The organism is Bacillus sp. FSL K6-2861, assembly GCF_038630725.1.
Lineage (GTDB): Bacteria > Bacillota > Bacilli > Bacillales > Bacillaceae > Bacillus > Bacillus velezensis.
In genome coordinates, this window is record NZ_CP152037.1 from 2,172,561 (window position 1) to 2,287,903 (window position 115,343).

General features: G+C 45.7%; 115 protein-coding genes, 1 tRNA gene, 1 other RNA gene, 4 pseudogenes and 1 riboswitch (2 of these 122 cut by a window edge). Of the genes and pseudogenes, 37 read left to right on the plus strand and 84 right to left on the minus strand.

Features of this window, described 5'->3' with window-relative positions; translation table 11 throughout:
• The 5 genes from NYE62_RS10560 to NYE62_RS10580 all read right to left on the minus strand — a co-directional run.
• Positions 1-723 carry the start of an amino acid adenylation domain-containing protein gene (locus NYE62_RS10560; protein WP_342496928.1) on the minus strand. Its footprint begins 6,975 nt before the window's first position, so the window shows 723 of its 7,698 coding nt (coding positions 1-723); the start codon lies at positions 721-723; its stop codon lies beyond the left edge, outside the window.
• A 25-nt stretch (positions 724-748) separates the two neighbouring features.
• Entirely contained in the window at positions 749-8,407 is a 7,659-nt protein-coding gene (locus NYE62_RS10565; protein ID WP_342496929.1) for an amino acid adenylation domain-containing protein, read from the minus strand.
• 479 nt (positions 8,408-8,886) lie between these two features.
• On the minus strand, positions 8,887-10,362 hold the full coding sequence (gene dacB / locus NYE62_RS10570; RefSeq protein ID WP_342496930.1) for a D-alanyl-D-alanine carboxypeptidase/D-alanyl-D-alanine-endopeptidase: 1,476 nt from the start codon (positions 10,360-10,362) through the stop codon (positions 8,887-8,889).
• Positions 10,363-10,380: 18 nt separating this feature from the next.
• On the minus strand, positions 10,381-11,349 hold the full coding sequence (locus NYE62_RS10575; RefSeq protein WP_039063411.1) for an aldose 1-epimerase: 969 nt from the start codon (positions 11,347-11,349) through the stop codon (positions 10,381-10,383).
• 115 nt (positions 11,350-11,464) lie between these two features.
• On the minus strand, positions 11,465-12,853 hold the full coding sequence (locus NYE62_RS10580; RefSeq protein WP_007407362.1) for an MATE family efflux transporter: 1,389 nt from the start codon (positions 12,851-12,853) through the stop codon (positions 11,465-11,467).
• Between the two features lie 226 nt (positions 12,854-13,079).
• On the opposite strand from NYE62_RS10580, the gene NYE62_RS10585 reads away from it, so the two are divergent.
• Complete coding sequence (locus tag NYE62_RS10585) at positions 13,080-13,622, plus strand: IseA DL-endopeptidase inhibitor family protein (RefSeq protein ID WP_108724928.1); 543 nt, start codon at positions 13,080-13,082, stop codon at positions 13,620-13,622.
• A gap of 140 nt (positions 13,623-13,762) precedes the next feature.
• Here the strand turns inward: NYE62_RS10585 and NYE62_RS10590 are convergent.
• The 3 genes from NYE62_RS10590 to NYE62_RS10600 form a co-directional block, all read right to left on the minus strand.
• A tRNA-Arg gene (locus NYE62_RS10590) sits at positions 13,763-13,835 on the minus strand.
• A 42-nt stretch (positions 13,836-13,877) separates the two neighbouring features.
• The gene (locus NYE62_RS10595) at positions 13,878-14,423 is read right to left on the minus strand and encodes a site-specific integrase (protein WP_342496931.1); all 546 of its coding nucleotides are present in this window, start codon (positions 14,421-14,423) and stop codon (positions 13,878-13,880) included.
• Positions 14,424-14,737: 314 nt separating this feature from the next.
• Entirely contained in the window at positions 14,738-14,968 is a 231-nt protein-coding gene (locus NYE62_RS10600) for an excisionase family DNA-binding protein (protein WP_003153848.1), read from the minus strand.
• A 243-nt stretch (positions 14,969-15,211) separates the two neighbouring features.
• Between NYE62_RS10600 and ggt the strand changes: the two genes are divergently transcribed.
• On the plus strand, positions 15,212-16,987 hold the full coding sequence (gene ggt, locus NYE62_RS10605) for a gamma-glutamyltransferase (RefSeq protein ID WP_342496932.1): 1,776 nt from the start codon (positions 15,212-15,214) through the stop codon (positions 16,985-16,987).
• Between the two features lie 44 nt (positions 16,988-17,031).
• Here the strand turns inward: ggt and NYE62_RS10610 are convergent, their stop codons facing one another.
• The 4 genes and pseudogenes from NYE62_RS10610 to NYE62_RS10625 all read right to left on the minus strand — a co-directional run bounded on the left by NYE62_RS10610 (position 17,032) and on the right by NYE62_RS10625 (position 19,848).
• Entirely contained in the window at positions 17,032-18,207 is a 1,176-nt protein-coding gene (locus NYE62_RS10610) for an MFS transporter (protein ID WP_007407356.1), read from the minus strand.
• A 143-nt stretch (positions 18,208-18,350) separates the two neighbouring features.
• Positions 18,351-18,653 (minus strand): metalloregulator ArsR/SmtB family transcription factor, encoded by a 303-nt coding sequence (locus tag NYE62_RS10615; protein ID WP_199021982.1) that lies wholly within the window; start codon positions 18,651-18,653, stop codon positions 18,351-18,353.
• Between the two features lie 46 nt (positions 18,654-18,699).
• Positions 18,700-18,930: pseudogene (locus NYE62_RS10620) on the minus strand (His/Gly/Thr/Pro-type tRNA ligase C-terminal domain-containing protein); the annotation flags it as partial.
• A gap of 51 nt (positions 18,931-18,981) precedes the next feature.
• Positions 18,982-19,848: a LysR family transcriptional regulator gene (locus tag NYE62_RS10625; protein WP_342496933.1), complete on the minus strand. Its 867-nt coding sequence runs from the start codon at positions 19,846-19,848 to the stop codon at positions 18,982-18,984.
• A 118-nt stretch (positions 19,849-19,966) separates the two neighbouring features.
• Between NYE62_RS10625 and NYE62_RS10630 the strand changes: the two genes are divergently transcribed.
• Positions 19,967-20,947, plus strand: a complete 981-nt coding sequence (locus NYE62_RS10630) for a zinc-binding dehydrogenase (RefSeq protein ID WP_039251230.1) — start codon at positions 19,967-19,969, stop codon at positions 20,945-20,947.
• Positions 20,948-21,270: 323 nt separating this feature from the next.
• Here the strand turns inward: NYE62_RS10630 and gltD are convergent, their stop codons facing one another.
• Together gltD and gltB are read right to left on the minus strand one after the other, a co-directional pair.
• Positions 21,271-22,752: a glutamate synthase small subunit gene (gltD, locus tag NYE62_RS10635; protein WP_014418084.1), complete on the minus strand. Its 1,482-nt coding sequence runs from the start codon at positions 22,750-22,752 to the stop codon at positions 21,271-21,273.
• A gap of 16 nt (positions 22,753-22,768) precedes the next feature.
• Positions 22,769-27,328, minus strand: a complete 4,560-nt coding sequence (gene gltB, locus NYE62_RS10640; protein ID WP_342496934.1) for a glutamate synthase large subunit — start codon at positions 27,326-27,328, stop codon at positions 22,769-22,771.
• A 145-nt stretch (positions 27,329-27,473) separates the two neighbouring features.
• Between gltB and NYE62_RS10645 the strand changes: the two genes are divergently transcribed.
• Complete coding sequence (locus NYE62_RS10645; RefSeq protein ID WP_007611897.1) at positions 27,474-28,376, plus strand: LysR family transcriptional regulator; 903 nt, start codon at positions 27,474-27,476, stop codon at positions 28,374-28,376.
• Positions 28,377-28,436: 60 nt separating this feature from the next.
• On the opposite strand, the gene proB is transcribed toward NYE62_RS10645, so the two are convergent.
• From proB to NYE62_RS10665, 4 genes are all read right to left on the minus strand, one after another.
• On the minus strand, positions 28,437-29,555 hold the full coding sequence (gene proB / locus NYE62_RS10650; RefSeq protein WP_020955919.1) for a glutamate 5-kinase: 1,119 nt from the start codon (positions 29,553-29,555) through the stop codon (positions 28,437-28,439).
• A gap of 24 nt (positions 29,556-29,579) precedes the next feature.
• Positions 29,580-30,428 (minus strand): pyrroline-5-carboxylate reductase, encoded by an 849-nt coding sequence (gene proC, locus NYE62_RS10655; protein WP_007407345.1) that lies wholly within the window; start codon positions 30,426-30,428, stop codon positions 29,580-29,582.
• 168 nt (positions 30,429-30,596) lie between these two features.
• Positions 30,597-30,965, minus strand: a complete 369-nt coding sequence (gene rtp / locus NYE62_RS10660) for a replication termination protein (RefSeq protein ID WP_003153833.1) — start codon at positions 30,963-30,965, stop codon at positions 30,597-30,599.
• Between the two features lie 285 nt (positions 30,966-31,250).
• The gene (locus NYE62_RS10665) at positions 31,251-31,967 is read right to left on the minus strand and encodes a 3-ketoacyl-ACP reductase (RefSeq protein ID WP_342496935.1); all 717 of its coding nucleotides are present in this window, start codon (positions 31,965-31,967) and stop codon (positions 31,251-31,253) included.
• 129 nt (positions 31,968-32,096) lie between these two features.
• Between NYE62_RS10665 and NYE62_RS10670 the strand changes: the two genes are divergently transcribed.
• A complete protein-coding gene (locus NYE62_RS10670; protein WP_342496936.1) occupies positions 32,097-32,402 on the plus strand; it encodes a DUF948 domain-containing protein in 306 nt (101 codons plus the stop codon).
• A 65-nt stretch (positions 32,403-32,467) separates the two neighbouring features.
• Positions 32,468-33,229: a hypothetical protein gene (locus tag NYE62_RS10675; RefSeq protein ID WP_077392193.1), complete on the plus strand. Its 762-nt coding sequence runs from the start codon at positions 32,468-32,470 to the stop codon at positions 33,227-33,229.
• 31 nt (positions 33,230-33,260) lie between these two features.
• On the opposite strand, the gene NYE62_RS10680 is transcribed toward NYE62_RS10675, so the two are convergent.
• Genes NYE62_RS10680 through NYE62_RS10690 form a run of 3 tightly spaced genes read right to left on the minus strand, consistent with a single transcriptional unit; the run spans position 33,261 to position 37,031 of the window.
• Complete coding sequence (locus NYE62_RS10680) at positions 33,261-34,508, minus strand: RbtT/DalT/CsbX family MFS transporter (RefSeq protein ID WP_342496937.1); 1,248 nt, start codon at positions 34,506-34,508, stop codon at positions 33,261-33,263.
• Between the two features lie 47 nt (positions 34,509-34,555).
• The gene (locus NYE62_RS10685) at positions 34,556-36,022 is read right to left on the minus strand and encodes an FGGY-family carbohydrate kinase (RefSeq protein ID WP_342496938.1); all 1,467 of its coding nucleotides are present in this window, start codon (positions 36,020-36,022) and stop codon (positions 34,556-34,558) included.
• Complete coding sequence (locus tag NYE62_RS10690) at positions 36,015-37,031, minus strand: 2-hydroxyacid dehydrogenase (RefSeq protein ID WP_007407339.1); 1,017 nt, start codon at positions 37,029-37,031, stop codon at positions 36,015-36,017. Before NYE62_RS10690 ends, NYE62_RS10685 begins: the two co-directional genes overlap by 8 nt.
• Positions 37,032-37,152: 121 nt before the next feature.
• Positions 37,153-37,245: riboswitch (SAM riboswitch) on the minus strand.
• Between the two features lie 147 nt (positions 37,246-37,392).
• On the opposite strand from NYE62_RS10690, the gene NYE62_RS10695 reads away from it, so the two are divergent.
• On the plus strand, positions 37,393-39,456 hold the full coding sequence (locus NYE62_RS10695) for a molybdopterin oxidoreductase family protein (RefSeq protein ID WP_342496939.1): 2,064 nt from the start codon (positions 37,393-37,395) through the stop codon (positions 39,454-39,456).
• A gap of 102 nt (positions 39,457-39,558) precedes the next feature.
• Positions 39,559-39,824 (plus strand): annotated as a pseudogene (locus NYE62_RS10700) (hypothetical protein).
• Positions 39,825-39,867: 43 nt separating this feature from the next.
• Here NYE62_RS10700 and NYE62_RS10705 read toward each other — a convergent pair.
• Entirely contained in the window at positions 39,868-40,092 is a 225-nt protein-coding gene (locus NYE62_RS10705) for a hypothetical protein (protein ID WP_015417608.1), read from the minus strand.
• Positions 40,093-40,290: 198 nt separating this feature from the next.
• Here NYE62_RS10705 and NYE62_RS10710 point away from each other — a divergent pair, with 198 nt between their 5' ends.
• Both NYE62_RS10710 and NYE62_RS10715 read left to right on the plus strand, forming a co-directional pair.
• On the plus strand, positions 40,291-40,869 hold the full coding sequence (locus tag NYE62_RS10710) for a MarR family transcriptional regulator (RefSeq protein ID WP_061860624.1): 579 nt from the start codon (positions 40,291-40,293) through the stop codon (positions 40,867-40,869).
• Complete coding sequence (locus tag NYE62_RS10715) at positions 40,862-41,143, plus strand: hypothetical protein (RefSeq protein ID WP_061860625.1); 282 nt, start codon at positions 40,862-40,864, stop codon at positions 41,141-41,143. Before NYE62_RS10710 ends, NYE62_RS10715 begins: the two co-directional genes overlap by 8 nt.
• A gap of 38 nt (positions 41,144-41,181) precedes the next feature.
• On the opposite strand, the gene NYE62_RS10720 is transcribed toward NYE62_RS10715, so the two are convergent.
• The 6 genes and pseudogenes from NYE62_RS10720 to NYE62_RS10745 all read right to left on the minus strand — a co-directional run bounded on the left by NYE62_RS10720 (position 41,182) and on the right by NYE62_RS10745 (position 46,237).
• Positions 41,182-41,640 (minus strand): SMI1/KNR4 family protein, encoded by a 459-nt coding sequence (locus NYE62_RS10720; protein ID WP_015417611.1) that lies wholly within the window; start codon positions 41,638-41,640, stop codon positions 41,182-41,184.
• 14 nt (positions 41,641-41,654) lie between these two features.
• Positions 41,655-43,457, minus strand: a pseudogene (locus NYE62_RS10725) (T7SS effector LXG polymorphic toxin).
• A gap of 330 nt (positions 43,458-43,787) precedes the next feature.
• Positions 43,788-44,120, minus strand: coding sequence for a chaperone CsaA (csaA, locus tag NYE62_RS10730; protein ID WP_007611940.1), 333 nt, complete (start codon positions 44,118-44,120; stop codon positions 43,788-43,790).
• Positions 44,121-44,188: 68 nt separating this feature from the next.
• Positions 44,189-44,899, minus strand: a complete 711-nt coding sequence (locus NYE62_RS10735; protein WP_342496940.1) for a helix-turn-helix domain-containing protein — start codon at positions 44,897-44,899, stop codon at positions 44,189-44,191.
• Between the two features lie 52 nt (positions 44,900-44,951).
• Positions 44,952-45,518, minus strand: a complete 567-nt coding sequence (locus tag NYE62_RS10740; RefSeq protein WP_094032105.1) for a TetR-like C-terminal domain-containing protein — start codon at positions 45,516-45,518, stop codon at positions 44,952-44,954.
• Positions 45,518-46,237 carry an MBL fold metallo-hydrolase gene (locus NYE62_RS10745; protein WP_342496941.1) on the minus strand — a complete coding sequence of 240 codons (720 nt, stop codon included), beginning with the start codon at positions 46,235-46,237 and terminating at the stop codon, positions 45,518-45,520. Before NYE62_RS10745 ends, NYE62_RS10740 begins: the two co-directional genes overlap by 1 nt.
• Before the next feature lie 224 nt (positions 46,238-46,461).
• Here NYE62_RS10745 and NYE62_RS10750 point away from each other — a divergent pair, with 224 nt between their 5' ends.
• Entirely contained in the window at positions 46,462-46,983 is a 522-nt protein-coding gene (locus NYE62_RS10750; protein WP_007407994.1) for a hypothetical protein, read from the plus strand.
• A 29-nt stretch (positions 46,984-47,012) separates the two neighbouring features.
• On the opposite strand, the gene czrA is transcribed toward NYE62_RS10750, so the two are convergent.
• The gene (gene czrA / locus NYE62_RS10755) at positions 47,013-47,345 is read right to left on the minus strand and encodes a Zn(II)-responsive metalloregulatory transcriptional repressor CzrA (RefSeq protein ID WP_007407993.1); all 333 of its coding nucleotides are present in this window, start codon (positions 47,343-47,345) and stop codon (positions 47,013-47,015) included.
• Positions 47,346-47,536: 191 nt separating this feature from the next.
• Here czrA and NYE62_RS10760 point away from each other — a divergent pair, with 191 nt between their 5' ends.
• Positions 47,537-48,202 (plus strand): lysozyme family protein, encoded by a 666-nt coding sequence (locus NYE62_RS10760; RefSeq protein ID WP_003153802.1) that lies wholly within the window; start codon positions 47,537-47,539, stop codon positions 48,200-48,202.
• Positions 48,203-48,266: 64 nt separating this feature from the next.
• Here the strand turns inward: NYE62_RS10760 and NYE62_RS10765 are convergent, their stop codons facing one another.
• Both NYE62_RS10765 and NYE62_RS10770 read right to left on the minus strand, forming a co-directional pair.
• Positions 48,267-48,803: a DUF420 domain-containing protein gene (locus NYE62_RS10765; RefSeq protein WP_007407990.1), complete on the minus strand. Its 537-nt coding sequence runs from the start codon at positions 48,801-48,803 to the stop codon at positions 48,267-48,269.
• Positions 48,804-48,947: 144 nt separating this feature from the next.
• Entirely contained in the window at positions 48,948-49,730 is a 783-nt protein-coding gene (locus tag NYE62_RS10770) for a VLRF1 family aeRF1-type release factor (RefSeq protein ID WP_342496942.1), read from the minus strand.
• Between the two features lie 194 nt (positions 49,731-49,924).
• Between NYE62_RS10770 and NYE62_RS10775 the strand changes: the two genes are divergently transcribed.
• Entirely contained in the window at positions 49,925-50,422 is a 498-nt protein-coding gene (locus tag NYE62_RS10775) for an N-acetyltransferase (protein ID WP_040238046.1), read from the plus strand.
• 64 nt (positions 50,423-50,486) lie between these two features.
• Positions 50,487-51,464, plus strand: a complete 978-nt coding sequence (locus NYE62_RS10780) for a S66 peptidase family protein (protein ID WP_342496943.1) — start codon at positions 50,487-50,489, stop codon at positions 51,462-51,464.
• A 31-nt stretch (positions 51,465-51,495) separates the two neighbouring features.
• Here NYE62_RS10780 and NYE62_RS10785 read toward each other — a convergent pair whose 3' ends face one another.
• The 7 genes from NYE62_RS10785 to gerPC all read right to left on the minus strand — a co-directional run bounded on the left by NYE62_RS10785 (position 51,496) and on the right by gerPC (position 57,169).
• A complete protein-coding gene (locus tag NYE62_RS10785; RefSeq protein ID WP_040238966.1) occupies positions 51,496-51,888 on the minus strand; it encodes a hypothetical protein in 393 nt (130 codons plus the stop codon).
• Between the two features lie 162 nt (positions 51,889-52,050).
• The gene (locus NYE62_RS10790; protein WP_110124199.1) at positions 52,051-52,920 is read right to left on the minus strand and encodes a LysM peptidoglycan-binding domain-containing protein; all 870 of its coding nucleotides are present in this window, start codon (positions 52,918-52,920) and stop codon (positions 52,051-52,053) included.
• A gap of 235 nt (positions 52,921-53,155) precedes the next feature.
• The gene (gene recQ / locus NYE62_RS10795) at positions 53,156-54,934 is read right to left on the minus strand and encodes a DNA helicase RecQ (protein WP_020955932.1); all 1,779 of its coding nucleotides are present in this window, start codon (positions 54,932-54,934) and stop codon (positions 53,156-53,158) included.
• 107 nt (positions 54,935-55,041) lie between these two features.
• Positions 55,042-55,227: non-coding RNA, 6S RNA (gene ssrS, locus NYE62_RS10800), on the minus strand.
• 215 nt (positions 55,228-55,442) lie between these two features.
• A complete protein-coding gene (locus tag NYE62_RS10805) occupies positions 55,443-56,069 on the minus strand; it encodes an FMN-dependent NADH-azoreductase (protein ID WP_044802226.1) in 627 nt (208 codons plus the stop codon).
• 144 nt (positions 56,070-56,213) lie between these two features.
• Positions 56,214-56,705 (minus strand): TraR/DksA C4-type zinc finger protein, encoded by a 492-nt coding sequence (locus tag NYE62_RS10810; protein ID WP_015417624.1) that lies wholly within the window; start codon positions 56,703-56,705, stop codon positions 56,214-56,216.
• Positions 56,706-56,788: 83 nt separating this feature from the next.
• On the minus strand, positions 56,789-57,169 hold the full coding sequence (gene gerPC, locus NYE62_RS10815) for a spore germination protein GerPC (RefSeq protein WP_105937626.1): 381 nt from the start codon (positions 57,167-57,169) through the stop codon (positions 56,789-56,791).
• A gap of 92 nt (positions 57,170-57,261) precedes the next feature.
• Between gerPC and NYE62_RS10820 the strand changes: the two genes are divergently transcribed.
• Complete coding sequence (locus NYE62_RS10820; RefSeq protein ID WP_044802224.1) at positions 57,262-57,495, plus strand: hypothetical protein; 234 nt, start codon at positions 57,262-57,264, stop codon at positions 57,493-57,495.
• Here the strand turns inward: NYE62_RS10820 and NYE62_RS10825 are convergent.
• Positions 57,482-57,964 carry an Hsp20/alpha crystallin family protein gene (locus NYE62_RS10825; RefSeq protein WP_003153787.1) on the minus strand — a complete coding sequence of 161 codons (483 nt, stop codon included), beginning with the start codon at positions 57,962-57,964 and terminating at the stop codon, positions 57,482-57,484. The genes NYE62_RS10820 and NYE62_RS10825 overlap by 14 nt on opposite strands.
• Positions 57,965-58,034: 70 nt before the next feature.
• Between NYE62_RS10825 and NYE62_RS10830 the strand changes: the two genes are divergently transcribed.
• Positions 58,035-58,307, plus strand: a complete 273-nt coding sequence (locus NYE62_RS10830; protein ID WP_014418114.1) for a hypothetical protein — start codon at positions 58,035-58,037, stop codon at positions 58,305-58,307.
• Positions 58,304-58,537: a hypothetical protein gene (locus NYE62_RS10835; protein ID WP_003153785.1), complete on the plus strand. Its 234-nt coding sequence runs from the start codon at positions 58,304-58,306 to the stop codon at positions 58,535-58,537. The genes NYE62_RS10830 and NYE62_RS10835 overlap by 4 nt, the downstream gene beginning before the upstream one ends.
• A 44-nt stretch (positions 58,538-58,581) precedes the next feature.
• Here the strand turns inward: NYE62_RS10835 and NYE62_RS10840 are convergent, their stop codons facing one another.
• From NYE62_RS10840 to NYE62_RS10850, 3 genes are all read right to left on the minus strand, one after another.
• Positions 58,582-58,926, minus strand: coding sequence for a PH domain-containing protein (locus NYE62_RS10840; protein WP_342496944.1), 345 nt, complete (start codon positions 58,924-58,926; stop codon positions 58,582-58,584).
• A 293-nt stretch (positions 58,927-59,219) separates the two neighbouring features.
• Entirely contained in the window at positions 59,220-59,360 is a 141-nt protein-coding gene (locus NYE62_RS10845; protein WP_003153781.1) for a DUF4025 domain-containing protein, read from the minus strand.
• A gap of 65 nt (positions 59,361-59,425) precedes the next feature.
• Positions 59,426-59,629, minus strand: a complete 204-nt coding sequence (locus tag NYE62_RS10850; protein ID WP_144664988.1) for a DUF6501 family protein — start codon at positions 59,627-59,629, stop codon at positions 59,426-59,428.
• A 183-nt stretch (positions 59,630-59,812) separates the two neighbouring features.
• On the opposite strand from NYE62_RS10850, the gene NYE62_RS10855 reads away from it, so the two are divergent.
• The 3 genes from NYE62_RS10855 (at position 59,813) to NYE62_RS10865 (ending at position 64,121) form a co-directional block, all read left to right on the plus strand.
• The gene (locus tag NYE62_RS10855) at positions 59,813-61,300 is read left to right on the plus strand and encodes an aldehyde dehydrogenase family protein (protein WP_003153776.1); all 1,488 of its coding nucleotides are present in this window, start codon (positions 59,813-59,815) and stop codon (positions 61,298-61,300) included.
• 95 nt (positions 61,301-61,395) lie between these two features.
• Complete coding sequence (locus NYE62_RS10860; RefSeq protein ID WP_342496945.1) at positions 61,396-63,279, plus strand: prenyltransferase/squalene oxidase repeat-containing protein; 1,884 nt, start codon at positions 61,396-61,398, stop codon at positions 63,277-63,279.
• Complete coding sequence (locus tag NYE62_RS10865; protein ID WP_007407976.1) at positions 63,276-64,121, plus strand: superoxide dismutase; 846 nt, start codon at positions 63,276-63,278, stop codon at positions 64,119-64,121. Before NYE62_RS10860 ends, NYE62_RS10865 begins: the two co-directional genes overlap by 4 nt.
• A 39-nt stretch (positions 64,122-64,160) precedes the next feature.
• On the opposite strand, the gene NYE62_RS10870 is transcribed toward NYE62_RS10865, so the two are convergent.
• Positions 64,161-65,498, minus strand: coding sequence for a sodium-dependent transporter (locus NYE62_RS10870; protein ID WP_007407975.1), 1,338 nt, complete (start codon positions 65,496-65,498; stop codon positions 64,161-64,163).
• Between the two features lie 199 nt (positions 65,499-65,697).
• Here NYE62_RS10870 and NYE62_RS10875 point away from each other — a divergent pair, with 199 nt between their 5' ends.
• Positions 65,698-66,669: a bile acid:sodium symporter family protein gene (locus tag NYE62_RS10875; RefSeq protein WP_144664662.1), complete on the plus strand. Its 972-nt coding sequence runs from the start codon at positions 65,698-65,700 to the stop codon at positions 66,667-66,669.
• Positions 66,670-66,696: 27 nt separating this feature from the next.
• Here NYE62_RS10875 and NYE62_RS10880 read toward each other — a convergent pair whose 3' ends face one another.
• The 9 genes from NYE62_RS10880 to cdaS all read right to left on the minus strand — a co-directional run bounded on the left by NYE62_RS10880 (position 66,697) and on the right by cdaS (position 78,930).
• A complete protein-coding gene (locus NYE62_RS10880; protein WP_342496946.1) occupies positions 66,697-67,443 on the minus strand; it encodes an MBL fold metallo-hydrolase in 747 nt (248 codons plus the stop codon).
• A 73-nt stretch (positions 67,444-67,516) separates the two neighbouring features.
• The gene (gene odhB, locus NYE62_RS10885; RefSeq protein ID WP_007407972.1) at positions 67,517-68,764 is read right to left on the minus strand and encodes a 2-oxoglutarate dehydrogenase complex dihydrolipoyllysine-residue succinyltransferase; all 1,248 of its coding nucleotides are present in this window, start codon (positions 68,762-68,764) and stop codon (positions 67,517-67,519) included.
• Positions 68,765-68,779: 15 nt separating this feature from the next.
• Positions 68,780-71,614: a 2-oxoglutarate dehydrogenase E1 component gene (gene sucA / locus NYE62_RS10890; RefSeq protein WP_144664661.1), complete on the minus strand. Its 2,835-nt coding sequence runs from the start codon at positions 71,612-71,614 to the stop codon at positions 68,780-68,782.
• Between the two features lie 227 nt (positions 71,615-71,841).
• The gene (locus NYE62_RS10895) at positions 71,842-73,758 is read right to left on the minus strand and encodes a VWA domain-containing protein (RefSeq protein WP_342496947.1); all 1,917 of its coding nucleotides are present in this window, start codon (positions 73,756-73,758) and stop codon (positions 71,842-71,844) included.
• A 10-nt stretch (positions 73,759-73,768) separates the two neighbouring features.
• Entirely contained in the window at positions 73,769-74,659 is an 891-nt protein-coding gene (locus tag NYE62_RS10900; protein ID WP_003153758.1) for a MoxR family ATPase, read from the minus strand.
• Positions 74,660-74,736: 77 nt separating this feature from the next.
• Complete coding sequence (locus NYE62_RS10905; RefSeq protein WP_144664660.1) at positions 74,737-75,327, minus strand: superoxide dismutase family protein; 591 nt, start codon at positions 75,325-75,327, stop codon at positions 74,737-74,739.
• Positions 75,328-75,408: 81 nt separating this feature from the next.
• Positions 75,409-76,653, minus strand: a complete 1,245-nt coding sequence (locus tag NYE62_RS10910; RefSeq protein WP_144664659.1) for a peptidoglycan endopeptidase — start codon at positions 76,651-76,653, stop codon at positions 75,409-75,411.
• 320 nt (positions 76,654-76,973) lie between these two features.
• On the minus strand, positions 76,974-78,185 hold the full coding sequence (locus NYE62_RS10915; protein WP_053573299.1) for a macrolide family glycosyltransferase: 1,212 nt from the start codon (positions 78,183-78,185) through the stop codon (positions 76,974-76,976).
• Between the two features lie 118 nt (positions 78,186-78,303).
• Positions 78,304-78,930: a sporulation-specific diadenylate cyclase CdaS gene (gene cdaS, locus NYE62_RS10920; RefSeq protein ID WP_015417634.1), complete on the minus strand. Its 627-nt coding sequence runs from the start codon at positions 78,928-78,930 to the stop codon at positions 78,304-78,306.
• 277 nt (positions 78,931-79,207) lie between these two features.
• Between cdaS and NYE62_RS10925 the strand changes: the two genes are divergently transcribed.
• Positions 79,208-80,569 carry an MATE family efflux transporter gene (locus NYE62_RS10925; protein ID WP_144664657.1) on the plus strand — a complete coding sequence of 454 codons (1,362 nt, stop codon included), beginning with the start codon at positions 79,208-79,210 and terminating at the stop codon, positions 80,567-80,569.
• A 13-nt stretch (positions 80,570-80,582) separates the two neighbouring features.
• Positions 80,583-81,431 carry an STAS domain-containing protein gene (locus NYE62_RS10930; RefSeq protein ID WP_020955939.1) on the plus strand — a complete coding sequence of 283 codons (849 nt, stop codon included), beginning with the start codon at positions 80,583-80,585 and terminating at the stop codon, positions 81,429-81,431.
• A 27-nt stretch (positions 81,432-81,458) separates the two neighbouring features.
• On the opposite strand, the gene bshB2 is transcribed toward NYE62_RS10930, so the two are convergent.
• From bshB2 to rarD, 4 genes are all read right to left on the minus strand, one after another.
• Positions 81,459-82,124, minus strand: a complete 666-nt coding sequence (gene bshB2, locus NYE62_RS10935; RefSeq protein WP_007407961.1) for a bacillithiol biosynthesis deacetylase BshB2 — start codon at positions 82,122-82,124, stop codon at positions 81,459-81,461.
• Positions 82,125-82,141: 17 nt separating this feature from the next.
• A complete protein-coding gene (locus tag NYE62_RS10940; RefSeq protein WP_007407960.1) occupies positions 82,142-82,492 on the minus strand; it encodes a YojF family protein in 351 nt (116 codons plus the stop codon).
• A complete protein-coding gene (locus tag NYE62_RS10945) occupies positions 82,489-82,767 on the minus strand; it encodes a hypothetical protein (RefSeq protein WP_342496948.1) in 279 nt (92 codons plus the stop codon). The genes NYE62_RS10940 and NYE62_RS10945 overlap by 4 nt, the downstream gene beginning before the upstream one ends.
• 67 nt (positions 82,768-82,834) lie before the next feature.
• Positions 82,835-83,731, minus strand: coding sequence for an EamA family transporter RarD (rarD, locus tag NYE62_RS10950; protein WP_007407959.1), 897 nt, complete (start codon positions 83,729-83,731; stop codon positions 82,835-82,837).
• A 97-nt stretch (positions 83,732-83,828) separates the two neighbouring features.
• Between rarD and NYE62_RS10955 the strand changes: the two genes are divergently transcribed.
• The gene (locus tag NYE62_RS10955; RefSeq protein WP_039254863.1) at positions 83,829-84,293 is read left to right on the plus strand and encodes a hypothetical protein; all 465 of its coding nucleotides are present in this window, start codon (positions 83,829-83,831) and stop codon (positions 84,291-84,293) included.
• Between the two features lie 35 nt (positions 84,294-84,328).
• Here NYE62_RS10955 and NYE62_RS10960 read toward each other — a convergent pair whose 3' ends face one another.
• Entirely contained in the window at positions 84,329-84,568 is a 240-nt protein-coding gene (locus NYE62_RS10960) for a hypothetical protein (protein WP_003153736.1), read from the minus strand.
• Between the two features lie 200 nt (positions 84,569-84,768).
• On the opposite strand from NYE62_RS10960, the gene NYE62_RS10965 reads away from it, so the two are divergent.
• Both NYE62_RS10965 and NYE62_RS10970 read left to right on the plus strand, forming a co-directional pair.
• A complete protein-coding gene (locus NYE62_RS10965) occupies positions 84,769-85,158 on the plus strand; it encodes a tautomerase family protein (RefSeq protein ID WP_003153733.1) in 390 nt (129 codons plus the stop codon).
• Positions 85,159-85,210: 52 nt separating this feature from the next.
• On the plus strand, positions 85,211-85,579 hold the full coding sequence (locus tag NYE62_RS10970) for a hypothetical protein (RefSeq protein ID WP_144664655.1): 369 nt from the start codon (positions 85,211-85,213) through the stop codon (positions 85,577-85,579).
• 39 nt (positions 85,580-85,618) lie between these two features.
• Here NYE62_RS10970 and NYE62_RS10975 read toward each other — a convergent pair whose 3' ends face one another.
• Positions 85,619-85,960, minus strand: coding sequence for a winged helix-turn-helix transcriptional regulator (locus tag NYE62_RS10975; RefSeq protein WP_012117759.1), 342 nt, complete (start codon positions 85,958-85,960; stop codon positions 85,619-85,621).
• Between the two features lie 129 nt (positions 85,961-86,089).
• Between NYE62_RS10975 and NYE62_RS10980 the strand changes: the two genes are divergently transcribed.
• The gene (locus tag NYE62_RS10980) at positions 86,090-86,698 is read left to right on the plus strand and encodes a nitroreductase family protein (RefSeq protein WP_003153727.1); all 609 of its coding nucleotides are present in this window, start codon (positions 86,090-86,092) and stop codon (positions 86,696-86,698) included.
• A gap of 43 nt (positions 86,699-86,741) precedes the next feature.
• Here the strand turns inward: NYE62_RS10980 and NYE62_RS10985 are convergent, their stop codons facing one another.
• Together NYE62_RS10985 and NYE62_RS10990 are read right to left on the minus strand one after the other, a co-directional pair.
• The gene (locus tag NYE62_RS10985) at positions 86,742-87,344 is read right to left on the minus strand and encodes an alpha/beta hydrolase (RefSeq protein ID WP_052827554.1); all 603 of its coding nucleotides are present in this window, start codon (positions 87,342-87,344) and stop codon (positions 86,742-86,744) included.
• A 2-nt stretch (positions 87,345-87,346) separates the two neighbouring features.
• A complete protein-coding gene (locus NYE62_RS10990) occupies positions 87,347-88,270 on the minus strand; it encodes a ring-cleaving dioxygenase (RefSeq protein WP_025284865.1) in 924 nt (307 codons plus the stop codon).
• Positions 88,271-88,455: 185 nt separating this feature from the next.
• On the opposite strand from NYE62_RS10990, the gene NYE62_RS10995 reads away from it, so the two are divergent.
• A complete protein-coding gene (locus tag NYE62_RS10995) occupies positions 88,456-88,656 on the plus strand; it encodes a DUF3311 domain-containing protein (RefSeq protein ID WP_003153716.1) in 201 nt (66 codons plus the stop codon).
• Positions 88,656-90,146 carry a sodium:solute symporter gene (locus tag NYE62_RS11000; protein WP_061860634.1) on the plus strand — a complete coding sequence of 497 codons (1,491 nt, stop codon included), beginning with the start codon at positions 88,656-88,658 and terminating at the stop codon, positions 90,144-90,146. Before NYE62_RS10995 ends, NYE62_RS11000 begins: the two co-directional genes overlap by 1 nt.
• A 33-nt stretch (positions 90,147-90,179) precedes the next feature.
• Here the strand turns inward: NYE62_RS11000 and NYE62_RS11005 are convergent, their stop codons facing one another.
• Together NYE62_RS11005 and bglA are read right to left on the minus strand one after the other, a co-directional pair.
• Positions 90,180-91,658: a glycoside hydrolase family 30 beta sandwich domain-containing protein gene (locus NYE62_RS11005; protein ID WP_342496949.1), complete on the minus strand. Its 1,479-nt coding sequence runs from the start codon at positions 91,656-91,658 to the stop codon at positions 90,180-90,182.
• Between the two features lie 147 nt (positions 91,659-91,805).
• Complete coding sequence (gene bglA / locus NYE62_RS11010) at positions 91,806-93,248, minus strand: 6-phospho-beta-glucosidase BglA (RefSeq protein WP_032873380.1); 1,443 nt, start codon at positions 93,246-93,248, stop codon at positions 91,806-91,808.
• A gap of 249 nt (positions 93,249-93,497) precedes the next feature.
• Here bglA and NYE62_RS11015 point away from each other — a divergent pair, with 249 nt between their 5' ends.
• The gene (locus NYE62_RS11015; RefSeq protein WP_015417645.1) at positions 93,498-94,223 is read left to right on the plus strand and encodes a GntR family transcriptional regulator; all 726 of its coding nucleotides are present in this window, start codon (positions 93,498-93,500) and stop codon (positions 94,221-94,223) included.
• A 60-nt stretch (positions 94,224-94,283) separates the two neighbouring features.
• On the opposite strand, the gene NYE62_RS11020 is transcribed toward NYE62_RS11015, so the two are convergent.
• Entirely contained in the window at positions 94,284-95,687 is a 1,404-nt protein-coding gene (locus NYE62_RS11020; RefSeq protein WP_144464423.1) for a S41 family peptidase, read from the minus strand.
• 146 nt (positions 95,688-95,833) lie between these two features.
• Here NYE62_RS11020 and NYE62_RS11025 point away from each other — a divergent pair, with 146 nt between their 5' ends.
• Both NYE62_RS11025 and NYE62_RS11030 read left to right on the plus strand, forming a co-directional pair.
• Entirely contained in the window at positions 95,834-96,535 is a 702-nt protein-coding gene (locus tag NYE62_RS11025) for a class I SAM-dependent methyltransferase (protein ID WP_007407947.1), read from the plus strand.
• A gap of 92 nt (positions 96,536-96,627) precedes the next feature.
• Positions 96,628-96,888, plus strand: coding sequence for a hypothetical protein (locus NYE62_RS11030; RefSeq protein ID WP_121984824.1), 261 nt, complete (start codon positions 96,628-96,630; stop codon positions 96,886-96,888).
• Between the two features lie 43 nt (positions 96,889-96,931).
• On the opposite strand, the gene NYE62_RS11035 is transcribed toward NYE62_RS11030, so the two are convergent.
• Both NYE62_RS11035 and deoD read right to left on the minus strand, forming a co-directional pair.
• Positions 96,932-97,750, minus strand: coding sequence for a M15 family metallopeptidase (locus tag NYE62_RS11035; protein ID WP_007407945.1), 819 nt, complete (start codon positions 97,748-97,750; stop codon positions 96,932-96,934).
• 83 nt (positions 97,751-97,833) lie between these two features.
• Complete coding sequence (gene deoD / locus NYE62_RS11040; protein ID WP_003153702.1) at positions 97,834-98,532, minus strand: purine-nucleoside phosphorylase; 699 nt, start codon at positions 98,530-98,532, stop codon at positions 97,834-97,836.
• Positions 98,533-98,668: 136 nt separating this feature from the next.
• Between deoD and NYE62_RS11045 the strand changes: the two genes are divergently transcribed.
• Positions 98,669-98,794 carry a hypothetical protein gene (locus tag NYE62_RS11045; protein WP_003153701.1) on the plus strand — a complete coding sequence of 42 codons (126 nt, stop codon included), beginning with the start codon at positions 98,669-98,671 and terminating at the stop codon, positions 98,792-98,794.
• A gap of 54 nt (positions 98,795-98,848) precedes the next feature.
• On the opposite strand, the gene NYE62_RS11050 is transcribed toward NYE62_RS11045, so the two are convergent.
• From NYE62_RS11050 to NYE62_RS11060, 3 genes are all read right to left on the minus strand, one after another.
• Positions 98,849-99,169 carry a YodL domain-containing protein gene (locus NYE62_RS11050; protein WP_003153700.1) on the minus strand — a complete coding sequence of 107 codons (321 nt, stop codon included), beginning with the start codon at positions 99,167-99,169 and terminating at the stop codon, positions 98,849-98,851.
• Positions 99,170-99,228: 59 nt separating this feature from the next.
• Positions 99,229-99,840 carry a phosphatase PAP2 family protein gene (locus NYE62_RS11055; protein ID WP_144664649.1) on the minus strand — a complete coding sequence of 204 codons (612 nt, stop codon included), beginning with the start codon at positions 99,838-99,840 and terminating at the stop codon, positions 99,229-99,231.
• A 73-nt stretch (positions 99,841-99,913) separates the two neighbouring features.
• Positions 99,914-100,087 carry a YozD family protein gene (locus NYE62_RS11060; protein WP_003153696.1) on the minus strand — a complete coding sequence of 58 codons (174 nt, stop codon included), beginning with the start codon at positions 100,085-100,087 and terminating at the stop codon, positions 99,914-99,916.
• A 117-nt stretch (positions 100,088-100,204) separates the two neighbouring features.
• On the opposite strand from NYE62_RS11060, the gene NYE62_RS11065 reads away from it, so the two are divergent.
• Positions 100,205-100,348, plus strand: a complete 144-nt coding sequence (locus tag NYE62_RS11065; RefSeq protein WP_007407942.1) for a hypothetical protein — start codon at positions 100,205-100,207, stop codon at positions 100,346-100,348.
• On the opposite strand, the gene NYE62_RS11070 is transcribed toward NYE62_RS11065, so the two are convergent.
• The 15 genes and pseudogenes from NYE62_RS11070 to cgeC all read right to left on the minus strand — a co-directional run bounded on the left by NYE62_RS11070 (position 100,345) and on the right by cgeC (position 112,110).
• Positions 100,345-101,025, minus strand: coding sequence for a hypothetical protein (locus NYE62_RS11070; protein WP_003153690.1), 681 nt, complete (start codon positions 101,023-101,025; stop codon positions 100,345-100,347). The two genes, NYE62_RS11065 and NYE62_RS11070, sit on opposite strands and share 4 nt — an antisense overlap.
• A gap of 248 nt (positions 101,026-101,273) precedes the next feature.
• Positions 101,274-101,480, minus strand: a complete 207-nt coding sequence (locus NYE62_RS11075; RefSeq protein WP_144664648.1) for a hypothetical protein — start codon at positions 101,478-101,480, stop codon at positions 101,274-101,276.
• 312 nt (positions 101,481-101,792) lie between these two features.
• Positions 101,793-102,017: a YozE family protein gene (locus NYE62_RS11080; protein ID WP_007407941.1), complete on the minus strand. Its 225-nt coding sequence runs from the start codon at positions 102,015-102,017 to the stop codon at positions 101,793-101,795.
• 74 nt (positions 102,018-102,091) lie between these two features.
• Complete coding sequence (locus NYE62_RS11085; RefSeq protein ID WP_122504071.1) at positions 102,092-102,370, minus strand: YokU family protein; 279 nt, start codon at positions 102,368-102,370, stop codon at positions 102,092-102,094.
• Positions 102,367-103,788, minus strand: coding sequence for a lysine 2,3-aminomutase (gene ablA / locus NYE62_RS11090; protein WP_031379013.1), 1,422 nt, complete (start codon positions 103,786-103,788; stop codon positions 102,367-102,369). Before ablA ends, NYE62_RS11085 begins: the two co-directional genes overlap by 4 nt.
• Positions 103,785-104,657: a putative beta-lysine N-acetyltransferase gene (gene ablB / locus NYE62_RS11095; RefSeq protein WP_052827562.1), complete on the minus strand. Its 873-nt coding sequence runs from the start codon at positions 104,655-104,657 to the stop codon at positions 103,785-103,787. Before ablB ends, ablA begins: the two co-directional genes overlap by 4 nt.
• Positions 104,620-105,927: a peptidase gene (locus NYE62_RS11100; protein ID WP_095284598.1), complete on the minus strand. Its 1,308-nt coding sequence runs from the start codon at positions 105,925-105,927 to the stop codon at positions 104,620-104,622. Before NYE62_RS11100 ends, ablB begins: the two co-directional genes overlap by 38 nt.
• On the minus strand, positions 105,893-106,588 hold the full coding sequence (locus NYE62_RS11105) for a 3-oxoacid CoA-transferase subunit B (RefSeq protein ID WP_144664647.1): 696 nt from the start codon (positions 106,586-106,588) through the stop codon (positions 105,893-105,895). The genes NYE62_RS11100 and NYE62_RS11105 overlap by 35 nt, the downstream gene beginning before the upstream one ends.
• Positions 106,573-107,262 carry a CoA transferase subunit A gene (locus tag NYE62_RS11110; protein WP_144664646.1) on the minus strand — a complete coding sequence of 230 codons (690 nt, stop codon included), beginning with the start codon at positions 107,260-107,262 and terminating at the stop codon, positions 106,573-106,575. Before NYE62_RS11110 ends, NYE62_RS11105 begins: the two co-directional genes overlap by 16 nt.
• 6 nt (positions 107,263-107,268) lie before the next feature.
• Positions 107,269-108,600, minus strand: a complete 1,332-nt coding sequence (locus tag NYE62_RS11115; protein ID WP_144664645.1) for an aspartate aminotransferase family protein — start codon at positions 108,598-108,600, stop codon at positions 107,269-107,271.
• Positions 108,601-108,795: 195 nt separating this feature from the next.
• A pseudogene (locus tag NYE62_RS11120) lies at positions 108,796-109,294 on the minus strand (GyrI-like domain-containing protein).
• A gap of 137 nt (positions 109,295-109,431) precedes the next feature.
• Positions 109,432-109,578: a YjcZ family sporulation protein gene (locus NYE62_RS11125; protein WP_014418145.1), complete on the minus strand. Its 147-nt coding sequence runs from the start codon at positions 109,576-109,578 to the stop codon at positions 109,432-109,434.
• A 78-nt stretch (positions 109,579-109,656) separates the two neighbouring features.
• A complete protein-coding gene (locus tag NYE62_RS11130; RefSeq protein ID WP_342496950.1) occupies positions 109,657-110,436 on the minus strand; it encodes a GNAT family N-acetyltransferase in 780 nt (259 codons plus the stop codon).
• A gap of 38 nt (positions 110,437-110,474) precedes the next feature.
• On the minus strand, positions 110,475-111,746 hold the full coding sequence (locus tag NYE62_RS11135; protein WP_342496951.1) for a glycosyltransferase family 2 protein: 1,272 nt from the start codon (positions 111,744-111,746) through the stop codon (positions 110,475-110,477).
• A 64-nt stretch (positions 111,747-111,810) separates the two neighbouring features.
• Positions 111,811-112,110, minus strand: coding sequence for a spore maturation protein CgeC (gene cgeC / locus NYE62_RS11140; protein WP_012117782.1), 300 nt, complete (start codon positions 112,108-112,110; stop codon positions 111,811-111,813).
• 210 nt (positions 112,111-112,320) lie between these two features.
• Between cgeC and NYE62_RS11145 the strand changes: the two genes are divergently transcribed.
• On the plus strand, positions 112,321-112,752 hold the full coding sequence (locus NYE62_RS11145) for a hypothetical protein (RefSeq protein WP_033574682.1): 432 nt from the start codon (positions 112,321-112,323) through the stop codon (positions 112,750-112,752).
• Positions 112,753-112,758: 6 nt separating this feature from the next.
• Positions 112,759-113,715 carry a DUF3880 domain-containing protein gene (locus NYE62_RS11150; protein WP_251257398.1) on the plus strand — a complete coding sequence of 319 codons (957 nt, stop codon included), beginning with the start codon at positions 112,759-112,761 and terminating at the stop codon, positions 113,713-113,715.
• Positions 113,716-113,764: 49 nt separating this feature from the next.
• On the opposite strand, the gene phyC is transcribed toward NYE62_RS11150, so the two are convergent.
• Entirely contained in the window at positions 113,765-114,916 is a 1,152-nt protein-coding gene (phyC, locus tag NYE62_RS11155) for a 3-phytase (protein ID WP_251257397.1), read from the minus strand.
• A 315-nt stretch (positions 114,917-115,231) separates the two neighbouring features.
• Here phyC and NYE62_RS11160 point away from each other — a divergent pair, with 315 nt between their 5' ends.
• A protein-coding gene (locus NYE62_RS11160) for an SDR family NAD(P)-dependent oxidoreductase (protein ID WP_003153663.1) crosses the window boundary here: on the plus strand, positions 115,232-115,343 show its 5' portion. 314 nt of this gene lie beyond the right edge of the window; the window shows 112 of its 426 coding nt (coding positions 1-112); its start codon is at positions 115,232-115,234; the stop codon falls past the right edge of the window.

Sequence of the window (115,343 nt, forward strand, 5' to 3'; positions counted from 1 at the left end):
CACGGTTTCAGACTCAAGGGAAAATTGAAAATGCTCAGATGCATAACCGTTTTGCGCCGGCTTATTCTTCGTTTGCGGAACGGAAACGACTTCTCCGTAATCTTCCAAGCAGCGCGACCAGAACGCTGACGTTTCTTCTTTATTCCGGCTTCGGAGCCATTTGATATAAGAGCTGTAAGGAGCCGGACTGCCGAGGTTTACAGGCAGCCCGTTTCGGATCGCATAATACATGCTGAAGAAATCTTTCAGCACAATGCCCAAGCTCCAGCCGTCCATCATAATGTGATGGTGAGTCCAAACGCATGTATGGCGGTTTTCTCCCGTTTGAAAAAGAGTCAGGCGCATTAAGGGGCCTTTTTGCAGATCAAAGCCCTTATTCCGGTCGGTTTCCTTGAATTCCTTCATGATGCTTTGCTGCCGTTCTTCCGAATAGTCTGAAATGTTCTCAGTCTGTACGGCTGTGTCACGGCGTGAAAGAACAACCTGCTGCGGTCCTTCAAGGTCAGGCACTTCTTTTATGAAAATCGTTCTGAAAATATCATAACGGCTGATAAGCATATCCAGACTTTTTTGGAATGTATCAATGCATAAATCCCCGCTGACTGTAAACGAAATCTGCTCGACATATGCGTTTGATCCGGAATCCAGAAGCGAATGAAACAGCATGCCTTCCTGCATATATGATAAAGGGTAAATATCTTGAATTTCTGTCGCTTGTGTCACGAATGCCACACACCTTTTTATGAAATTAAAGTCCTTTTACGAGATCCTCAATGCTTGATAGTGCTTGAGCGGTCAATTCTGTATGGCTGTAATCCGTTAATGTTTTTTCCCGCTCTTTCTTGCCGGAACAGTGGGCGATGATGTCCTCGATGTGAGTATGGAAACGATTCATGAAGAACTCGATTGCCCCCGGTGCAAATACATCGGTATAAACGGCTTTTACCTCCAGTTGCCCGGCCGCCACCATCGCGTTAATATCCAGATCAAACTCGCGGATGCGCCCGGCCGCTATATCATGCTGCGGCTTGAACGGTGACATCTTCAGTGTCCCTTCAAGACCGTCAAACGCACCGAGATAGTTAAAGCTTATTTCTGGGTCTTTATAAAGAATGTTTCGCGAATATCTCAGCAGCCCGTAGCCGGTTCCGTGATGAGGAACCCGTCTCATCATGTCTTTTACCGTCTTTATGCGGTGAGCGGTTTTTTCGCCTGAGCCTCCCGGCACTCTCATATCCAAAAGCACCGGGTAAACAGATGTAAACCATCCTGCCGTTCTTGACATATCAATGTCAGGCATATGCCCCTGGCGCCCGTGCCCCTCAGTGCTGATAAGGATCTGTTCAGAACCCGTCCACTCATGAAGCGCCATTCCAAGCGCCGTTAAAAGCAATTCATGAACATCCGTTCCGTATGCCTGCTGTGTTTCCAACAGCAGCTGTTTCGTGACTTCGCTGCTTAATATCCACGATGCAGTGCGCGCGTTTTCCTGCAATCGTCCGGCGTTTTCATCAGTTATTTTCGGCAGCGGCGCTGTTTCACTAGACATCACGCTGTCCCAGTATGCGGCTTCCTCCAGCAATGCTTTGCTTTTGGCAATGTCAAAAAGTTCTTCGGCATACTTTATATAAGAATCGCTTTTCGGCGGCAGTTCAATTTGTTTGCCGTCCAATGCCTGCTGATAAGCTGTCTGCAGATCTTCAAGCAATATCCTCCATGACACGCCGTCCACGATAAGATGATGAATCGTTATAAGAAGATGGTCGGCTTCCTTCTGACGGAACACTCCGAGATGAAGCAGAGGCCCCTGATCAAGACGCATAGCCTGCTGTATTTCTTTTTCCTCAGCGGCTATCCGTTTTTCGGGCTGCGTTTCTTCTGAAAGATCTATGACGTTAAGCGTAAATATTTCTTCATACTGCTTTGTGATTCCGCGATTATATTGAACCGTTTCCCCATGCTCATTTTCAGTGAAAGTCATTCGCAGCGCATCATGATGTTCGGTCAGCGCGCAAACCGCCTGATACAGCGCATCTATTTCGAGGCTGTCTTCACTGCACAGCATGACCGCTTGGTTATAATGAAGCTCAAACGCACCCGGCTCCTCAAAAAATCTCTGCTGGATCGGTGTCAGCGGAGCGCTTCCTTCTATCGGCCCCTGATCAGCAGTTGCAACAGCCGGCGTGAGGTGCTTCGCGAGTTCTGCAATCGTCGGGAATTGAAACAAATCGCGGATCGACATGTTCCAGCCTTCTCCGGCGAGTCGGGCTGACACTTGAAGCGCCTTAATGGAATCTCCCCCAAGCTCAAAGAAAGAGTGATGGATTCCCGCTTTCTGAATATGAAGCACATCTTCCCAAATCCGGCATAACATCACCTGTTTTTCATCGCCGGGCGCGACAAATGCCTGGGATGAATGTATCTCTTCTGCCGGCAATGCCGATTTATCAAGTTTGCCGTTCAGTGTCAGGGGCATGCTGTCTAAACCGATAATATGGGACGGCATCATATAAGCCGGGAGTTCCTGCATTAGAGACTGGCGAAGTGATGAGATATCGGCCTCTTTAGGAACGATGTATGCCGCTAATCGGGCTTGTCCTTCGGCATCTTTCATCACGGTAACAGCCGCTTCTTTGACTTGATCGTGTTTCAAAAGCACACTTTCTATTTCTCCCGTCTCAATTCTGTAGCCTCTGATTTTTACCTGCTTATCAATCCGCCCTTGAAAACGAAGAGTACCATCCGGCAGCCAGCAAGCCTGATCTCCGGTTCTGTAAAGCGTTTCTCCCGTTTGTAACGGGTCACTGAATGCGCCCTCTGTCAGCTCAGGCTGTCCCCAATATCCTTTGGCGACGCCGGCCCCTCCGATATACAGCTCTCCGAAAACGCCGATCGGCTGGACCTGTTTGTCTTTGTTTAAGACGTACATTTGTACATTCGGAAGCGGAACACCGATCGGCACATCATCTTCCCGCGGCTTTTCGCTCATTTCGGCTTCATAATACGAAGAATCAATTGTCGCTTCTGTTACACCGTAGCTGTTAATGATCCGCATTTCTTTTCCGAAGCGTTCATGAAGCGTATAAAAATCCTGCGACTTGATCATATCTGAACCCAGTACCAGTATTTTTACACTTTGCAGCGCGAGCTTCCGGCGATATATATATTCCATAAACGGAACAATCAGCGCGGGTGTCGACTCCATAAACGTGATACGGTGCTGATCAATGAGCCGATAAAGCTGTTGCGGCTCAAGCCGGACGTCATCCGGACAAATGACAAGCGTTCCCCCGTTTAGCAGGGCGCGTGCAAGATCCCCTGAAAATACATCAAATGAGAAACTCGCCATCTGCAGCACTCTGACTGGTTTACGATCAAGCTCATAAATTTTTCGCCATGCAAGTGCTGCATGCGTAAAGCTGCGATTTCTGACTTCGACTCCCTTCGGCGTTCCCGTTGTTCCCGAAGTATATATGATATATGCAGTATCATCCGGAGACGCTGCCGGCTGTATATTCTTTGCACAAATATCATATTGATCTTCATGATCAAGCTGAATGAGAAATAAATTGTGATCCGTCAGCTGTGAAGCAAGTTCTTTGTATTCTGACTGCACCATCAAGACGGATGCCGCGCTGTCTTTTAATAAATAGCGAATCCGTTCCTCAGGATAATGGGAGTCAACTGGTATATACGCCCCTCCCGATTTCATGACGGCAAGAACACTGACGATCGCTTCAATCGAACGGTTTGCCAATATAGCTGCTCTTTTTCCCGGACCGAATCCATTTTTGTGTAATGTTCGCGCAAGCCGATTTGCCCGCTCATTAAGCTGCGAATAGCTGATCTGTTGTGTTCCTTCAATAACAGCGGTCTGATGAGGCGTTTCTTCTGCTTTCTCTTCAAACAGTCGGTGAAACAGTTTGTGTTTTTCCATGAATTCGGTTTGTGTGTTATTAAACTCAATCAGTAACTTTTGTTTTTCTTCTTCATCCAAAATGTCAGCTTTCGATAGTGTGACTTCCGGTTCGGCGGCAACATGGCGCAAGAGATTCAGTAAGTGGCCCATCCAGCGTTCAATCGTTTCTTTCATAAAAAGCTCGGTGCTGAATTCCATTTCAAAGCGGATGTTTCCATCGGATTCAGCCGCTGATAAGGTCAGGTCAAAACTTGATACATCATGTTCGGTATGTTCTGATCGTGACACCTTCAGACCGGCCAGATTTATCTCTTCTCGCTCCATATTCTGAAGAATAAACATCGCATCAAACAGCGGATTGCGGCTCATGTCCCGCTGCACGCCGAGCCGTTCCACCAGCTCTTCAAACGGATAGTCCTGATGCTCATACGCCTCAAGCGCCGCCTGGCGGACTTCCGCCAAGTAATCGGTAAACCGTTTGTCTCCTTTCGGCTCCGTTCTGATGGCCAGCGTGTTGACGAACATGCCGAGAATCGGTTCGAGGTCTTTGTGCGGACGCCCGGCAATCGGCGAGCCGACGATGATGTCTTCCTGCCCGCTCAGGCGCGCGAGTAACGCATTGTACGCGGCGAGAAGCACCATATACAAAGTGGAGCCGTGATCCCGGGCGATGCGGTGAAGGCCGGATGCCGTTTCAGCGTCAAGCGTGCACGATACGCTGCCGCCCGCAAAGCTTCTGACAGCCGGACGGGGCTTGTCAGCCGGAAGCTCAAGCACCGGAAGCTCTCCTTCAAGCCGCTTCAGCCAATAGGCTTCCTGCTTCTGATACCCTTCTTTCTCCTGAAATGACCGCTGCCAGACGGCATAGTCTTTATATTGAAGGCGCATCGGCGCAAGCGAACGGCCTACGTACAGCTCGCCGAATTCTTTAATCAAGGTGTTGACGGACACACCGTCAGAAATAATATGATGCATATCCGTTAATAAAAGATGACGTTCGTCCGATTCTTTCACGAGAGCCGCACGGAAGAGCGGCGCTTCCTCCAGACCAAACGGCCGGACGAATGCGTCAGCTGACTCGGCCTCATCCAGCTGAAACGGTACGCTGTCATGGATGCGCTGCACCGGTTCGCCGTCAGGCCCCGTTTCAAAGGACGTTCTGAGCGACTCGTGCCGCTCCACAAGCTGCCGGAACGTCTCCTCCAGCCGGACACGGTCAAGCGGGCCCGTCAGTTCCAGCACAGCCGGCATGTTGTAGCCGACACCGCCGTCTTCAAGCTGCTGGAGCACATACATCCGCTTCTGCGCCGAAGACACCGGGTAGGTGTCCTGTTTTTGCGCAGGCTGAATCGCTTCATACGGGCTCTCTTCCAAGTCCTGAATAACCGAAGCGAGCTCTTCCACCGTCGGCCGGGCGAAGATGTCCTGTAACGGCACCTGAACACCGAATTCTTTGGCGATGCGGGAGACGAGAGCCGTCGCTTTTAACGAATGGCCGCCCCGCTCAAAAAAGTGATCCCGGATGCCGACGGGGCCGTTTTTCAGCACCTCTTCCCAAAGGGCGCAAAGCTTCATTTCCGTGACGTTCCGCGGGGCGGTGTACGCCTGTCTGTCTGCCGCTCCGCCGGGAGCCGGCAACGCGCGGCGGTCAAGCTTTCCGCTCGGTGTGACCGGCCATTCGGCCATCTTTATGAACTGAGCCGGCATCATGTAAGCCGGAAGGCGTGTCGCAAGCTCCGCCCGCACGTCATCGCTTTCCCGTCCTTCAATATAGGCGTAAAGCGCGGTTTCGCCGTGTTCGTTCCGGGCGGTGACCGCCGCCTCACGAATGCCGTCGATGCGCCGGATCGCCGCTTCGATCTCTCCCGGTTCAATCCGGTAGCCGCGGACTTTCACCTGTCCGTCTGAACGTCCGAGCCATTCGACTAGGCCGTCTTCTGTCCAGCGTGCGATATCGCCCGTCTGATACATGCGTTCTCCCGGATAAAACGAATCATTGAGAAAGCGCTCCTCCGTCAGCTCAGGCCGGTTCAGATAGCCCCGGGCCACCCCTGTCCCCGCGATGTACAGCTCTCCTGCCACGCCCGCAGGCTGGATGGTTCCTCCGCTATCTAATACATACAGACGGGCACCCGGAACGGGTTTACCAATCGGAAGCCGCGTCCGTCCGCTGTCCCGTTTTCGGTCACAGACGTAAAACGCCGCATCCACCGTCGCTTCCGTCGGTCCATAGCCGTGAATGAGCACGGTCTCCGGCAGAAGATCGGCAAACCGGGCAGCCGTAAGCGGTGAAAGAGCTTCCCCTCCGGCAAACACGCGTGTCAAGGTTCTGCCGAGGCGTGTTCTTGTTTCCGCAGGCTCCGTTTCCAGCGCGTCTAAAAAGCTGTTGACCATCGCCGGAATAAAATGCGCGGTCGTCACCTTTTCTGAGGCAAACGCTTCAATCATCCGCACAGGATCTTTCTCCCAGCCGGCCGGAAGCAGATACACGGAGGCGCCGGACATCGTCCACCAAAACAATTGCCAGATGGAAGCGTCGAAAGAAAAGGATGATTTCAGCACGATAATATCCTCTTCCGTCAACGGGAACTGCCCTTGCATCCCTGATAAAAAGGCGGCGGCCTGACGGTGTTCAACAGCCACTCCCTTCGGTGTTCCCGTCGAACCGGACGTATAAATGATATAAGCGAGCGAATCAGCATCCGCTTCGTCAGAGACAGCCCCTGTCTCCGTCTCGCCTGTCAGAGCAGAAAGAGACACTTCTAGCGTTTCTCCGGAAAAACCGGAAACGGATAATCCCGGCTGTGCAAGCAGGAGACAAGCGCCGCAGTCATCGAGCATATAGCGCAGCCTGTCCTCAGGATACTCCGGGTCAAGCGGCACGTAGGCGCCGCCCGCTTTTAACACGGCAAGCACTGAAACCACCATCTCCGGCGAGCGTTCAGCGAGCACGCCGACCATGCTTTCTTTGCGGACGCCTTTTTGGCGGAGCCGAGCGGCGAGCCTGTCTGTGTACTGGTCAAGCTCGGCGTACGTCAGCATACCGTCCGGAAAACGAAGCGCCGGACGATGCGGCGAAAGCGCGGCACGGCGGGTGAACAGCCCGTGAAGCGTCGGAGCCGGCGGTTCAACCGCTTCTGTACGGTTAAACGAAGATAACACCCGTTTCTTTTCTTTTTCATCCACCATATCAATATGCCGAATCAGCCGGTCTGGATTTCTAACGGCATTTTCAACGATCGTCAGCAAATGAGTTTGAATACGTTTAATCGATTTTTCAGTAAATAAAGCGGATTGGTAATCAAAATTCAGCTCAATCAATCCCGTATCTGTCCGCTCCTTAATTAAAATGGAGAGCTCGTTTGCGGTATGTCCGCTGAAAAACATGGCCGTTTCATAATCGAAACCGTCTGCCTTACGCCACTCAAGCGGCTGATACTGCATCGAAATACCGATGATATTTTGCAGGTCATGATGAGTCTGCCTTAATTCATTCACAAAAAGATTGTAAGGATATTTCTGGTGCCGCATAACAGACAGCTGCTCTTTTCCTACGCTGCGGACAAAGGACAGGAACTCTGCATCAGGATCTGCCGTCATTCTGATCGGCAGTGTGCTGACGAACATGCCGAGCATATCCTTTTCGAGCCTGGAGCCCCGGTTTCCGTAATAAGTGCCGATGGCAATATCCTTTTTAGCCGTCAGACGGCTGATGCATATGTATAACGAAGCCATAAACAGAGAGATGATGCTGATATTATTTTCTTTGCAAAAAAGCCGGATTGATTGTTCTAAGGAGTGAGAAAGAGTGATTGTATCTCTGGAAGCCGCAGTGCTTTGTCTAAGATGAGAGGTTCGTTCCGCCAGTGAAAGGTGTTCCGGAACGGTTCGGTATGTTTCAGTCCAAAATGAACGGTCTTTTTGAAAACGGGAAGACTGTAAGTATTGCTGTTCTTTTTCCATGTAGCTGAGATAGGAAGGTCTGTGGTGTTCAGTTAAATCCTCGCTCCGCATGATCTTTTGGTAGATATCAATGAGCTGGTTGCCGAGCAGGTTGAGCGAGATGCCGTCCATGATAATATGGTGAAATTTTGAATAAAGCCAAACTTCTTCGTCTGACATGACAAGCAGAGTAAATTGATACAGAGGTGAATGAAACAGCTTGAACGGAACACGGGTCTGCGTGTCAATCCATGCGTCCCGCTCTGCCTGATCAGTATGAGTAAAATCAACAGTCTCTAGAGAAATCGGCCGATGCCCCGCAAGATACAGCTGGGGTTCTGATCCGTCCCCTTCTGTCAGTTGAAACCTGAGCGAATCATTTTGCGAGATAGAAAAATCTAAAGCATGGCGCAGTACGTCAAAATCGATGTCCCCCCTGAATTTGACGCATGCCGCGAGATTGCAGATACTTGTGCCCGGTTCGAGCAGCTCCGTAAACCACACTCTTCTTTGTGCGTGAGTTAAAGAATAAACAGTGTTCTCCAATGGAATCCCTCCGCTTCAATTTAAGAGGATAAGAAAGTGAAATAATTACAATTAAATTTCGACAGCATATGACTTAATCATCCATATAAGCATTATTTTAAAACATATTTTAGAAATCACAATAAAAAATTAAATTTTCTCTAACATTTTTTAGAATATAGTATATATTCCTCACTTCACTTCTTCATTTCTATAATCTTTATACCATGTAAAACGGTATGTATGCATACTGTAAACTGGTTCTTAAACACTATAATAAGGAATAAAATGTATAATTAATTGCGCTTTTAAAAAGGTTTTCCTCCCGAAAAGAAGTTTTATGTTAAAAAATGAATAATCGGTGAACATGTAAGAAAGCGATATGTAAAAAAAAGGAAGGATATTGCCGATATTACTTTTTGAAAAGATTGATTCATAATCGCAATATAATGTTTTACAGACATCAAAAAAAGCCGAATCCTCTAAGGATTCGGCCCTTCTTATTGATTTGCCAGCACGACTGCGATTTTGTCTTCAATGTCTTTTCCGTCATCTTCGTCAAGCAGCCCGTTTTGAAGCACGGAAAAAATAAGCGTATCTCCTGTTTTTGTGTCTGCATAGCCGGCAATCGAACTGACTGATGTTAGTGACCCGGTTTTCGCTTTAATTTTGCCCTCTGCCGGAGTATTCTTCAGCCGGTTCCGAAGAGTGCCTCCCGTCATTCTGTCGCTTGCACCGGCGACAGGGAGCGAACGAAGGAAAGCCGGGTACCACTTTTCTTTCTGAACCGCATACAAAAGCTCTCCGATTTGACTGGCGGATACGCCGTTAATATGAGAAACGCCGGATCCGTCTCTTGCAATCAATTTATCCGGATTGAGCCCGAACGATTTGAGCTCCGATTTCATCACGTCCAAGCCCTTTTCCCAGCTGCCCTCCCCTTTTTTCACTTTTCCCATTTCCTTGATCAGAATTTCGGCGTGCCCGTTGTTGCTCAGTTTCATAAACGGGATCAATAATTCTGAAAGAGGCATGGATGTCCGTGATGTGACGAGCTGGATACGGTGCGGCATTCGCCCTGTTCTGATTTTCCCTTTTACAGTTATACCCTGTTTAGTAAGCGCTTGTTTCCATAAATCTAAAGCATAGGACGACGGATCCCACACTGCCGCCCATTCTCTTGCCTTTGCCGAGCCGGCAGGTATGGTTCCCTTTATCGTAATCACATTGCCGCCGTGCTCCCGTTCAACCGTCAATTCTTTCGCTTCATCAGAAGCGACGGTTTTCACTTCATTTTTCACACGAACGACGTCCGTATGGGGGGAAATCGAAATGCGCGGCTTTTTACCGGGCTGTTTTGCCGGGCTGATTTCCGCAATCACCGTTCCGGTATCATAATCCTCATTTGGGGAAGCGGTAAGAGCTGATACTTGCGCGCCATAATATTGGCCTTCATCACTCCACGGAAGATCAACTGAATACCTGGTATCGTCATACCACGAATCATCCCCGATCAGATCTCCTTTAATGACATGGATGCCTCTGGCTTTGACCTGTTTAGCCATCTTCTCAAAATCAGAAGCCAATAGGGTCGGATCGCCTTTTCCCCTGAGATAAAGGTTTCCGCGCAGCTGTTTTCCTTTCACGGCGCCGTCTGCCCGTACTTCTGTCTTAAAGGTGTAATCTTCTCCGAGAACGGAAAGCGCCGCAGATGCCGTCAGCAGCTTCATTAGTGATGCAGGCCTCAGCCGCATATCTTCCCGGCTGCCGAACAGCACCTCCCCTGTTTTTGCTGACCGGACACTGACGCCCGCTGAAACTCCCTTTAAAGCAGGTTCTTCATCCAGAATGTGTTCCAGCTCTTTTTGCAAAGTATTTTTTTGTTCAGCCGCCTTAGCCGCCTCATCAATATAAGGAACTGCGGCAATGACCAAAAGCAGAATCACCGCGCACAAGCGTTTCACATATGTTTTCAATGTTATCCCGCCTCTTTCCTATTCTTCGTCATGCAAAATGGTGATCCTGGATGACGCAGCCGCTTCTTCGCCCGGTTTCAGAATCTGAAGCCCTGTCAGTGATGCAGGCTGATTCAGATTAAATGCATCTGTAACGGAAGTATAAGGCTCAAGACTGACAAACCCCTGCTTTCCGTCACCGTTATATACCACCCAATGCTTGAAAGACGTGTCTGCTTGATACAAAACGGATAATTGCTCATCCGGATGATAAATAACAGCTTCATTATTGCCGCCATTCCGTCCGGAAGAAAGAAAAACATCGTCAAACTGTTTATTTTTCAAAGACATCCCATGACGGAACGCTTCTTTATCAGGAACATCCAATAAACGGCCCGTCGGCACGAAACGTTCATTTAATTCCCACATGCGGTCAGCCGTCAAAAATAGACGGGATCGCTCTTCATTGAAAACAAAAGTTGAATGATAGCCGAGCCCCCAAGGAAAAGCCTCCGTTCCCTTATTCATAATCAGCGCCCGCTGCGTAAACACATTGTCTTTTAATGTATAGGTCATCCGGACAATGACATCGTGCGGAAATTGTTTATGAACACGGGGAATCTTTGAAAGATCAATTTCTGTTTCGACTTTCATTCCATCCCCCTCTTCTTTCGCTGCCGTCGCTTTCCAATGCTGATTGTGAAGAAAGCCGTGAATATGATTATGTTTATCCTCTTCGTTTATCTCAAATTGATACGCGCGGCCGTCAAAACGAAACGTCCCATCCGTAATCCGGTTCGGCGGGAATAAAACGGGAATGCCGTACAGCATCGGTTTTTTGCGGAATTGCTCCGCAGTTTCCGGTTCTCTCAGAAGCCGCATACCGGTTCTTTTATCCCGAAGCGATATGACATTTGATCCCCACTCCGGCACAATGATGCATTCAGCCTGATCAGTCTCCGCTTTTATGGCTGAAGCCCCTAAATAAGTCGTATGTTCAATCGTCATAAGCACCTGCCCTTTCCTTGTTTTCTAGCATGTATAGGAATTCCATTTTCTAAACTCATTTTCCTTCTCTAAAAAAAACATCGCCCGTATGAACTGAGCGATGTGCGGTAAAACCTTATTGAATCAGCCGGGTAATCTGTTTTTTCTTCCATACAAACCGGTAATATCCGTATTGCAGCAGCAGGCTGACGACAAAAGCCGCCGGATAACCGACCCAAATGCCGAGAATGCCGAGATTCGTATAATGAGAAAGAATAAAGGCCACAGGCACTTCAATTCCCCAAATCGCAAAAATACTGATAATCGTCGGCCATAACACCGTACCGCTCGCCCGCATTGTCGCTGAAACGATCTGAGCGTGACCGAAAATCAAATAGCTCCAAAGGGTAATCATAATCAGATTGCGGGCAATGTGGAGTGTATCCTGATCTGTTAAAAACAAAGCAAGTATCTGCCGGGAGAAGGTGTAAATCAGCACAATCAAAACCCCGCCGATCAAATAATTCAGGCCGATGCCGACTTTGATGACCTGTTTCAGCCGGCCGAATTGATTGGCGCCAATGGATTGGGCGGCAAAAATGGAAACGGCGATACCGAGGCTTACCGCCGGCATCTGCACATAACTCGCCACTTGGTTGACGACCCCGTAAGCAGCCGTCGCGTTTGATCCGTAATGATTGACAAATGAAATGACCGCAATTTCAGAAAGTGACACGAGAATCATATTGATGCTCGACGGAATACCGAGACGGAGTAAAAGCGCGAGCAGCTTTTTGTCCATTTTAAGAGAACGGAGCGCAGTCCGGTCAAATGCCAATGGATGTTTCCTTTTCCGCAAATAAACCATGAGTACGATAAATGTCACGATGTTTGAAATCACGGTTGCATACGCCGAACCGTAAATGCCGAACTTCGGAAGTCCGAAAAGCCCGAGAATCAATAAGGGCAAGAGCCCGATGTTTATGACTGTACTGACGATTAACGTATAAAACGGGGTCTTTGAATCTCCCGTTCCGCGTAAAAATGTCGTATACGCAAAATATAAAAACATCAGCGGCATTGCGCAAAACAAAATGCGCGCATATCGGACACTGACATCTATTACGTTTTCCGGCGTTCCCATCAACCGCAGAATATCAAGCGTAAACACACTGCCGACAACTGCCAGGACAACACCGAGCATAAAGGTAAAAGTCAGTGTAGTGCCGACAATCGCCTTCATCCTCTCTTCGTTTTTCGCGCCGTAAGCCTGCCCGATCAGAATGGAACTTCCCGAACCGATTCCGATCGTAAAGGAGATCAGCAGAAAAAACAGCGGAAAAAAAGACGATACAGCGGCAAGCGCATCGACTCCGAGCCACCTTCCGACAAATACCATTCCGACCAATTGGCCGACAGATTGCAATACATTGCTTAAAAGCAGCGGCACTAAAAACAGTGACATCGATCGCCAGACTGACTGGCCGCGGCCTTCCGCTGTTTCTAAATGATCTTGTACTTCCATATGTAGGACTCCTTTTTTGATTTTCTTCCATTTTATTATTCAGCAGACAGCTTGTAAAAACCTTTTGTTCAATGAAACTCTTTATCTTTTTCTCGCGTCTTACATGGAAATAAACCATAAAAATAAAAAGTCCGGAAAATATTTCTGAAAAGGTATTGTAATCTTACCGTAATTATTGTAACATTTGTAACATAAGAGAAAGAGATTGATAAGGAGAGATTATATCATGAAAAAATGGCTATTATTCCTCACTACTATTACATTGATTCTGTCATTGGGCACTGCGGCGACCGCAAAAAATGCACCTAATGACCTTACACAAAAACAAGCACTTCAGCTGGCCCTGTCAGCGAGAGAACATTTCTGGAACACAATGAGCGGCGGTGCGCTTAAATCAAACGCAAATTGCACATCTGAACCGTTTGAATATCAAAATCTGCAATATGTATTTATGTGCAAAGACCTCGGAACAAAAGCGAAAGCCGTAAAATATCTGACACCCGCTTTTACAAAGCAAGCGATTGACAAAGGGCTCAAAGATTACCACTTCACTGTAAAAGACGGCAAATTGGCTGTTCCGGTCGGCGACGGAGATAACCTCCTGAATTGGAAAAAAGCAAAAATGACCCTTCTTTCTAAAAAAAGAAGCATCCAAACATACCGCTTCACTGTACCGACTCTTGACGGTTCTCCGTCAGCAAAACGCGATGTAACATTCGTAAAAGAAAACAACGTTTGGAAAGTCAATCAATTTGATGCTGTCATATAAGAAAAAGCCCGCTTACAGCGGGCTTTTTTCACATCATTTCCACCAGGTTTTCACAAAATATTCAACTCAAAACCCCCTTGTATAACAAGGGGGTTTCTGTTTTACCGACATTATTAAGCTGCGCCTATCTCATACAAAAACGCTCTAGGAGAGATTCGAACTCCCGACCTGCAGTTTAGGAAACTGCTGCACTATCCGCTGTGCTACTAGAGCCTGCTTCTATTATAGTAACGCTGGCGGCCGTTTTTTTCAAGCCTACAGCCCTCCGAACACTTTATAGGCGGCTCTCGTCGTATCTTCATCTATTCCGATATAACGCATTGTAATAGACGGAGAAGAATGATTCAAAATCCTCTGCAGTTCAGCAATGTCTTTTGTCCTCTGATAAAAATGATACCCGAACGTCTTTCTAAGCGTGTGCGTTCCGATTTCCTCCAACCCGCAAGCGGCAGCCGCTTCCTTTAATATTCTGTATGCCTGAATCCGGGATATGGGCTTATTCGTCCGTTTCGATTTAAACAAATAGTCCTCCTCTTTCATGTCTTTTGTATAAGCGTATATGTCGGCCTTTAAAGACTCCAGTATCAGAATTTTTCTTTTCTTTCTCGTTTTGCTTTCGGTTGCCCACACATGGTCTTTGTTCCTGACATCCCTCACGCGAAGCGGCAGAACATCTGAAATCCGCAGTGCGCTGTTCATGCCGAAAATAAATAAAAAATAATCACGATCACTTTTCTTCATTAAATACTGTTTGACTTCCTGGATCTTCTCCAAACTTCGGATCGGCTGTACGATATGCATCAAAAAACCCCTTATAATTGGTAAAGTAACATATTGAGCATTATGTTACTATTATAGCCGAAACCCGTTGAATGATAAAGGATAAAGGGTCTTATGTAACATAATATACATAGTGTTACATAAGGTGAATCAGATACGCAGTTTCAACAAATCCCTCAAAAACATCATTTTCAGCCCGGTGACAAGCTTTTAAACAAATAGAGACTCAAGACATTAAAAAATGAAAACAACGGCCTTAAAAGGAAATCTGAGCATCCGTTTTTTTGTGAGCAACCGAAAAAAATGCAAAAAAAGACACAATATGAAATTGTGTCCTAGTCTTCATCTTTTACATCAATGTCTTCAGGAAGCGGCTCATTTAAAAACTCTTGAATCATTTCCTTATATTTTTCCAGCTGTTCGAGATGGGTTTGAAATTGTTCCTTGTTGATTAAATATTGCTGTCCGTCATGGACGGCCCTTATTTTATTCGTCAAAACAAGATTGTGCACATATTCTTCAGGAAGACTGGTAAACTCCGCTGTCTCTTTGATCGTTAAATACATGGCTCACGTTCCTTTCATATGTCATGTGAGTGAATTCTGTTTTGTTCATTGTAGCTTATTTTTTGTCTTTATGCTTGTTTCACAGCTTTTTCAGTCCGGTTTCCCATTTAGCCTATTTGCGACTGATTACATTCACACAGAAACCCCAACTTTTTGCGCATCGGACTATTCCGTTTGTCACTTGTGAAAACAGCACATTTTACTTACTCTATAATTGTAAGCGGAAAACAAAGGAGGCAGACTATGAAAAAGAAAAAGTTTATGAATCTCTGTTTTATCGTTCTGCTCAGTACGTTGCTCGCGGCCGGAAGCATCCCTTATCACGCTCAGGCTAAGAAACACCCGTTTTCCTATGACGACTACAAACAGGTAGATGTCGGCAAAGACGGCATGGTTGCCACCGCCCACCCTCTCGCTTCACAAATCGGTGCCGACGTGCTGAAAAAAGGCGGCAATGCAATTGACGCCGCGGTTGCCATTCAATTCGCATTAAACGTAACTGAACCGATGATGTCGGGAATCGGCGGCGGCGGATTTATGATGGTTTATGATGCGAAGACGAAAGACACCACCATTATCGACAGCCGGGAACGCGCACCGGCAGGCGCAACACCGGATATGTTCCTTGACGAAAACGGCAAAGCCATCCCTTTCTCCGAACGCGTTACGAAAGGGACTGCAGTCGGTGTTCCAGGAACATTAAAAGGACTAGAAAAAGCGCTCGACAAATGGGGCACACGCTCCATGAAACAACTCATCACCCCTTCCATTAAACTTGCCTCAAAAGGCTTTCCGATCGATTCGGTTTTAGCTGATGCCATCTCAGATTATAAAGACAAATTATCACACACTGCTGCAAAAGACGTGTTTCTTCCGGACGGAGAACCTCTGAAAGAAGGAGACACACTCATCCAAAAAGACTTAGCCAAAACATTTACAGCTATTAAGTACAAAGGCACAAAAGCATTCTATGACGGAGCATTCTCCAAAAAGCTTGCGGAAACAGTGCAGGAATTCGGCGGCTCAATGACAGAAAAAGATATTAAAAACTTCAATGTGACGATTGACGAACCGATCTGGGGAGATTACCAGGGCTATCATATCGCAACTGCTCCTCCTCCAAGCTCGGGCGGTGTTTTCCTGTTGCAAATGCTGAACCTTCTGGATGATTTTAAGCTTTCTCAATATGATATCCGTTCTTGGCAAAAATATCAGCTTCTCGCAGAAACGATGCATTTGGCTTATGCTGACCGCGCCGCATTTGCCGGGGACCCAGAATTCGTCAACGTCCCTCTCAAAGGCCTCTTGAATCCAGATTATATCAATGCCCGCAGACAGCTGATAGATATTGATAAAGTCAATAAAAAACCGAAAGCCGGCGACCCTTGGGCCTATCAGGAAGGTTCTGCAAACTATAAACAAGTGGAGCAGCCGACTGACAAACAAGAAGGCCAAACGACTCATTTCACGGTAACTGATCGCTTCGGCAATGTCGTATCTTATACGACAACGATTGAACAGCTGTTCGGTTCCGGCATTATGGTTCCCGGATACGGCGTTGTGTTGAATAATGAGTTAACAGACTTTGATGCGGTGCCTGGCGGCGCAAATGAAGTGCAGCCGAATAAACGTCCGCTCAGCAGCATGACTCCGACTATTTTATTCAAAAATAACGAACCTGTCCTGACTGTCGGCTCCCCCGGCGGAGCAACGATTATTTCTTCCGTCCTGCAAACGATCCTGAACAAAGTTGAGTACGGCATGGATCTGAAAGCGGCGGTCGAAGAGCCGAGAATTTACACAAACAGCATGACATCCTATCGATATGAAAAAGGAGTGCCGGAAGAAGCCCGCACAAAACTGAACGAAATGGGGCATAAATTCGGCAGCAGCCCGGTTGATATCGGTAATGTGCAAAGCATCCTGATTGACCGTGCAAACGGCACCTTCACCGGAGTTGCCGACTCAAGCCGAAACGGAGCCGCAATCGGCGTAAACTTGAAAAAATGTGAAAAATGACAAGACAAAGCCTCGTTTCTCAAGCTGAGAAATGAGGCTTTTGTTTATTCTGCACTGTATTCAGATGAGGTTTTTTCAGACGTTAATGACGCAAGCGAAAGCACGCCGCACATCGCGATGACAACACCCGCTGATCCGATCCATGTCACTGACGCAAGAGACAGATGGGTGACAACAATGCCCCCGATGCCCGCTCCGGCTGCCATAGCCAGCTGCATGACAGACTGGTTGAGGCCAAGTAATACACCCGATGATTCAGGCTCCATCGTTGCCAAATGATACTGCTGAGCAGGCCCAGATGACCAGGCGGCGAAGGACCAAAAAATAAGCACTGCCGCCGCTCCGAAAGCAGAATGTGTGACAAACGGCAATAACATGAGCATGATAGCATGAAGCGCCATTCCGCCGGTTAATGTCATACGCGCCCCCCATTTGTCTGCGCTGAAACCGCCTGCTTTAGAACCAGCAAGACTTGCAACACCGAAAATAAGCAGCAATGTACTCAGTATTCCGCTGCCGATATGAGTGACGTTCAGTAAATACGGAGAAAGGTACGTATACGCAACCGAGTAGCCTCCGAGCCAAAAAAACGTAATGGCCAGCCCGACAGCCACCTTTCGTTTCTTCAAAAGAGAAAATTGCTGAATGAGCGGCACCGGTTTATCTCCTTTTATCTCAGGCAACGCGAAACGTATAATAAGCATGGCAATGATTCCGATTGCCGCAATTCCGGCAAAAACCACCTTCCAGCCAAAAGCTTCAGACACGGTTCTTCCGATCGGAACACCGATAATGAGCGCCGCCGTAAACCCCATAATGACGGTTGCGAGAGAACTTGCCTGTTTTCCCGGGGGAGCGATTTTTGCTGCGATCGTAAGCGCGGTGACCACCACAGTTCCTGCTCCAAGCGCCATGATCACCCGCGCTCCCGCAAATAAGCCGAATCCCTGCACAAGGAAAGAAATGATATTCCCGATAACAAACAGCCCCAGAGCATAGATCATGAGCTTCCTTCTGTCCAGTTTTGCTGTAAGGGCCATCATGACAGGCGTTCCGATTGCATAAACAAGTGAAAAAATCGTAATCAGCTGCCCTGCCGCTGCCACAGTAACTCCCAAGGAACCTGCAATTTTATCAAGCATCCCTGATATCACATATTCAGACGTCCCCACTAAAAAACTGATAATTGCCAAAATGTAAATCTTCCAGGTATTTTGCACCTGACACACTCCTTCATTGATGATTTATATAAAGATATATTGTGATATATCGATATAAAGAGTTGAACAAAAAGAAACAAATCGCAATATGTCGATGTGTAGTCAGAAAAAGAAACTGAATCCCTCTTCTAAAGGATTCAGCCCTACATTTCACGCTGAAAATAATCGGCCATCGCCTTTATCGCGTCTTCATCTCTTTTATAATAGGTGTATTTGCCAATCCGTTTTGTTTGGATAAGGCCCGCCCGCTGAAGGATGGAAAGATATTGAGACGCCGTTGACTGTGTCATCTGAAGCTTATCGGTGATCTGGCTGACACACACTCCGATCTCATTCATATCAATGCCATCATGCGGTGCGAAGTGACGGTCCGGCTCTTTCAGCCATTGCAAAATCTCAGCCCGTGACTCATTAGACAACGCTTTAAAAACATCAATAGGTTTCATACGCTTTATTATATCGTGATTTTACGATATGTCAATATTGTTTTTATTAAATCTCTATTTTTTGTTTTGCCTCTCTTATGATCCGGGAAATAAAATCACTCACATTCTCTTCAAATGTGTCTTCCCGCCCGTATTGCCTTACATGTACAGATTGATGGCGGCACTCTCGATCTCCCACAACTGCAATATATGGTATTTTTTTCATTTGTGCTTCTCTGATTTTATAGCCGAGTTTTTCATCACGCTGATCAAGCTCAGCCCGGATACCCGCTTTCTTTTGAGAAAAACCGGAACGAAAAAAATTGGCGTACACAGCTCTCCTGTTTTCTCATCTTCCGTTCGGTAATGCTTTTAATCCATTCAGCAGTTCTTCAAACGCCGATGTCAAAAATAAATCACTCCGGTAGATAAATGATATATTCATATCCCGAAACTGTTCAGGGAGCTCATGAAGAAAAAGATTTTTCCTGTTTTGAAAATAATGGACGGCTGATGCAGGCAGAAAGGAAACCCCCATCCCCGCCTGCACCGCCCCAATAATGGCTTCCAACGTACCGAATTCAATGATTTTATGTGCGGGCACTGCCTCTTCTTTCAGTATGTTTTTTATTTTACGGCGGTGCGAACAGCCCGCGGCAAAATACAGAATCGGATCTCGCAACAAGTCTTGCAAACTGCCTTCCCGCTTATTTGAAACCAAGGCCAATTCTTCTTGAAATACAGCGACTTGCTCAAGATCTTCGTATTCGACCGGACCATAAACAAAAGCGCCGTCCAGCTCATAATGTAAGACGTGCTGCACTAAGGTATGTGTATCACCGGTTGACAGAGACAGCTGTACTTTCGGGCAGCGGCTGCAATACTCTGTGAAAAATTGAGGGAGATGGACGGCTGCCGCCGTTTCAAGAGAACCGATTCGAAGCGGGCCGTTCGGATCGCCTGCCTCTTGCACCGTTTTTTGCGCCTCATGCAGCAATTGAAGGATTCTGTCTGCGTCTTTCAATAAGTTTTCACCTGCGGGCGTCAGCGTCATCCCCCGATTTGTGCGGTAAAAAAGCTGTGTTTGCAATTGTCGTTCCAGCTGCTGAATCCGGTTTGTCACATTTGATTGAACATAATGCAGGCTTTCTGCCGCCTTTGAAATACTTCCTTTGCGGGCGACAGCCTGAAAAATCTTTAAGTCTCCGCTTTCCATGTAAGGGCACCTTCTTGCTATGATTTTTATTGATAGCCGGCTATCAATTTTCATTTATTTACTGCAGCTGATACAGCCTGTAAAATCTTTCTCATCAATCATAAAGGAGAGAAGAATGATGAATGCCCTTATCATACACGAAAATGGCTTTGATTTCAGGCAGGCACCTGACAAAAGGCCGGGAAACGGCGAAGTAAAAATAAAGCTAAAAACAGCTGGACTAAACCATCGTGATTTGTTTTTAATGAAAAACCACGAAACCGGAAACCATGAATTTACTCTCGGTTCAGACGGCGCGGGAATCGTAACCGAAATAGGACACGGCGTCCGGTCTCATTTACTGCATGCAGAAGTCATCATCAACCCGGTGCTGAATTGGAAGACTGTTGAGGACGTACCAGCCGTCCCTGATATTTTAGGCGGTCCGAGCGACGGAACCTTTTCACCTTATGTCATCGTTCCTGCGGAAAATGCCGTTTTAAAACCCGAACACCTGACATGGGAGGAAGCGGGCGTGCTGCCGTTATCAGCATTAACCGCTTATCGCGCCTTATTTACAAAAGGACAATTAAAAAAAGGCGAACACCTTATCCTTCCGGGTATCGGAAGCGGCGTGGCAACATACGCCTTATTAATGGCAAAAGCTATCGGAGCGACAGTCAGCGTCACCTCCCGCAGTGAAAACAAAAAACAAACCGCACTGTCATACGGTGCAGACCGGGCGATTGACAGCTACGGTGACTGGAATGAGGCGCTGAATGGCGAAAAAGCAGATATCATACTTGACGGTGTAGGCCCGGCCTTGTTTCAACACTATCTTGACATTATGAAACCGAATGGCCGGATCGTAACATTTGGCGCCAGTTCAGGCGATCAGCTCGGATTTCCTATTCGCTCGCTGTTTTTTCCGCAGATTCATATTCTCGGTACATCAATGGGAAGCAATGAGGAATTTGCGGATATGCTGGAATTGGTAAACCGCTGCGGCATCCGTCCCATTATCGACCGCATGTACCCTCTCAGTGAAGCAGCTGCCGCTTTTAACAGAATGCGGGAAGGACGGCAGTTCGGCAATATCGGCTTTCGTTTGGATGTCTAAAAAAGAGGAGCGGACCCGTCCGTTTCCTTATTTGTTTATAAGCGTTTCCGCTTGAAATTCAATATGTTTTTCTTCATCAATTAAAATCTGCCCGCAAATCGACTGCAGACACACAGAGCCCGTCAGCAGCACCGTGATCAACTGCTCAAGGCTTGCAAATCGTCTCAGTCTGCGGAAGAAAACAATCTCTCCACTCTGTAAAACAAAATTCCATATGTTATCTTCCGCGTTACCCTTGTATGACCAATAAAGGAAGAAGGAGGTTTCATTTCAATACGAAAAACCGGCTGATCCCAGCCGGTTTTATAAATAAACCCCTTTATTTACGGTAAAACAGTGCTCCCCATTAAATAACTGTCGACTTCACGCGCTGCTTCCCGGCCTTCATTAATCGCCCATACAATCAGGCTTTGGCCCCTTCTCGCATCCCCTGCGGCGAAAACACCGTCAACATTCGTTTTATAATCCCCATATGCCGCCTGAATTTTATGATTTGCCGAATCGACACCGAACTGTTTCAATAATGGCTGTTCCGTCCCTTCAAAACCGATGGCGATGAACACCAGCTGAGCAGGCCAGACTTTTTCTGTTCCGGGCAGTTCATGAAATTCATACTTTCCGAATTCGTTTCTGACTTTTTCCATTTGAATGGTGTGAATCTCTTGTAAGCGGCCCTGCTTATCGGCCACCATTTTTGTCGTCTGAATTGAATATTCTCTCGGGTCTTTGCCGAACTTTGCCTGCGCTTCTTCATAGGCGTATTCAAGGGTAAAGACGTGCGGCTGTTCAGGCCACATATTGTCGTTCGTGCGCGTTTGAGGAAGTTTAGGATGTTTCCCGAACTGGTGCACGCTGCGCGCTTTTTGGCGCAGCGCGGTTGCCACGCAGTCAGCTCCTGTGTCTCCTCCGCCGATTACGATGACGTCTTTCCCTTTAGCGTCTATATATTGTTTGTCTTTAAAGTTGGAATCTAAATAGCTTTTCGTCGCCAGTGTTAAATAGTCCATCGCATAATGGACGCCTTTTGCTTCCCGGCCTTCAATCAGCAGATTGCGCTGCTTTTGGGCGCCTGTGCACAAAATGACGGCATCAAATTGATCTTTCAGCTCATCTGCCGTTATGTCAACGCCGATTTCGGTATTTGTTACAAAATCTATACCTTCCTGCGTCAAAAGTTTAATACGGCGTTCGACGACATTTTTCTCAAGCTTCATGCTCGGAATGCCGTACATCAGCAGGCCTCCGGCTCTGTCAGCACGCTCATAGACCGTTACGGAATGACCGGCTTGGTTCAGCTGATCAGCGCTTGCCAGACCTGCCGGGCCTGAACCGACGACAGCGACTTTTTTACCTGTGCGTTTCGCTGGAATTCTCGGCTGAATCCATCCGTTCTCAAAACCTTTGTCAATGATCGTCCGCTCGATGTTTTTAATTGAAACAGCCGGATCTGAAATAGCCAGCGTACAAGATCCTTCACAAGGAGCGGGACAGACCCGCCCTGTGAATTCAGGAAAGTTATTCGTTTTCAGAAGGCGCTCCAAGGCTTCTTTCCAGCGCCCCCGATAGACGAGGTCATTCCACTCCGGTATCAGATTATAAATCGGGCAGCCGGACGTAAAACCGTTGATATCAGCGCCGATTTGGCAAAACGGTGTGCCGCAATCCATACACCGCGCCCCCTGCCGCTTTGACGCTTCATCTGAAAATGGAGCCGAATACTCTTTCCAATCCTTTAAGCGAGTGAGAGGGTCCCGCTCAGCCGGTTTTTCTCGTTTTTCTTCCATGAATCCAGTTGGTTTCCCCATGTTCCTCTCCCCTTTCTTACTGTACTACCGCTTGTTTTTGATCTTTGGCAGGCGTTTGGTGAACCTTTGTATTGGCTTCAAAAGCATACATAATTGCGTCTTCTTCTGATAAACCCGCCGCTTTTTGTTCTTCGATGCTGAGGAGCATTTGTTTATAGTTTTTCGGAATGACTTTGATAAAGGTTTCTGCGGCTTTTTCCCAATTGTCCAGGAGATCTGCGGCTTTTTTGCTGTTTGTCAGCGCCGCATGCCGTTTGACCATTTCTTCAACTTCTTTGATCTCCGCCTCATCCGTCAGCTTTTCAAATGAAATCATTTCCATGTTGCATTTGCGTTTAAATGCTTTGGCATCATCACTCAGGACGTATGCGATACCGCCTGACATTCCCGCCCCGAAGTTTTTGCCGACTTCGCCGAGGACGACAACCCGGCCGCCTGTCATGTATTCACAGCCGTGGTCTCCGATACCTTCTACAACGACATTGACTCCGCTGTTACGGACTGCAAAACGTTCACCGGCGCGCCCGTTAATGTACGCTTCCCCGCTTGTTGCTCCGTAAAATGCGACGTTCCCGATAATAACGTTATCGTGTGTTTCACAATTGAAGGCATCAGGCGCTTTCACGATGATTTTTCCGCCTGAAAGCCCTTTGCCTACGTAGTCATTTGAATCCCCGTTCAAATGAAGCGTCATCCCCTTAGGGACAAATGCTCCGAAACTCTGTCCGGCTGATCCGGTAAAATGAAGTCTGATCGTATCATCCGGCAGGCCTTCCGCTCCGTAGCGTTTAGAAATTTCACTTCCCGTCACGGTTCCGGCTACGCGATTTGTATTATTGATCTTGATTTCAGCTTCCGCTTCCTGTCCGGCTTCAATTGCAGCCTGCACCGCCGGAAGAATAACCGTCATATCAAGCGACTGGTCGATTTTATGGTTTTGCGCCGTACGGAAAGTGCGGACGCCTTCAGGCTGGTACAGCAGTGTGGATAAATCAAGCTGGCCCGCTTTCCAATGCGCTTTCGCACGTTCACTGACATGAAGAACGTCTGTCCGTCCGATCATTTCATCAAGCGTCTTAAAGCCTAACTGCGCCATATATTCACGCACTTCTTCTGCGACAAACAGCATGTAATTTACGATATGGTCAGGATCGCCCATGAATTTTTTGCGAAGCTCCGGGTTTTGCGTTGCGACACCTACAGGACATGTATCTAAATGGCAGGCTCGCATCATGACGCAGCCGAGAACGACGAGCGGCGCTGTAGCAAAGCCGAATTCCTCCGCACCGAGCAAGGCGGCCATTACGACATCCCGGCCTGTCATCAGCTTACCGTCCGTTTCCAATACCACGCGATCCCGTAAACCGTTCAGCATCAGCGTTTGGTGAGCTTCTGCAAGACCAAGCTCCCACGGAAGACCCGTATGTTTAATACTTGTTTTCGGCGACGCGCCCGTTCCGCCATCGTAGCCGCTGATGACGATGACATCCGCAGTGCCTTTTGCCACACCGGCCGCAATTGTGCCGACACCGGCTTTTGACACGAGCTTGACGCTGATACGCGCGCTTCGATTCGCATTTTTCAAATCATGAATCAGCTGCGCCAAATCTTCAATTGAATAAATATCATGGTGAGGAGGCGGTGAGATCAGCCCTACACCTGGTGTAGAACCGCGGACATCCGCGACCCAAGGATATACCTTGTTGCCCGGAAGCTGACCGCCTTCTCCCGGCTTCGCCCCTTGCGCCATTTTGATCTGCAATTCATCCGCATTGACGAGATAATGGCTCTTTACGCCGAAACGGCCGGAAGCAATCTGTTTAATCGCACTTCTTCTGTCGTCGCCATTTTCATCCGGAACGAAACGTTTCGGGTCCTCGCCGCCTTCTCCGCTGTTGCTTTTTCCGCCAAGCCTGTTCATCGCTATCGCTAAAGCCTCATGGGCTTCCTTGCTTAATGAACCGAATGACATCGCTCCTGTTTTAAAACGTTTCACGATGGAAGCAGCTGATTCAACTTCCTCTAATTTTAAAGGCTTGCGGTCTTCTTTGAAGGCGAACAGATTGCGTAAAAATCCGATTCGTTCTTCATCCGCTGCATGAGAATACTGCTTAAACAGGCTGTAATCATTTTTGCGGCAGGCCCATTGCAGCGTATGGATGGTTTTCGGATTGAAAGCGTGGTGCTCTCCCCCGTTCCGCCATTGGAATTCACTTCCCGGATCAAGGGTTTGGCTGTAATCATCCTTGTACGCCGCTTGATGGCGCTGTTTCGCTTCTTGCGCAATCGTTTCGATATCGATTCCGCCAAGCTGAGATGCAGTACCGGTAAAGTATTTAGCGATAACGTCTTCACCGATGCCGACCGCTTCAAAAATTTGGGCGCCCCTGTAACTTTGCACAGTTGAAATCCCCATTTTTGACATCACTTTCACGACGCCTTCTGTTACGCTCTTTCCGTATTTGCTGACAGCTTCTTCATACGGAATATCAAGCCGGCCTTCATCGATTTCCTGCTTATACGTAGCGTAAGTCAAATACGGATTGACAGCATCTGCACCATACCCGATGAGAGCCGCAAAGTGATGAACTTCACGCGCTTCCCCGGATTCAACGATAATGCTTGCTTTTGTTCGCAGACCTTGGCGGATCAAATGCTGATGCAGCGCACTGACGGCCAAAAGCGGCGGAATCGGCGTCAATTCCTTACTCATTGCCCTGTCAGATAAAATTAACAGAGATACGCCTTCCTTGATCGCTTTTTCCGCCTGCTGAAACAAATCCTTCAGGCCTTTTTCTAGGTCATCGGAAAACAGCGTGCGGATGTTCTGGCTCTTAATGTCAGGATGCACAAGTGTTTTCAGCGCATAAAACTGTTCGTTTGATAATACAGGAGTATACAATTTTATGCGGCGTGCATTTCTTTCACTCGGATGCAGCAGATCGCCTTCAGCTCCAAGCCAGGTCACCGTAGAAGTTACCAGCTGCTCGCGGATCGCGTCAATCGGCGGGTTTGTGACTTGCGCAAACAGCTGTTTAAAGTAATGAAACAGTGATTGGGCGCGGTCGGATAAAACGGCGAGCGGCGAATCATTTCCCATAGAGCCGAGCGGGTCCTTGCCTTCTTTAATAACAGGAATTAAATACTTCTGAATATCTTCATACGTATAGCCAAACGCTTTTTGACGGACGAGAAGATCATCGAATTGTTCCTCTTCCCGGATTTCCGGGTCAGGATTCACTTGAACCAATTCTTCTTCAAGCCATTTTTGATAAGGGAATTCATTGGCAATTTCTGTTTTCACTTCTTCATCTGAAATAATCCGGCCTTCTTCTAAGTCAATGAGCAGCATTTTTCCGGGCTCCAGACGTTTTTTATGAAGAATGTTCTCCTGCTCTACTTCAATAACGCCGACCTCAGATGAGAAAATAATATGGTCATCTTTTGTCACATAGTAACGTGCCGGACGCAGGCCGTTACGGTCAAGGATGGCGCCGATCTGTTTTCCGTCCGTAAACGAAATGGCGGTCGGCCCGTCCCACGGCTCCATTAAAGAGCTGTGATATTCATAAAAAGCCCGTTTCGCTTTAGACATGTGAGTGTTTTCCGTCCATGGTTCCGGAATCAGCATCATTGCCGTATGTGCCGGTTTCCGCCCCGCCATCACGAAAAATTCAAACGCATTATCAAGAATGGATGAGTCACTGCCCTCAGCATTTAAAATCGGCAGCACTTTGTGAAGATCGTCTCCGAAGCTTTCTGAAACGAACTGCTGCTCCCTCGCTCTCATCCAATTGATGTTGCCCCGGAGCGTATTGATTTCTCCGTTATGAATCAGATAGCGGTTCGGATGAGCACGTTCCCAGGTTGGAAAGGTATTTGTGCTGAACCTTGAATGCACAAGTGAGAATGCAGATACGAAGGTTTCATCCTGCAAATCCAAATAAAATGCGTCAACCTGCTCAGGCGTTAACAAACCTTTATAAACAATAGTCTGGCTTGACAGGCTTGCGAAGTAAAAATCAAGCTGTTCTTGAACGCCCCAATTTTCCGCCTGCTTCCGGATGACATACAGTTTGCGTTCAAAAGCAAGGCTGTCTTTCAAATCGTTTGCGGCGCCGATGAATACTTGACGCACATACGGGCAAGTGCTTTGTGCCACTGTTCCGATTTTTCCGACATTTACAGGGACGGTTCTCCAGCCGAGAACGATCTGTCCTTCCCGCTCAATGAATGCATTCACCTGTTTTTCAATCTTTTTTCTTTCCTCTTCATTTTGCGAGAAAAAGACCATTCCTACCCCGTAACGGCCTTTTTCCGGCAGTCTCATTTCTCCGCACTCTTTCTTAAAAAAAGCATCAGGGATCTGAACCATCAGGCCGGCGCCGTCACCCGTATTCGGATCACTGCCCTGTCCTCCTCTGTGATCCAGCTGGCAAAGCATCTTCAGTCCTTTTTTGACAATGTCATGTGAAGGTTTCCCTTTTAAATGGGCATACAAGCCGATTCCGCATGCATCGTGCTCAAATTCCGGACGGTAGAGACCTTGTGCTTTCGGCATTTGATTGTAAGTCATAATTCCTCTCCCCCGATCAGTTTCCGTTAATTATCGGTCATAAAATCTGACAACTTTAAATTAATTGTAAGTTTTCAAAACAATATAAACAATATATAATTTAGATCAAATACATCTCAAAATGAGATAGATAGGTGTGAACGCAATGGAATTACGCCAGCTTCGGTATTTTATGGAGGTAGCAGAACGGGAACATGTGTCAGAAGCGGCTGATCATCTGCATGTCGCACAATCCGCCATCAGCAGGCAGATTGCAAATCTTGAAGAAGAGCTGCAAGTCACTTTATTTGAACGGGAAGGCAGAAATATTAAATTAACGCCGATCGGCAAACAATTTTTAGAACATGTTAAAACGGCGATGAAAGCAATTGATTACGCGAAGGAACAAATTGATGAATATCTTGATCCGAATCGCGGAACCGTCAAAATAGGATTTCCGACGAGCCTTGCAAGCCAGCTTTTGCCGACGGTGATTTCGGCGTTTAAAGAGGAATACCCGAACGTTGAGTTTTTGCTCCGCCAGGGGTCTTATAAGTTTTTAATCGAAGCGGTAAGAAACAGGGATATAGATGCGGCGCTGCTCGGCCCCGTTCCGACGGAATTCCCAGACATAACAGGCAATATCTTATTCACGGAAAAGATTTACGCGCTTGTTCCGCTGCACCATCCGCTTGCCAAACAGAAAAATATTCATTTAATTGATCTGCGCGGCGACCAATTTGTTTTATTTCCTGAAGGGTTTATTCTCCGTAACATGGCGATTGACGCTTGCAGACAGGCCGGCTTTGCGCCGCTTGTATCGACGGAGGGCGAGGATTTAGATGCCATTAAAGGATTAGTCTCCGCGGGGATGGGAGTTACTTTATTACCTGAAAGCACCTTTGCAGAAACCACACCCCGGTTCACGGTCAAAATTCCGATTGAATTTCCTCAAGTGAAGCGTACCGTAGGCATTATTAAACCAAAAGGAAGGGAACTGGCTCCGTCTGCAAATGATTTCTATCATTTCGTCATTCAATTTTTCTCCAAACTTGAACAATATCAATAAAAAACAAACCCGAGCTTCAAAACGAAGCCTCGGGCTTTTTCATATTTTTTTAGATCTTTCTCAGCCGATCGGAATGGATAGTTCAACGTGGCAGACAAACGCTTCCGGATCAATGACTGATTGATCGGTCTGTTTGGGCGGCGTTTCTTTAAATGTCTTCAGCTGGGCTGAGGAATAGTTGACGATGCCGAGTCCGAGCTCTTCTCCCTGCTGATCAAGCAGCCTGACAACCGCTCCGCTGCTGAATCTGCCCTTAATCTGCTCGATGTCCTGCGGTGACAGCTCCATATTTCCGTTCGCGACATCGCGGCTGCTTTCTTTTTCCATCACAATTTCGCCTTCGGGGCCGGAATTAAATGCAAGCCATTGTTCTTTGTGGTTTAACGGCAGGGTTCCTTCCGCTTCAAAATACGTTCCTTCAGCCGCCTCATCTACCGCTTGAAGCAGAATGTCCGGAATGTTAGCCTGCCCGAGAAAGCCTTTAATACCGGAGGCCATCACAATTTTAAAAGCATCCAGTTTCGAACGCATTCCGCCGGTTCCCATTTCACTCCCGGCATCTCCCGCGCTTGCTTCTATTTCCGGAGTGATGTCACTTACATGACTGATTCTTTTCGCTTTCGGGTTGCTGCGCGGATTATCATCATATAAACCGTCAATGTCTGATAAAATCACAAGCATGTCGGCATCAATTAAACCTGCCACCTTCGCTGCGAGTGTATCGTTATCTCCGAATTTCAGCCGGTTGACTGTGACCGTGTCATTTTCATTAATAATCGGAATAATGCCCCGTTCCAAAAGGACGTTCATCGTATTGCGGACATTATGGTAGCGGCATTCATCGGAAAAGTCGCTTCTTGTAATTAAAATTTGTGATGCGACATAACCGTGCGCTAAAAACAGCTTTGAATAAGCCTCCATTAATAATCCCTGTCCGATGGAAGCAGAAGCCTGTTTTTCAGGGAGGCTTTCCGGTTTCTGAATAAATCCGAGCTTCCGATAACCTGCCGCCACTGCGCCGGAAGATACTAAAATCATTTCATAGCCGCTGTCTTTCAGCTGTGCGATTTGATCCACCAATGCTTCCAGCTTTCTTCTGCTGATTTCCCCGTGCAGGCTCGTCAGTGAGCTGCTGCCAATTTTCACCGCGACTCTTTTGATCTTCGTCCGAGACGTCACTGTATCACTCCTGTTTTTTAACGATTATAGTGCTGCCGTTTTTTCAATTGTTTTGCTGATCTCAATAGAACGTTCGGTCGCGTGTTTGATGGCTTTGGCGATGGCTTCTCCGCCGCCTTCTGACCTGAGCGCATCGAGGCCGGCTTCCGTCGTGCCGTTTGGAGAGGTGATGTTTTCCCGAAGCACATCCGGTTTTTCACCCGTTTCCATCAGCATTTTAGCGGCGCCCAATAACGTTTGCGCGCCGATTTTGCGGGACAGCCGTTTGTCTAAGCCGGCTTCTTCACCTGCTTTTTCAATAAACTCCATTAAATAATAAAAGTATGCCGGTCCGCTGCCTGCGATGCCGGTGAAAATGTCCATCTGATCTTCCTTGATCACGTACACTTCCCCGAGGCATTCCAAAAGGGATACCGCGGTTTTTGCTGAACCGTAAGAGACATGGTCTCCGAAAGCCGCAGCTGTTGCCGATTCGCCGATCATGCTGGATGTGTTCGGCATCACTCTTACAACCGGCTGATTATCATGTAATGATTGTTGTATAAATGAGGTTGTTATGCCTGCCAGAACAGACAGGATGATTTGATGAGGTTGAATACGCCGTTTCAGCGCAGCCAGAGCGATTTCAGCATCCTTCGGCTTCATGGCTAAAATAAAGACATCAATATCTTCGGTTTTCATGCTGTCAAAAGCAATGCCCTGAATACCGTATTGATGTTCCAATTCAGCGAGTCGCTCTGTATTGCGGCGGTTTGTCACGCAGATGTTTTGGTTGGGAATTTTTTTTGCGCGGACCATGCCTGATATCATTCCTTCAGCCATTGATCCTGCTCCGATAAAAGCAACTTTCTTTTGATCTAAGATCGGTAACATCTCCCTTGTTCGTATTTTGTTCGTATTTTTCACACGTTTTTTATGTTACCACTTCAGGAGTTGATGTCAAGTTTGAAGGTATTATTGATATGTATTGTTCCGAGCCTGCTATTATGTATAATGAATCACAGAACAAACCTTTTGAGGCCGGGTGCGTTCCGGCCGGATTTAAAAATTATCTGAAATGGCTTTTTCTATCAGCTTTTTGCAGCGGTCAAGCTCTGTCTTCAGCTGTTTTTTGTAAAGCTTCGCAGCTTCATAGTCTTTAAATTGATAGAGAACGACTTCCTGGAGTTTGGCTCCCTCTTTTTTCACTTTTACTTGCTTTAAAATCCCGTCATCCAATAGTTCGTGAAGTGAACGGTACACCTCGGTATGATTCGGCTTAAAACCGATGGGTTTAAATTCCGAACGCAGCACCTCGAGAAGCTTCAGTCCGTAAAGCCGTTCCTGCTCTGTCATTGTAATCATGTAAAGCTTTAAAAAAGCTCTTTGTTTCACTAAAAAACCGGTTGAACTTCTTTTTTCTTCTTTCAATATGTGCACACCCTTCCTTCTAACAAATTATTCCATGTACTAAATATTCTCTTTCTATCCCGTTTTCCCTTTTATTGTTCGGACAGTTTGGTTTGTATTGATTTGTTTTTTAGAGGCGGGGAAAAACGATTTTAATGAACATTTGGTACATAGTTTATTTAGTTTAATTATAGCTGATATCGGTTTCTTTTTCACTCTTTTTTCTGCAAAAACGGATCTTTATGCCCATTTATTCGGGTTGCGGAAACAAAAAAAGACCCGTCACGAAGACAGGTCCCCTTTTGTTTAAGGATTAGTTGACCACAAACCGGCAGTTTTGATGAAAATGCGCGGATGTAATTTCAATTGAGCAACCATATATTCTGCAAGATCCTCAGGCTGCATGACTTTTTCCGGATTGCCGTCTGTCAGATTTAATTCAATAGACATGTCGCTGGCAACCGTGCTCGGAGTCATTGCGCTGACACGGATATTGTGTTTTCTGACTTCCTGCATGAGAGATTCGGTCAGACCGAGAACGGCAAATTTAGAAGCGCTGTACGCACTTGTCGCCGCGGCGCCTCTTTGGCCCGCCGTAGAAGAAATATTAATGATATCTCCTGATTTTCTCTCAATCATTTCAGGAAGAACGGCGCGTGTCACGTGGTATACACCCATTACATTCACTTGAATGATGTCTTCCCACTCTTCAGGCGTAAGATCCAAAAATCCGCCGAATTTGCTGATTCCGGCATTGTTAATCAAGATGTCAATCTCACCGAGTTCTTCTTTAATAGAGGAGACGGCTTGCTCTACCTCTTTTTGGTTTTTTACATCGGCAGCTGCGAATGATGCCTTTACACCAAGGGCTTTCACTTCTTCCGCAACCTTTTCGACATTTGCTTCTGTGCGGCCGATTAAACCGATATTGACTCCTTCTTTGGCTAAAGCGATAGCGGTGGCGCGGCCGATTCCTCTGCCCGCACCCGTGATAAGAGCCGTTTTGTTCTGTATGCTTTCCACGTCTTTCACCCTTTCAGAATGTCCTTATGTACGATTTCACATTATAAGCAGAAAAAAAACAATTAGCAAATAAAATGATTCAACACGATCCGTAAAGGGTATCAACTGAAAAAAAGGAGTGAAAAGCAGATGATCATCATTTTGTATATCAGTGCTGCCGTTGCGGCTGCCGCATTCATTTATGCAGCCGTATCCGCCGTGCATTTTAAAAGAAACACAGCGCCTGATATAAAGAAGATTAACGCCGCGACAGCGTCCATGCAGACGGCCGTTGATGAAATCAAAACAGAAACCGATCTGTTATCGCAAAAGCAGAAAGAGCTGAAAGAAGATTTTCTCACTAAAAAAACAGCCGTACAAACGACGGCGGCCGAAGTTAAAGGAACGCCTCACGTCCTGAAGATGCTCTGGAACGCCGGTAAAAGTGATGTATGAGCCTGCATGTCATCCGACGTTTTTGATGACACTAAGAGAAACCGGCGGATTCAAGGAGGCATAACATGATTTGCGATCGTGAGCGGCTTGCGCATTTTTTGCAGCAGCTTAAAGCACTATCATCTTCGGGAGGGTTTACAAAATCGGATTTGCTGACTCCGGCTTTCCATTTAGCCAAGGACGGAGATCTGGATTTGTATTATTCGCCTCATAATGAATATATTAACCCTCATGCAGTCGTTGCCATTTCCGGAATCACACCCGGTTTTTTTCAAATGCAGCTGGCTTACAAAAAAGCGGCACAGCTTTTAAAAGATGGCGAAACTCTTGAAATGATAGCCTATGAAACAAAAAAAGCGGCCGGACTTTCCGGTTCAATGAGACAGAACATCATCGAAATGCTTAATGAATGCGGTCTGCCGGCCGCGCTTCACGTTGAGGATTCATCCCGGTTATTTGATTCAAAACGGGAGCTTCTTCATACAACGTCCGTTATCAAACACCCTGTTTTTTATAAACAGAAAAACTATACGGGACATCGGCCGGCAATCAGCAGGTCAGCTCTTCTAAGCCGTTACGCGCTGACATGTTTTCCGGATGAAATAGAAATGATGAAAAAGGACATTCTGCTTATCCCTCTCGGCAAAGCAGCAGAATCAGCCTGCCGCATGCTGAAGAAGAACGGCAGAATGGGTCATGCGGTCATTCTGGAAGGCTTCCCGCATCCGTCCGGAGCAAACGGACATCGTTTCAAACAATTTCACGAAAACAAACAATCGTTACGTGAACAAATTCAGCGCTTTGCCGGGTTTCTTCAGCAGCTGTAAAAAAACGCCCCGAATTTTCGGGGCGGTGCTGTTAAGAAGCGTATTCAGGCAATGCTTTATTGTGTTTTGCCGTTTTCTCTTCAGGTATTTTGATTTGATTTGTCAAGATTGCACTTACGAAATAGAGCGCTGCGAAAATCCATACAACGCCTTGTGCGCCGACAAGCCCGATGAACGCCCAGGCAAGCGCGGGGCCGACAAATGCCGACAGGCCCGCAGCCAGATTTAACACAGACATGGCAGCACCTTTATCGCTGCCGGCCGCCGTCGGCACGATAGCCCCGATCGGAACGAACCCGGCGAGGAGCCCTCCCCATATAAAACCGACAATGCTGACGAAAAGCAAGTTCCCATGTGATACAACAGGAGCATAATATAATAAAAGAGTAAAAATGCCGCAGCCCACTCCTCCGAACCACATGACAGTCTTCTTCCAGCCGAAGGCATCGCCGACTGCGCCGAATATTAAGTTAAAGACGATATTTCCGAGAAAGATCGTTCCCCAAATTTGAAGCCATACATTTGTAGAAATGCCGTGCTGCGCCATATGCATCGGAAGAAATACCGGAAATCCGTATGTACCGATGCTGTTAATGATCCGAATGATCCCCCCAGAGAGCACGCGCGGATTTTCAGCAAGGATGGTGATTCCCTTCATTAATTCCTGCGCCTTTTCCCGCTTATCTGACTTTTTCTTTTCAAAGCGGTCCCTATTTAAAATCAGGGCAAAAAACGCGCCGAGGCATACCCAGAAAATTGAACTCCACAGTGTATTCAAATAGCCGAAGGATTTGATGGCCCAGCTTGAATACCAAGCACCGAATACAAACATCCCGCAGCAATATGCAATCCAGAACCAGCCGACCGCCGTACTGAGCCTGTTTTTCGGCGACCGGTAAATCACCCATGTCAAAAAAGAATAGGCAAACAGCGGATAACCCAGCCCTTTAATAAAATACGTGACATACATCACCGGCAAATTAAGATTTTCAAATCCGTATGCGATAAACGCGGCTGTTCCGATCACGTAAAACAACAGCCCCATAAACATCGTCCGCTTTGCGCCGAAGGCTTCGAGGCAGACCCCTGAAAACCAAGACGCCACAGCGAGAGAAATACCGTAAACTGTAAACAGGGATGCTGATTGCTGTACCGTCAAGCCGTTTTCAACTAAAAACGGGCTGAGCCAGCCTTGTTCAAGGCCGTCCCCCATCATAAACAGCACGACTCCCAAAAATCCCCATGCGAGCTGTTTTGGAATTCCTATTTTATTAAGCATTTTTGTTCCTCCTCAGCAATCTTTCATGTTGTCATCTCATCCCCAAGTCAGGCTTTCACCGCCGGCTGAAAATGAGTAAATAATTTTTGCGTATGTTTCCATTCTTCATATAGGAAGAGATCCGTCTGATCCGCTTCCGGCTCAATTACCTTTGTGCGGCTCGAAAGCTCTGCTTTCACACCGAGAGCTTCGTTGCAAATCATCGCCGCTCCCATTGCGGATGCCTGGCTGAACCCCTCTCTCTTATAGATTTTCTTTTGGAGAAGGTTAGCAAGAAACTGCGTCAAAGCATCACTTTGGAAACCGCCGCCGCACACCTTCACATCATCTTGTGAAAAGGAAGCCACCTCTGTTAACGCCTCATAGTTCCATTTGATTGAAAAAGCGATTTCCAGCAGTGCGGCTTTGACAAAATGGGCTCTGCTTAAGTTTTGGGACAGCGGAGCGTCAAAAATAAATCCGCCTTTTGCCAGTGCGTTTTTCTCAGGCGATAAATAGGAGCCTAACGCAGAAATACAAGCATGATCATGTTTCGGCAGACTTGCGATTTCCCGTTCCATAACGCCGTAGGATTCATTCGGATAAAAAATGGATTTTAATTTTTGATAATTGAGTCCTGTTACACCCGGATTCGTTTCAAGAAGCCATTGACCTTCTTCTGTATGGCAATTCAGCCATGCATTCTCTAAACTTTCGGTTCCGGCCTCCGCTGTTATCTTTGTAATCGGCGTCGTCGTGCCGGATACGATGACGATATCTCCCGGCTTTGCATCTGCACTTTTGATGGCAAGCTGTGTGTCTCCCCCGCCTGCAATCACAGGCACTCTTTCAGAAAGACCGAGAACCGCCGCTTTCTTGAACGTTAACACTCCGACAACCGTCCCAGATCGGACGAGTGAAGGAAGAATGGCAGAAGGCACACCGAAGATGTTGCATAATTTCTCTGACCACGCCTTTTTCCTTACGTCAAACAGCAGTGTTTCAGCAGCCTGTGACGGTTCATAGCTTAAAATACCGCTCAGCTCAAATGTCACCCAGTCACTGATGCTTGTGATGTACTTCACTTCTTTCCATAAAGACGGCTGTCTAGCTTTTAATCCGACAAGTTTCATGGCGGAAAATAAAGCGCTCGGAAGACGTCCGGTTTGCTGATGCACTTCTTCTTTTGTCTCAATCCCGTCTTCCCATTCACGGCCTCTGTTATCAATGTTGGGCAGACCGAGAAATGCCTTTTTATCTTTATTGATCAGAACAATTCCCTGCCTCTGGCTTGTAGAGGTGATTCCGATTAATGTAATATGTGGGCTTTTGGCAATAACCTTCCTTGCCATAGCGCTGATTTGCTTCCATAACCCTTCCGGTGAGAAATATCGTCCGTCCGGATAAAGCGGATCCGTCACATATTCAATGTCTTCCCTTTCAAGCGCGGTCACTTCGCCGCCGGCAGTCACGACCGCGACTCGCGCATTCCCCGTCCCGATGTCAAATACAAGGTAGCCTTTTTGTTCAGCCATTACAGCCTCCTCCTTCCGTTTCAAGTTCTCTTTTGTTATAAAGTTCACGTATTGAGCAGGTTTGATCTTGTTTCCATTTGAAAAGCGCTTCATTTAAAATCTTCACATGATGATCTTCCACTTCAAATGTTGCGCCCGCTAAATGGGGAGTCGCTAACACATTCGGCAAAGAGATCAATTCATAATCAGAAGATTCAGGCGGTTCGTGATAAAACACGTCAAGGATCGCTCCCTTAATCCGCCGTTCTTTCAGCACCCGCAGCAGCTCTTCCCTGTCTGTAACCGCCGCTCTTGACGTATTGACAAAAACAGCTTCCTGTTTCATCAATTGAAAGTGCCGGGCGCCGATAAGGCCGATGGTTTCTTCTGTACGCGGCAAGTGAACGGAAACAATATCACTTTCAGAAAATACCCGTTCAATCGTCGTTTTTTCATACTCCCGGTTTTCATGACGGACAAATGGGTCATAGTAAAGCACCTTGCAGTCAAAAGCGGCCAATAGCCGGGCGATTCTCTGTCCGACAGCTCCGAAACCGATAAGGCCGACTGTTTTCCCCGTCAGCTCATTTCCTCTGAATTTGACATAAGCCTGCAAATAATCACCATTCCACTTCCCGTCCTTTAGCCACTGATGGGAAGAATACGTATGACGCAAAAATGAAATCACATTTCCGATAAACATTTCAGCAACAGCCTGGGCATTGCGGGCCGGTGTAAAGAAAACGGGGATTTTTCTTTTAGTCGCCGCCGCAATATTCACATTAGACGGCATTCCTCTGCAGACACCGATAAAAGCGGAATCAGGCAATATGTCAATAACACGCTCAGACACCTCATCAAGTTCAGTGATAAGCCCCGACGCGTTTGTCTCTTGAATCATTCGGATCAATTCATCTTCCCGATAGGCCCGGCCGTGCTTCTTCCACGGCCGGTGCACAGTCCGGCCGAACAGCTCAGTCAGCTCCTTCAGCCCCTCGTCGTGATATGGTGCGGTAATTAAAACCGTCATGGTGCAAAACATCCTTTTCACATAAATTTTTTCATAAAAAAATCTCTTTCCCCAAAGAAGGAAAGAGATTCATATACCGTCTTTATGCACTTGAAGCGCACAAATATGTATAGATCATTCTTTCCTATCTTTCAAGCATACGCTTGCTGGAATTGGCACAATAAATGTTGCCGAGGTTTCGTAGGGCCAGTCCCTCCACCTCTCTGGATAGAAAATAAAATGATGAAATTGTCAGGCTGTTTAAAAGAATAAACTCATCATAGAAAAGTCTTTCCGTGATGTCAACACTTTTTTTCTGAATTGACGTTCGATTTTGAAATGTTATAATGCTTACAATATAAACAAAGAGGAGAAATGGGCTATGAATTCTGCTGCAAAACAGCCGAACGGGGTCTTTAAGTCGGTATGCTCACTAGACTGTCCCGATCAATGCGGCTTGCTTGTGACAAAAAAAGATGGAAAAATCGTTAACATTCAGGGAGACCCCGATCACCCGGTCACATCAGGGAATATTTGCAACAAAGTCAGACACATGGCTGAGCGTATTTATGATGAAAAGCGCGTAACCGCTCCGTTAAAACGGATCGGTAAAAAAGGTGAAGCCGCGTTTACGCCTATTTCCTGGGAGGAAGCGATCAATACGATCAGTGCGCGCTGGAAAGAGCTTATTGCCGAAGAAGGAGCGGAAAGCATTCTTCCGTACAGCTTTTACGGCAATATGGGAAAACTGGCGGCAGAGGGAATGGACCGCCGTTTTTTCCATCGTCTCGGAGCGAGTCATCTCGAACGGACGATCTGCAGCAAAGCCGGATCTGAAGGCTATAACTATACAATGGGTGAAGGAGCGGGTACTGATCCGGAAGAGACCATACATGCAAAGCTCTTTATTTTTTGGGGAATCAATGCCGTCAGCACGAATATGCACCAAGTCATGATTGCCCAAAAAGCCCGGAAAAAAGGGGCTAAAATTGTCGTTATCGATGTACATAAGAACCAAACCGGCCGGCTTGCCGATTGGTTTATTCCCATTCGCCCCGGCACAGATGCCGCACTCGCCCTCGGTATCATGCATGTCTTATTCGACGAAAACCTTCACGATGAAGCATTTCTCACAGAATACACCGAAGGCAGTGACGAATTAAAAGCGCATGTTAAACACTATGATCCGGAAACGGTTTCTGCTATTACAGGCGTTAAAGCCGACGATATCAGACGCCTTGCGAGAATGTACGGGGACACCTCCCCTTCCCTTATCAGGATCGGAAACGGCATTCAGCACCATGACAATGGCGGAATGATCGTCCGCACCGTTGCCTGCCTTCCGGCTGTTACAGGACAGTGGCTCAACACCGGAGGAGGCGCAATCAAGCACAACAGCGCGGTATTAAACTATAACAGACAAGCGCTCCAGCGGCCTGATCTGCTTTACGGCAGGAAGCCACGATCATTTAATATGAACAGGCTCGGAAGCGTTCTTTTAGAAACAAAACCGCCCGTGCGCTCCCTGTTTATTTACGGTACGAATCCCGCAGTGGTTGCGCCGGAAGCGAATAAAGTCAGAAAAGGCCTGCTGCGGGAGGATTTATTTACAGTCGTTCACGATCTGTTTTTAACGGAAACCGCCAAATACGCGGATATCGTGCTCCCTGCTGCATCCGCTTTGGAAAACACGGATTTTTACACGTCTTACTGGCATCATTTTATTCAGCTGCAAAAACCGGTGATCGAACCCTACGGGGACAGCAAATCGAATACGGAAGTGTTCCGTTTGCTTGCCGGAGCAATGGGATTTACCGAGCAGGAGCTTCAGGATACCGATGAAGAATTAATCAGACAGGCGCTGGACTTTCCCGACAATCCGTATATCGAGGATATTGATTACGAATTGCTCTCACGCCATTCCTTCATGAGAGCCAAACGGAAAAAACCGCTTTTTCCGGGCAAGCTCAAAACACCGAGCGGAAAAATTGAATTATATTCTGAAAAGATGAAACAGGACGGTTATCCGGCGTTGCCGACGCACATCCCTCTTGAGAGCGATGGCGATTTTCCGCTTTTATTTGTCCCGGGACCGAATCATAATTTTTTAAATTCGACATTTTCGAATAATGAAAAACACGTAAAACTGGAAAAAGCGCCAAAGCTTTTTATTCATACAGAAGATGCTGTACGCCGGAACATAGAAGACGGGGAAACCGTTAGAGTTTGGAATCACCGCGGAGAGTGTGAATTGACAGTTTCGGTCGGCGAACAGGTGCTTCCCGGCGTTGCAGTCAGCCAAGGTCTTTGGGCCGATATGGATGATAAAAAACAGCTCGTCAATTCGCTCACGCCCGATCGGCTGGCGGATATGGGCGGAGGCGCTGTTTTCTTCTCCGGAAAGGTGCAGGTGGAAAAGCTCAGCAATCAAAACCGTCCGCAATAAACGCCGGGCGGTTTTGATGAAGGCTGAATCCTTTCAGCCGGCTTCACCGTATAAAAAGTGATAAAGTTTATTGGAGGTTTGCTGTATGGATGTCATACCGACATCGGAATCACTTTAGCCGGATATTTCATCGGAGACGGATTGAAAAACTTTAAATCACCTGATCCTCATGAACACACTGACCACATTCTCATTAAAGAAAAAGATTTACACTTCTATATTGGTATTATTTCGGAGTAACCAAGGAAGAAGCGAAACAAATCGTGCCCGACACCTCTGACATTCCGCATATCACGAGAAACGGAAAGCGGTATGTACAGAAAACTGCATTAAGAGAATGGCTGACTTCTATGCTGGAAAAAGAATAACAGCTGCCATGAAAAGCGGGAAGAGTTTTTCTCTTCCCGTTTATTAAGATTCGCCGCCCTGCCTCTCTTCAACCCCAAACATACGACAGATATCATTCTTACGTAACGAAACATCCCCTTCTTTAGATTTCAAATAAAACCCTTTCTTATATAACCGTATGACTTCCTCATATGTAAGCTCATGACGAAGGAGCGCCATTAAACGCCCGTCTTTTTCATCTTGTTTATTGAACCATTCATACTGTTCTGACCAGTTCACTTTCTGCATGTCAAACACCTTCTCACTTTAGATTAATGCCCTTTTCGCATTTATTATACTTATTTCCCCTTTTGTAAACACTCCGACTGCCTGTGATATTTTTGAAACAGCCGTAACCCCTCCCATTAGTCACCTTGTTGACTTGTTTCCCGTTTCGTTGTATATTATAATTGTCAACATGGTGACAATTAAGATAGGAGATACCTTATGGATATTAATTTATTAATGAAGGAACTGCATGTTATGCAACAAAGTTACGCATCATTATTTTCGGTTGTCAATAAAGTGCAGGCTCGGGGGGACGAATACTTAGAGTTGTTGACTTCCCGACAGCACATGACTCTTATTGCTATTGCCCATTTACCGACGGAAGATACCACACTTATGAATATCGCTAAAAAGCTGGGCACAACAAAACAAACCGCTAACAAATTAATTTCAAGCCTCGCGAAAAAAGGATATGTTCACACTGTGCCAAGCAAACTGGATAAACGTGCAATCAATATTGAGATTACCGCTGAAGGAAAAAAAGCGTTAATTTCCTGTTCAGAAAAATCCACCTATTTTTTAGCGGATATGTTTCATGACTTTACAACTGATGAAATTGAAACATTCTGGAGGCTATTGCAAAAACTTTATCGTTTTGATGGTGAAGAACAGGATGGTTTTGAAGAAAAAGCACATTTGAAAGTTGAAGATCAGGCACAATTCATCTCAGATGACTATGAAGAAAAAATCATGGCTGAATTTTCAAAACGGCGATATGGGAGTGCAGACGATGAATAATATGCTTTATCGAAAAGTAAAAGAAACAGAGGATAAGATGAAGGAAAAATGCTATGAGCTGAAAGATAAAATTGATCAATTTATTTCTCATGCCAAATATAAAATTCATTACAAACGTAAACTGGACCGAGCCGGCAATTATATATCAATTGCCATTGGACTCTTTATCCTAACTGCCTCATGGCTGACCGCAACACAATGGCTGCTTTGGATAGGCGCGGCGAGTATTTTGAGTAATGCCTGTTTGCTCATTATAAAGCCTGTTAAAAATTGAAAATCTGAAAAAAGCTCTCTAAAAGAGAGCTTTTTTTATTAATCGTCCCAGTCTTCATCTTCTTCCCAGTCATCTTTCGCTTCCTGAATCTTATTATAAAAAAATTCGATAAAGCTTTCTGCAGCGATATCTTGATAGCCAATTATCCTATCCCATTCCACTACAGGGCATTCTCCGTCTTTCATTTTATTCGTATCTAGACAGTAAGCAAAGAAATCAACATCTTCTATGACAACAAGACCATCAGCAAGTCCATAATGTTGTTTATATTCTTTAGTTTTATCTGCAACTGACGCATGATCGAAGTTATAGCCTAAAACTAAAACCCCGAATAAACCACCAGCACCGTATTTTTCTAAGAACCATTTATAGCTAATAGGAAGTTCGCATTGGAGGGTTTCTTCAATGCGAGTTATGTTTTCCAGGCTTGCACCCTCTGTGAATATAGCATTTTGCTTGTTTTCATTAATAAAGGTTTCAACCTTTGAATAAATCATTTAATTTAAACACCTCAATTCTCATTCTCAAATTGTTTCGCTCTCCACTTCCAATATCTCTTTCGAAAGCTTTCATATTGTGCTTTTAAAACTCTATCATTTCTAAAACTTTCACCATCAGTCTTAAGCTTATGAATAACATCACTATATTTTGTATGTAAACTGTTTGGGATTTCAAGCATTGGGCCAGGTTCTTCTTGAATCAAGTGATGTAAATTAATCTGTGTGCCATCTTTTGCATAAGGAGCATTACCGTTTTTCATAAGCTGAAGATTTGTTACCCCAAATTCTGTTTTTTGGTTCATATCAATATCTTTCATAGTATACACTCTGCGGCTTATGTCTTTAACTTTTCCCTTTGCTTTTACCTTGCCCTTAACCTCAAAGGCACCATACTTTTCTTTATTTAACCAAGGAAGGTTTATTTCTTGACCAGTAAACGGCTTTCTCGTTCCATCCGGGATTTTCTTTGCATTGGTCAAAAGTTCATTTTTAAGGTTTTGGCTGTCAACCACATTGTATGGTACGTCACCCGACAGAGCAAGATCATATTTAGAGTTATAAGGAAGCAGTTCTGGAAGTTTAACGTCTTTAATTTTCTTCCCTGCCTGTCCTGCCTTGTTTATGACCTTCCCCGCCGCATCAGCTTTGTTAACGGCTCCTGCGCCTTTCGTTCCGACGACAGCAACAGCCACTGAACCGACCGCATATGTCACCCATCTTGATCTGGAATACGCATCTCCATTTACCATATCTTTTTGATACGATTCCTCGATTGCTGCCGAAACAGCATCATATGTTTTAACAGGATGAAGTACTGCATTCCCCAGTGCTGACAAGGTTTCTCCCGGATCGGTTATGAAGTCCCATAAACCGGTTACCGTGTCTTTCCCGACATCATATAGACCGACGCCGGCTCCTTTTAAAATATCCCAAGTCACTTCTCCGGCTTCTTCCAGCTGTTTTGCTTGTTCAAGCTGAATGACATATTGCTGCTGGGAAGGTTCAAGGTTTTCATAGCCGATCTTCTTCGCAATTTCCAAATATTCATCCGGATCGGTCACACCGTCAGCGAGCTTTTTCTTCAGATCCTTGATTTCCCGCTCTTTTGCTTCTTCCTTCTTAAACGTTAAATATGTGTCTGAATGTCTTGCAATCTCGCCTTTTTTCTTATGTATGTCACTTTCCCTGTATGCCTTGGCGTTATAGTGAAGCGGAGTGGCGTTTTTCCCTTTTCCCGTAGCGTTTTGGAGCTACTGAAAATCTGCCTGAATGAAATGTTCGTTTGCCTCGGTTTCTGCGTATTCTTTCGTTAGATCATGATCAAGTTTGCCGAGTTTATGTATCGTGTCGCTTCTTTTTTTATCAGCTGACTCAAGCTTTTGATCGACATCCTCTGTAGAAAAGACATCAAGATGAACGATATCGCTTATCTCGTTAAGAATATCCCTCATTTCATTGCGCTGCTCCTGCATGATAGCTTTTGATTTATTCTTCGCATGGATCAGCTCGTGTTCTAAAAATGACTCTTCCACAAACGAATCGGCTAATCCGGCATCAGCTACTTTTCCTGAAATACTGTTAAGAAAAGCAATCTTCATATCGATCAGATCAAGCCAGCTGTCTGTGACACCAGCGTGATCTTGGAAGAATGCTTTGATGTTATCAGCACCTTTACCTGAAAACTCACTGTCATCTAAATCAGCCATTCCCTGAAAAGCTTTCCTGAGATTAATAAATTGTTCTCTAATCTGATCGTATTCTTTTGCTCGCTTTTCAGCTGCTGAGATTAACGAGGATGCTTCGAATACTTTCATTTACGGCTCCTTTCTGCTTCTTTCTGTCTAAATTTTACCATAGGATATAAGATTAGATGAATCTCTTGCATTTGTCGAACTGCTTTATTCAAGATCATAAAATTTCAAAGAAAACCTTACACGACGGAATCGGGGATCGGCAAAACAAAGCCAGATATAACATATATTAAAAAATCTCTTGCATTTCCACACCCGCCATGCTATATTGATATAGCGATGAGCTGAATTGTGTAAGCCGATGCACATGCCCTTGCGGCACACACGAATGTGGCGTGTGGTGTATCGCCTCAATACGCAAAAGACGTTTGCTTCTGCAAACGTCTTTTTTTATTATCCGATTTTCGTTCCGTTCGGTACTGTCTGCTCTGGCGTAAGCAGGACAACGTCTCCTTTTTCCGGGATGCCGCCGAGAACGAGAACTTCTGACTTAAATCCGGCGATCCGCCGCGGCGGAAAGTTGACAATAGCGGTAACCTGTCTGCCCGTCAGATCACCCGGTTCGTACCGTTTTGTAATCTGGGCGCTTGATTGTTTCATGCCGATCTCTTCGCCGAAATCTATTGTCATCTTAATGGCCGGCACCTTTGCTTCCGGGAATACTTCCGCTTTTACGACCGTTCCTATTCTAAGATCAAGCTTGATAAAATCTTCGATGACTGCCATATCAAAAACTCCTTTTTTACAATCATGATACCAAAAAAAGAAGCAGTTTATTTAACCGATTTTCAGGATTATTTATCAGATTGAAAGGTGTTTCGGAAGACGCGCGGCGTTATTCCCTTATGTCTGACAAACCATCTGGTAAAGGAAGACAAATTTTGAAAGCCGACCTCCTGACTGATGTCTGTCAGCCGGCATTTTGTTTCAATAAGCATTTGTTCCGCTTTCTTCATACGGAGCTCAGCAATATAAGCTTGCGGGCTTTTCCCCGTCTGCTTTTTAAACCAGTCGGAATAATACGCCGGGTGGTAATGTTCCATTGCGGCAAGCTCTTTAATTGTAAAAGTCTTTGAGAGATTTCGGCGGATATACGCAATTGAATCATTTGTACGGTTTTCTTGTATCTTTTCAGCAATATATTCTGCAAGCAGACTCAATGAATGAGCCGACTGCTGCTTTGTCTCTTCTGTCAGCAGAAACCGAATCGATGTCCAAAAAGGATCAAGCTTATTCAGAACGCCGGGGTCTAATGAACCTTTGAAAAAATTTGCCGGTATGTCGAGAACGAGACATTCATTTCGCTCCAAAGAACGGAACCGATGTTCATGCCCGGGCGGAATATACAACATTTGATCAGGTTTTAATCTGATTTTACGTCTTTCTGTCTCCAAGTCCAGCTGTCCTTCGAGCGGAAAGAGCATTTGGCAGTATGTGTGTGCATGAGAATCAAAAATATGTGAATAGGTGCGCCGCTCACAAATGATATGTTGTAATGAATCCATTTGTCCCTCCTTTTTACATGATGCGTCTTTTTATTTAGTTTACATAATAATATTATTGTTCCCTATCCTGCAAACCTCTTAGGAATGCAACAACTGCAAACTTCCGGCTTTCCTTAATTGATTCGGTTAATTCAAATGCACTCTGTTTTCTCAACACGGCAAATCCGTGAAGAAGGCTCCTCAGTCCTCTCGCAGCATGAATCGCAGTGTCAGACTGTGCATAACCGTTAGCAGTCAGCTGCCTGACAACAAGCTCTACAAGCAGGCTTGACAGATTCTCAATCCGCCCGTCTTTTATCTTTTGAAATGTTGCGTCATATAATCCGGGATTGGCTTCGGCGAAATTGATATAGGCATCGGCAAGAGCAAGCAAAGCCGTTTCACCCGTCAGTCCTTCTGCAGAGGCCGCCATTTTTTTATATAACATAGTTAAACCGGAGACAGCCAGCTCTGTTTTAATTCCTTGAAGGCCATTGACAAAATTGTAAAGGGAAGGCGGTTTTACGTTTAAGGACTTTGCAACAGCCGCAAGCGTCACTTCGTTCAGCCCTTTTTCGTCAGCGATGCCTGCTGCGGCTCTCAATATCATGTCAAGGCTCATTCCGACTCTCGGTGACATTATGATCGGCCTCCCGGCAGGCTTCGTTCGGCTTCCTCAGCAGCCTCAGCCATCATTTCAACGGGATTGCAGAGAACATTTCCATGTCCGGCGGCCAGACTGCTTGGTTGATGAGCGATAAGTGTTCTTGCTGTTTTTACAGCTTCTTCTTTATTCCACGTAGCAAAAGCCGGAAACGGAAATTTCCATTTCAGCTTCCCAGAAACAGCAAGGCCGCCCCGTACTTGAAAGGCATCTCCGACGATCAGCATATCATTTCTCATATCTTTAAAAGCGAGGCTTCCCGGCGTATGACCGGGAGCGGGAATGACAAGTAAAGATCCGATCCGCTCGCCGCCTTTCAGCAGGCGATCAGGTTCGGTTCGAACATTTTTCGGCACTCCCCCCTTTATCGGCGTTTGTGCTTCATGCTCAAATAATGAAGTGTCACCTTTCAGCAAGAAAGAATCCCGCTCAGAAATACAGACGGAAGCATCCGGAAATTCCGCAGCTAATGAGTCAAGCGAACCGATGTGATCCCCGTGCGCGTGGGTGAGTAATATGTCATTCAGCGGCTTCCCAAGCTGCCGCAATGCTTGTTTGATTCCTTTATGACTGTTAGGCATTCCGGCGTCAATCAGGGTTACTCCTTCTTCTTCTTCAACCAAATAACAATTCACCGGGAAGAGCGCGGGAAAAAAAGTCAGCTGCCAAACGGTTCCGTATTGTAAGATTCTCATGAACATCCTCCTAAAACTAATATCATTAGTTTTATTATAACTAATACCGTTAGTTTATCAAGAGTTTTCTGTTTAAATCCTGAAAAAGGCGCGGGCGCTTCTCTTATGCAAAAAAAAGAAACGCGCATACTGTGATAAAAGATGCTTTCAGCCTGCGAATAAATCACACTACTAAAACCAGCCGGATAAGCATACACTACTCAACGGAGGGGGAGTTTCACACCATGCATATCACACTTCAAAGCATCTGCCCTGTCTTAATGATTGCCTTTTTTCTGTATAAAAAGGTGAAACGGTCCGTCGGCTTTCAGCCTTTGAAACCCCGCTGGCTTTATACAAGAATGATTTTGTTTTCATTGCTGGCCGCAGCTCTGGCGTTTTTCAGCATCACACACCCGGCTTTATACGGCCATCTTATATTCGGCACTTTTTGCGGCTGGCTTCTGGTCCTGTTTGCCAAACGGAACATTTCTTTTGAAGAACGCCGCGGAAAAATGTATTTTCGCACTCACCTGTGGATTGAACTTATTCTATTAACGTTATTCCTATCGAGATTTGTTTATCGCGTTATTGAAATTTACCGGGTCACAGCGGACTTTACCCATCCGGAGGCATACAGCCAAACGGTCGGGGCCGATCCGCTGACCATCAGTATCTTTTATTTTATCGCAGTTTATTACAGCGGCTTCTCTTTTTATGTTTTAAAAACGAGCAGAGACCAAACCAATAACAGTCAGTACGGCTGACATCCCTGTCTAAAAAGCAGGGATGTTTTTTAATCGTGCCGCGTATGGTGAATCATTTGCTGAAGCACATCTAACACATGTTCATCCTCAGGAGAATAATAGATGGATGTTCCTTCTCTGCGTGATTTGACGAGGCGCAGATTTTTAAGAAAACGCAGCTGATGAGAAACGGTAGACTGCAGCAAATTCAGCTTTTCTGCGATATCATTTACCGCGTGCTCACCCTGTGACAGCAAATGGAGAATTCTGATTCTGGTCGGGTCAGACAACGCCTTAAAAGTCTGGGCAACCAAAAATAAAGTTTCCTCATCTAAATCGACAGCGGGGTCATTTGTGTTTCCGGATTCGTGAAATTCAGTCATATACCTCACCCTTCTTTTCTCAAGTAGCCCAATTATACCAAATGTCAATTGATGCAGATACATCCTGCGCCTGACAAAAGAACCGTTATTTTAAATTTATGTTTCAAATACGGGTTTCCGCTTGGTTTCGCGTATTCATCTGTGTCATAATGAAAAAGTCATAATGCTCCTGAAATTGAGGGTGAAACACAGTGGAGAAAAAGAAAAAAGGCTGTTTCGCTGCCGCGGGTCTTATGATGATATGTGTTTTTGTCATGGTTTCCTTCTTCCTCATTCTGTTATTTTCAAATAATGAATGGCTCAAAAGTCTTCCGTTTGATGTCAAACCGATCGTCCTTGAACGGCTGACAGATTACAAACCGCTTGTTGAAGACGAGCTGGATGAAAAAGGACTCACCAAATATACATCGCTTGTACTCGGCATGATATATCAGGAGTCAAAAGGAAGAGGAAATGATCCCATGCAGTCTTCAGAATCTCTGGGTTTAAAGCGAAATGAGATTAAAAACCCTCAAACCAGTATCAAACAGGGAATCAAACAATTCACTCTCATGTACCAAACAGGCAAGAAAAAAGGCGTAGACTTGGATACGATTATACAAAGCTACAACATGGGAGCCGGCTATATTGATTTTGTGGCTGAACATGGAGGATCGCATACTGAGGAACTGGCAAAACAATACTCCGAGCAGCAGGTCAAAAAGAATCCGAAACTTTACACTTGCGGAGGGAACAAAGACAATTTCCGTTATCCCTACTGCTATGGTGATTACACGTACGCAGAAAAAGTAAAAGCAAAAACAAAAACCGTTGAACAATCCTTAAATGTAACAACACTTGAAACGCTTGAAGAGTAAAAGGCGCCCTGATGAGGCGCCTTTTTCAATCAATAGAAAAAAGCCGCGCAGAGCACGGCTTTTTTTAATAATACGGCGATATCATTAAGTATACAATGACACCCGTCAGACTGACATACAGCCAGAGCGGCATCGTCCATCTCGCGATTTTTTTGTGGCGCTCCACTTGCATGCTGAATCCTCTGATCAGCGTAAACAGCGCAAGCGGCACGATAACGGCGGAAAGACAGATGTGCGTAATTAAAATAAAGAAATAAATCCCCCGAATGATGCCGTGGCCGCCGAATAAAGTATTTTCAGCCACAGAGTGGTATACGACATAGCAGATCAAAAACAGCAGAGTCGTCGTAAACGCCGCCAAAATAAAGCGTTTATGCGCTTGAATATTTTTTTGCTTAATCATAAAGAGCGCTGCCAGCAAAAAGATAAAAGTAAAGCTGTTAAAAATAGCATTTAACATCGGCAGAATATGAATATTGGCAATGCTGACCTGTCCCGATTTCGGCATAAAAAACAGCACCGCAATTAACCCGTTGATCAGAACGGTCAATGTCAGCACGATACCGGTATAACTTTTAGGTTTGTTTTCTGTCTGATTCATCTTATGACCTCTCTCAATTTTACTGACTATCCAAATGGTATGAGAATTCAGCTTTGATGTCAACGGTTTCGTCCGCTTCGTCAGAAATTAGACAAACTTAAGCCCTAAAAAGACCGGGTGTTTGAGACCCGGCCTTTCGTCATATTATGCTTCCTTCAACAGTTCTTCTATCACCTTATGTTCGTTTTCATTCAACAGATTTTTTGGAATGATCCGATCTATCGGTTTATTCATATGCTGATCGAGAATATCGGCTGTTTCTTTGTCCCCTGCGATTACGAGACGCTCCCATTGGTGTGAAGCGGCCTTTTGATCAAGGTTTGAAGCCAATCGTTTATACAGCCTGTTTTGGTTTTCTTCAACATGGGCTTTGGCGGCGTCTTCGTCCATCGATGCGAAGCTTCCGCTTACATCCTGCGGTTTCCACGATTCATTGATGACGTCGTATTGATAATGCTCCACCCCTTCAATTTTTCCGAGTACGGTTTCTATGATCTTCACTTCATTCTGCTGGGTGAGAATAAAAGCCGTGCTCGGAAATTGTTCACGAAGAAGTTCTAATTGATCAAGGACAGCCATCTCTTCCCAATAAAATCGTGTTTCGACAGGCACCTGCAATTCAATCGTCTCCCAAATACCGCCTTCTCCCGATGCAAAAAATACGAGACTTCGCGGCATCTCTTTACCAAGCCCTTCGATATATTGATAGACACGTTCCATGATGCGGACGAGAGATTTTTCTTCTTCCGGATCACTGGCAGACAGATACTCTTTTAATCTCCGAAAACCGGTTTTCAAGGCGATTTTCCACTCTCCCCCCTGCTGATCCGGATTTCTCATATCCGTATTGACATATAAGGAAAGCATTTTATCAGGAGATTCCGTCATTACGTACTTCAATTTGCCGATGAGTGAGTCAATTGCCATTATAGATTCCTCCTTTTTCCGCTGCTCACTGTTCCTTTCCCTATCCGCACCGCCTTAAAAACGTCAATCCACATATAAACGGCAGACTTTTCTAAAAAAGTTTTTGCAAAACCCATTTACAAACCAAGACATCATTTACTACAATGGATACTTGTGTTTGACTAAGACTTTTACGCTGTGAAAGGAGTATGATTTTGTTTACTACAGAAGAAAGAGATCAGAAAGAGCTGGAAAAAGAGCTTCATAAACTTGAATTTCAGATTTTCAGAATGCGGGAAAATCTGATAGATGTATCAAAAGACGCGCGAGTGCTTGGTATTGATCAATCGAACAATGACGATTGGATCATTGTTTCCTCGATTGATGATGGCCAAACATGTAAGATTATGCTGACTGATTGTGAATCAGCCTACCGGGGAAGAGGCTGTTTTTCACTGATCGCCTCTTATTATGACAATGCCATTCACATCGGGGACATTAAAGGCCCGCCGAACCACGGCTATGGCTCGATCTGCATGAAATTTTTAAAACATATCGCCAGAGAGCAGAATATCCCGAAAGTGACGGGCGACATCGCTAAGCGTGATTGGGATCATGTCGACAGACTCATTCATTTTTATGAAAAGCATCACTTTGATGTCTGGATTGACAATGATACGCAATCAGGCGGCATTAAATGGGTCGACCTGTAAAAAATGATAGATAAACCCTCGTTAATATGGTGTAATAGATTAAACCATTTAAGGAGGGTTTTTTTTGTATCCGGAAAAATTGAAAAAAGGTGACGGCATTCGTATTGTGTCTCCGGCCACAAGCATGTCCGTTATGTCAGATGAAAATATAAATGCCGCGAAGACAAAATTGGAGGAGCTGGGCTTTTGTGTCTCTTTTTCAGAGCATGCGAAAGAAATAAATGAATTTGATTCATCATCCATTGAATCGCGTGTACGGGATCTGCACGAGGCTTTCGCTGACCCTGACATCAAAGCGATTTTGACGACACTCGGCGGGTTCCAATCAAATCAGCTGCTCCGCTATCTTGATTATGAAAACATCAAGCGGCATCCGAAAATCCTTTGCGGCTATTCAGATATTACCGCTCTCGGCCATGCCATATATCAAAAAACCGGCCTTATTACATATTCCGGTCCCCATTTTTCTTCATTTGCCATGAAAAAAGGGCTGGACTATACGATTGACTCTTTCTTGGCCTGCTGTGCTTCTGACAACCCGTATGAGGTAAAGCCTTCATCCGAGTGGAGTGATGATAAATGGTATTTGAACCAGGAGGACAGACGTTTTTATCGGAATCCGGGACCGCTCGTTATTCAATCCGGATATGCGGAAGGAACACTGATCGGAGGAAATCTATGCACGCTGAATCTTCTGCAGGGCACCGAATACTTTCCGGAGATGGAGCAAGTGATTCTGTTTATAGAAGATGATTATATGTCGGACATTCATATGTTTGACCGGGATTTGCAGTCACTCATCCACCTTCCCGCTTTTTCAGCCGTGAAGGGAATTGTCATCGGACGTTTCCAGCATGCTTCAAATGTGTCTGAGGAGGCTCTGCGTGCCGTCATCCGTACAAAAGAAGAACTGGCATCCATGCCTGTTATCGCAAATGCTGATTTCGGCCATACCTCCCCTTTGTTGACATTCCCGATCGGAGGAACATGCAGGATAGAAGCCGGCTCAGAAGGCGGACGGATATGGATCGATCGGCATTAATACATAAAGACGGGAAAAACGCCCCGTCTTTTTATTTTGACGCCTTATGCCGCGGCGTGCGCGGAGCGATCATAATTCGTCCGCCGGCCGCTGCCGTCACCCATACGGAAGCTCCTTCATAAAAACGGCTGATCTCTTCATTATATACGGCATGTGTCAGTTCACGTTTATCATGCGTTCCGTCTTGGTTTTTTACGTTTAAAATAAGCACAAGCTCGTGCCTGCCATTCTTCATCACGCCAGTACGTCTCACCTTTTCAATAACGGCTATCCTTCCTCTCCCTCTGTCAAGCGCCTGAAACAGCCTGACAGCAGGCATAGACAGTCCGATAACGAGCACAATGGCGAAAGCGGTGCATATACCTGCTTGAAACACCGGTGATTCTGTGAAGGCATTCCATAAACATATAAATTCCGGCTCCATCAGATTCATACATCCCTTCAGATTCCGTTTTCACATCCATTCCTTATTATATTAGAGAAACGCTTTTTCTTTTTCCGCATATAACGATTATATACAGTCAAAAAAGGGAAGAAAAAAAGAACACAAAGCATTTCGCCTTGTGTTCTTCATCTCTATATGAAACTAGTCTAATACTTTAACATTTACTGTTCTGACGCCCCAGTTGTTAGCGTCACTTTTCTTTGCAACAAATACGTCAATTTTATTTCCTTTAATTGCGCCGCCTGTATCTGCTGCTGTTGCCACTCCGTAACCTTCAACATAAACCTTAGAGCCAAGCGGAATGACACTAGGGTCTACCGCGATGACTTTTGCATCAGGGTTTTTGTTTAAGTCAACACCGGTTGCCGTTACACCGGAAATGCCGCCGTCGTTAGCAGAGTAAGCAGTTGCAGTCATTGTCAGCTGCTTTTTAGGCTCTTGTTGGTTTGTATTTGATTGAACAGGCTGCTGTTTTGCTTCGACAGCCTTCGCTTCTTGTTTAGGTTGTTGTTCTTGAACAGGTTCTTGTTTAGGCTGCTCGTTTTTGACAGCTTCTTGTTTCGGCTGTTCTGTCTCGGCATCTGGTTTTTGTTCAGTTTGCGGCTGGCTGGCTTCTTGAGCCGGCTGTGCAGCCTGAGCCTGACCTTTCACATTTAACGTTGTGCCTGCGTAAATTATATCTGATTGCAAGTTATTCAAGCTTTTCAGATTGCCGACTGATGTTCCGAATTTCTGAGCAATTTTCCAGAGGCTGTCGCCCTGCTTCACTGTGTACTGCCCAGATGTGGTTGTTTCTACTGAAGAAATAGTCAGTTTCTCTCCTTCAATGATTAAATCAGAAGATAACTGATTCCATTCTTTTAAGTCCTTTAGGTTCACTCCGTTTTTTTGCGAGATCCCCCAGAGCGTGTCACCCTTTTGCACCGTGATTTCTTTAGCAGAAGCGTGAGCTCCAAATGCAGTTGTTGAAATTGCTGCAACTGCGACAAAGGACATAATCGTCTTCTTCATAAGTAAATCCTCCCTTGTTAGCTTTTTATTGGCGGCTAACAGGTGATATCGTAACATATGAAAATGTCAGTTCAATAACAAAACGATTTGAATTAGATTACAGTTCCTTTACATGAAACATTTCTCTCGCTTGGTAAGTCTTGCTGAAACCTTGATACAGCAAGGGTTTTCAAGCTTCTGATTTTCCCGGCGCCAATGAAAAACACAATGTGCAAATTTCTAAAAAAACTTTTTTTCACTCTGTTTCTCTTACATAATTTCGGATTTCTTCTAAAAAAACCGCTCCGTATTTCAATCTTTTTTGTTCCCCGACCCCTTTTACGGAAAGAAGATCCTGATCTGTTTTCGGAAGTTTCGCCGACATTTCTTTTAACGTCTGATCTGAGAACACGACAAATGGAGGCACACCCTGTTCAGCTGCAATCTCTTTGCGGAGACGCCGGAGAAGCTCAAATAATTCATCATTCTCGGTAACGGCGGCGGCCTGTAAGGCTTCTTTTCTCGAGACTGCGCTTTTTCCAAGCAGAACGTCCCTGCCTTTTTGGGTGACCATAAGCGTCGGAAATGTGCCGTCCGCCATTCTGATATATTCATCTGAAATAAGGAATTCGATAAAATCACTGATTTCCGCTGCGGATTGATGCTTCATAATGCCGTAAGTGGACAGGCTGCTGAAGCCGTTTTCCAGCACTTTTTTATTTTTTGACCCGCTAAGCACCTGCGCCACCATCGTTTTTCCGAAGCGCTCATTCATTCTGATGATGCATGACAATACCATCTGCGCTTCTTTTGTGACGTCATGGGCGGTCCTTGTATCAGTGCAATTGCCGCATGCTCCGCAAGCTTCCGCCTCATTCTCGCCGAAATACTTCAGAATAAACCGCTGCAGGCAATCTTCCGTATGACAGTAATCCACCATCTGTCTCAGTTTTTTGAGATCCTGCTTTTGTTTTTCTTCTCCGGCGGCCGATTGGTCTATTAAAAAACGCTGCACCATAATATCCTGCGGCGAAAACAAGAGCACACACTCGCTGTTAAGACCGTCGCGCCCGGCCCGTCCGGCTTCCTGGTAATAGCTCTCCATATCTTTCGGAATCTGCGCGTGTAAAACGAACCTGATGTTGCTCTTATCGATTCCCATTCCGAAAGCGGACGTAGCTACCATCACTTGTATCTGATCGTTAAGAAACCGCTCCTGCTGGTCTTTTCTGTCATCATCCGCCAATCCGCCGTGATAACGGCCGGCATTGATGCCGCTGCGTTTTAATTTCTCATATAAACGGTCGGTTTCTTTTCTTGTCGCTGTATATATAATGCCGGCTTCGTGTTTATTTTTTTCCAGATACCGCTCGATAAACCGGTCTTTGTTTTCGCCCTTTACTACTTTAAACGTTAAATTCTCTCTGGCAAAACCGGTATATACAGTTTGTTCTTTCTTAATATGAAGCTGTTTGCAGATGTCATCATGAACCTCAGGCGTAGCCGTCGCCGTTAATGCGATGATGACGGGCGGTTCTTTTAGTTCATTAAAAAGGATTTCGATATTCCGGTAACTCGGCCTGAAATCATGTCCCCATTGCGATATACAGTGAGCTTCGTCAATGGCGACAAGAGGAACCGTAATATTCTGCAGGATGTGAATGAATTCAGAAGAAGTCAAACGCTCCGGTGTGATGTAAAAGAGCCGGTAAGCCCCTTGCTTCAAACCGGTCAGGCGCTCATGAATGTCACGGCTTGTCTGGGTACTGTTAATATAAGCTGCCGCGATACCCGCTTCTTCAAGCGCGTCGACTTGATCTTTCATTAAGGAAATAAGAGGGGAAATAACGATTGTGGTTCCTTCAAACAGCAGTGCGGGAATCTGATAGCAGATTGATTTTCCGCCCCCTGTCGGCATAATGCAGACCGTGTTTTTTCTTTCCTCTGCAACTGATTGTATCGCCTGCTTTTGGCCCGCGCGAAGACTGTCGTAGCCAAAATAATGCGCCAGAAGGGATTGGGCTTTCTCCAGCATATGTTGTAAAACCTCACTTTGTCTTTGATTCTTTTATTTTATCATACTGATAAAGTACGCTGCTCAAGGGCAATTCAAAATAAAAAGCCATCTCCGCAAGGGAAATGGCTTTCGCTACGTATGCCGTACGCAAGTAAGAAAGTTTTAAACCACCACTCCTCAAAGTGGGTGTTTGCAGAAGCGTTCCTGTCGTCCTCTGCAATGGAGGCATGACATTCCGGCTTCGATATAAAACTCCCTATTACAGCTTAAAGGTTAAAACTTAATTAACAATACGAACAATGTAGCTTCTCTTATATCCTACACCATCAGTCGTATTTTGGCAAGAGGGTTAATTCTTTTACAGAAAACCTTTTTTCTTTGTGAAAAATGCTTTATTCTACATAAAAATTGTTTTTTCGACAAAATATCAATATATCAATATAAGATCAGATCGAAAGCTGCCGCCAGTTTCTTCTATAATAGAAAAAACTCTCACACCCTGTATGGGCGCAAGAGTTAATGGAAATTAGAATTTTGCAGCCAGATCTTTCGCTTCTTGCAGTCCTTTTTCAATGATCGCTTGAGCGTTATCCGGTGCAGCATTATGGCCTTCAACGACAACAGTGTGAAGATCTTGGACACCCCAGAAACCGAGAACGGTTTTCATGAAGTTTAATGACATTTCAAGAGATGCCATCGGTCCTTCAGAATATACGCCGCCGCGTGCGTTTAAGAGCGCTACTTTTTTATCTCCCATCAGACCTTTAGGGCCTTCAGGCGTGTATGTGAAAGTAACTCCTGCGCGAGACAGGTAATCAACATAAGTATGAAGCACAGCAGGCACTGTGAAGTTCCAAAGCGGGAATGCAAACACGACTTTGTCAGCTTTGACGAATTGATTTAAGTAAATGTCAGCAGTTGACGCTTGTTTTTTCTCTTCGTCTGTCATTTCAATTCCTTTTGAAGCTTTGAATGTTCCGTTAATCATATCTCTTCCGAGGTAAGGAAGGTTTTTTTTATGAAGATCAAGTTCGATCACTTCATCATTCGGATTGTTTTCTTTATAAGCAGCCAGAAACGCTTCGTATAATTTTACGGATACGCCTTCTTCAGCCGTACGATCACTTGATTTTACAAATAATACTTGAGACATTCTAAATTCCTCCCGGTAATCTTTTAATATTTACTTACAAATAGTATGTTACTTTCTTTTTTATATAAAGTCAATGATTTTATTTCGATTCTGAGATTTTTTATGGAATAAAAAAACAGGTACATATGAATGTACCTGCTGCTATTATTGTGAATCCTGCTCGCGATCCAGGATTTCGTAAGTTTGTGAGCTTTTTTGATCAACGGTTTCTTTATTTGAGAGGTCTTTCACCTGCTCGTGAAATTCTCTTTCATATGACGGAGCGTCTGTTTTCACATCCCCTTCTGTTTCTCGCTGCGCTTCGACGGTCATTCTGGCGTACGGCACGGCTTCAAGTCTTTCATAAGGAATTTCTTTTCCTGTTTTCTCGCAAATCCCGTATGTTCCTTTTTCCATTCGTTCAAGCGCAGCGTTCACCTCATCTAAAAGATTCTGATCGACACCGTCCAGCGTCTGATTCGTGACCCTGTCCAAATAAATGCTTCCGTGATCAGCTAAGTGATTATCTACTCCGTTCGACAGTTCTCCTGTGTCTTCGCTCATTGAATGATTTTCTTTTGATTCTCCCTGAAGACTTTCCTTTAAATCGATTAATTTATGATAAAGGCTGTCCTGCTGTTCTTTTGATAATGACATATTCATCATCTCCTTTTTCGTCTGTATTCTTCGCTGCATCTGTTAATACATACCCTCGAAAAAGGAGGATGAAACAATTGAGGTCAATGCTTTCTCCCCCTGATGGTGACATTGGGTGTCTGCTGCTTTGTCTGTCTTTTTTCTTTCGCAGCGTCATTTTGCCGGTTGTCCCCAAATTCTTCAGCGCAGGCTTGTTTAAGCCTGTGCGCCGGTGTATGGTAAGTGGCGCCGATATTCAGCATACCGCTCAGCTCTTCTATACTCAGCTTTTCAAAATCAATATTGTATTCAACCTTGTCCACTTTGACGTGCTCAATATGGACATATGTTTTTTCCCCTTCAACCGTTTGCGGCTCAAAATGACACTTATCCTGAAGCTCATCAAGCTGTTGTTCCACTTTCTTAAGCCGGTCTAATTCTTCTTCACACACTTTTTTGAAAATCTCTTTCATTATTTTTTTCAAAGAAAATCACTTCTTTCCCCGTCACTCTTGGAAAGTTCTATGCGTCCCGCATTGCGAATATATAAACATGATATACAAAAAGGAGGCGAATCATGATGTTTTTTCCATCCGTTATCAACTTTGAGTATATAAAAGTGAACGGAATCAGCGGCGGAGCAGCTTTTAACACCGGCTCTTCCGTTATGGTGAGAAACACAGCAGCCAATAAAAGAAATGAAGGGTATGGTGAACAAAACGGTGATTGCACCGTTGTCGTCATCCCTATCATGAGTATCGATGATTCAGATCTGATAGACGGCACAGCAAACAAGATCAGCCTTCGATAATGATCTGGCTTGCATCCCCCAGATGTTTAGCAATCGATATATATAAAATCCCGTCTTTGAATACCGCCTGCATTCCCTTCGTTCCCTGAGCGGAATGCGGAAGGTCGAGTTTTTTTTCAAAATCGCCGTATTTTCCGGTCTTCTGTTTAAAATCCTGTTCATTAAAAAAGGATTTTCTCGTGCCTTTTACGACGATATATTCTCCGTAGGACAGCAGCTGAACATCTTGTTTCCGGTAGCCGGGCAGATACAGCAAAAATTGGAGCTCATCATGGGTTTCCACAATATCTATAAGAGGAAAAGCATCCTCATTTCTTCTCATTTGCCCATCTCCCTGTTGAAAGGGAAAATGAGAATGGCCGTTTTGAAATGATTTCAGTTGTTCATCATCAAAAACGTTTTTCCAAAAGTCGCCGCCGGACATGTTTTGCGCCATTTCCATCCACTGCTTCATCTTATCGAAATCCATTTTTATCGCCCCCTATCTAAGCATACGGTCATAACAGCCGGCATACACCTGTATTAAAGGAGGTTTGCCTGTGGTTCAACCAACTCCATATATCAATATTAATATTTTCATGTTGAAAATTAATTCCTTTGAAAATGCTTCAGCGGTGAATGTCGGACAAAATTTACTGGCGGAATGGCAGAATTCTGATAAAAAGAATCAGGGATACGGACAGAACTTCGGAGATGCAAGCGGCTTCATCGGCACGAACGGCAAAGTGGATGACCGGGATCAAATTGATTCTCCATCTGCCTTTGAGTCTGCATGCGATAAAATCCCTGCCGGAAAAGGAGGCCCATTATGATGTTTTCGCCGGTTTTGGTAAATGTAGGAGGCTTTAAAGTAAATGCAGTCGACCGCGGTTCTTCCATTACGATCGGCCCGTATCAGCAAATCGATTATTTTTTATCCAATAAGATCAACTACGGATTCGGTGAAGAAAATGGTGATTTGGCGCCGATTTATATCCCCATCAGTTCTATTGCTGATCCGGATCTCATTGATTCGAACTCCGGAAAAACAAGCATTATATAATAAAAAGGCCATCCGCATGCATTCGGATGGCTTTTATGTGATATTTAACTGCATAAGTATTTTGTTAAGATGGCTTGAACCTCAGTCAAGTCCGTTTCTTTTGCAAATTCCAATTCGAAAGTTTTTCCCCTTGTTATTAATACAAGCCCGGTATCTGGATCAAACATCCCCGCTTCTTGAATGGCGAAGCTTTCAATTGTTTTATATGGAAGAAATACGCGCACTTTCTTTTTGGAGAACATTTTATTATCAAAGAAAATCACTCGTTTATTCGTAAAGCATATTTGGTCAACCCGCAGTTTATAAATCGTTTCGATCCGTTCTCCCTCAACGAGCAAAGCCTCCAGCTTTTTTGTGTCGGTTGATCTGCTGACAGAAAAAATTCCCAATGAAGAACCCCACTTTCTGCTTCTATACTATTGTTTTATTACAATCATAAAAAAATAAGTTCTTTATCCCTATATAAGAATACGACATAGACGGCATTTAAACCATTACGAACAGATTACATTTTTAGAACGTTCATCAAAAAAGCCCTTCGCGAAAGGTGCCGCTGTTATGAAGTAGTACGGTTCAGCGAAAGAAAAGGTTTCAAGAAAACGGTGTTTTTTTCGAAAAGTCAGTTTTTTATTTCCGCCATAAAAAACCGCGGCTTCTCCAATGCCGCGGTTTCAACAAAACATCAACGATCCGTATCTTCAATTGTTCCTTCTTTATAGGTATCTGAAATTTGTTCCATCGTCGTGTCGGTGCCTTCTTCAGGTTGCACTTGCTGAAGCTGATCTGATGTTTTATTTTGTTTGTCTTGCTCTGTTTTTTTCATTTTGCAGCCACCCTTTATATGTAGTCTTTTTTAGTATGGCTCAGGCAAAATAAATTCATTCAGCTTTAAACTTCTTCAAAATACTCTTTGTAGAAGCCTGCGACTTTGTTTGTATTGTCTACAACAAAAATGAATTCTTCTGTTTCATTTTTGACTTCATACTCTTTACCCGGCGTCAGCACATTTTTGACAATGTATTTTTTCGCATCTGTATGTACGCATTTGACCTTTTTGACGCTTTCTTTTGTCTGCCAATTATTATGAATCATTTATAAAACTCCTTTTCTTAATCGATAAGCTTATTGTAGCCGTTTTTTCTTGTGAATTGCAATAACGGTTATCAATTGATTTTACCGGGGCTGTTATTATAGAATGACTGTATGCGCTTACTTTGCGCGGACATCAAGATGCTCAAAACAGACCATAAAAAAATTTCGGGAGGTTTGTTACGAATGAGTTCTTTAACGATGCAGATCACAAAAAGGCTGGAAACATTTTTACAGGGCACGAAGAAACTTTATATTGACGGAAAATTTGTTCCGAGCGCTTCAGGATCAACATTTGTCACACCGAATCCGGCAACCGGAGAAACGCTGATGACGCTTTACGAGGCACAGACAGAAGACATTGACAGTGCAGTGAAAGCGGCACGCAAAGCCTTTGATCACGGCGAATGGCGCACTATGCCGGCCGCTTCCAGAAGCAGGCTGATGTATAAGCTTGCCGATTTAATGGAAGAGCACAAAACGGAACTCGCGCAGCTTGAAACACTTGATAACGGAAAACCGATTAATGAAACGACGAATGGGGATATTCCGCTTGCAATTGAGCATATGCGTTATTATGCCGGATGGTCTACAAAGATAACCGGACAAACGATTCCGGTCGCCGGCTCATATTTTAATTACACCCGCCATGAGCCTGTCGGCGTCGTGGGGCAGATCATCCCTTGGAACTTCCCGCTCCTTATGGCGATGTGGAAAATGGGCGCCGCCCTTGCCACAGGCTGCACAATCGTTTTGAAACCGGCGGAACAGACACCGCTGACCGCCCTCTATTTAGCGGAATTAATAGATCAGGCGGGCTTCCCTGACGGCGTCATCAATATTGTCCCAGGGTTCGGCGAGACGGCCGGGGAAGCGCTGACCAACCATGACGATGTCGATAAACTCGCTTTTACCGGCTCTACAGAAATCGGCAAAAAAATCATGGAAAAAGCCGCAAAAAAAATTAAACGCGTGACACTGGAGCTTGGCGGAAAGTCACCTAACATCATTTTGCCTGACGCCAATTTGAAGAAAGCCATTCCCGGCGCTTTAAACGGGGTCATGTTTAATCAGGGGCAGGTATGCTGCGCAGGCTCCCGTGTCTTCATTCACAAAGACAAATATGATGAGGTCGTCAGCGAAATGGTTTCATATGCGAAATCGCTTCAGCAAGGCGCCGGCCTTCACCAAGATACACAAATCGGCCCGCTCGTCAGTCAGGAACAGCATGAGCGCGTGCTTTCATATATTGAAAAAGGAAAAGCGGAAGGAGCCAAAGCTGTCGCGGGCGGCAGCTGCCCGTTTGAAGAAGGGTATTTTGTCTCCCCGACTGTATTTGCGGATGTGGATGACAGCATGACCATCGCAAAAGAAGAAATTTTCGGCCCTGTTTTAGCCGCCATTCCGTATGATACGGTAGATGAAGTCATTGAGCGGGCGAACCGCTCGGAATACGGCCTTGCAGCCGGACTTTGGACTGAGAATGTGAAAAACGCCCATTACATTGCTGACCGTCTCCAAGCCGGCACCGTTTGGGTCAACTGCTACAATGTTTTCGATGCGGCATCTCCTTTCGGCGGCTATAAGCAATCCGGCCTCGGGCGGGAAATGGGCTCTTACGCGCTGAATAATTATACAGAAGTGAAAAGCGTCTGGATCAATCTGGAAGATTAATCAAACAAGAAACTGCTGCCTGTCAGCAGTTTCTTTCTTTTGTCATGCCGCCTTTTACATATGAATATATATGCTTCTGAAGGAGTTGAGCGAGTGTGAGCACAATTCATGAAAACGTCAGAAGCCGCCAAAAGAAAACCATCTCCCTATTAAGAGAAACGCAAAATGCGGACGGCTCATGGTCATTTTGTTTTGAAGGACCGATTTTGACAAACGCCTTTCTGATCCTCCTCCTCACTTCTCTTGGAGACAATGATAAAGAACTGATCGCTGAGCTTGCAGAAGGCATTCGCGCTAAACAGCGCCCGGACGGAACTTTTGCCAACTATCCTGATGACCGGAAAGGAAATGTGACCGCCACTGTACAGGGCTATGCCGGCTTGCTGGCTTCCGGTTTATATAGCCGTTCTGAGGCGCATATGATTCAGGCCGAACGCTTTATCATCTCAAATGGCGGCTTGCGCAACGTACACTTCATGACAAAGTGGATGCTTGCGGCAAACGGCCTTTATCCATGGCCCGCGCTGCATCTGCCATTATCTTTCTTAGTCATTCCCCCATCCTTCCCGCTGCATTTTTACCAGTTCAGTACATACGCCCGTATTCATTTTGTACCGATGGCCGTGACGCTTAACAAAAGATTTTCGCTGAAAAATCCCAACGTTCCGTCTCTCGCGCATTTAGATCGGCATATGACTAAAAATCCGTTTACATGGCTTCGTTCCGATCAGGATGAGAACAGAGACCTCTCTTCTCTTTTCGCGCACTGGAAGCGGCTTTTGCAGAATCCTGCCGCTTTTCACCAGCTCGGTCTGCGTACGGCCAAAACGTATATGCTTGACCGGATTGAAGAAGACGGCACATTATACAGCTATGCGAGCGCCACTATTTTTATGGTGTACGGCCTGCTCGCTCTCGGTGTATCGCGCCACTCCCCCGTTATCAGAAAAGCACTTGCCGGCACGAAAGCTTTGCTCACGTCTTGCGGCGATTTACCGTACCTGGAAAACTCAACGTCGACCGTTTGGGATACGGCGCTTCTCAACTATGCGCTTATGAAAAGCGGCATCTCAGATAACGATCAGATGATAACCAGCGCCGCCCGGTTTCTGCGTGAACGGCAGCAGACGAAAGTCGCTGATTGGGCCGTTCACAACCCGCATGCTGAACCGGGAGGATGGGGTTTTTCAAACATCAATACAAATAATCCTGATTGTGATGACACAGCCGCAGTGCTCAAAGCCATTCCGCGAAAACTTTATCCCGCCTCATGGGAACGCGGACTGAGCTGGCTTTTGTCCATGCAAAACAGTGACGGCGGCTTCTCTGCTTTTGAGAAAAATGTCAATCATCCGCTGGTCCGCCTGCTGCCGCTGGAATCGGCTGAGGAAGCGGCCATCGATCCTTCAACAAGCGACTTAACCGGACGGGTGCTGCACTGTTTAGGAGAAGCGGGGCTTTCTTCTGATCACCCTCAGATTGAAAAGGCCGTCCAATGGCTGATCCGCCATCAAGAAGAGGACGGATCGTGGTACGGCAGATGGGGTGTCTGCTATATTTACGGCACATGGGCAGCGCTGACAGGGATGAAGGCTTGCGGCGTGAGCCAAAACCACCCGGCCGTGAAAAAAGCGATCCGCTGGCTGAAGTCCATTCAAAACGAGGACGGAAGCTGGGGAGAATCCTGTAAAAGCGCAGAAGTCAAAACCTATGTTCCGCTTTCTTACGGGACGCTTGTACAGACGGCTTGGGCGGCCGAAGCTTTGCTGCAATACGAAAAAACTCATCATCAAGCCGTCACAAAGGGCATATCTTTTCTTATTGAAAACCGGCATTACGAAGGCGCCGCTTTCAGCTATCCGACCGGAATCGGCCTGCCGAAACAGTTTTACATCAGGTATCACAGCTACCCGTATGTGTTTTCTTTGCTTGCGCTCAGCACTTTTATGAAAATGAGTGAAAAGGAGGAAGAAAAATGAAACGGCACGCTTATCAAACCGAGATGCTGAATTGGTGTGAAACCTTGAAGGAACAAGTCATTCAGCAAGGTCGGTTCGATCGCTTCGCGGCACAAATCGACCGGATTTTTCACACCCTTCAGGATGATGGATTAACGGAGGCGGAATGGTACGAACAGGCATCGGCACTTTACCGGGACATTACTGAACCCGAAGAGCCGGATGAGCGCAGAGCTTATGTGCCGATCGGCAAGCATGTCCTCCCTAAACTGCCTTACAGTTATTCCGCACTGGAACCGTATATTTCAAGAGAGATTATGAAACTCCACCATACCAAACACCATCAGAGCTATGTTGACGGTCTGAATAAAGCAGAACTAGAGCTCAAAAAAGCGAGACAGACGAAACAGTACGACTTAGTGGCACATTGGGGGCGACAATTGGCGTTTCACGGCGCGGGCCATTATTTGCACAGTATTTTCTGGTTTTCGATGAATCCAAACGGAAAAAGACGGCCGACGGGTGCACTCTTTCAAATGATTGATGTGTCATTCGGAAGCTACTCCGCTTTTAAAGAGCAATTTTCTCAAGCGGCGAAAAAAGTCGAAGGAGTCGGCTGGGCTATCCTAGTCTGGGCGCCGCGCGCCGGGCGGCTGGAGATTTTGGCCGCTGAGAAGCATCAGCTCTACAGCCAGTGGGACGTCATTCCTTTGCTTCCGCTGGATGTGTGGGAACACGCTTATTACTTACAATATAAAAACGACCGAGCGGCTTACGTGGATCAATGGTGGAATGTCGTTGATTGGCGGGAGGCGGAGAAACGGTTCGAGCAAGCGCACCGCGTGATATGGCCGCTTTATTAAAAAAGCCCCCGTCTTGAACGGGGGCCTGCTTCTTTTGGTTTAAAAAATACCAAGCACGTGCAGAAAAACGATAATAATGGCTACAGGAGCCACATAACGGATTAATAGGAGCCAGACTGCAAACCATTTTCGTTTTATACCGGAACCGCTTTTCAGTTCGTCAAACAGCATCTGTTTCGGGATTTTCAACGGTACGAAAACGGCAATTAAAAGCGCGCCCAGCGGCATTAAGACATTGCTGACCAGAAAATCCGCAGCGTCAAAAATACTGCGGTGAAAAATAGAAACATCACTCAAAATTCCGTACGACAGCGCCGAAGGGACCCCGACAATAAATATAGCAAGTCCCCCGATCCATGCATACCGCTTCCGTTTTGCCGAATCGCCTTTTGACAAAACAGCAACTAAAATTTCAAGCATTGAAAAAGCCGATGTCAGCGTCGCAAATAAAAACAGCAGCAAAAAGGCGAGTAAAAACACGATGCCCAACGGCATTTGGTTAAAGACGGTCGGCAGCACGTTAAATAAAAGCTGCGGGCCTTGATCCGGCTTGAGGCCGAATGCAAACACCGCCGGAAAAATCGCCACTCCCGCCATCACAGCAACAAGGACATTTAATACCGTCACCGATACGGCGGATTGAACAATATTTTCTTCTTTTTCTAAATATGCGCTGTATGTAACCATTACGGACACTCCGACGCTTAACGAGAAAAATGATTGTCCCATCGCATATAAAATGGTATTGGCATCCATCGCGCCAAAATCAGGCATAAAAAAGAATTTTAATCCTTTTGCTGCATCATGCAGTGTTACGGAGCGGATCATTAAGAGAATAAACAGAATAAACAGAGCCGGCATCAGCACCTGGCTCACTTTTTCAATGCCGCTGCTCACCCCTTTTGCCACAACTAAAATCGTCAGCACGATAAACAGCAGCTGGCCGAAAACGGCTGCATAAGGATTTGAAATGGTATCGATAAATAACGTATCAAATCCCGAAGAAAGCGATAAGCCGCCTGTAAAGCCTTTTATAATGTAGATTAATATCCATCCCCCCACTACGCTGTAGAAGGATAATAGAATAAAACACGTAATGATTCCGAGATATCCGATCCAGTGCCACTTTTTCCCCGGCGCGAGCGCCTTATAGGATTCAACGGCGTTTTTTTGTGTTTTTCTGCCGATAATAAATTCAGCAAGCAAAAGCGGCAGTCCGATTAAAACAGTAAATAAAATAAAAACAAGCAGAAAAGCGCCGCCTCCGCTGGTTCCCGCTACGTAAGGGAACTTCCATATTGCGCCGAGCCCGATTGCAGAGCCGGCCGTAGCTAAAATAAATCCCAGCTTAGATGACCATTGATTAGCTTCTTTCACTTCAGCACTCCCAATTCATTTCAGTATAAAAATCAATTGTAAGAATATATGTCTGAATAGTCAAGAAGATGTTAGTTTACATAATAATTTTATTGAAAACTTATATTTAATATTGAATTATTCAGAAAATTATTTATAATGGAATACAGAAAAGTCAGTCATATTTTCTGACTGATTTAATGTAAAAGGAGCTGTGTTTATGGAATGGCTGAAAAAAATAAGCGGGTTTGCGGGCCAAACCTTTGGCTTGTGGGTTATCGTCTTTGCCGGTTTAGGATTCGCCTGCCCTGATTTGTTTTCTTGGATCAGTTCTTATATGACGATTTTCCTTGGTATTATTATGTTTGGGATGGGGCTTACTCTTCAAGCAGACGATTTTAAAGAATTAATCAGAAAGCCTTGGCATGTCGTGATCGGAGTCGCTTGCCAGTTTACGATTATGCCGCTTACGGCTTTCTGTTTATCAATCGGGCTCCGCCTCCCCGCAGAAATCGCCGCGGGCGTCATTCTGGTCGGATGCTGTCCGGGCGGTACGGCATCAAACGTCATGACGTTTTTGGCGAAAGGCAATACGGCGCTTTCTGTTGCGGTCACCACGATCTCAACATTGCTTGCTCCTATTGTAACGCCGGCACTTATTATGTTGTTTGCGAAAGAGTGGCTCCCCGTTTCTTTCGGCTCACTGTTTGTTTCCATTATGCAAGCCGTGCTTTTGCCGATCGTCCTCGGGGTGATTGTGAAGCTGTTCTTCAAAAAACAGGTCGGACAAGCCGTGCACGCGCTTCCTCTCGTGTCGGTAATCGGCATCGTAGCGATTGTATCCTCTGTCGTCAGCGTAAATCGTGAGCATCTGCTTCAATCAGGACTGCTGATTGTGTCTGTCGTCATCTTACATAACGGAACCGGATATTTGTTAGGATTCCTGACTGCAAAGCTGTTCAAAATGGATTATGCTTCACAAAAAGCGATTGCGATCGAAGTCGGAATGCAAAACTCCGGACTGGGCGCAGCGCTTGCGACAGCGCATTTCTCCCCTTTGTCAGCCGTGCCGAGCGCAATTTTCAGCATATGGCACAATCTGTCGGGGTCTGTTCTTGCCACCTACTGGTCTAAGAAAAAAGAGAAAAACAGCGCCGAAGAAGAAGAAACGGCAAAGATTCCGTTTTCATAACTGAACAAGGATAGGCTGCTGCCGCTCCTATCCTTGTTGATTCTGCAGATCACGAATCAGACGCAAAAGCGCTTTTTTTACATCCCCCTGAAATAAACCTCCATGATAACAAATCAATTGGCGGATATCATAATCGAGCAGCCGCTGCACAGAACGGACCGCATCATCCATATGTAACGTATAGCCGGGATTAGCAAGGTTCAGCTTTCCGTCTTCAATGACGACCGCATCACCTGTGACCATAGTTTTTTCGGCAGGCAGATAAAGACTGATATGGCCGGGTGTATGACCCGGCGTGGCTACAACGCGAATGCCTCCGCACCAAGGCAGCAGCTCGCCGTCAGTAACTGTCCGGTGAACTGGAGCCGATTCGACTGATTGAAGAGAGCGGATGAACTGTTTTGCATAAGGCTTTGCATCGTCTGGCAATGAACAAAACGTTGATTCAGCCTGCTCAAGCCGTAAAGATTTTTTAGAGCCGTCAATATACGGCGCTTCACGCTCATGTACTGTCACGCTGACATCCGGATGTAAACGGTATAATGCAGCGAGTGAGCCGATATGGTCTATGTCGTGATGCGTTACAATGATTTTTGTCAATGAATGAAGCGACATTCCATGCCGGGCAGCGGCATGTTGAAGATGGTTTGTAAAACCGGGATATCCGCAGTCTATTAATATCGTGTCATGTTCGTCTTGCAGAAGAACCGGAGTGATAGAATGCAATTCTTCATTATATTCAAATTCGATCTCAAGCGGATAACAGCTTTTCATATAAATTCTCCCCTTCTCTCAATAAAAAAAGTACACTGCTTGTAAGGGCAGTGTACTTTTTGTCTGTCTCAAATTATCCTTCCAGCAACAGCTGTTCCGGATCTTCAAGCAGGTTTTTAATGGTGACAAGGAATCCGACCGCTTCTTTACCATCTACAATTCTGTGATCGTATGATAAAGCGATGTACATCATCGGACGGTTTTCAGAGCGCTCCGCATCAATCGCTACTGGGCGCAGCTGAATTTTGTGCATACCTAAGATCCCAACCTGAGGGCTGTTTAGGATCGGTGTTGACATAAGCGATCCGAATGTACCTCCGTTTGTGATCGTGAAGGAGCCTCCTTGCAGCTCACCTAATGTTAATTTATTGTTTCGCGCTTTCTTCGCAAGTTCGCCGATCTCTCTTTCAATGCCGGCAAACGTCAGGCGGTCAGCGTCACGCACGACTGGGACGACAAGCCCTTCTTCAGCCGCGACAGCAATACCGATGTCATAGAATTTTTTCACGATCAGCTCATCGCCTTGAATTTCAGCGTTAAGGAGCGGGAATTTTTTCAATGCAGCCACGACGGCTTTTGTAAAGAACGACATGAAACCGAGTTTTACTTCGTTTTGCTCAAGGAATTGGTCTTTGCGGCGTTTTCTTAGATTCATAACGGCCGTCATGTCAACTTCGTTAAATGTAGTCAGCATCGCAGAAGTCTGCTGCACTTCAACCAATCGTTTCGCGATCGTCTGTCTGCGGCGGGACATTTTTTGCACTTCGACAGGTTTGTCAAAGCTTTGCTGTGTTTTTGGAGCCTGCTGTTTCGGCTGTGCCGCAGGTTTTGAAGCCGGTTTTTCATAAGCTTCCACATCTTGTTTGCGCACGCGGCCGAGCGGGTCTCCCGTCGGAATTTGTGATAGATCAATTCCTTTTTCCCTTGCCAGCTTGCGTGCAGCCGGAGACGCTACCGTTCTGGATTTCGCTTCTGATTGTGCTTCCTGGCTGACTTCTTGTGCAGCAGGTTCAGCTTTTGCTTCCTCTTTCGTTTGTTCATTGGCTGGAGCACTTTCTGAAGGGGCGGGTGCAGAACTTTCGCCAGCGCCTTCTGTAATGGTACCGATAATTTCTCCTACTTGGACGGTATCACCCGAATCTTTCAATACCTCTTTTAGAACACCCGATTCTTCTGCTGTCAATTCAACATTTACTTTATCCGTCTCCAGTTCAAGCAAGTACTCACCCTGTTCTACATAATCACCGGGCTGCTTTAACCATTGGGCTATCGTTCCTTCTGAGATTGATTCTGCTAATTCAGGTACCTTAATTTCCGCCATTTTTTCATTTCCCCCTTAGTTTTTGCGAGTCAAGCTATCAGATACAATGCGTTCCTGTTCTTTTTTGTGGACTGTCGGATCTCCTTCTGCGGGACTGGATCGTCTTCTTCGGCCGATGTATTGGACATTTACTCCTTTTGGCGCGATTTCCGTCAGATACGGGCTGATATAACTCCATGCCCCCATGTTCTGCGGCTCTTCCTGAACCCAAACGATCTCTTGCAGGTTCGGCAGTTTGGCGAAAAGCTCCTTCGTATCTTTTGCCGGGAACGGATACAGCTGTTCGATTCTGGCAATATGAAGCCAATCCTTATCGCCTTCCATTTTGTTGAAGTGATCGCTGATATCAATTGACACTTTTCCGCTTGATAATACGACGCGAGTCACTTTTTCGTAAGCATGGGAAAGACCGGACTGCTCATAGACAGGCTTGAATCGGCTTTCGCTCAGTTCCTGCACTTCAGATACCGTATTCGGGTTGCGCAGCAGGCTCTTCGGCGTCATGATCACAAGCGGGCGGATTTCCTCACGAAGCAGCATTTTCGCTTGTCTTCTTAAAATATGGAAATACTGAGCCGCACTTGTCAGGTTGGCCACCGTCCAGTTGTTTTCCGCCGCCAGCTGCAGGAACCGCTCGACGCGGCCGCTGGAGTGTTCAGGGCCCTGCCCTTCGTAACCGTGAGGCAGCAGCATGACCAGTCCTGATTTTTGTCCCCATTTTGCCCGTCCTGCAGATATGAATTGATCAAAATAGACTTGAGCCGCATTGGCAAAGTCCCCGTACTGCGCCTCCCACATCACAAGCGTTTCAGGCGAATACACGTTGTATCCATATTCAAAGCCGAGAACCGATCCTTCAGAGAGCGGGCTGTTATGCACCGTAAATGAAGCAGCGCAGTCGTCTAAGTGATGGAGGGCAACAAATTCTTCTCCTGTTTCGCTGTCATGCAGCACAAGGTTTCTTTGAGCGAACGTTCCGCGCTCTGAATCCTGTCCGGTCAGCCGGATCGGCGTGCCGTCTTTCAAAATGGAAGCAAACGCAAGCGATTCAGCCAATGACCATTCAACTTTACGGTCATCATCAAACGCTTTTGCACGTCTTTCCAGAATTCTTTTCAGCTTGCCGAACACGTTAAAAGATTCCGGCCAGTTGATAAGTTCGCCGTTCAGCTTGCGGAGAACATCAAAATCAATGGATGTGTCAACATCTGGAAAACCGTTGGACACCGGTTCCGGCAATTCAATTTCCCGTACGGCGTCTTCTTTTTTGGCGGGCACCTTTTTATAGGCGTCTTCAATTCGTTTTGTCACTGTCGTTTCGATGTTTTGCGCTTTTTCCTCGCTGATCAGTCCTTCACTTACGAGTTTTTCCGCAAAGATCCGCTTGACAGTCGGGTGTTTTCTGACGGCGTCATACAGCATCGGCTGTGTCGTTGACGGCTCATCCATTTCATTGTGGCCGTACCGTCTGTACCCGATTAAATCGATTAAGAAATCTTTATTGAACCGCTTCCGGTATTCAACCGCAAATTTAACGGCTGACAGGCATGCTTCCGGATCATCCGCGTTGACGTGAACGATCGGGATTTCATAGCCCTTCGCCAAATCACTGGCATATTTCGTGGATCGTGATTCATCGCTTTCAGTTGTAAAGCCGATCATATTATTGGCGATGATATGAATGGCCCCGCCGACCTGATAGCCTTTCAGAGAGCTTAAGTTCAGCGTCTCGGCGACAATGCCTTCTCCCGGGAACGCTGCGTCACCGTGAATTAAAATGGCGAGCGATTTTGTTTCGTCTTGAACCGGGTACCCCTTTTGCGTTCTTGTTTCCTGTGCCGCCCGCGTGCTTCCTTCAACAATCGGATTGATGAATTCCAAGTGGCTCGGGTTATTTGCAAGCGTAATCCGCGCGCTTTTGGTTTCAGCATCCTGAAGCTGTCTGTCTGCACCGAGGTGGTATTTTACATCGCCCGTCCAGCCGTAGCTGATGCCGGTCGATCCTTCAGACGGCACAAGGTCTTTATTCGGCGCGTGCTGGAATTCTGAGAAAATAATCTCATACGGTTTGCCGAGCACATGCGCAAGCACATTTAAACGGCCTCTGTGCGCCATCCCGATATTGACATTGGTTGTGCCCGCTTTCACAGACTGGGCGATAATGTCGTCAAGAACCGGCACAAGCGCGTCTAATCCCTCAATTGAGAAACGCTTCTGACCGACGAATGTCCGGTGTAAAAATTGTTCAAATCCTTCTACTTCCGTCAGTCTTTCTAAAACGGCTGACAGTTTTTCCGGTGAATTTTTCCGGAACAGTTCTCCGGATTCGACCATTTTTGTAATCCATGCACGCTCTTCGAAATCATGCACATGGTCAAACTCGAAGGAGATGGTTCTTTTATAGGTATTGCGTAAATGCTGGATGGCTTCTAAGCCGTTTGTTATATTGGCAGGTGCGTCTTTACAGATGACAGACGCGGGTATTGCTTTCATTTCTTCTTCTGTAAGCCCGTACTCGGATAACGGAAAGAGCTCGCTCTTTTTCGGATCCTTTCTGAGCGGATTGACGGAAGCGTTCAGATGGCCATAGGTTCGAATATCTTCTGCAAGTTTAACTGCTGCTGCGATCTTTTGAATCAGATCTGCGGTGACGCGTCCCTGTTCCTTTGTTCCCGATGCCTCTTTTATTTGGCTTGGCGGAGCGCCGAGTTCGTCAAACATGTCTTTCAGATCCGGATCAATGCTGTCTGGATCTTCAGCATATTGGTCGTACAGCTCCAGTGCGTAGCCGAGGTTCGGTCCGTAAAAATCTTCCCAATTCATTCTTTGTTTCATATTATTTTGAAACATTTGAATATTACCCCCAACCTAGATAATCAAGTGATCAATTCACTATCTTGAAATAACTTTTGAACGCTGTGCCCAAAATTATGTAATAAAAACGCTTCCAAGGATATTTTACCACTGATTGCGTTTGGATTCTACCTTGATTGTTCACAAAATAGTAAAAAAAACAGATCAATACCGAAAAAATTAAATCATTTTAAAATAAAAAGCGAAAAAGCATAGGAAAAAGCCTATCCTATGCTTTTATGAAGCAGTTTTTTCAAGAGCGGATACAGCACATCGGGCAGCTGATCGACATCCGGAACAAAAATACTGTACTTTCCGTACATATCCTGAATGGTTTTCATCTGTGATTCCTCTATCGCAGTATTGGACAGAGAAACATTTATGACTTCTATCCCTTTTTTTCTCGCTTCGATGACAGCCTCGCTCGTATCGACGATGCCGTTTTGTTCGTATCCGAATGCTGCCGGCTCTCCGTCTGAAAACACGATTAAAAATTTTTGCGCCTCACTCCGCCGCATCAGCTGTTTCGTCATTTGTCTGATGGCGTATCCGTCTCTGTTATCTTCTTCAGGCGCAAGCTGCATGATCAGCGGACCCGCCGCCTGCAGCAGCGACTCTTCAAACGGAATGACGGTATTGAAGAAATTCGGCTGGCTCGTTTCGGTCGCTTCGTTTGTATCCTCCCAAAATCCGACGATCTGGTGCGGTACGGACACTGATTTCAAGGCTTCATGAAAAAGAACGATCCCTCTTTTTGTTTCATCCATTTTGTCGAACATGCTGGCCGAACAATCGACAAGCAATGTAAAAACGGCGTCAATGTCTGAAGACGGGTCCTGCTTTTTATAGAAAAGGCGCGGGTTCCGCTCCGTAAAATAGCGGATCAGTTTGCGATTCAGCCGGCCTGCGTGAAGGTCGGTCCGCGGGAGCGTTTTTTTGTGCTCAAGTGTTTTTTGTATCATCTGCTTCAGGCGTTTTTGATATGATTCTATCGTTTTTGCCTGTTCTTTATAAGATTGCTCCTCTTCAGGAGACGCTTTATGAGGCGTTTGATAAACCGGGAAGGCAAATTTGTTTTCTTTTCCGTCAGCCAGCCCCGCGCCCTCATGTTCATCCTGAATGGATTCAAGCGCTTCCAGTTTGGAGTAATCCTCTCTTTTCGTCTGACGTGCGGAACCTTGGACGGAGCCGAGCGCCTGGTCACCGTCATCGCCTTCTCTGGCCGCGTCTTTCCCAAGATCTGATTTCGCGCCGTGCTCAATATCAAATTGAAGGAAACTTTTTGACGGCGCTTCGGTTTCCCGGTGCCACGTATTCATTTTCTCTTCAAGGATTTCTTCATCTCCGTCGGAAGACTCAGGGAGCGTGAGATCGTCACTTAACGAAGGCGCTTTTTTTACACTTTCGAATAAAGGCTCTTCAGCCGCTTTTTCGTAATCAAGTTCCGGCAGAAAAAAGTACGTGTTCAGCATATCTTTCTCAAGCACTTCATCAAGGCCTTCCATGAGGTCTTCCGTTATTTTTGCGATTTGTTCCGTAGAATCCGCCTCATACACCCGGATGAGCTGACGTTCAATATACGGTATCATCATATCAATATGTTCATGCATGGAAGGAATGCCTTCAAGCGGAGACTCAGCCGTCAGCTTGACAAACATCGCGCAATACAAAGCGTCGGTGAAAATGCTCCGTTCTAAATTCAATGTCAGCTGCGTCGTGAAATATTTCCTGTACATCTCCCTCCGCTTCTGAAAAACACGTTTCGTTCCCGGCCGTTCTTTTTTGATCAGCTCTTCAATTCTGATATCCTCAAGCAGCATAAACAGCTGCTTGGCAAAGCTTTGGCGGGTAAAGTGCCGGTGAACGTCATTTAAAAACCCCGCAAATTCCCGAAATGAGCTGCTGCGTGTTCCGACAGCGCGCAAATAGACATCGCTTTTCAGGCCGGCTTCCATATCCCCGGCTGATCGGTCTTTCCAAAAGTGGCTCATGTAAATTTTCTTTTCAAAGGGATTGTAGTAAGACTGCACGCCGTATTCCACTTCAACTTCACTGCTTCTGGTCAGTGTTTTGGCCAGATCAGTCAGCATCATGAACAAAAACGAATCAATCGTGCTGTCATTAAATTTGATAAACTTCATTGTATATCCCTCATTCGAACAGCGTTTCTGCAATATTTCTGACAGCGGCTTTTTCCCTGTCGTCGTCAAGTTTTTCTACGATGCCTCTTTCAATCGCCCGTTTCGGCGGGATGTACGCAGCCAAGTCGCACGTATCAATGAGAGCCCTGATGGACGCCGCTTCTTCTGACACTTGTCCGTTATGCGCTTGTGCGATTAAATCAGAAGACAGCGTCATAAAACGCTCAATTAATTTCTCATCTTTTAAAACAGACTGAGAGGTCAGCACCTGTTTCAGGAGGCTTCCTTTAATATACGGAACATCAATGATGACAAAACGGTTTTTAAGGGCTTCGTTCAGCGGAACGGTGCCGACGTAGCCTTCATTAATCGCGGCGATAACACCGAATCCTTCGCTTGCCTTAATCACTTCTCCTGTAAAGGGATTTGTCATCATTTTTCTGTAATCTAGCACGCCGTTTAGAATCGGAAGGGTTTCAGGCTTTGCCATATTGATTTCGTCAATGTATAAAAAATGTCCCTCGTTCATTGCGGTTGTTACAGGTCCGGGAACGAATTCAATTGTCGCCTGTCCCTGTTCATTTTCAATCGTTTTATAGCCGACAAGCGCTTCTGCATCGAGGTCTACGGAGCAGTTGACGCTGTGCATCGGTTTATGAAAATAGTTCGAAAGCGTTTCCGCCAATTTTGTTTTCCCTGAACCCGTCGGTCCTTTTAATAAGATATTTTTTCCCATTGTCAAAGCAATGACGGCATCGAATACAATCGCTTTATCTTCGGCCTCATAGCCTGATGATCCGATTAAATCCCGGAATTCTTGGGAAACGGGATGATTTTGATAAGCCTGCAGTTTGTTTTGTATATCTTCCGGAAGTGATAGGTGCTGTAATTCTGAAGTCATAGGTGATGTTTCCTTTCCATTTGTATTCCATAACCGAGTATACTAAAAAAGCCCTTGTATACTCAATACAAAAGGGCTCATTCCCTGCGGGCGCTTTTTGTCAGGGGAGCGCAGGCGATTCTGGCTCCGGAATTTCCGCTCGGGTTTGTCAAATAATCGTCCGTATATTCATGAATGACGAACGCGCTTCCGTCCCGATCGAGCAGGCTGAGTCTGCTCCCTTCTTTTAATGAAGTTTGCGGCGCGTTCATAATGACATCCACTTTACCGTCAGCCCCCACTTCAAGATTGGGGAGATCCCCGGCGTGATGACCCATCGGATTGTTGAAGCCGTGTTCTTTGTTCAAAGGGTTGAACGGACCGCCGGCTGATTCGAAATCAGGTGCCTGACATGTCCCTTTTTCATAAATATGAAATCCGAGAGAAGTGCCGGGCGGCAGATGCCCCGCTGATATATGAATGTCTGACCCTTCATCATCAGATTCCCTCACTTCGATATATCCGATCGTTTTTCCGTTTTGATTAATGAGTCCGGCATGCTCACGGTATGCAGATGCTTCCAATGCGCGGCTTTCCCCATGTTTTTTGGGCGGAACAGGAGCGGGTCTCCCCCCGCAGCCGCAAAGCGTAATTGATGCGAGCATGAGAAAAAGCAAGAGACGATTCATGCTTCCTCCCCCTTATTTTTTACCCATCAGTCTTGTCAAAACGTAAAAATGGTAAACAAAAAAAGCCCCGAAAGGCTTTTTTTAAAAATAACTGCGCGCTCCTAAATAAGCTTTTTTCCAATACGGATTGCTTAAGTTTGAAACTTCAACCCCGGAGGAGCTTGCGTGAATAAAATCTCCTCCGCCTAAATACATTCCCATATGAGAAGGGCCCGCTTTATATGTCGTAAAGAAGACAAAGTCGCCTGCTGACGGCTGGCTGATATGTTTCATCGTATTCCAATATCCGGCCGTGCTCAGACGGGAAACAGAGCTTACCTTATTTAAAAGGTAATAGATGTAACCGCTGCAATCGAAGCCCGCAGGCGTATTGCCTCCCCAGCGGTAAGGCACGCCGACATGTTTTTTCGCCTCGCCTATCATTCTGTCAATCTTTGACCCTGTCACCGGAGGTTCAGGAGTATTCGGCTTGTTTGGTTTTGCCGGTTTGTTATCCGGCTGCCGCACAGGATCTTCTGTTTTTCCCGTTCCGTTAATCACCAGAACTTGTCCGATTTGAAGCACATCAGTTGTCAATTTATTTTTTTCTCTGATGAGCTGAGCGGTGATGCCGAACCGATTAGCAATTTTCCAGAGGGAATCGCCTGCTTTTACTTTGTAAGTGGATGGCTTCTCAGAAGGGTTTGAATGAGATGGCGGTGTTGTGCCGCTGTTTCCGTTATGTGAAGAACCTTTGATCTTTAACACTTGATTCGGATACAGCATGTCTGATGTTAATTGATTCAGCTTTTTCAGCTCGGCGATGGTGATCCCGGTTTGATTGGCGATTTTCCACAGCGAGTCACCCGGCTTCACAGTGTAAGTCCCTGATGCGCCTTTATCAGGCTTTGTCTGTCTGCCGCCTCCGTCGTCCGTGCCGCCGGCAGACCCTTTAATTTTCAGTTTCTGGCCGGGATAGATGACATCTGAACTCAAACGGTTCAGGCTTCTCAGCTCAGAAACGCTCATTTTGTATTTTTTTGCGATCACCCATAACGAGTCTCCGTATGTAACTGTGTAGGCACCCGTGCTTCGTTTTCCCTTTTGCCCCGTTTTATGTGTGCCGCTGCCGTCGGGAATGTGCAGCCGCTGTCCTGGGTGGAGTATCGTTGATTTCAGTTTATTTTCCGCCTGCAGGGCTGAAATACTTGTATGATATTGCCGGGAAAGCTTCCAAAGAGAGTCGCCGCTTTTTACTTGAATGGTTTTTGCTTCAGCGGGATGCACGGCGAAGGTTGAAGTCATTACTGCAGATACAGCCAGTCCGGCTGCGATTTTTTTTTTCATATAACGAAAAACCTCCTATTTATCATTGCTGAAAGGGACGTTCCTTTTCTTTGGACGCCGCCTGTTATGCAGGATTCATTCAGAAGTCGACATTAATTCCGATTCATTTGGCCTTAGATCATCACCAATGCCACACATTTTACATAAATTGAGAACATTTCACAAAAGACTTTGGAATCATTTTCATAACATGGCTTTTTTCCGCGACATTCCACCTTTCTTGTCTGTTTTTCATACAATTCTCTTTACGGCGTGAAAAATCCTCCCGAAAAACAATCAAAAAAAGCCCGCTTCCTTTAAAGGAAGCGGGTGACGGCTGATTACAGAACCCGGGTCTCGGCAGTTTTCACGTCTTCTGCTATCAATTCCGCTGCACGCTGTGCTCCGCCGGCCGCTTTCAGGGATTCTCCGATTTCAGAAGCTTTTGTCTGATATTCAGGATTTTCGCTCAATTCTTTTATTGCTTCAGTGAGCAGTTCCGCTGTTACATCTTCTTTTTTAAACATTTTGCCCGCGCCCGTGTTTTCCACTTGGCTTCCGACGGCGAACTGATCTGCGCCCATCGGAATGACGATCATCGGGGTTTTGTAGTAAAGCCCTTCGCTCGTACTGTTCATTCCGCCGTGAGTGATAAATAAGTCCGCTCTCTTCAGGATCTCAAGCTGCGGAACATAAGGCTTTACAATGACATTCTCAGGAATTTCATCAAGCTCCGCAGGATCAAGATGTTTGCCGATTGACATGACGGCTTTTCCGTTAAAGTTTCTGACCGCTTTTAAGCATTTATTAAACAATTCCTTCTGATTGTTAAAAATCGTGCCCATGGAAATAAACAGGACTTTTTCTCCTGCAAGCTGTTCAAACGGGAAATCTTGAGCCGCCGCCCTTTCGGTTATGGACGGACCGACAAAGAGATAGGAATCGCCAAACTCTTCTTCTTTCGGCTGAAACGCTCTTGAAGTAAATACGATGGTTTTTCTGCCGTCATTTGAGAAAATATCATACGGCGTTTTAATGTCTGCGCTGAATTCTTCATTGAGCCGGCTGACCGCTTCGGTATAAGCCGGATAATGAGATGATTCCTCTGATACAAGGTTTGTATTTGAAAACACTTCTTTAATAAATGCTTCATTCATTGCAAATGTCGTACAAAGTGAATATGCCGGCAGTTTCAGCTGGTTTCTCACGAGCCTTCCTGCCAGAAAATGATGATCATACAGGATGTAGTCGTAGGATTCATCTTTTACTTCCTCAAGAATACGGAGTGCGGCTTTTTTGGAAGTCTCAATCATTAATAGCAAAAACTCGGTAGCGTCCCGCTGTTCATCACCCGTTGCGTTTTTTCCGAATTCATCTTTACGGAAATCTTCATATTCACGGAATTCCGCTCCGCTTGACGCGATTTTGTTCTCATATTCCTTCACGCCGTAATATACGACATGTTCCCCTTTTGCCTTCAGTTCTTTTACGACGCCTAAAGACGGATTGATATGGCCTTCTCCCGGAAAGCCGATCATCAATACATTTGCCATCTTTCCACTCCCTATTCTTTTAAATTTTATGTATATTTAAACGATAACATCAATACAGAAAAAGGTAAAGATGTTCACCTTATTAATATTAAATGGGTACAATATTCCCATTTTCTTATTATTTCGTATGAAGCGCCCGCGGCGAAACAAGCGGATACAGTCCGCCGTCTTTAGCAAAGGACATTTTTCCCGTTTCTTCTGAAACAACGAGCACGAGTGCATCAGTCACGGCCGAAAGTCCCATCGCGGCCCTGTGGCGCGTCCCGTATTTGAGATCGACATGTTTTGTTGTGAGCGGGAGCACATTGGCTGCTGATACAACCCGGTTTTCTCTGACCAATACGGCTCCGTCATGAAGCGGATTGCCGGGATAAAAAATACTCTCAATTAAAGCTGCACTGATCTCGGCATGCAGGCTGGTCCCTTTTTGTATCATTCCGTCCAGCGGATCTGCACGTTCAATCACAATCAGCGCTCCGTGTTTTTCTTCCGCCAGATGCTGCACGGCCCTCGCCAGCTCTGTATAGGAAGGCGTAAAGTGTTCGATATATGACTGCAGGTAAAACGACGAAGCGACAGCCTGCATTTCCTGAAACGTATGTCCCAGTTCATCTAATTCGCAAAGAAGGCATTGGTCTTTTTCATTCAATGTCCGCAGTATCATTCCGGCATCCTCCGTAATTTGTTTCAAATACGTTTGAACGGCAGCGGTAAACGCGCTTTCCGTCATTTGAGTGTGGCGCATGTCACATCAGCTCCTTTCCCTTATTTTCTGCATCGTGCGCATGGATATGCGCCGCTGTGTGCACCATAATCATGAAAGGAGGCGCACATCATATGGAATTCGCACGGCTGATGCAATATATCTGCACCTTTTTAGGGGTCATTTCACTTTCATTCATTTATGCCAAGATGTTTAAAAAGCCGAAACCGGACAAAAAAGAGTAGGCCGGCTTTCATTGCTTTTTATACATAAAATGTTATAATTTCTCTCGTTAAAATAAAGAAACGGGGAACCTAACTTGAGAGAAACGAACACGATCGGCCAAAAGGTCAGACAGCTGTTACATATCTTCATTCCGATTTTAATCACACAGGCGGGCCTTTCCCTGATCACCTTTTTGGATACGGTGATGTCAGGGAAAGTGAGCGCTGCCGATTTAGCCGGGGTTGCAATCGGTTCAAGCCTGTGGACGCCGGTTTATACGGGCCTGGCAGGAATATTAATGGCCGTTACGCCCGTTGTTTCGCAGCTGTTTGGAGCCGGCAGACAAAAGGAAGTGCCGTTTTCCGTCATCCAGGCCGTTTATGTAGCGGCCGTTCTCAGTGCGGCGGTTATCCTGATCGGCTTTTTCACCGTTGATATGATCTTGGGACATTTGGGCCTGGAACCTCGTGTCCGGACGATCGCCAAACACTTTTTAGGATTTTTATCCCTCGGTATTTTTCCTTTGTTTGTGTACACCGTTTTGCGCTCGTTTATTGATGCACTCGGCAAAACGCGAGTCACTATGCTTATTACGCTTTGCTCATTGCCTATTAATTTTGCTTTAAATTATGTATTTATTTTCGGGAAATTCAACATGCCGGCATTGGGAGGAGTCGGGGCGGGGCTCGCTTCCGCCCTGACTTACTGGTGTATTTGCGCCATCAGCTTTTTTATCGTCTGCAGATTTGAGCCGTTTGCCGGGTACTCTGTATTTCGGAAACTGTACCGTTTTTCTCCGACTGAATGCAGGAAGCTTTTGAAAATCGGATTGCCTATCGGTTTTGCGGTATTTTTTGAAACGAGCATTTTTGCGGCTGTCACACTGCTTATGAGCCATTTTCAGACGGTGACGATTGCAGCCCACCAAGCGGCAATGAATTTTGCTTCCCTCTTGTATATGCTGCCGCTCAGCGTATCCATGGCCATGACCATTTTGGTCGGCTTTGAAGCAGGCGCAAAGCGCTACAGGGATGCCCGCTCATACAGCTATATCGGGATCGTGATGGCGCTTAGTTTTTCTTTATGCACGGCGGCTTTCATTTTGCTGTTCAGACCGCAAATCGCCGGAATGTATACATCAGATCCGGCGGTGCTCATGTTGACGCAGCACTTTTTAATCTATGCGCTGTTTTTCCAGCTTTCTGATGCCGTAGCAGCTCCGATACAAGGCGCTCTGAGAGGATATAAGGATGTCAATTATACACTCGGCGCGGCTTTTGTGTCGTATTGGATTATCGGGCTTCCGGTCGGTTACGCAGTCGGCACTTATACGGGCCTCGGGGCATACGGCTACTGGATCGGTTTAATTGCGGGACTTGCCGCAGGAGCTGTCGGTTTATTCTTCAGACTGATGAAGCTGCAAAAGCGTTATGTGAAAAAAATGACGATTTTATAAAGGAGGAGCAGCAATGCCAAAACATAAACTGCTGTACGATTATTTAACTGAACGGGCGGAGGACATCAGTCAGACATGGTTTGATACGCTTCATGAAACGGATCCTGATTCTGTTTATGCTTCTACTGACCCGGCTGTACTCACAAATCTGAAAAAACAAAATCTGGCGTTTAATTATCAACTCAATCGGATTTTTTCTGAAGAGAAGGAAGTATATACAGCGGCATTGGAAAAGTGGGCGTTTGAAGCCGCACGGGATAAAGAACATTTAAAAACTCCCATCCATTATATTATTCGCGAGTTTATCAGAGTTCGTGATTTGTATGTCGGCCATGTCAAGCAGTTTACCAGACTTCATGCCGACACCGTGACAGAAGAAGATGCCGAAGATATATTCCATACGCTGATTAAATCTTTTGATGTGGTCATTCATATTTTCATAGAAGAAATGTATAAAAACACAAACATTCAGCTTGAAGCGCAAAAAGAATTGATCACCGAGCTGAGCTCGCCGGTAATTGTGCTTTTTGACAATGTCGGACTGCTGCCGCTGATCGGGGATATTGACACGGCAAGAGCCAAAATGATTTTGGAGAATACGCTGCACCAGTGTTCAGAGAAGCGCATCACGCAGCTGTACATTGATTTATCGGGCGTAGCCATGATTGATACGATGGTTGCCCAACAGCTTTTCACCTTAATTGAATCACTCGGAATGCTCGGCGTGAAAGCGACATTATCCGGAATCCGTCCTGAAATCGCCCAAACCGCAGTGCAGCTGGGACTGAGTTTTTCAAATTTATCAATAAGGTCTTCGCTTGCAGAAGCGATCGCTTCCGATCTGACACAAAAAAAGGGATAAGGCATTTCAGCCTTATCCCTTTTTTTATCAGTCTTTCCACGGATATGTCCAATACACTTCTTCTTCAAACCATGTCTGAAGAACCGGCTCGTTATTTTTTATTTTTTCTTCCAGCTCTCTCAGCATGCCTTCCGTTTGGGTGCGGTGCGCTTTTAAGGCATTCATTTTAATATCGGCAACCTCTTTAATATCAAGAATAACATCAGGCTTGCCGACGGCTTCCTCCCTGTTGCGGGTGATTGCCATGCAAAGCGTGCGCGGGCGGTCCTCTTTTTTCTTTCTGTAAAGCGCTCTGATAACCGCTTCGCCGCATGCATCATGATCCGGATGGACGCCGTGCTCCGGATAGAATGTGACAATCAGACTCGGTTTTACATCGTCGATAATCTCTTCCATCATATCAGCGAGCCACTCGTCATCTTCAAATTCAAGTGTTTTATCACGAAGCCCGAGCATTCTCAGGTCAGTAACGTCCATTGCTTTGCATGCGTCGATCAGCTCTTGTTTTCTTAACAGTGGCAGTGTTTCACGGTTCGCGAAAAAAGGATCTCCCATGTTCCGGCCCATTTCGCCAAGCGTTGCGCATGCATACGTAACGGGAATATCTTTTTGTCTGTGTAAAGCAATCAGCCCTGCCACTCCGTATGATTCATCATCAGGGTGAGGCAGGATGACGAGTACATGTTCTTTCATGATTTTCACCCTTTTCTTTAAACTGTAAACGGCTTTTCGCTGATTTGAAGCGAAATCGCCAATTTTCCGCCCGGCAGATGCCCTGCCATTAACAAGCGGTTTTCGTCATCTACTGTATATTCAGTCAGACCTTCTGCGTAAATCCAGCCTTCTTCCGTTTTCAAACCGACGCGGTACGGGCCGTTTCCTTTGATTTTCGCCTGATGGTACGTCACTTTTGCATTGCGTATATAGGCTACAACCGTCATGTTTTTCTCATTCAGATGCGCTGAATAAGAACCGGTCGTTGTTTCCAAATGGATATATACAGGACGATCGGCATATCGCTCTAAAGAAGTTTGCACATCTTCTTTTATGATCGCTTTCATAGCTGCTCCCCTCTTTCTTCTTTTAAAAATTGCAAACGCTTCGTATGTAGTTCAACCAATTCATATTTCTCAATCGGCCGCAGCCGGGAATCTACAATTCGCTGCACCGCCAGAGCAAACTTATCCTCGGGTGACTTCCGGAGCCTCGGATGTGTTCTTTGATCAAGCAGTTCAAGATCAATTGCCTTCTCCGCTTCTTCAAGAGTTGAAGCCGGGAGAGTGCGGTTATTCCACAGTGCCTGATAGGCTTTTGCTATGTCTTTATCAGTGCCCATTGTACAGCTCCTTTACATACTCGTAATGATTATACATAATTTAAGCTATCGCTGGAAAGCGAAAGGCTTAGCGGCTTTTTATCGGCCGCTTCCATTTTATCTGTGAAAAGGTAAACAAAAGCAATGCTGCCCATATACAAATGAAGGTAAACGCTTTTTGCCCGGAAAACGGTTCATGATACACAAATACGCCGAGCATAAGGGTAATGGTCGGCGCTATATATTGCAAAATGCCGACTTGATACAGCGGCAGACGCTTTGCCCCCTCTGCAAACAGCAACAGCGGCAGGGCCGTAAATACGCCTGCGAAAAATAGGAGCGCCCATGTTCCTGCCCCCAAGGACCCGGAAGTGCTCCCGTCAGCTGTATATCCTAAATAAATAAGTGCAGCCGGGGTAATCAAAAGCGTCTCCAGCGTCAGTCCGATCGTGCTGGACATGCGGGTTCTTTTTTTACATAAGCCGTACAGGCCGAAGCTGAATGCAAGCAGCAATGCGATATAAGGAACCGCGCCATATTGAAACGCAGATATGATCACGGCCGCCCCGGCAATAGAAACGGCTGCTGTTTGCATCTTGTTAAGCTTTTCTTTTAAGAATAGGATGCCCAAAAGAACGGAAACGAGCGGATTAATGTAGTACCCGAGACTTGCTTCAAGCAAAAAGCCGTGATTGACGGCCCATATGTACACAAACCAATTAACGGAAATTAAAACGGAAGCGAAAAAAAGCGCCAGCAGGCCCCCTTCCGATTTCAAAAGACGCAATTCACGCCATCCGGTTTTCCACTTCTTAAGCACAGTTAAAAGCACACACATGAAAACAAATGACCATAAAATCCGGTGAGCTAAAATGTCCAATGCGGGTATTTGTTCAAGAAGTTTCCAATAGACCGGAAACAGCCCCCACATGACGAAAGAACAAGCGGTATAAATGATTCCTTTTCTTGCGTTATTCCCTTGCACGGCCTTCCCCTTCCTTTCTGTAAACAGATTATATTATATCACGGGAAGCTTCCGGCGGGCATATACTATGTTGTCCGTTAAGAAAGGGTGAGATGCCGTGTTTGATTGGAACAGATATTTTCCCTTCCAAAATCAGTTCTCTAAAGAAACGTTTAAAAATGCTGATCCGAAAGATGTCGAGACATATGTCAACCGAGTGATGGAAAGCGTATTCGGCGCCGGTTATGCCGGACAGTTCCCTTTTCGCGACCCAATGTCCAAAAAGGCCGAGCCGGTCGAAGCGGAACCGCCCAAGCCGGAAATTGACCTTTTTGAAACATCCGATCATGTTTTTGCGAAAATTCCCGCCGAACAAGAGGAACTCGACCGTATCAGGATTAAGCATACGTCACACAGCCTCGTTGTAGAGAACAGCAGTCTGGGAGAAGGAAAAAAAGAAATCGTCCTTCCGAGCCTCGTCAAACGGAAAGGAACAAAAGCAGTCTATAAAGACGGGATGATTGAAGTTATGTTTTCAAAACAGGAAGACTACAATCTATCGGAAGTGGAGATTTTAAGATAAAAAAAACGGCCCGCGCGATGCAGGCCGTTTTTTCTTTAATAAAATGGCGGATAACCGCCGGCACCCGGCCCAAAACCGCCGTATGGGACGCCTCCGTATCCGTAACCGGCGAACCCGTACGGATAGCGGGGTCTTGTGAAACCTGTGGCAATCACGCCTCCGAGAAGACCGCCTAAAAATCCGCCGAATAAAGGAGCGCCGAACAAAAAAGGACTTCTCGCCGGAAATCCGGCAGGACCGAAATTCCCGCGATACAATGCATGACGAGGGTACATGTTTTTCCTCCTTTATGTCTGCCTATTCTTAAGCGTATTCATAAAATGAGGAAATTGATTGGGCGATTGTAACAACATGTGCCTCTCTCTGATATTGCATTAATGCATAAACATTTTGGTTATAATTTGATTACATTTTGATTAAATGTTATACTTTTTTACAAGTTTCGACATTATAAAACCATCAGGGGGAATAAAATATGCCATTACTTCGTTTTGACGTTATTGAAGGCCGGGATGACGCAGCATTAAAAAAATTACTGGATACCGCCCATTACGCCATGGTTAAAGCTTTTGACGTCCCTGTAACGGACCGTTATCAGATCGTTCACCAGCATCGGCCTCATGAGCTTATCATTGAAGATACCGGGCTCGGTTTCAAAAGAAGCAAAGATCTTGTCATCATCAGCATTGTCAGCAAAGCGCGCACCGAACATCAAAAAGAAACGTTATATCAACTGATGGCTGATCAGCTTAAAACAGAATGCGGCATATCACCCGAGGACGTCATGATTTCCATTACAGAAAACGGGAATGCCGATTGGAGCTTCGGGCTTGGTGAGGCTCAGTTTTTAACCGGGAAACTGTAAAAGGCCTCCCCGCTTGTTCTGAATGATTGCAAACTGAATAAAAGAGGGATGTATGTTGGTTAGTGAGTTGTATCCTTGTTTAATATGCGGATTTAAAGGATTAGAGACAAGTCCCGTTTATAACGGCGAATATCAAAAAACATTTGATATTTGCCCCTGCTGCGGGTTTGAATTCGGCTACAGCGAGGACCATGACGTAAGCTTAGGGTTTATTGTAACGCCTGATCATTTAATTGAAGCGGCATTTCAGTTATACCGGAAACAGTGGATTGAAGGAGGAATGAAACTATTTTCTCCAAATGATGTCCCGGCGGAATATAAAAATGATCATTTCCTTACATTCGATGCTTTATTAAAGCAATTAAAAGGCTTGAACCTCAATCTGAACAATTTTGATATTAATGGTTTTTATGACGAGTAAACATGATCATTAAGAAAAGGCTGCCTTGGGCAGCCTTTGTTATTCATCACATGTGTCGTTGGCAGATCCCCCGGGCTCGCAAAAACTGTCTGCCCATTTTTGCATTTCCTGAAAAACGGCTTGCAGGGCCAAGCCTTTATCAGTCAGTTTATAAATGACTTTGACAGGTGTTTCAGGCAGCACCTGACGCTCGACGATTTCATTTTGTTCCAGCTCTTTGAGCCGCTCCGCGAGCATTTTTTGGCTGATTGTCGGTATCGTTTCGGTCATATCTTTAAATCGTTTCGGCCCGTCCATCAGTACATGGATAATGAGGCCGTTCCAGCGCTTTCCCAAAAGAGAAAAAGCGGATTCCATTTTAGGACACATTGTATATCCCACGTGAGTTCATCCCTTCATCTATGAATTGACAAGTTTTTTGTGATCCATTAAAATTAGTTTTCGAGTTACATTTAGTAAGCTTCTAACTTTTCTATTATGATAACACGTTTATCCGAAGGAGGAAACATGATGACATCCGTATTAGACGTTTTAAAAGAACGCGCATCTGTTAAAGAATACGATAAAGACGCGGTCATTACAAAAGAGGAATTAACAGAACTCCTTGAAATCACAACGCAAGCGCCTTCCGCCTGGAACCTTCAGCATTGGCATTTTCAAGTCTTTCACAGTGATGAAGCAAAAGCTGCCCTGCTTCCGGTTGCTTTTAATCAAAAACAGATTATTGATTCATCAGCAGTTATTGCCGTATTAGGCGATTTAAAAGCAAATGAAAATGGTGAAGACGTTTATGCTGAACTGGCTGAGCAAGGCAATATCACAGAAGAGATTAAACAAACGCTTTTAGGCCAGATTAACGGTGCATACCAAAATGATCAGTTTGCCCGTGATTCAGCATTTTTAAACGCTTCTTTAGCAGCGATGCAGCTGATGCTAGCCGCTAAAGCAAAAGGCTACGACACTTGCGCGATCGGCGGATTCAATAAAGAGCAATTCGTTAAGGAATTCGACGTGAGCGAGCGTTTCGTGCCCGTCATGCTGATTTCAATCGGTAAAGCCGTTAAGCCGGCGCATAAAAGCAACCGGCTGCCTGTATCTAAAGTGTCAACTTGGCTGTAAGATGAAAAAAACCCTTAGTCCGCTTAAGCAGACTAAGGGTTTTTTATAGGAATCGCTCACTGTACCAGGTTCGTGCCTGCTCTGCTTCCTGCTGTGTGAGCTGATGACCGCCCTCCTGCCAAACAAGAGAAACGGATGCATGGGCATCTGTCAGATACTGATAAAGCTCCTCCGATTCTTCTTTTGTACATAGAGGATCGCGTTTTCCTGCACCGATAAACACAGGCAGCCCTTCCATATCAGGCAGCTTCACTCCGCGTATCGGCACCATCGGATGATGCAGAACCGCTCCTTTCAGTACATCTTTATAATGAAACAAAAGACTTGCTGCAATATTGGCGCCGTTTGAATAGCCGGCAGCAATCACGTTTTCTCTGCTGAATCCGTACATTTGCGCCGCTTCATCAATAAAATTCTTTAATTCTTCCGTCCGTTCAATTAAATCTTTCTCGTCAAATACGCCTTCTTTCAGCCGCTTAAAAAAACGGGGCATGCCGTTTTCCGACACTGATCCTCTGACCCCGAGCAGACTTGCGTTCGGATCGATAAAACGTCCGAGCGACAGAAGATCATGTTCATTTCCTCCCGTTCCGTGCAAAAGCAGCAGAACATTTTCTGACGTTCCCTGTTCAAACACATGTTTCATCATCATTCTCCTTTCTCCATTTTGGGCAGAACAGCTGTAATCTGGCTGCGATGCTCTTCCAGCCATTCCGGAAGCTTCAGCTCTGTTCCGAGATTTTCAAAGGATTCATCCGTCATAAACCCCGGTTCATCGGTTGCCATTTCAAATAAAATGCCGCCGCTTTCCCTGAAATAGATTGATGTAAAGTAAGACCTGTCAAGAATGTCAGATGAAGCAAGATGAGAATCAGCAAGAATATCCTTCCATTCCGCCTGCTCTTTTTCGCTAGTGCGGAAAGCGACATGATGAACCGTCCCGTAACCGCCGATACCTGCTTCTTTCGGCGCGAGATCAACATCTATAATATGTCCGATCCGCGCCTCCGATTGCAGCCTGACAATCTGATGTTCTTCTCCTGTCTTTGAATAACCGAAGCGTTCTATGAGAAATTGAATGGTTGCTTCAGGACGGTACGAGTACAGAAGAACACCTCTCATGCCTGTGATCGCTTCTTTTTCAGTAATGCCCGCAGGAGTCCATTCACTCTGTCCGCTTCTTTCATCTTCCATTATGGCAAGCGGCAGGTCTTCTGTATCATTAAAGAGAAGCACTTGTTCAGACAGCATGATCTGTTCTTTTACAGACAAGCCGTTTTCTTCAAGCCGGCGCTTCCAAAACGCGAGTGCTCCTTTCGGCACGGAGAAATAAATTCTTCCGGCCTGCCCTTTTCCCACGGTTCCCGGGCGGCTTCCCTGAAAAGGAAAAAATGTAATGATCGTACCCGGCTCTCCGTTTTGGTTGCCGAAATAAAAGTGATAAGTGGCCGGGTCGTCAAAATTAACGGTTTTTTTAACGAGCCGCAAACCCAGCACTTCAGTATAAAACCGAAGATTTTCAGCAGGATCTTTTGCAAATGCGGTAACATGGTGCAATCCTTGTGTATTCAATGCATTCACTCCTAAATATCTCGATTTCGAGATATTAACTATTCTAATTTAATATGAATGAAGATGCAACTAAAGTGTTTCAGTTAAAAAAGTAATAGAATTCTTTTTTTTCTGAAAAATATCTTGTGATCTTATCTGACACCTGCTATGATAAGGAGCATTATCAAGTTTCAGGAGGAAAGTAAATGGTCAGAAAAGCACTAATTTTCGTTCTCATCTTAATCCCTTTCAGCCAGCTGGCCCTGCTGTCAGTCGCTAATCGGGTTCATCCGATCATTATCGGGCTGCCTTTTTTTCATTTCTGGCTGCTTTTATGGATCGCAGTCACTCCATTATGTTCGTTTCTTATTTATAGGCTGCAGAAGAAACAAGGAGGACTGGACTGATGCCCGCAAATATAACAGCATTGATCATTACAGCCGTCATCGTTTTAACCGTTGTCTGTATCGGCTTTATAGCCGGGAGAGACAAATCATCACGCACTTCTGTTGAGGAATGGTCTGTCGGCGGCAGACGGTTCGGGGGGCTCCTCGTCTGGTTTTTAGTCGGCGCGGATCTCTATACGGCTTATACGTTTTTAGGCTTAACAAGCACTGCCTACACAGGGGGAAGCGTTGCTTTTTTTGCAATCCCGTATTCTGTTTTGGCGTATTTTATCGCGTATTTCTTTCTGCCGAAGCTGTGGAAAGTGGCAAAAATACACAAATTAACGACGCTTGCCGATTATGCCCGTGAGCGTTTTGACAGTAAACTTTTGGCCAGTCTTGTCGCCATTGTCGGCGTTCTTATGCTCATTCCTTATATTTGTCTCCAGCTGAGCGGAATTCAAGATACGCTTCAGGTGGCCGGAACGGGTGTCATTAATGTCAATATGGTCGTCATCATCTCTTTTATTCTTGTAGCGCTGTATACTTTTTTCAGCGGAATTAAAGGGCCGACGTTTACGGCGATTATTAAAGACATTCTCGTGTGGGTGATTATGCTGTTTATGGTCGTGTCACTCCCGCTGATCCATTTTCACGGCTGGACGCCGATGATTCACACTTTGGCTGAAAAAGCGCCGCAAATGCTGACGATTCCGGACTCGGGGCCGAAAGGAATTCCTTGGTTTATCACAGCTTCCATCGTATCTGCGCTGGCGCTCTTTATGTGGGCGCATGCGGCAACCGGCGTATTTACGGCAAAAAGCGCAGATGCCGTCCGCAAAAACAGCATGTTTCTGCCGCTTTATAATATTGTTTTGATTCTTGTTATTTTTCTCGGCTTTATCGCGTTTCTTGTCCTGCCGGAAGATACCAATCCGCGGCTCGCTTTATTGAAGCTGATTCAAACGTCTTACGGCGGAGTCGCGCAGGGCTTTGCTTACTCCACGATTGCTCTTGCGTCATTGATTCCCTGCTCTATCATGGCCATCGGAGCATCAAACTTATTTGCGAATAACTTATATCGGGATTTGATTCACCCGAATGTGTCACCAAGCAAGCTGACGATGATCACCCGTTCAATGGTATTTGTCGTCATCGGGCTCGCGCTTTTATTCGGCATGCTGTTCCCGACTGCGCTCGTTACCCTTCAGCTTCTCGGTGTTTCCGGCATGGTTCAGATCTTTCCGGCTATCGCCGTCAGTCTGTTTTGGAAGAATCAAACGAAAGAAGCGACAATTATCGGTCTTCTCGTCGGTCTTATCGTGACATTCACGGTAAATATCACCCAATCCGCCCACGGTATATATGAAGGCTTTTGGGGTTTGACCGCTAACATGGCAGCCGTTATTATCCTCAACCCGTTTTTTGTAAAAAAAGCGGCTTCAAACGCCGTCAAAGACGGTTTATTCAATAAAGCGCCTTCTGATGAACTGAACCAAAAAGGCGCTTAACAGAAAGAAGCCGGCACGTAAATGTGCCGGTTTTTACTTTTTCCGCTTCCATTTGTAGGTAGCCACGGTTTTAGCCGGGATGACGGCTTCAAACTGCCGATTTTCTGAAACGACATGGAATTTTTGATCGGCGGATGTCTGGTTGATTACGACTGTCACAATGGATTGATCAGGATTAAGGAACGATACATTCGAGACTGTGTTTTTGGAGCCGTAATTACTTTCTATCCGCTTTGCTCCCCGGTCGATAAATTTTGAGAAGTTGCCTGTCATATGAAAGATCGGGATATTCCAATAGCGGTCAGGGTTTTTGGCATCCTGAATAAACAGCGTCGGGTCCGGGGTGCCTATCCAATGATGCGTCTTGATTTGACTGTCGAGCATCGTCACCCACGCATTGTAGCTCGACGCGCCGTTGCGGAAATACTGCGCGATCCGGTCCGCCCCTGCCGTCCCCCAGACAGACCGCTCCGTTAAGTGAATAGATTGATCAGGATATCTCTTTCCGATTTCCGACATGACGGAAAGGTCACCGTCATAATCGTGAAAAGCGATGCCGTCTGCCGCCCGGTTTCCTTTTTTATCATCTAAAATCGGCGGAATATAGTTCCACGCCCCGCTCGCATTGTGATCATAAATCCAAATTTTCGTGTCAATTACGTGTTTTTTCATTTCTTTTTTTAAGGCCAGTGCCAGTTTGCGCTGCTGAGACGGCGGCATATACATGCTCGGATAGTCGATTTCCAGCAAAGGTTCATTTTGAAGGGTCATGGCATAAATCGGAATTCCTTGCTTTTCGTACGCCTCAATAAATTTGCGGAAGTAAACGGCCAGTTCGCCGATATATTTATCTTTCAGCTTTCCCCGCTTGAGGTTTTCATTCGTTTTCATCCAAGCCGGCGGGCTCCACGGCGAGGCAATGATTTTCAGTTCCGGATTTATCGCCAGGGCTTCCTTGATGGTTGCTGTAATGTGTAAATCAATATCCTTTTGGATCGAGAAATGACGGAGCTTAGGATCTGTTTGGCCTTCAGGCATATCGTCATACGTATAAAATTCCTGTGCCGTAAAATCAGATGTCCCGATCGTTATGCGCATAACGTCCATGCCGATACCCTCTTTGGGATCAACCAGTTTTTTCAGCACTTCCTTTCTTTTTGCGGGTGTCATTTTTGACAAATTATGGATTGTGGATTCTTCCAGGGACGATCCTACGCCTAACACACTTTGATAGCGGCGCGACGGATCAATATACACAGCGGCGGAGTCAGAAGCCTTCTTTTTTGTCAATGTAAGCGGTGTTTGTTCGTCTAAGGCGTATTTCACTTCTAGCGGCCCGTCATACCACGTACGGGAAGCCGGATCTTTTTCAGAACTGAACCACACCCTTACTTTGTTTTTGTCTGAAGCCTTCCGATCAGCCGCATACACTTCGGTTTCCATGCTGCTTGATATGAAAAAGAAAAACATAAGAAAAACCAGCGTCATGTGCAGACCTTTTTTAAAAAACATGAACCACCATCCCTTTCCTTATTTTTATAAGCGATTCTAAATGAAAAGCCGGACAGTCACCTCCTTCCCGCTTAAATGAATGCGCTTTCAAAATTACTGATAAAAAGCCGGCTTCACACGACGGTGAAGCCTTCCCTTTTTACACCTTTAGGATACATATGAACCGTTTGTTTCAATCACTTTTTTATACCATTCAAATGAGTCTTTCTTAAGCCGCCTCATTGAACCGTTGCCTTCATTATCCCGATCAACATAAATCATGCCGTAGCGTTTTTTCATTTCTCCGGTTGTAAATGACACGATATCAATAATTCCCCATGGTGTATAGCCCATTACATCCACACCATCATATGTGATTGCTTTTTTCAAAGCTTTTATATGTGACGATAAATATTCAATTCTTGCTGTGTCATGAATTGAACCGTCCTCTTCTAATGTGTCGATGGCACCGAATCCGTTTTCCACGATAAATAATGGAATCTGATAGCGGTCGTATAAGCGGTTTAATGTGTACCGTAAACCGGTCGGGTCAATCGCCCAGCCCCAATCACTCGCTGTAATATAAGGATTGTCCACGCCGTTTGGCAATCCTCCGTTTACGACATCCCCGGTATTATCGTTTGATACATCACTTTTTACGGTTGTAGACATGTAATAGCTGAATCCGAGGTAGTCCACTCGGCCGTTTTTCAAAATCTCTTCATCACCGTCTTCAAAGTGTATCTGATAGCCTTCTCTTTCAAATTCTTTTAACGCATAGCTTGGATAATATCCGCGAACCTGCACGTCCGGGAAGAAAAAACGCTGTCTCATCGTTTCTTCAGCCAGCATCACATCATCGGGATGAGATGAGTACGGGTAAATCGGAACATGTGATACCATGGCGCCGATCCTGAACTCGGGATTGATTTTCCTTCCCTTCGAAACAGCCAATGCGCTTGCCAGCAGTTCGTGATGGCCGGCCTGATACATGACTTCTTTTGCGTTTTCGTTTTCTTTGACGGCGACGCCCGAGTTCGTCCATAAAAAGATCGGATTATTCACATCCATCTTATTATTGATTTCGTTAAACGTCATCCAATACTTCACCTTATGTTTATAGCGTTCAAAACACACTTCAGCGAATTTCACAAAAAATCCGACTGTTTTTCTGTTTCTGAAACCGCCGTATTCCCTCGCCAAATGGAGCGGCATCTCAAAATGTGACAACGTGATTACCGGTTCAATCCCATGTTTCAGCAATTCATCAAACACCCGGTCGTAAAAAGCCAATCCTTCCTCATTGGGCTCGGCTTCATCACCTTTAGGAAAAATTCTGCTCCAGCCGATGGACGTTCTTAAACATTTCAGACCCAGCTCGCTGAATAATGCGATGTCTTCTTTATAACGATGATAAAAATCGATCGCTTCATGATTCGGATAAAATTCCCGCTCTTCAATTGTATCTGTTATTTTCCGGGGCACACCATGCGCGCCTGCCGTCATGACGTCCACTACACTCGGCCCCTTGCCGCCTTTATTCCATCCCCCTTCAAATTGGTGGGCGGCCAGAGCGCCTCCCCATAAAAAATCTTTTGGCAATGTCCCCATCGTTTATATCCTCCTTTATTTGACTGCCGCTTGCATGCCGAATAAATGCACTGCAGCCGCTTCAAGCATCCGCTTCGCAAGTGCAGAAGAATTCCTGCCTTTATTTTCATATTATACGTTTACATTATAATTGTACCGGTATAATTTATCAATACATAAACAATTATAGTTAATTTACGAAATGGCTTTTAAAAACGATTATGCTATAATTCTGAAAGAAGCGGGACAATAAATGAATGAGGAATGTATATGTTAAAATACCAGCAAATCGCGATAGATATTGAAAAATACATAGAAGAACATCAGCTGCAGCAAGGGGATAAACTGCCTGTGCTGCAAACCTTAATGACCCGGTTTAACGTGAGCAAAAGCACGATCACCAAGTCCTTAGATTTATTAGAAAAAAAGGGGATTGTGTTTCAAGTGAGGGGAAGCGGCATTTTTGTCAGACGGAATAAAAGAAAAGGGTATATCAGTCTGCTTTCTAATCAGGGATTTAAAGAATCACTTGAAGATTTTAATGTCACTTCCAAATTATTAGCGCTGGAAGTGAGAAAACCCACGCCTGAGGCTGCCCAAAATCTGAATATGCCGCCTGACGGCGACGTGTATTATGTCAAGCGAATCCGATATATTGACGGGCTGACATTGTGTATCGAAGAGTCATTTTACAACAAATCGATTATTACGTATTTGAATAAAGAGATCGTGGCAGAATCAATATTTGATTATATTAGAGAAGGTCTCGGGTTAAAGCGCGGTTTTTCAGATTTATATCTGTACGCGGGGATGTTAAATGAGGAAGAAGCGGAGTACTTAGGTCTGTTTACAGGAGCGCCTAAGCTTTGCGTTGAAACGATTTTTCATTTAACCAACGGCCAGCCGTTTGACTTCTCAAAAGTCACCTATCACTATGAGCAATCACAGTTTTTCATTCAGGCGAACAGCCACCTTTTTGAACAGGAAACGACATAAGACGGGCTTTTCGCAAACAGAAAACACCCAATGCGCGTGCGACGCATCGGGTGTTTTTTACTATTTCATATTCTTATTTAATGTTTCAACGGCTTTTTTCATTTGTGTATCGTTGTCCGCAAGCTGTTTTTGCAGATCCGTCATCAATTTTGCCGTTGTGTCTCCCTTTATAATGCCTGTTTGTTTCAGTTTCTCTTTTGCTTGGAATTGTTTAACGGCTTGTTCAAATGCTTTATCATACGTGCCGTTTACTTTCACGCTGTACCCCAGCGCTTTCAGCATTTTTTGCGCATTGGTGACGGTGGTTCCGGAATCCCCGTATTTGTATGTTTTTTTCACATCTAAATACGGCAGGTTTGCATATTCAGGAAGCTTAACCTGATATTGCGGTTTGATGCCTTTTTTATGAATCCACTCTCCGTCCGCTGTGAGCCATTTAGCGATTGTCAATTTAACGGTAGAACCGTCGCTGTAATCTTTTGCCGTCTGCACGGTTCCTTTTCCGAACGTTTTCTCGCCGATCAGCGGAATGCCCGATGATTCATGCAGCGCAGCCGACATGATTTCCGCGGCGCTCGCGGTGCCGTCATTGACGAGGACGACTGTCGGTTTTGTCACTTTGCGCTCTTTCGTCGCTTTCATGACCTCTTTCGTGCCGTCTTTGTATTCGACCTGCATGATATTTTTCCCTTTATCGATAAACATGTTGCTCATTTTGATGGCTTCATCCATCAGTCCGCCCGGGTTGCCCCTTAAATCGAGAATGTATCCTTTCGCTCCTTGTTTTTCGAGGCTGTCAATGGCTGAATTCAGCTCTTTTGCCGTCGATTCGGAGAAGGATGTGATTTGGATTTCGCCGATGTCTCCTTTTTTCATTTCAGAGTACACCGTTTCAACCGGAATGGTGTCACGTTTGATCGACAGGTTCAGATCGCCGACACCCGCTCTGTGCAGCACAAGCTTGACGTTTGTTCCCTTTTTGCCCCGGATTAATGCGACGGCTTCGTTTACATTAAGGCCTTTAACACTTTTGCCGTTGACCTTCAAGATCTGGTCATTCGGTTTAACCCCCGCTTTTTCCGCGGGTGACCCTTTAATCGGCGATACGATCAGGATGCTGCCGTCCTTTTCTTCCACTTGTGCGCCGATGCCTTCAAACGAAGCGGAAATGGTTTCTTCAAAAGACTTTCCTTCCTGCGGGTCCATATAAGAAGAATATGGATCATCCAGGGAACTGATCATGCCTTTTATCGCTCCGTCTACTAATTTGCTGTCATCTGTTTTTTGATAGTAATCACTTTTAATCTGCTCGTAGGCTTTATTGAATTTCTCAAATTTGCTGTTCGTCAAAGCAGCCGAGCCTTGTCCGAAAATGGTCGTATTGCCCGTGATAAACAGCGTAAGCGCCGAGGCTGCGACCGCGGTGATCAATATAATAAAAAACAGTTTAAATTGCCGCTTCAAGAAAACACCACCTTTTTATTCTTACATTATTATCATAGACGAACGCTCATTCGTCAACTTCAAACGTGAGGCGCCCTTCTTTCCCGTTTACCCAAACCTATGCTTTTCTCTCAACATATGCTGAGGAAAAAAGGAGGATTCGGCCTTTGAGCAAATATTTAGAAATGCTGTCCTTATTCGGAGTCGGAGGGGCTCACCCCGGCGGGCTCGCTTTTTCCAAAGCCGTTCTCACAAAAGCGGCTCCTCCTCCTGGCGAACCGATTCTTGACGCCGGCTGCGGAACGGGACAGACGGCCGCTTATCTCGGCCACCTGCTGTATCCCGTCACCTGTGTTGATAAGGACCCCCTTATGCTTGAAAAAGCAGCAAAACGATTTGCCGCTGAAGGCTTAACCATTCCGGGCTATTTGGCGGAGCTTGAGCGGCTTCCGTTTGCTGAAAATCAATTTTCCGCCGTTCTTTCCGAATCAGTTCTCACCTTTTCAAATCTTGATTCATCGCTGTCTGAAATCCTGCGGGTCCTTAAACCCGGGGGTATGCTGATTGGCATTGAAGCTGCTTTACAAAAGCCCATGCCGGAAAACGCCATCACGCAGATAAAAGACTTCTACGGTTTTACCGTATTGCAGGATGAAACGGCATGGAAACAGAGATTGCTTCAGCAAGGCTTTCAGAAAGCGGATTTCATTCCCGCTGTCTATGAAAACAATGCGCAGGAGCCGACTACAGAAATGGATTTATCGCCCGTTATTCAGCCGGTTCACTACGATACGCTGACGGCTCATTACGAGCTTATGCAGACGTACCGTGAATATATGGGACACTGCGCTTTTGTCGCTTACAAGTAAAACGGCAATTGTCCTCCTGTTTTCGTCCAACCTTTTTACCGAACTCTATCATAAGCTGACATAGAAAGATAGGTTGGATAGGAGGAGAAAAGATGCAAAACTATTATCATCTTTGCCGGCAGCACCAGGGAAAAGTAGCAAGAATTACAGAACGAAACGGCAGAGTCCACGTCGGAAGAATCGTACGGGTGACTAACAGCAAAGTGTATATCGCCCCTGTCGGCGGCCGTCACAGAGGATACGGGTTCGGCTATTGGGGAGGCTGGGGAGGCTGGGGAGGCTGGGGAGCAGCCTACGGTATCGGCCTTGGTTTAATTACCGGATTTGCGCTTGGAGGTTTACTCTTCTGGTAATAAAGAAAGCCCGCTTTCTATTTTTCAAGCGGGCTTCTTCTTATTACACTTTCTTTACTTCATTAAAATATTCTTCAAGCGTTAATTGATGGTCATGGATGGCTTTTGCCGCTTTTTTGCCTACATAGCGTAAATGCCATGGTTCATACTCATACTTTGTGACATTTTCTTTGCCTTTAGGATAGCGGATGATAAAGCCGTATTCATACGCATGGTCTTTCACCCATTTGCCGTCCGCCGTGTTTCCGAACGCTTCATTCAGCTCATACCCGTTGCTTTTGCTGGAAATGTCCATGGCAAGCCCCGTCTGGTGTTCGCTTTGGCCTGGATATGCGACGGCTTCTTTCGCCTTTTTTTCACCTTTCAGACTGACTTCATTATCGAAAATAACTTTCTGTCTGTCATAAGAGCGGTATCCTGAAACGGCAACCAGGTCATAACCTTCTTTTTTCCCGGCGCTGAATAGTTCCGCCAAAGCATCGGCGGCAGGTTTGCGGATATATCGTTTCTCGATTTTCTCAGTAAAAGAAAATTCGACTTTCGGGATCACGAGATCATTCGGTTTATAATCTCCCGGCAGCGTGTATGTCTTATTCACGAGCGCAAGTGTATTTGTCGGGTTTTGAATGGTCTCAAGCCCGTTCACTTCTTTAATATCATTAAAATATTTGCTCTCCAATACAAAATCGCTGTTTTCTGCCTTCGTTGTTTTTTTGCTTGATGTGTCATCTGATTGTTTTGTTTCAGCTGCTGTTTTTGTGTCCTTGTGGCTGTCGCCGCCTGAAATGCTGCAGCCGGTTCCCACGATTGCGGTTACGCTGAGAGCGGCAGCGAGCGAGAACCATTTAGTGGATTTCTTCATTTTACACTTACCTTTCTTTTTTTGAATCAGGGCGATGCATAAAGAAGAGGGCTGCTTTAATCAGCAGGACCCTCATCTCAAGTTTACGAAACAGTATGCAGCGCCAGTTTAATCATATCATGAAAAGTCGTTTGACGCTCTTCTGCCGTTGTTTCTTCTCCCGTTAATACGTGATCGCTTACAGTCAGGATAGACAGCGCTTTTTTGCCGTATTTAGCGGCAAGCGTATATAAAGCAGTCGTTTCCATCTCTACGCCGAGGACGCCGTATCTGGCAAGCTTTTCGATTTGGGAGTCTTCATTGTAAAACTGATCGGCGGTGAATACGCTTCCGACCGCTACGGGAAGATTGTTTTTTTGCGCTTCCTGGTACGCTTTATGAAGCAGTTCGAAGTCTGCGCAAGGAGCATAATCTACACTGCCGAAGGCGACACGGTTCATCTGTGAATCCGTTGAAGACGTCATAGCCAAAATCACGTCACGCACCTTCACGTCATTACGGATGGCTCCGCATGAGCCGACTCTGATTAAGTTTTGAACATCATAGCTTTGAATCAGTTCATTCACATAAATAGAGATAGACGGAACACCCATGCCGGTGCCTTGGACTGATACTTTTTTGCCGTTATATGTACCCGTAAATCCGTACATTCCTCTGACTTCATTATAGCATTCCACATTTTCAAGATAAGTTTCCGCAATAAATTTCGCTCGGAGCGGATCTCCCGGCAAAAGCACTGTATCCGCAATTTGGCCTTTTTCTGCGTTTATATGTACACTCATTTCCTTTTCCTCCTGCCTATTCAAACTCCCACCCATTGTACACTGAATAACGGTAAGAGACAATCATCAGCATGATCAGGGCGATCTTGGGCAGAATATGCGGGATGACAAGCCTAAAGAAAAAGGAGTGAACATAATGGGCAAAAAACAGCGCAACCGGGTGACCGGCCAGAAAAAGAACAATCACGTGCCCGTTTCAGACGTCATTGCAGCTGATGAAGCGCATGGAAAAGAGCATTCCGCCGCTAAACGGAAGCCTTAACACTGTCTTTCCCAGACAATACGGAAGCCGGCTGAAGATTCAGCCGGCCCCGTCTTACCTCGGCTGGACGAGCAGCCGGTTAATTTTGCTCCATCCCGCAGGGTTAAGCCTGTAATAGGTCTTTCCTTTTCTTCCTTCGTCTATGAGTATGACATCTCCGGTCGCTATGAATCTGGCTTGATAGTCGTTTGGGACCGTATCAGGCACATTAAAAACAGAAAATGCCCTTTCCAGTGCGTCTTGATGATTGTCAGCGGCCAGCTCTGTCCGATAGACGACCCTGTATCCCTTTTTCTCGCCGTAGCGGGGTGTTTGAAAAATCGTCACATCATAGGCGCAAGTCTTTTTTTTAAACACGGGCAGCGATAACAGCATCAAGATCCCTCCCTCTTATTTCTTAATAGTATTAGCGTTTTTTCTCATTTCTCCTGTCTCTATTTTTGTCGAAACGGATGATACTTTTCGTCAAAGAGCGCAAAAAGCGAAACGAGGCAAAGTCCGAGACTGAATCCGGCAAGCACATCCGTCGGAAAATGCGCGCCTAAATAAATTCTGCTGAATCCGATCAGAATGACGAGAACCCCGGTAAAGACGGTGACGGCCCGTTTTCTTTTCGTAAAAAACGGAACATGCTTGATCAAAAAGTAAGCGATGACGGGATACATCACTGCCGAATTCATGGAGTGGCCGCTCGGAAAACTGTATGAGGTTTCATGGACGAGCGGTTCAAAAGCGGGTCTGGCTCTTTCAATCAATTCTTTTATTTTTATGTTTACAATCCGTTCAATGAGAAAGAGAAGCGGCAAAAAAACAACATCCGGCGTTTTTTTGTACATATACAGAGCCGCGCCTGTCAAAAGAAGAAGCGGCAAAAGCACTGCGGTCGTGCCGAGCTCCGTTATCCATAACATCAATTCATTCAGCCAGGCAGCCCTGATCCTGACAGCCGCTTCTATGACACGCTCATCAAAAATCCGGACGGCTTCTATCCGGATCGCTGCTGCGAGCAGAATAAACAATGCGAAAAGACTTGCTGGCTTGTACAACGTTTTCCCCCCATGTTTCATTCTCCCGAGCTGATTGAAAAAACCGAAGCTTTTTCACTTCGGTTCCGCAGTTTCAGTCTTCATCAAGCTCTTCGTCTATCATACATTTTTCTAATAAATAATCAAAGGTGATGTCGGCTATTTCGAAGATTTCCTCTTCACTCGGTATGTACCCGCGCATAGCAAGCTGACTGTAAAAATAATCAGCTATTTCTTCTGTGTCAATCACAAGATCTATTTCTTTCATGCAAACACCGCCTCCTTTTTTATGTTTTATGAAAAAACCGTTCAAATTATACCCGAAAGTTCTAAACGTTTTGTCCGCTCATATACTTTTAAAAAACAAGCCCCGGAGGGAGAAAAGATGATGACGAAAATGATGGCTTTATTGGACGGAGATGGATTTGATATCGTATTGAAAAAAGTGCTGAAAGGAATGTCGTTTGTCATCTTTGCCGGCTGTCTGCCCTGGTTTTTATATGTCACCGTCCGTTTTTTTGCCGGCTAGCTGAAATGCTCCCGCAGGCTTTCCAACACAAAATTCATCATATCTTTATATTCTTCGTCACCGAACAAATGATAAAGAATCTTATAATCGTTATAAATATCAAGCAGCTCATCTACAATCGATACCGCCAGCACATGCAGGGCATCGGGATCATCAGCATCGCCTTCAAACTGAAGAAGAGCAGACGCGACGGTATCCTCGCCGATCTCATGAGATGCTTCCCCAACATAGTGGACAAACAGCAGCTGATGCACAAACTGATCCATTTCATATTTTCTCAGAACCAGCGTGAGATCCTCTTCCTCCGTTTCAAGCCACTCTCCGTCTTTCAGCCGAGTCAGCTCATAAATAATATCCTCCCAGCCATCCTCTAAATATCTCCATATTTCAGTTCTGTGGCCGATGACACGGAATAATTCCTTTCCGTAGTCCTTTACATATACTACGTCGCCGATCAGAAATTCATATTCAATATCCAATTTTTCCATATCGACGATCACGCCCTCATAATCTTTATAAAGCTGGATGGACGATTCAAAATAAAGCACTTCATTATGATTGACTTCGTAAAGATAATGTTTATCAATTTGATGAACCTTCGTAATGGTGCCGACGGTTCCGTACATCACGACGACCACGATGTCTCCCACTTGAAATTTCGGTTTATCTGGCTTCATGCTGTCTCCCCCTTGCCGCGGACTGTCATACGCTATCGTATGCCGGCCGCCATCATTTCGCATGGGCATGAAAACCACAGGAAATATCTATTTCTGCACCTGTTCAAAATGGCAAAAACCGCAACATGCTTGTGCGTTTTTTCACTTACCGTAACAGAAGCGCCTGATGACATTCCGCTCTCGATCGACTGAGCAGTAACAGTGCTGAGACAAAAAGCGCCTATTTTGAATGAGTTTTTGTTTTTTCTCTACGACGCAAAGGTAAATACCCGGCCCGAAGGCATGTTGACAATATCACCGCCGTGATGTTCAAGATTTGCCGCGAAACACATCATCGAAGGTGTAGGGAGATCCAATTCCGGCTGCATATTTGCAATGGCTTGTTTATCATAAACAACCAAACTCGTTTCGGCTTTCAATGAAGGCACAACTTCAATCCGCTTCAACCTTGTCACATAAAATCCCCTATTCCGTCCAAACGTCAGTGCCTCATCAGTCTTACCTAATGGATCATTTGATTCCCCTCACTTCATTTAAATGTTTGATTATTTCTCCGTGAAAAGCGATTCCTTACCCGGGACCCCGCCGGCAGCAGGCCTGATCCGGTGAACTCTGCAGCTATACATTCTCCTGCCTTATGATACGTGCCGTCAGGAAGATGTGTTTACGTGCTGATCAAAACGGACGGCGTTGCGGGATTTGATCATACGGCACCTCATAAGCGAGTGATTTCAACAGAAAAAAACCGCACAATGTGCGGTTTTTCGTCAGGCGTGATGCACCTCGGTCTCATATTTTTCCCAAGCTTCATCAAATGTCGCCATCGTTTCTAAATAGTCGGCGCTCAGTTCTAAATAAGAACTGAGCTCGTGATAATCGCTTGACGTTTTCGGAAAGCCGTGATCTTCGTATGCCTGATTCGCAAACTGGCTGATTGCGTCCTGCGGCTTGGGATGCCTGTATTTCATCAAATAGTGATAAAAGGATTTCATGGGTTTCCCCTCCTGATGACTGTCTTTTGTTGTACTATTATACAATTCAAGTGTGAAATTACAACAAAAGAAGACTAGGAGAAGTCAAAATAATTCCGTTTCAAGATCCGTTCTGTCCCCATCAGCTCTTGATATGTGAGTGTTTCCGGTAATTTTTTTGCATTGACTAAAAAAAGCTGATTTTCGATTTCCGCTATGACCGCTTCCTCCTGATAAGTCATGCCGCAGGAGGGACAGGCGAATGCGGGTGTTTCTGTAATTTCTATGGCCCTCGTACCGTCAGGAAGCTCCCAGTACACAGCCGCCTGACAAGCTGACGCCTTCTGATTGCCGCACCACTCGCATGGCTTCACGGCGACTCACCTCCGACTTCCGATCCTGCTTTTTGCTCTTTCTTTTGCTGTGCAATAAATTTCTTTTCTTTCAATTCATCTCTTTTTTCCCTGCGGTCTTTCAGCGTTTCATGATCAGGGTTGGATGTAAACGTTTTCCTTCTATCGATCCTCGATACATTTTCCGGTGTGAACGAAACCTCTTTGTCCGCGAAAATGGCGCTCAGTCCGACCGGCTCGCGTTTGGCCATCGTTCCCGGAAAAACAGATTCAAAATAGTCGTCGGCTTGATTCGGGATATAGTTTTCCGGCTCGGGATAAGATGTAATCACCCCTTCGAAGTTTCTGATCACAACTTTCTCCGGACTTTGGGAGAGCAAGTAGTTCGGCTGCAGGGCGATTTTACCGCCTCCGCCCGGGGCGTCGACGACAAAGGTCGGCACGGCAAAGCCCGTTGTGTGGCCTCTCAGTCCTTCAATGATTTCCAGCCCTTTCGACACAGGCGCTCTGAAATGGCCGATCCCCTCTGACAAATCACATTGATAAATATAATACGGACGCACGCGGATTTTCACTAAATCATGCATGAGTTTTTTCATAATCGGCACCGAATCGTTAATGCCTGCTAAAATAACGGCCTGGTTACCGACCGGAACACCTGCGTTAACGAGCTTTTCACACGCCGCAACCGATTCTTCCGTCAGTTCGATGCTCGTATTAAAATGAGTGTTCAGCCAGACCGGATGATACTTTTTCAAAATCTGACAAAGGTTATCTGTTATCCGCTGCGGAAATACGACGGGTGCTCTCGTTCCGATCCGGATAATTTCAAGGTGGGGAATGTCACGCAGGTTTTTTAAAATATATTCCAGAATCTGATCGTTGATTAAAAGCCCGTCTCCGCCGGAAATCAGGCAGTCACGGATTTCCGGCGTTTCCCGAATGTAAGCGATGGCCGCATCAAGCTGTTTTTTCGGCACCCCCATTCCGATCTGTCCGGAAAAACGCCTTCTTGTGCAATATCGGCAATACATGGAGCATTGATTTGTCACCAGAAAAAGAACGCGGTCGGGATAGCGGTGCGTAAGACCGGGAACCGGTGAATCTTCATCTTCAAACAGCGGATCTTCAAGGTCATATTTCGTTTTGTGCATTTCTTCTGACAGCGGCACGGACTGCATGCGGATCGGACATCTCGGGTTATCGGGATCCATTAAAGAAGCATAATAAGGCGTAATGTTCAGGGGAATGGTTTTTACAGACATCCTGACGCCTTCTTCTTCCTCTTCGGTCAAATGAATGACTTTTTTCAGGTCATCGACGGTTCTTACAGTATGGGTGAGCTGCCACAGCCAATCATTCCACTTGTCTTCCGGCACATCTTTCCACAATTCAATCTCCTTCCAATGACGCTTCGGCTGAAACCATTTGTTTGTCAAACGAATTCCTCCTTATGAATGGCCAAACGTAAAGTCTTGCACCATATATTCATATTTTCGAGCCCTTCTGAAATGCGGCAGTTGTTCACAAGCCTGCCTCTGTAGCCGTATCCGGCATGATACAAAACGGCATTCATCCCGTAAGACGCTGCACGGGCCAAGGAAAAAAGATGGATGATTCCCCGGCCCGCGAGTTCCTGCTCCAACGCTTTAAACAAGTGTGCCGTTACGGAGTTCCCCCTGTAATCTGACAGAACCGCGCAATCGGTCATTTCAGCGTGCCCCAATACCGGATTGATATCTGCGCTTGCCGCCCCAATGAGACGATCCTGATCGAATGCGGCATAATAGATGGTGTTTTCTCTCATTGTTTTTTTAATATAAAGGGGATTAAAGACAGGAGTCGGATAGGTAAGAAAAACATGTTTATATAAATGCGTTAAACGGTCTGCATCATCTTCGTCCGCTTTTCTGAACATCAGCGCGCTTTCTGTCTGAGTCAGTCCCCGCCGCGGTGTCTCATATAAACGGTCAACAGTCGAATCTTCTGATACATATGAATCTGACCGTCTCCGTTCCTCTGCTAAATAGCGCACCATCACAACAGCCTCATGCCCGTTGTAATACCCGTCTATGACACCCTCAACAATAAAAAGATGCTTGACAAATTCCGGCTCATCGCCGCGCTTGGCAAAGAAAATTACCTTTTGGGCTCCTTCTTGCTTTGCTTCTGCCAAAACGGCCGGAATAAGCGCCGTGATCTGTCCGTCATAACGAATGACTCTGAGCCGCTCATTGAAACGGTCTGCATCAATCTCGGCCGCTCCCTTTTCAGCCCTCAGTTCCTTTATCAGCTCCGTCACCCCCATCTGCCACCCCGCACCATTCCATGATAAAAAGAGAAATGATTTTGACGGCATCGATTAACGCCCGGATTTCAATGTATTCATTCGCCTGATGCGCCGCCTTGACTTCTCCCGGCCCGAAGACGATGACCGGCGTCTGTCCCGCGTGCTGCAAAAGCCCTCCGTCCGTTCCCCACGGGGACGCTTCACGAACCGGTTTTGCCCCTTTCATTTTCTCAAAAGAAGATTCCAGAGCGGAAATCAGCGGATGCTCATCCGGGAGATCATTCGGAAGCCACTGAGCCCCAAACCATTCTATTTCCGCGGGGTGGTGTTTAAACCATTCATCCCGGTACTCCAAATCTTTCAGCCAGCTTGCCAGCTCTTCTTTTACTGCTTCGGGCGTTTCATCCGGCGCTATTCCGCACCTGCCTTCTATCACCACACGGTCAGCTACCGATGATGGCCACGTTCCCCCTTGGACGGTGCCGATATTAATGGGAACCGGAATCGGAACGTCCCGATAAAGCGGGTCTGTGATACGGGCGTTGCGGACGTGTTCAAGCTCTTTAAGGGCTGTGATGACATGCAGGCTTTTTTCAATGGCGCTCACCCCTTCATAGCGGGTGCCGCCGTGTGCGGACAATCCCCTTACCGTAATGCGGAACCACATAGACCCTTGCTGCTTAACAAACAGCTTTAAATTAGTCGGTTCGGGAATAAGCGCCCCGTCAGCCTTGTAGCCCCTCATAACAGCCGCCAGTGTTCCCGCGCCGCCGCACTCTTCATCTACGACACTTTGAAACAGAACATCTCCTTTTAATGTAATCCCGCAGGCTTCAAGCGCTTCTAACGCAAACAAGAGGGCTGTATTGCCGCCTTTCATATCCGTTGACCCGCGGCCGTAAACTTTGCCGTCCTTTTCAACAGCGGTAAACGGTTCATACGTCCATGCGGCGGGATTTCCTTCCGGGACAACATCAATATGCCCGTTCAGTATCAGTGATCTTCCGCCCCCGGCCCCTTTCTTTACAGCTGTGATATTCGGGCTTTCATGGAAGTCTTCGCGTTCCGATACGAAATAAGGATGCTCTTTCAAATGTTTGACACTCGGCTCCCATACATCAATATCCATGTCAAACTGTCTCAGTTTTTCTAAAACGACTGCCTGTGCGTTAAATTCATGGCCGAACGTGCTTTTTTCCCCGATCAGCCGTTTCAGCAAGCTTACCGCTTTTGCTGTGTTTTCTTCCGCCCACTCAGTGACTTTCTTTTCTAATTGATCCATGGACAGGCCCCCTTTTAAGAAAAAATTCTCCCAATCTGACCTCGGCATCCGTTGTTTGAATGACATCGTCTATGGTCGTGCCATTCAGCAGTTCCTCAAGAACAAAAGCCCCATCATCTATGCTGATGACGGCTTTCTCTGTAATGATGAGATCTGCACAGCCCGCTGCTGTAAGCGGCAACGAACAGCTTTCGACAAGCTTCGGCCGGCCTTTCTGATCGGTGTGGCTCATGACGACAACCACTTTTTTCGCGCCTTGGGCAAGCTCCATCGCCCCGCCCATTCCGGGCACTTTTTTCCCCGGCACGAGCCAATTGGCGAGATCACCTGTCCTGCTGACTTGGAGCGCGCCTAAAATGGTAATATCTATCAGCCCTTTTCTGATCATGGCAAAAGACAGAGCTGAATCAAAATAGGAAGCTCCCTTAACTGTACTGACAGGAAATCCGGCCGCATTGCATAAAAGCTCATCCTCCTCTCCGCGCTCCGGACTGCCGCCGATCCCGAGGACGCCGTTTTCCGCCTGCAGCATTACCTCCATGCCGGCCGGCAGAAAATTCGGCACTAAAGAAGGAATGCCGATCCCCAAGTTGACGATCATTCCTGAGGTAACTTCACTGGCGGCCCGCCTCGCGATACTCTCTCTTTCCGCTATTCCCAAGCCCATCTCCACTTCACTCCTTCACTTTGCACGACACCCTCCACGAAAACGCCCGGCGTTACAATATGCTCGCTGTCAAGTTCGCCGGCAGGCACAATCTCTTCCGCCTCGGCAAATGTTCTTTCGGCCGCGGCAGCCATCAGAGGGTTCATGTTGCGCGCCGTTTTGTCAAACGTCAGATTCCCGAATTCATCAGCAGTATGCGCCGACACAAAAGCAAAGTCAGCCGTCAGCGCTTTTTCAACTAAATAGGACTTTCCGTCAATCGTTACGGTTTCTTTGTTTTCACAAACGGTTGCGTTATCAATGCCGATATCAGTTAAAATACCGCCTAGCCCCGCTCCGCCTGCGCGAATCCGTTCAGCAAGCGTCCCTTGCGGCGAAAATTCCACCTCAAGCACTCCGTCAGTCATTTGTCTGCCTGCGACAGGATTTGAGCCGATATGGGAAGCGATCAGCCTTTTTACCCGCTTATGAACGATAAGCGGACCGATGCCGATTTCCGGAAATCCGGCATCATTGCAGATGACGGTCAGCTCTTTAACGCCGCTTTCCAAAATCGCTTCGATTAATGACGGAGGTGAACCCACTCCCCCAAAACCGCCGAACATGATGACAGATTCGTCCTTGACATCGGCAATTGCTTCATGAATATCGATTTTTTTATGAAAAATAGACATATCAGCTCAATCCTTCTTCATCATTTTTTCAACTTCTTCTGTAGCCTGGGAAAATAGATCTGACAGCTCATCCAGCTCGGCATATGAAATCGTGAACGGCGGGGCGATGATGACGGCGTCTCCTTCTCCGCTGTCAATACCGGGCTTTGCAGGGTAAATAAGCAGGCCCCGTTTTTTTGCCGCTTTAATGATTTTTTCGGTGAAGGCCTGTTTTTTCGAAAAAACGTCCTTCGTCGTTTTATCCTTAACGAATTCAACCCCGATCAGGAGGCCTTTACCGCGGACATCCCCAATCACCCCGCTGCGCTCTTTGATTTCTTCTAATTTCCGCTTCAGCATTACGCCTTTCTCCTCTGACTGCCGAAGCAGCTCGTGTTTCTTAACATAGCGAAGCACTTCAAGCGCAGCTCTTGCACAGTATGGGTTGGCACTGTACGTATGTCCGCTCATAATGACCCCGGAGCCCCGCTTGATCGTTTCAATGATGTCATCAGACGCAACAGCTGCCGCTATCGGAGCGTAACCGGCGCCTAACCCTTTTCCGAGCACCGCGATATCAGGTGCGATCCCCCAATGCTCAGAAGCAAGCATCCGCCCTGTTCTCCCGAGCCCCGTCATGACTTCATCCGCGATAAACAAAATACCGTGCCGGCGGCAGACCTCCTCAAGCGCTTCATAATAACCTGCCGGCGGAGTGATGGCCGCCCCGGCTGCTCCGACAATCGGTTCTGCGACAAATCCCGCGATAAATGAGGAACCGATCCGCTGAACAGCCGTTTCCAGTTCAGCCGCCGCAGCTTTCACAAATTCCTCTCCCTGCAGCTCTGAACGATACATATTAGGCGCTGAAACGGCAGGAAACCGTTCGAGCAACTGGGTGAAGCGGTATCTCCGTTCGTAGAACCCCGATAATGAAAGCGCTCCCAAAGTAATGCCGTGGTAACTGCCCCATCTTGATAGAAAGACGGATTTTTGGTATTGCCCTTTTTCCTGCCAATATTGAACGGCCATTTTCATCGCTGTTTCGACTGCCTCTGAGCCGCTGTTTACAAAAAATGACCAATTCAGCCCGCCCGGCAGATGATCCGCCAGAAATAAAGCCAGTTCTTCTGCCGGAGTACTGGTGAATTGCGAGCGATACACAAACGAAACAGAGTCAAGCTGCTCTTTTAAAGCTTGTATAATATCCTCCGTGCCGTGGCCGATATTGCAAGTGACCGCCCCCGATGCTCCGTCAAGATACTTGTTCCCCTCCTGATCATACACATATGATCCCTTTCCATGACTGACTGACGGATAATTCCCGTCAAGCTCCGGTTTGATTAAATAGCTCCCCATATCTTTCCACCTCGAAAACCCATTTGCTTCATTGTATGAACAGATGAATAACCGCATTCTTATCCTTCAGAAAGTTTTTTGCAGAAAATACCTTTCTGTAAAACAGGCTGCCGGAGATGTCCCGACAGCCTGAAAAGCGTTCTGGAAATTCTATTCCTATTGTTGATTTTATTCTTTGCTCAGCTCATTATCACATCATTTTTGATCTGAATCAGTATAAGCAGAAGGCGGAAAATTCCCGTCTTCTTTACCGTATTGAATCAATATTTCACACAAATGATGATTCACCTTTTGTAAAGTATACCTTTCGATAATGGGCTGCTCTCTGATTGATAAATTATTTTTTTCGATCTCAGAAAAAACAGTGTTCCAAAATCCACTGACTGCCTCTTTTGTATGATCAAGCAAGAAAACAGCGTACTTCCCTCCGGAAAATGTACCGATCCGGGCTGGTTCAGGCACATGGTCTTGATTGATAACAAGACAAACATCATAGCGGCATTTCTCTTTAGGAGTACGATTCGGATGATCTTGCGGAATTCCTAAAATGACAGAATGACAAAGCAGACCATTCAATTGCGCCCAGTTTTTAAATGACCTCCATCAGTTCTTTGTTTTGCTTTCCGCCATACTCTCCGATGTTTCGGAAATAAGCAATTCTGGATTCAGGTAATTCTTCAATCGTTATGTTCACATTTTCGCCCCCTTCTCCAGAAAGGTAGTATGTATTAAAATGTTTTTCAAGCTGATTTTTCAGCATGGAAATAACAAAAAGCCTGCAGAAAGTGATGTTCTCTGCAGGCTGATTTTCATTATAGGATTTTTTTCAGTCTAACAAATAAAAGCCGCACCGACGATGATTAATAAAATAAACAATACCACGATCAGCACAAAAGTGCTGGTTCCGCCTCCGCAGCCGCCGTGCCCGTAACCATAGCCAAAACTGCCGCAACCGTAGCCATATCCGTATCCGTACATACGCAAATCATCCTTTCTTCTTACGATATACGGCATTGTATGCGGGCCAACTCCCAATTGGTTTATGCGAATGCCCAACTATGTAAGAAAATAATGAAAAATTGTATGCACGCGCCGAAATCTTTTGAAGCCGAGTTTTTCATAAAAGCGGTTTACACCGTCCATCCCGGACGTCACAAGGTATACGGTTTCCATGCCGTTCAGCTTTGCCGCCGCCATCAGCTCATTCATCAATATCGATCCGTAGCCTTTTCGTTGGAATTGATCCAGAATTGCGACTTCTTCTATTTTTGCGGTTTTATCTGCTTTGTTGATGAAAAGCTCTCCGCAGCCGATCGGAATCGTTTGCGAGGCGTCGCTGTAGCACACAACAAGCATGACCGTTCCGTCCTTATACAAAGGATATTTCCGCTCAAGCTTTTGTTCGGCCGCCGCCTCGCCAATGTAAAGGGCGTCATAGATGTTCATAATAGACGACCCGTCGGCGAGGCTCTTTTCCGTCCCCCAAGCAGTGAGCGGGTGTCCCGCCTGCAGGTCCCCATTTTCCAGTTTCCTTGCAAAAAACAGCTCATCTTCCACTACGCAGCCCTGCTTTACGAGATTTTGTTTCAGAAGAAGCGGAAACGCGTGCTCCGGAGCCGCTTTCACATGAATATAATTGGCTTGAAGCAAGCCCGGAACGGACGAAAAAAACGGCAGCAGTTTGTCTAACGGAAATATACGGTGCAGCTGAACAAAGTTATGCGAAAAAATCTGCGGCAAAAAAGGGTCCGTATATACACTGAAATGCTCGAACCTCTGAATGCCGGAAGTAAGCTCTATATACTGCTTCTCGGTTTTATCAAATTGATCGGTCATAAAAGCTCTCCTTTTCCTTACACATCCAACTGCATCTCTCAACCTTTTGTTATATTGAGATTTCTCATAATTTCATCGTACACCGGATAGAACGGCATTCCAATTGGTAATTGTTTAATTTGCTGAAAGGAAATGGGTATCGCCTTCTGATTCGCAAAAAAACGTTTCGCTACGTCATGACTGATCGGATGGAGAACCCCTCTCAAATAAACATAAAATTCCCGTTCAATGCGAAACAGCATTCTCCCGGGCAGATGTTGAATACACCCCGATGTCCCCCGGGTGATCGGCGGACCGTCCGGAAGCGCTTGTATTTCGTCCCGTTCTAAAGCCGGGATGTCATGCCGTTTAAATCGGTAAAAGCGAAATGCGCTATGATCAACCAGTCTTTTCTCCCCGTCTTCTATAAAATAAACATGAAACTGATCCCTGACGAGCTGAAAATTCGGAATACTGACGGAGTTCTCTTCCTCATATTGAAATAAAAACGGATCCGGAATGACGACGGTTCGGCCTTCATATAACGTATGCCAGCGCTCATTTACAGGCTTCCTTTTATTTCGGTCAAGCTGATATACTTTCTGATCCGTCCCCTTTACAAAGGATCCGTCGATCAGGACAGACGGAAGCGATTGATACGTGTTCTGAAATGAGTGGGGTGTTTTATAGGTCGTATCCAACACTTCTTTTATCGGCAGAAATGATGTAAATGTGTTGAGCCTGCTCCAAAAAACAGAGTCTCCGTGATTCCAATGCATAACATCTTCGTCCCAAAAGCTGCCGAACTTCTCTTTCACACGCTCAAGCAATGATCTCCGGTGCATCACTGAACAGTGATCAACGAGAAAAGCGGCCTGATCAAGCACCTCTTCAGCAAAACGATAGAAGTGGAATTGTTCTGTTCCGCGCCCGTTTACATGTATCACCTTCTGGCTGGAATAGACGGCATCAAACTCGCTGTATTGATTAAGCGCTTCCGCCATGCGGCTGAGCCTATCCGGATGAAATACGGTGTCGTCTGTCAAATAAGTGATGTATTCGCCTTTAGCCCGTGAAAGCGCATCATTAATCAAAACGGCATACCGGGTGGACTTCAGCCGTTCGGCAGGATTGATAAAACTGTTGTCATAATATATGCGAGGATCTTTTATATACGTACTGATGACAGCCGAGGTTTCTTCATTTGAATGATCATCCATCACAAACAGCTCCCAATTGCTGTAGGTCTGATGCAAAACACTTTCAATCGCCTGTTTCACAAGATCCGGTTTGTTGTAACTCGTTAAGATAATTGAGATCTTCTTTTCCATCCCATCACCCCTTCTGTAAAACATAAAAAACGGCTCCGAAAGAGACAGAGCCTGATATCCGTTATTAAAAAGCACCCCAGCTGACGATGCTTGAAATCGCGACGTTTGATCTCGTATGATTGAGCGGATTTTGAAAAACGGCCAAATCTGACAGCACTTCTTTGACTATTACGTTTTGCAGTGTGCTGCCGTTAATCAGATTGACGCGTGATACAGGAACCCCAAGCTCTTTTGCCATTACAAGCTGACGCCGCAAATCTGAATGATCTCCGGACGGCTGACGGGATAACAAAAGAAGAAGAAGCAGTACGAGCTGAAATTCCTCCTCAAAACCCCCGTGTTTTACAGTTTCTTCTGAATCCAAAGTATTCCTCTCCTTCATTTTTTAATCTATACAACGTATGTCATACTCTTACAAACCGCATAGGCAAACAAAGCCTGATTCGAAAATTCAGCTGTTTGATTAAATATTGAAAAAAACACAAGCAAAACGGCATTCGACTTATACCAATCTCTTCAATCAGGAATATGAATAAACGTGAGGTTGAAATTGTTAAAGGAGGTGTATGTTCGCATGAGCGAAGATCGTTTGGAGCTTAAAAAGAACTTATTGAAAACTCTTTTAGCCCCTGTATTTGACAACAGCGCTTTATCTAGCGGTACAGATGGAGGAGATAACGTGAAAAACAGCGTAAAAGAATTATTGGAAGCGGCAATTGATGCAAAAGTAGATGAAGCAGCGGTGAAAGACAGTCTCAGCGCACAATCTGTATTGGGAAGCGGTATTTCATTAGCGGCGAGATGGATTTTTGCAAGAATTCAGCCCGGCACTGTCATCAGCATTGTGATGGATTCAGGAGACATGATCGGCCCGGTTCAATTTGTTGCCTTTGACGAAATTCACGGAATCGTTTTTGTTACGCAGGAAAATTCCGTTACACCGGCAGGCTCTGCTACAACATTGCTTGACGTCGACAAAGTTGAAAGTGTCACGTTCACTTCGTAACAGCATATGAACGTTTTATATATCCGTTCAGGATATAAAGGCATATACACGTATTTTGACCGCTGGATCGAGGAAGGCTTTTTACAGTCTTCCGTCCGCTTTTTTTCTGTTTCTGAGTTTGAGGAAGATACCATCCGCAGTATACGGGCATTCAAACCAGACATCAGTCTGATGATGACGGGAGACCGTATTCCGTCTGAATGGCTTCAATGGCTGAAGACAGAACAGATTCCCGTTTATCTATGGATGACGGAAGATCCTTTTTATTTCGATGTGAGCATGACAATCGCCCCTTTCGCCGATGCCGTTTTAACGATAGAACAAAACGCGCTTGATGCTTACCGGCAAATGGGCTTACAGCACGTATATTATGTCCCGATCCCCGTTAATCAGCGGCTTTTTAAGAAACAACCTGCTGAAGCTTCTCTTCACACAAATCTGCTTCTGATCGGATACCCGTACCCGAACCGCGTTGAACTGGTGAAAGCAGCGGCGAGGCTTCCGTATACGCTTCGTATCATCGGGAAGGGATGGCGCAGATATCTGCCTAAAAAAATCGCCAGGCAGCAAAATGTGCTCGTAATGGATGAATGGATTGCACCCGAACGTGCCGCATTATATTACAACAGCGCAGACGTGGTCTTAAACCCTCACCGTTCTTATCGGTTTGCGCTCAATCAGAACGGACGCGGCATCGAAAATATCAGTTTAAATACGAGAAGCTTAGACATTGCGGCTTGTCAGGCCTTTCAGCTGACAGACCTTTCTCCCGCGCCCCCGTTTTCATCCTTTGTTTCTTACAGCGGGCTTGCGGATTTTGCGGATAAAATCCATTTTTATATGACAAACCCGGGTGAACGTAAACAAATCGCGGCGCTTAATTATCAAGAGACAGTACCGGCGTACACGTATGACCAGCTTCCGGCTGTGCTTGCGGCTATCCGTTCCAAGACTTTCTCATGAAACGCTCTTCACATCAAAAAGCAGCTTGGATAAGCTGCTTTTTTCATGTTTATTTTCCGCTTCTGTCAGTCAGTTTTCTCGGGTCAACCTGTTTATTGACCTGCGGGTGAAAGCCGATTTTATCAGCGATTCTTTCCCAAGGCACCATTTTAAAATTTTGATTGGCCTTTTGGCCGTGATCTATATTTTCTCCGTCCTGTGCGACAAAAAGGCCGAACGGATATTCAGGTCCCAGCCCGAAACCCAGAACGTCAATTCCGTCTGTATCGCTTGTGCCGTCTGTCTCAGGCCCGTCTGTTATCTGAAAGTCCGCAACATATTTGTTCTGTCCCTGTCTTTCATAAATCGCGTAGCTGCTGTTACCCTGGCTTGATGCAAGCAAATAACCTTTCCCGTCAGCAGCGTAGTAAATCGTCAGTCCTTCAATATCAGGGGTTAAATGCCTGCCGTCGGCACGATCGATAACCGTTCCGTTACTGCCGCCGTCCGGCTCAGCGCTGAACTTCCAGATGGCCTCATCTTCTTCTGCGATATAAAGACTGCCGTATTCATCGTCTGCTGCCATCCCTTCTGTCTGAGAATTCATTTTAAACGCCCTTACCTTTTTGCCGGATATGTATCCATTTTTATCAGCATTTAATTCGTATTGTTCAAATTCGCCTTCTTTCCCTGTCACCATCGCGTAATATTTTCCTGTTTTTTGACTGTGGTACAAGCTGAAACCGTATACTTCATCAATTGCTGATGAAATCGGGCGGTCTGGATCCGTAATGCTTTGTAATGTGCCGTTTTTTCCGTCGATGGCGTAAATCTCAATGGTATTCTTTCCTTCAGACCGATTGGATGCCGCCGCAATATCAACTTTTTTTCCGTTCAACGGAAAATCATAGCGGATATCAACATTGTTCAGCTTCCCGGTAGGATAGGAATGAAGCATCTTTCCCTCTAGGCTGTACACGACTAAGCCTGATTTTTTATTGGTTGTGATCAATTTGCTGTTCTGAGGATTCTTGGGGTCCAGCCAAATCGCAGGATCATCAGCTGCATCACCTGCTGTATCAACCGGCTCCGTTTCCGCCGCCGCATTCACGGTAAAATGATAAGGATCAGACAGCTTATGCTTGGCCTGGGAAGAAACCGCACCGCATGTGAGCATCAATCCGGCTGCCGCGGTTAACAAAAGTGTTTTTGAATGATTCATTTTCCTTCCTCCTTTTATGAAAGTGTACTTTAATTGTAAAATACATACAGGAAGTTCAGTGTTAAGTTTTTGTGAAGATTGTCCGCATGTGAGAATTTATGAAGAGAAAGAATTGACGTGAGCAAATATTTAAAATGAACATTTAGTACAATATTTTATTTGTGATTTTTATTCTATTAATCGGGTAAAGCGATATAAAAGCGCATCAGGTTAATGTTTTTCTCTAATTTTTGATTTATTGGTTTCTTTCATTAACTCGCTGAAATTGTTCAACATATGATGCATGGTAGAGAAACGAGAGTTGGAGGATAAGCCATGCCTAAACAGCAAGCAGTAGAGCTACAACCGTTTTTTCACGATAAAACTGTTCTCGTCACAGGCGGGACAGGATCAATCGGAAGCCAAATAGTAAAACGCCTTTTGCTCT

Excerpts from the sequence above, each read along its gene's own strand:
- NYE62_RS10750 (WP_007407994.1), top strand. The coding sequence starts at position 46,462 with ATGCATATCACACTTCAAAGCATCTGCCCTGTCTTAATGATTGCCTTT.
- NYE62_RS10970 (WP_144664655.1), top strand. The coding sequence starts at position 85,211 with ATGTTGGTTAGTGAGTTGTATCCTTGTTTAATATGCGGATTTAAAGGA.
- NYE62_RS10965 (WP_003153733.1), top strand. The coding sequence starts at position 84,769 with ATGCCATTACTTCGTTTTGACGTTATTGAAGGCCGGGATGACGCAGCA.
- odhB (WP_007407972.1), bottom strand. The coding sequence starts at position 68,764 with ATGGCGGAAATTAAGGTACCTGAATTAGCAGAATCAATCTCAGAAGGA.
- NYE62_RS11065 (WP_007407942.1), top strand. The coding sequence starts at position 100,205 with ATGATGACGAAAATGATGGCTTTATTGGACGGAGATGGATTTGATATC.
- phyC (WP_251257397.1), bottom strand. The coding sequence starts at position 114,916 with ATGAATCATTCAAAAACACTTTTGTTAACCGCGGCAGCCGGATTGATG.
- NYE62_RS11115 (WP_144664645.1), bottom strand. The coding sequence starts at position 108,600 with ATGGGGAGCTATTTAATCAAACCGGAGCTTGACGGGAATTATCCGTCA.
- NYE62_RS10680 (WP_342496937.1), bottom strand. The coding sequence starts at position 34,508 with ATGCTTAATAAAATAGGAATTCCAAAACAGCTCGCATGGGGATTTTTG.
- NYE62_RS10715 (WP_061860625.1), top strand. The coding sequence starts at position 40,862 with ATGAATAATATGCTTTATCGAAAAGTAAAAGAAACAGAGGATAAGATG.
- deoD (WP_003153702.1), bottom strand. The coding sequence starts at position 98,532 with ATGAGTGTACATATAAACGCAGAAAAAGGCCAAATTGCGGATACAGTG.
- NYE62_RS10770 (WP_342496942.1), bottom strand. The coding sequence starts at position 49,730 with ATGGCAATTGACTCACTCATCGGCAAATTGAAGTACGTAATGACGGAA.
- NYE62_RS10805 (WP_044802226.1), bottom strand. The coding sequence starts at position 56,069 with ATGTCTCAAGTATTATTTGTAAAATCAAGTGATCGTACGGCTGAAGAA.
- bshB2 (WP_007407961.1), bottom strand. The coding sequence starts at position 82,124 with ATGAAAGAACATGTACTCGTCATCCTGCCTCACCCTGATGATGAATCA.
- NYE62_RS10895 (WP_342496947.1), bottom strand. The coding sequence starts at position 73,758 with ATGAAGTTTATCAAATTTAATGACAGCACGATTGATTCGTTTTTGTTC.
- NYE62_RS11145 (WP_033574682.1), top strand. The coding sequence starts at position 112,321 with ATGAGCGAAGATCGTTTGGAGCTTAAAAAGAACTTATTGAAAACTCTT.
- NYE62_RS10695 (WP_342496939.1), top strand. The coding sequence starts at position 37,393 with ATGAATTCTGCTGCAAAACAGCCGAACGGGGTCTTTAAGTCGGTATGC.
- NYE62_RS10945 (WP_342496948.1), bottom strand. The coding sequence starts at position 82,767 with ATGGGCACTGATAAAGACATAGCAAAAGCCTATCAGGCACTGTGGAAT.
- NYE62_RS10585 (WP_108724928.1), top strand. The coding sequence starts at position 13,080 with ATGAAAAAATGGCTATTATTCCTCACTACTATTACATTGATTCTGTCA.
- NYE62_RS10630 (WP_039251230.1), top strand. The coding sequence starts at position 19,967 with ATGAATGCCCTTATCATACACGAAAATGGCTTTGATTTCAGGCAGGCA.
- NYE62_RS10625 (WP_342496933.1), bottom strand. The coding sequence starts at position 19,848 with ATGGAAAGCGGAGACTTAAAGATTTTTCAGGCTGTCGCCCGCAAAGGA.
- NYE62_RS11015 (WP_015417645.1), top strand. The coding sequence starts at position 93,498 with ATGTTAAAATACCAGCAAATCGCGATAGATATTGAAAAATACATAGAA.
- NYE62_RS10915 (WP_053573299.1), bottom strand. The coding sequence starts at position 78,185 with ATGGCAAATGTATTGATGATCGGCTTTCCGGGAGAAGGCCATATCAAT.
- NYE62_RS11135 (WP_342496951.1), bottom strand. The coding sequence starts at position 111,746 with ATGGAAAAGAAGATCTCAATTATCTTAACGAGTTACAACAAACCGGAT.
- cdaS (WP_015417634.1), bottom strand. The coding sequence starts at position 78,930 with ATGCGCCACACTCAAATGACGGAAAGCGCGTTTACCGCTGCCGTTCAA.
- NYE62_RS11110 (WP_144664646.1), bottom strand. The coding sequence starts at position 107,262 with ATGTCTATTTTTCATAAAAAAATCGATATTCATGAAGCAATTGCCGAT.
- NYE62_RS10905 (WP_144664660.1), bottom strand. The coding sequence starts at position 75,327 with ATGAATCGTCTCTTGCTTTTTCTCATGCTCGCATCAATTACGCTTTGC.
- NYE62_RS10645 (WP_007611897.1), top strand. The coding sequence starts at position 27,474 with ATGGAATTACGCCAGCTTCGGTATTTTATGGAGGTAGCAGAACGGGAA.
- NYE62_RS10705 (WP_015417608.1), bottom strand. The coding sequence starts at position 40,092 with ATGCAGAAAGTGAACTGGTCAGAACAGTATGAATGGTTCAATAAACAA.
- NYE62_RS11080 (WP_007407941.1), bottom strand. The coding sequence starts at position 102,017 with ATGAAATCCTTTTATCACTATTTGATGAAATACAGGCATCCCAAGCCG.
- NYE62_RS10740 (WP_094032105.1), bottom strand. The coding sequence starts at position 45,518 with ATGTCACCGAGAGTCGGAATGAGCCTTGACATGATATTGAGAGCCGCA.
- NYE62_RS11070 (WP_003153690.1), bottom strand. The coding sequence starts at position 101,025 with ATGAAGCCAGATAAACCGAAATTTCAAGTGGGAGACATCGTGGTCGTC.
- NYE62_RS10845 (WP_003153781.1), bottom strand. The coding sequence starts at position 59,360 with ATGAAAAAAACAGAGCAAGACAAACAAAATAAAACATCAGATCAGCTT.
- NYE62_RS10575 (WP_039063411.1), bottom strand. The coding sequence starts at position 11,349 with ATGACGATTGAACATACGACTTATTTAGGGGCTTCAGCCATAAAAGCG.
- NYE62_RS10670 (WP_342496936.1), top strand. The coding sequence starts at position 32,097 with ATGATCATCATTTTGTATATCAGTGCTGCCGTTGCGGCTGCCGCATTC.
- ggt (WP_342496932.1), top strand. The coding sequence starts at position 15,212 with ATGAAAAAGAAAAAGTTTATGAATCTCTGTTTTATCGTTCTGCTCAGT.
- NYE62_RS10735 (WP_342496940.1), bottom strand. The coding sequence starts at position 44,899 with ATGGATTCATTACAACATATCATTTGTGAGCGGCGCACCTATTCACAT.
- NYE62_RS10865 (WP_007407976.1), top strand. The coding sequence starts at position 63,276 with ATGAAACGGCACGCTTATCAAACCGAGATGCTGAATTGGTGTGAAACC.
- csaA (WP_007611940.1), bottom strand. The coding sequence starts at position 44,120 with ATGGCAGTCATCGAAGATTTTATCAAGCTTGATCTTAGAATAGGAACG.
- NYE62_RS10910 (WP_144664659.1), bottom strand. The coding sequence starts at position 76,653 with ATGAAAAAAAAAATCGCAGCCGGACTGGCTGTATCTGCAGTAATGACT.
- NYE62_RS10875 (WP_144664662.1), top strand. The coding sequence starts at position 65,698 with ATGGAATGGCTGAAAAAAATAAGCGGGTTTGCGGGCCAAACCTTTGGC.
- recQ (WP_020955932.1), bottom strand. The coding sequence starts at position 54,934 with ATGCTGGAGAAAGCCCAATCCCTTCTGGCGCATTATTTTGGCTACGAC.
- sucA (WP_144664661.1), bottom strand. The coding sequence starts at position 71,614 with ATGTTTCAAAATAATATGAAACAAAGAATGAATTGGGAAGATTTTTAC.
- NYE62_RS11105 (WP_144664647.1), bottom strand. The coding sequence starts at position 106,588 with ATGGGCTTGGGAATAGCGGAAAGAGAGAGTATCGCGAGGCGGGCCGCC.
- bglA (WP_032873380.1), bottom strand. The coding sequence starts at position 93,248 with ATGGGGACATTGCCAAAAGATTTTTTATGGGGAGGCGCTCTGGCCGCC.
- gltB (WP_342496934.1), bottom strand. The coding sequence starts at position 27,328 with ATGACTTACAATCAAATGCCGAAAGCACAAGGTCTCTACCGTCCGGAA.
- NYE62_RS11030 (WP_121984824.1), top strand. The coding sequence starts at position 96,628 with ATGCAAAACTATTATCATCTTTGCCGGCAGCACCAGGGAAAAGTAGCA.
- NYE62_RS10710 (WP_061860624.1), top strand. The coding sequence starts at position 40,291 with ATGGATATTAATTTATTAATGAAGGAACTGCATGTTATGCAACAAAGT.
- NYE62_RS11000 (WP_061860634.1), top strand. The coding sequence starts at position 88,656 with ATGCCCGCAAATATAACAGCATTGATCATTACAGCCGTCATCGTTTTA.
- NYE62_RS10690 (WP_007407339.1), bottom strand. The coding sequence starts at position 37,031 with ATGACGGTTTTAATTACCGCACCATATCACGACGAGGGGCTGAAGGAG.
- NYE62_RS11130 (WP_342496950.1), bottom strand. The coding sequence starts at position 110,436 with ATGACCGATCAATTTGATAAAACCGAGAAGCAGTATATAGAGCTTACT.
- NYE62_RS10765 (WP_007407990.1), bottom strand. The coding sequence starts at position 48,803 with ATGAATCAGACAGAAAACAAACCTAAAAGTTATACCGGTATCGTGCTG.
- NYE62_RS10790 (WP_110124199.1), bottom strand. The coding sequence starts at position 52,920 with ATGAAGAAGACGATTATGTCCTTTGTCGCAGTTGCAGCAATTTCAACA.
- NYE62_RS10745 (WP_342496941.1), bottom strand. The coding sequence starts at position 46,237 with ATGAGAATCTTACAATACGGAACCGTTTGGCAGCTGACTTTTTTTCCC.
- NYE62_RS11150 (WP_251257398.1), top strand. The coding sequence starts at position 112,759 with ATGAACGTTTTATATATCCGTTCAGGATATAAAGGCATATACACGTAT.
- NYE62_RS10900 (WP_003153758.1), bottom strand. The coding sequence starts at position 74,659 with ATGACTTCAGAATTACAGCACCTATCACTTCCGGAAGATATACAAAAC.
- NYE62_RS11035 (WP_007407945.1), bottom strand. The coding sequence starts at position 97,750 with ATGAAGAAATCCACTAAATGGTTCTCGCTCGCTGCCGCTCTCAGCGTA.
- NYE62_RS10810 (WP_015417624.1), bottom strand. The coding sequence starts at position 56,705 with ATGTCATTATCAAAAGAACAGCAGGACAGCCTTTATCATAAATTAATC.
- czrA (WP_007407993.1), bottom strand. The coding sequence starts at position 47,345 with ATGACTGAATTTCACGAATCCGGAAACACAAATGACCCCGCTGTCGAT.
- NYE62_RS10685 (WP_342496938.1), bottom strand. The coding sequence starts at position 36,022 with ATGGCTGAACAAAAAGGCTACCTTGTATTTGACATCGGGACGGGGAAT.
- NYE62_RS10940 (WP_007407960.1), bottom strand. The coding sequence starts at position 82,492 with ATGAAAGCGATCATAAAAGAAGATGTGCAAACTTCTTTAGAGCGATAT.
- NYE62_RS10980 (WP_003153727.1), top strand. The coding sequence starts at position 86,090 with ATGACATCCGTATTAGACGTTTTAAAAGAACGCGCATCTGTTAAAGAA.
- NYE62_RS10930 (WP_020955939.1), top strand. The coding sequence starts at position 80,583 with ATGCCAAAACATAAACTGCTGTACGATTATTTAACTGAACGGGCGGAG.
- NYE62_RS10595 (WP_342496931.1), bottom strand. The coding sequence starts at position 14,423 with ATGCATATCGTACAGCCGATCCGAAGTTTGGAGAAGATCCAGGAAGTC.
- NYE62_RS11060 (WP_003153696.1), bottom strand. The coding sequence starts at position 100,087 with ATGAAAGAAATAGATCTTGTGATTGACACAGAAGAAATAGCTGATTAT.
- NYE62_RS10825 (WP_003153787.1), bottom strand. The coding sequence starts at position 57,964 with ATGGATTTCGATAAGATGAAGCAGTGGATGGAAATGGCGCAAAACATG.
- NYE62_RS11045 (WP_003153701.1), top strand. The coding sequence starts at position 98,669 with ATGGGCAAAAAACAGCGCAACCGGGTGACCGGCCAGAAAAAGAACAAT.
- proC (WP_007407345.1), bottom strand. The coding sequence starts at position 30,428 with ATGTTACCGATCTTAGATCAAAAGAAAGTTGCTTTTATCGGAGCAGGA.
- gltD (WP_014418084.1), bottom strand. The coding sequence starts at position 22,752 with ATGGGGAAACCAACTGGATTCATGGAAGAAAAACGAGAAAAACCGGCT.
- NYE62_RS10600 (WP_003153848.1), bottom strand. The coding sequence starts at position 14,968 with ATGTATTTAACGATCAAAGAGACAGCGGAGTTTACCAGTCTTCCTGAA.
- NYE62_RS10855 (WP_003153776.1), top strand. The coding sequence starts at position 59,813 with ATGAGTTCTTTAACGATGCAGATCACAAAAAGGCTGGAAACATTTTTA.
- NYE62_RS10960 (WP_003153736.1), bottom strand. The coding sequence starts at position 84,568 with ATGTACCCTCGTCATGCATTGTATCGCGGGAATTTCGGTCCTGCCGGA.
- NYE62_RS11005 (WP_342496949.1), bottom strand. The coding sequence starts at position 91,658 with ATGTTTTTTAAAAAAGGTCTGCACATGACGCTGGTTTTTCTTATGTTT.
- NYE62_RS10850 (WP_144664988.1), bottom strand. The coding sequence starts at position 59,629 with ATGATTCATAATAATTGGCAGACAAAAGAAAGCGTCAAAAAGGTCAAA.
- NYE62_RS10995 (WP_003153716.1), top strand. The coding sequence starts at position 88,456 with ATGGTCAGAAAAGCACTAATTTTCGTTCTCATCTTAATCCCTTTCAGC.
- NYE62_RS10835 (WP_003153785.1), top strand. The coding sequence starts at position 58,304 with ATGATGTTTTCGCCGGTTTTGGTAAATGTAGGAGGCTTTAAAGTAAAT.
- NYE62_RS10580 (WP_007407362.1), bottom strand. The coding sequence starts at position 12,853 with ATGGAAGTACAAGATCATTTAGAAACAGCGGAAGGCCGCGGCCAGTCA.
- NYE62_RS10985 (WP_052827554.1), bottom strand. The coding sequence starts at position 87,344 with ATGAAACATGTGTTTGAACAGGGAACGTCAGAAAATGTTCTGCTGCTT.
- ablB (WP_052827562.1), bottom strand. The coding sequence starts at position 104,657 with ATGGGGGTGACGGAGCTGATAAAGGAACTGAGGGCTGAAAAGGGAGCG.
- NYE62_RS10785 (WP_040238966.1), bottom strand. The coding sequence starts at position 51,888 with ATGGAGCCGGAATTTATATGTTTATGGAATGCCTTCACAGAATCACCG.
- NYE62_RS10675 (WP_077392193.1), top strand. The coding sequence starts at position 32,468 with ATGATTTGCGATCGTGAGCGGCTTGCGCATTTTTTGCAGCAGCTTAAA.
- NYE62_RS10615 (WP_199021982.1), bottom strand. The coding sequence starts at position 18,653 with ATGAAACCTATTGATGTTTTTAAAGCGTTGTCTAATGAGTCACGGGCT.
- NYE62_RS10720 (WP_015417611.1), bottom strand. The coding sequence starts at position 41,640 with ATGATTTATTCAAAGGTTGAAACCTTTATTAATGAAAACAAGCAAAAT.
- NYE62_RS10880 (WP_342496946.1), bottom strand. The coding sequence starts at position 67,443 with ATGAAAAGCTGTTATCCGCTTGAGATCGAATTTGAATATAATGAAGAA.
- NYE62_RS11125 (WP_014418145.1), bottom strand. The coding sequence starts at position 109,578 with ATGTACGGATACGGATATGGCTACGGTTGCGGCAGTTTTGGCTATGGT.
- NYE62_RS11050 (WP_003153700.1), bottom strand. The coding sequence starts at position 99,169 with ATGCTGTTATCGCTGCCCGTGTTTAAAAAAAAGACTTGCGCCTATGAT.
- NYE62_RS10820 (WP_044802224.1), top strand. The coding sequence starts at position 57,262 with ATGATGTTTTTTCCATCCGTTATCAACTTTGAGTATATAAAAGTGAAC.